The following is a 110,792-nucleotide window of genomic DNA, read 5'->3' as shown; positions in this document are numbered from 1 at the left end:
GCATCCCGGTGGTCAGCCAGCGGTTCACCGTCTGGCCGTCAGCGTTCTGCGTCTGGAAGTTGGCGTCGCGGTCGTCCTTCATCAGCCGGGCGATGCGCGTCATTGCATCGTCCCAGGACAGGCGCTTCCACTCGTTGCTGCCCGGCGCACGGTACTCGGGGTAGAGCAGGCGGTTGGGGCTGTTGATGAAGTCCAGCAGGCCGGCACCCTTGGGGCACAACGTGCCGCGGTTGACCGGGTGATCCGGGTCGCCCTCGACGTGGATGACGGATTTGCGCGCGTTCGCCGCGCCGTCGCCCAGGGAATACATGAGAAGGCCGCAGCCGACTGAGCAATAGGTGCAGGTCTGGCGGGTAACCGTGGCAGCGGCCAGCTTGTACTGGCGTACCTCGGCCAGCGCGGTCGCGGGCGAAAAGCCCATGGCGACCAGGCTGGTACCCACCAGCCCAGCCCCGCTCATGCGGAAGAAGTGCCGGCGGTTCATGTCCATGATGAAACCTCCTGTGTGGGGAAATCGTGTGTGTTGTGTCGTGCCATCTTCCCGCGTAATCGCCGTAGGCGGTTACGGGTTAGCACCTAGACGATCTGAGCGAGAGGCGTCCGGCTGTCTGGCGGGGCAGCAAGAGCCGCTGCCCGCAGCAACCATCATAGTGATGAGGGTAATTCCCAAGCGGGGCGCTCAGGGCTGCTCCCGCTCCTGCCAGCGCGGCGTGGGCGGCTGGTATCGTGCCGGCCCATGTCGGCCATCGAGATATCCGTTTCCCCAGACCCAGACCTGCCGGCGCCAGCGCTGGCACCCCTGCGCGCGCTGCAGGTGCAGCAGTTCCATGCCGACGGCAGCGTGCAGTCGCAGGCCGTCGAGCTGGCCGCCGAGGTGCCCGTGGCGCTGGTCTTCAACGGCATCTCGCACGCCGTGATGATGGCCACGCCGCAGGATCTGGCGGAATTCGCCATCGGCTTTGCCCTGAGCGAAGGCGTGGTCGAGCACGCCCGCGAATGCCGCGAGGTCGAGGTGCAGCAGCACGGCAGCGGCACGCCCGACGAGAGCTGTGCCGTACACATCGACATTCCGCCACGCCATTTCATGCGCCTCAAGGAGCGCCGCCGCGCGCTGGTCGGGCGCACCGGCTGCGGCGTGTGCGGCATCGACAGTCTGGCAGCGCTGGACTTGCATCCCGCGCCCATCGCTGCTGCACCCTGGCGCGCGCAACTCGATGCCGCCACCGTGCTGCGCCCCTTCGAGACGCTGAGCCAGCGCCAGAGCCTCAACGCCCGCGCCGGCTCGCTGCACGCCGCTGGCTGGGCCACGCCCACCGGCGAGCTGACCGAGGTGCTGGAGGATGTGGGTCGGCACAACGCCCTGGACAAGCTGCTGGGCCGGCTGGCGCTGGCCGGACGGCTGGGCGAGCCGGGCTTCGTCGTCATGACCAGCCGCACCAGCTACGAGCTGGTGCGCAAGTGCGCGCGGCTGCAGATCGCCGCCTTTGCCACCATCTCCGCGCCCACCACGCTGGCGCTGCAGCTGGCGCAGGAAGCCGGGCTGCACCTGTGGGGCTTGTGCCGCCCGCCCACGGCGCTGCGCTATGTCTGAGGCGCTGCGGCCTGCCAGTGCGGCACGGCTGGCCGCGCGCGCCCTGTGGCGCGACTTGCGCGCGGGCGAACTACGCCTGCTGCTGGTGGCAGTGACGCTGGCCGTGGCGGCGCTGACCTCGGTCGGCTTCTTTGCCGACCGCCTGCAGGGCGCGCTGGCGCGCGATGCGCTGCAGCTGCTGGGTGGCGATGTCGTCATCGCCAGCGACAACCCTACGCCCCAGCCCTTCATCGAGCAGGCGCGCACCCTGGGCCTGCGGCACGCCAGCACGCTCAACTTCCCGACCATGGCGCGCGCCAGCGATGCCCGGGGCGGGGCCAGCCGCCTGGTGGCGCTCAAGAGCGTCGAGCCGGGCTATCCGCTGCGTGGCCGGGTGCAGGTGGCCAGCGGCCCCGCTGCGCCGGGCCAGGCCACGGACGACATCCCCGCGCCCGGCCAGGTCTGGGTGGATGCGCCGCTGCTGGCGGCCCTGGGCCTGTCCATGGGCGATGCGCTGCTGCTGGGCGACGCGCAGTTCGCCATCGCCCGCGTCATCACCCTGGAGCCGGATCGGGGCGCCGGCTTCATGGCCTTTGCGCCGCGCGTCATGCTGAACGCGCAGGACTTGCCCACCACCGGCCTGGTGCAGCCGGCCAGCCGCATCACCTGGCGCTTTGCCGTGGCTGGCGAGGCGCGTGCCGCGCAGCGCTATGCCGACTGGGCCACGGCGCAGGCTGCGCGCCCCGAAGTGCGCGGCCTGCGCGTCGAGTCCATCGACAGCGGCCAGCCCGAGATGCGCCAGACGCTGGAGCGGGCGCAGAAATTCCTGAACCTGGTGGCGCTGCTGTCGGCGCTGCTGTCCGCCGTGGCCGTGGCGCTGGCAGCGCGCTCGTTTGCCCAGCGGCATCTGGACAGCGCGGCCCTGCTGCGCGTGCTGGGCGCGCCGCAGCGGCGCATCGCCTGGGCCTATGCGCTGGAATTCCTGTCCGTCGGCCTGCTGGCCAGCGTGGCCGGCGTGCTGCTGGGCCATGCCATCCACCATGTCTTCGTGCTGCTGCTGGCGGACTTGCTGACCGCCGACCTGCCCGCCGCCACACTGTGGCCCGCCGCGCTGGGCCTGGGTGTGGGCGCGGCGCTGCTGCTGGCCTTTGGCCTGCCGCCGGTGCTGCAGCTGGCGCGCGTGCCGCCGCTGCGCGTGCTGCGCCGCGACCTGGCCGGGCCGCGCCCGGCGTCCTTGCTGGTGCTGGGCGTCGGCGTGCTGGGCTTTGCCGCGCTGCTGCTGCTGGTGGCGGGCGATGCCCGGCTGGGCCTGATTGCCGTGGGCGGCTTTGCCGGCGCGGCGCTGTTGTTCGCCCTGCTGGCCTGGGCCGTGCTGCGCCTGCTGCCGCGCCTGGTGCCGGATGCTGCGCCGCGCTGGCTGGTGCTGGCCACGCGGCAGATCGGCGCGCGCCCGGCGCAGGCCGTGGCCCAGATTGCCAGCCTGTCCGTCGGCCTGCTGGCGCTGGTGCTGCTGGTGCTCTTGCGCACTGACCTGATCGCCAGTTGGCAGCGCGCCACGCCGGCCCATGCGCCCAACCGCTTCGTCATCAACATCCTGCCCGAGCAGGCGCAGGATTTCCGCGCCCGGCTGGCCGCCGCCGGCGTGCAGGACTACGACTGGTACCCCATGTTCCGGGGCCGGCTGGTGGCCATCAATGGCCGCGAGGTGCGGCTGCAGGACTATGCCGACGAGCGTGCGCGCCGCCTGGTCGATCGGGAGTTCAACCTGTCGCACGCGGCAGCGGCGCCGGCGCACAACCGTATCGCCGCCGGCCAGTGGCAGGCCGACGAGCCGGGCGCCGTGAGCGTGGAGGACGGCATCGCCAAGACCCTGGGCCTGAAGCTGGGCGACCTGCTGCGCTTCGACATCGCCGGCGTGGCCAGCCAGGCGCGCATCACCAGCCTGCGGCGCGTGGACTGGGGCTCCATGCGCGCCAACTTCTTCGTGCTGTACCCGCTGGCCGAGATGCCGGACGTGCCGCTGACCTATCTGGCGGCCTACCGCGCGCCCGATGACCCGGCCTTCGACAACGCGCTGGTGCATGACTTCCCCAACATCACCAATGTCGATATGGGCGCGACGCTGGCGCAGGTGCAGGGCGTGCTGACGCAGGTCGTGCGGGCGGTGGAGTTCCTGTTCCTGTTCACGCTGGCCGCCGGCCTGGTGGTGCTGTTTGCCGCTGTCGCCGGCACGCGCGAGGAGCGTGCGCGCGAGCTGGCCATCATGCGCGCGCTGGGCGCCAGCGCCCGGCTGCTGCGCCAGGTACAGCGCGCCGAACTCGCCGGCATCGGCCTGCTGGCCGGGCTGCTGGCCAGCGGCGTGGCGCTGGCCGTGGGCTGGCTGCTGGCGCGCTACGTGTTCGAGTTTGCCTGGACGGCGCCGTGGTGGGTGCCGCTGGCCGGCGCGCTGGCCGGTGCGCTGCTGGCGCTGGCAGCGGGCTGGTGGGCGCTGCGTGAGGTGCTGCGCCGCCCGGTGATGCAGACGCTGCGTGCGGCGTCGGCCTGAGTTTACTCCTGATTCAATAGCTGCCAATGCTTGACTGGCAAGGGTTTAAGCCGTTTTTCATATCAAATTTACTGTCATGGATGCTCCTGCCGACACCCCCTGGACGCCCGACTGGAGCCAGGCCCCCGAGGGCTGGGACTGGCTGGCGCAGGACGCCGATGGCCGCTGGTTCTGGTACCGCACCGAGCCGCAACTGTTCTGGGCCGGCGGGCTGTGGCGTGCCAACTCGCGCAATCAGCAACTGGCCGGGCAGGGCGCGGCGCACGATGGCTGGGCTGATAGCCTGCAAAGACGCCCGGCGCTGACCCGGTGCGCGGCGCAAGGCTCGCAAGGGGCAAGCGCGCAGCCTCGGTGAAGCAGGAACCCGCCGAAGCGACTCCATCCGGCCACAATGGCCGCACGCCCGACCGGGCGCACACCCGATGCAACGCGATGCGAACGCGTTCCCAACCTTCAGGAGAAAACCCATGACACGCCTGGACGTGACCGAAAAAATCATCAGCACCAAAGTGGCCCGAGGCCTGCGCTGGGCCGACGTGGCGCAGCAGCTCGGGCGCTCCAAGGAGTGGACGACGGCGCTGTGCCTGGGCCAGATGACGGCCACCGAGCAGCAGGCGCAGGTGCTGGGCGAGATCTTCGGGCTGACGGATGAGGAGCAGCGCTGGCTGCAGGTCGTGCCCCACAAGGGTTCGCTGTCCACGACCGTGCCCACCGACCCGCTGCTGTACCGCTGGTACGAAGTGGTCAACGTCTATGGCACAACCATCAAGGAGCTGATCCACGAGGAATTCGGTGACGGCATCATGAGCGCCATCGACTTTTCCATGGACATCCAGCGCGAGCCCAACCCCCAGGGCGATCGTGTGCGCGTAGTCCTGTCGGGCAAGTTCCTGCCCTACAAAGATTACTGAAGCGCTCAGAGCGTGTTTACGATCTCCGCGCGCAGGGGCGCGAGTGCGGATCGGGATGGGCTGCCAGGCGCAAACCGCAGCGATAGCCCGTGCTATCGCGAGGATTTGCAACGCCGCAGACCGCCCGAGGCCGCGCTCGCGCACCCGCGCGGGAATCGTAAACACGCTCTAAGGCCGCCAGGGCAGCGCAGCGTGCGCGTTCGTGAAGATTATGTCCACTGCACCTTCTGAGGCCGACGCAGCCACCGCGCCCGTAGCCTCGCCGTTCGAGCAACTCGGCGGCGAGGGCGGGGTGCGCGCGCTGGTCGAGCGTTTTTATGACCTGATGGATCTGGAGCCGGGCTATGCCGAGTTGCGCGCCACGCACGGCAGCACGCTGGACAGTGCGCGCGACAAGCTGTTTTGGTTTTTGTGTGGCTGGCTGGGCGGGCCGGATCACTACCAAAGCCGCTTCGGCCACCCGCGCCTGCGTGCGCGGCACCTGCCGTTTGCCATCGGCATCCTGGAGCGCGACCAGTGGGTCGCCTGCATGGATCAGGCCATGGGCGAAGTCGGCGTGCCGCAGGCGCTGCGCGAGCGGCTGAACGAGAGCTTCATGGGCACGGCGGACTGGATGAGGAACCGCTAACCTGGTGCGCGACAAGCCTCGGCCTTCAGGCCGGGGAAGGACAGCGCGGACGGTGTAGCCGTCCTCAAACAACTGTATATTTAGCCAGCCATGCAACGCCTGCAAGCCTTCAAATACGAACTGCGCCCAGACGGCCAGCCAGAGCGGCAAATGCGCCGCTTCGCTGGCTCCTGCTGCTTCGTGTTCAACAAGGCGCTGGCGTTGCAAAAAGAACGCTACGCGCGTGGCGAGAAGAAGCTCGGCTACGCCGGCCTGTGCAAGCTGCTCACCGAGTGGCGCAACGGTGCGGATACGACATGGCTCTCTGATGCGCCGGTTCACCCGTTGCAGCAGACGCTCAAGGACTTGGAGCGGGCCTACCAGAATTTCTTCGCCAAACGTGCTGCCTTCCCGAAGTTCAAGAAGAAGGGCCAGCGGGACAGCTTTCGCTACCCCGACGCCAAGCAGATCAAGCTCGACCAAGCGAGCAGCCGCATCTTCCTGCCCAAGCTGGGCTGGCTGCGCTATCGGCAAAGCCGCGAGGTGCTGGGCGCGGTGAAAAATATCACTGTGAGCCAGTCGTGCGGCAAGTGGTTCGTGAGCATCCAGACCGAGCGGGAAGTCGAACAACCCATCCCCCAGGCCAGCACCGCCATCGGCATAGACGTAGGGGTGGCCCGCTTCGCCACCTTCAGCGACGGCTCCTATCTGGAGCCGCTGGCGAGCTTTAAGAAGCATGAAGCCCGCTTGCGTAGATACCAGCGGGCCATGAGCCGCAAGACCAAATTCAGCAGTAACTGGAAAAAGGCCAAGGCCCGCGTCCAGCGCATTCACACCCGCATTGGCAACGCCCGGCGCGACTACCTGCACAAAGCCACGACAGCCATCAGCCAAAACCACGCGATGGTGTGCATCGAGGACTTGCAGGTGAGGAGCATGTCCAAGTCAGCCAAGGGCAGCGCCGAGCAGCCAGGCAACAACGTGCGGGCCAAGTCCGGCCTGAACAAAAGCATCCTCGACCAGGGCTGGTACGAGTTCCGGCGGCAGTTGGAATACAAGCTGGCCTGGACTGGGGGAATGCTGATTGCCGTGCCGCCGCACAACACCAGCAGAACCTGCCCCGAGTGCGGCTGCGTGAGCGCGGACAACCGCAGGGCGCAAGCCGTGTTCAGGTGCATCGAATGCGGGCGCGAAGGCAACGCCGATCACATCGGCGCGATCAACATACTGGCGCGGGGACACCGCGTAGCAGCCTGTGGAGAGGACGTCAGCCGTGCAAGGCCCGCAAGGGCCAAGCGTGCAGCCTCGGTGAAGCAGGAACCCACTGAGGCGACTGGTTCAGGCGTTGCGCCTGCAATGAGCGCGGTAGGAATCCCACGCCTTTAGGGGGGAGGATGTCAACCAAGCCGCAGGAGAGGGCGGCTCAGCCAGCATGGGCGGCTTCGCTCAACACCCGTTCCGCCCACTGATTCAGGCTGGTTCCCGCAGCTTGTGACGCGATCAATGCAGCGCGATGCACCTCGGGTGCGACGCGCAGCATCATCTTGCCGCTGGCGGTGGATTGGGGCTCCTTGCCCAGCTTCGCGCAGGAGGCGAGATAGTCATCGACCGCTTCGTGCAAGGCGGCGCGCAAATCGACCACGTTGTCGGCATGAAAGCCGATGATGTCGGGGATGCCCAGGATCCGGCCCACCAAAATGCCGTCGCGGTCGTCGTATTGGATGTGTGCGGTATAGCCCTTGTAGGTCATCTTGCTCATGGCTCGACTCCAATTTGAGAGAGAAACTCGCGGGCCTGCTCCATCTGATACCGCTTGGCTTCCTTGCCGGGGTGCGAGCGATGGCACAGAAAGGCGAATCCGTCCTTGTCGAAACGCACGCGAGAGCCAGCACCCTCTGTCAACTCGCAGCCCACGGCCAGCAGTAGTGCCTCGATGTCCCTGAACACCAGGGTGCCGGGTGCAGGTCTGCAGAAAATGGCTTGCAGTGTCCTGTGATGCTTGCTGTGCATGGTTGAATGCTAGCGTTTTTTGCTATCTATCGCTTCTGCAAGCTCACCGCCCCCCGGCTGCAGCAGCACCACCAGCGCCCCGGCCCCGCCATCCAGGGGCCGGGCCTGCACGAAGGCCAGCACCTCTTTTTTCTGCACCAGCCAGCGCTGCACCCGGCCCTTGAGCACCGGCACGCGCCCCGGCGAGCCCAGGCCCTTGCCATGCACGATGCGCACGCAGCGCAGGCCGGTGCGGTGCGCCAGGCGGATGAACTCGCCCAGCGCCTCGCGCGCCTCGTCGGTGCGCAGGCCGTGCAGGTCGAGCTGGCGCTGGATGCTCCAGGCGCCCGAGCGCAGCTTGCGCGTCACGTCCAGCCCGACGCCCGGGCGACGGTAGCTGAGCTGGTCATCGACATCGAGCAGCGTGCTCACGTCGAACTCGTCGCTGATGGATTCCAGCAGCGCGCGCGCCTCATCGAGCTGGCGTTGCACGGGCACGGGTTCGGGTAGCTCCTGGCGGTGCCAGCGCCGGCCCTCCTGCCCCTTGATGGGTTGCACCGGGCCGATGCTGTGGGCAAACAAATGCCGCTCGATCTGGGCGCGCCGGGCGGCCTCCTGCGCGGCGCGCTCACGTTCGGCCTGCTGGGCGGCGGCCTCGGCCAGGGCGCGGCGCACGGGTTTCAGGTCGGCAAACGAGCGCACAGCAATGCTGGCGCTGCGGGAGTCAAAGGCGGCGGTCATGGCGCGCCGGTTGTACCGCAGGGGGCATTCCCGGCGCTGCCCCGGCGGTACTGGCGCTGGTACTGGGCGGCGATGAACTGGGTGGTCTGCGCGGGATTGAAGTTGTCGTCGCTGACCAGCACCAGCACGCAGCTGCCATCGGCCAGCGGTGCGCCCCAGCTCATGCCCTCCAGGTTGTCCACGCCCAGGCCCAGGGTGGCGAAGTCGGCCACCAGCGTCTTGGGCGCGGGCGTGTGGTTGCCGGGGCTGAGGGCCGGCAGGGCCAGCGTGTCGCTGCCGGTGCGCGTGTCGATGCGGTACAGGCGCGCGGCAAAGCCATTGCCGGCGGCATAGGCGCGCTCCAGCACCAGCAGGTGGTGCGGGCCATCGGCGAGGATGTCGCTCACGCCGTTGAGTTCCGGGCCGAAGGGCAGGCGCCGGGGCCGGGGCGCGGCGTCGGGTTGGTAGGCGATCTGGCGCAGCGCCTGGCCGCTGGCCAGCTCCAGCAGCGTCAGGCGCAGCGGCGCACCCGGCTGGCCGTGGCGCGCGGGTGGGCCGTCCTGCAGCCAGGGCAGCTCCATGGCCAGCCAGGCGCTGCGCCCGTCCGGGGTCAGGGCGATGCCCTCCAGCGTGCCGTTGCGCCGGGGGCCGCTGCGCCGGTCGGCTGTGGGCTGCAAGGCCGCTGGCAGGGCCCAGGTGCGCAGGTGCCCGCCGTCGGAGCGGGCGGCGCGCAATTGCGGGCCGAAGCCGCGCGCGAAGTCGCCCTCGCTGCTCCACAGGAACTGCCGGCCACCGGGCAGCCAGCGCACGCTCTCGGCATCCGGCACATCGACGCCGGGCGTGGGCCGGCGCGCATCGGCAAAGGGCTGGCCGTCGGCGCGGCGCAGCCAGTGGACGCCGGTGATCTCGGGCTGTGCCATGCCGTGAGCGTCGTAGGCCAGGCGCGCGGTATAGATGCGCGCCGGGGCGTGCTGCGAGCGGTCGTCGCTGATGAGCAGGTATTCGCCCGTGGCCGGGTTGCGGTCGATGCCGGAGATGCCGCCGAAGGTGCTGGCGCCCCACTCGGTGCCGGGCGCGATGTGCGCTGTGCCGATGATGCGCAGCGCTGGTGCATTCCCCTCGCCGCCTGCGCCCCATGCCGTGGGCGCTGGCGGTGCGGGTGCGCAACCGGCCAGCGGCAGCAGCAGTGCCGCCCCTGCCAGCAGTGCTGCGCACGAGAGTCCCAGCGCCCGCCGCACCCGTGCCGGCATCGTCAAACCAGCCCTGTTTCCGCCATCGACAGCGCTGCCCCCGGCGCGACGATGAAGTGATCCAGCACGCGCACATCGACCAGCGCCAGTGCGGCCTTGAGGGTTTGCGTCAGCGCCTCGTCGGCGCGGCTGGGCTGCACGCTGCCGCTGGGGTGGTTGTGCGCCAGGATGACGGCGGCCGCGTGGTGGTGCAGGGCGCGCAGCACGACCTCGCGCGGATAGACGCTGGTTTGCGTCAGCGTGCCGCGAAACAGCTCCTCCATGGCCAGCAGGCGGTGCTGGCTGTCCAGGAACAGCACGGCAAAGACCTCGTGGCTGCGCGCCGCCAGGTGCAGCTGCAGATATTCACGCACGGCATGGGGCGAGTCGAACACGGCGCGCTCGGCCAGCTGCTGGGCCAGCGCCCGGCGCGCCAGCTCCAGCACCGCCAGCAGCTCGGCGCGCTTGGCCGGCCCCAGGCCCTTGATGCGCGCCAGGTCGGCGCCGCTGGCGTGCAGTAGGCCGGCGATGCCGCCAAAGCCCCCTTTGTCGGGCGCTGCCAGCAGCTCCTGCGCCAGCTGCAACACGCCCTTGCCGACGATGCCGGTGCGCAGCACGATGGCCAGCAGTTCGGCATCGGCCAGGGCAGCGGGGCCGCGTGCCAGCAGTTTCTCGCGCGGCTGGGCATCGGGCGGCAGATCCTTGAGCGGCATGGGGCTGAAGCTGGGTTTCTACAATGCCGGGCAGTTTATCCAGTGGTTTTCCGACCCTTCGCTGCCATGACCGCATCTGCCACCGCCGCCGCCACACCCCTTGTGCAGGACGGCTCCTTCCTCACGCTGCACTACCGCCTGGCCGGGCCTGCGGGCGATGTCATCAACACCTTCAACGACAAGCCGGCCACGCTGTCGGTGGGCGCGGGCGAGCTGTCGCCGGCACTCGAAGCGCGCCTGATCGGCCTGCCCGAGGGCGCGCGCACGACCATCGAGCTGGCCGCCGGCGAGGCCTTCGGCGAGCGCAACCCTGACATGCAGCAATGGGTGGCGAAAAAGCTGCTGGGCGAGCTGGGCGACCCGCACGAGGAATACCGCCTGGGCGACGTGGTGGAGTTCCCCACGCCCGACGGCCAGGGCCGCTATGCCGGCGTGGTGCTGGAGGTGGGCGCCGACGGGGCGGTGCTGTTCGATTTCAGCCACCCGCTGGCGGGCGTGCCGGTGACGTTCGAGGTCTTCATCATTGGTGTGCTGTAAATGAACGCCCCCAAGGAAATCCTGCTGGCCGAGCCGCGCGGCTTCTGCGCTGGCGTGGACCGCGCCATCGAGATCGTCGAGCGCGCGCTGGCCAAGTTCGGCGCGCCCATCTACGTGCGCCACGAGATCGTCCACAACACCTATGTGGTGAACGACCTCAAGGCCAAGGGCGCCATCTTCATCGAGGATCTGGCCGAGGTGCCGCCCGGCGCGACGCTGGTGTTCTCGGCGCACGGCGTGAGCCGCGCGGTGCAGGACGAGGCCCGCGCGCGCGGCTTTTCCATCTTCGACGCCACCTGCCCGCTGGTCAGCAAGGTACATGTCGAGGTCGCAAAGCTGGCGCGCGAGGGCTACGAGTTCATCATGATCGGCCACCGTGGCCACCCCGAGGTTGAGGGCACCATGGGCCAGCTCGACAGCGGCATCCACCTGGTGGAGGACGTGGCCGACGTGGCCCGCGTGCAGCCCGCGCAGACCGACAAACTCGCCGTGGTCACGCAGACCACGCTTTCCGTGGACGATGCCGCCGAGATCACCGCCGCCGTGCGCGCGCGTTTTCCGAGCATCCGCGAGCCCAAGCAGCAAGACATCTGCTACGCCACGCAAAACCGCCAGGACGCCGTCAAGCTGATGAGCCCGCAGGTCGATCTGGTCATCGTGGTCGGCAGTCCGACCAGCTCCAACAGCAACCGCCTGCGCGAACTGGCCGCGCGCATGGGCCGCGCCGCCCACATGGTGGACAGTGCCGACGAACTGCAGCCCCAGTGGTTCGAGGGCGTGGCCCGCGTCGGCCTGACGGCGGGCGCCTCGGCGCCCGAGGTGCTGGTGCAGGAGGTGATCGAGCGCATCAAGGCGCTGGGCGCCGTGTCCGTGCGCAAGATGGACGGCACTCTGGAGACGGTGAAGTTCCCGCTGCCCAAGGGGCTGAAGCTGGAGGCGCCGCCGGCCGCCTGATGCGCGCCGCCCGCACGCTCACTGCAAATTCAATAGCTGCTCGCGCGCTCTGGAAGGGCGCTGGAGTCGACTTTGGCATCAAGATTGACACGCCAGTGCGCCCCAGGGCGCTGGCTGGGGCGGCAAGCCCTTGCACAATGCAGGCTTTCCTACAATCGCTGCCCCACCACACCACGGGAGCACATCGGCCTCCCCGCTTATGGAAATCGCCATACTTTTCGCCCTCATCGTGCTCAACGGGCTGTTTGCCATGTCCGAGCTGGCACTGGTTTCGGCGCGCCGGGCGCGGCTGCAAAAGCTGATCGATGAGGGCGACAGCGGCGCCATCGCCGCCGCCAAATTGGGGGAAGACCCGACGCGCTTCCTGTCCACCATCCAGATCGGCATCACCTCCATCGGCGTGCTCAACGGCATCGTCGGCGAGTCGGCGCTGGCCAAGCCGTTTGGCGAGTGGCTGACCGGCCTGGGGCTGGAGGCGCAAGCCGCCGGCTACATCGCCACCGGCCTGGTGGTCGTGGTCATCACCTATTTCTCCATCGTCGTAGGCGAGTTGGTGCCCAAGCGCCTGGGCCAGAGCTATCCCGAGACGCTGGCGCGGCTGGTGGCGCGCCCCATCAACTGGCTGGCCGTGGCCACCAAGCCCTTCGTGCTGCTGCTGTCCACCTCCACCCAGGCGCTGCTGCGGCTGCTGGGCGTCAAGGAGGTGGCCTCCACCGTGACCGAGGCCGAGATCCATGCCGTGCTGGCCGAGGGCACCAGCGCCGGCGTCATCGAGTCGCACGAGCATCTGATGGTGCGCAACGTCTTTCGCCTGGACGACCGGCAGATCGGCTCGCTCATGGTGCCGCGCGCCGATGTCGTGGCGCTGGATGTGGCGGCTTCGTTCGAGGACAACCTGGCGCGCATCGAGGAGTCCGAGCACGCGCGCTTTCCGGTGGTGCGCGGCGGCATGGAAAACATCCTGGGCGTGATCAACGCCCGCCAGTGGCTGGCCAGCGTGCTGCGCGACGAGGCCGCGCGCGAGCTGGCCACCGTGCCGCTGCAGACGGCGCTGTACGTGCCCGAGACCATCAACGGCATGGAGCTGCTGGACAACTTCCGCCTGTCCAACGTGCAGATGGCCTTCGTCATCGACGAGTACGGCGAGGTGCAGGGCATCGTCACGCTGCAAGACCTGATCGAGGCCATCACGGGCGAATTCCACTCGCTCGACCCCGAAGATGCCTGGGCCGTGCAGCGCGAGGACGGCAGCTGGCTGCTCGACGGCCATATCCCGGTGCCCGAGCTCAAGGATCGGCTGCAGTTGGACAGCGTGCCCGACGAGGAGCGCGGGCGCTACCACACGCTCAGCGGCATGGTCATGCTGCTGACTGGCAAGCTGCCCAATGTGACCGACACGGTGCAATGGGAGAACTGGCAGTTCGAGGTCGTGGACATGGATGGCAAGACCATCGACAAGGTGCTGGCCACGCGCCTGTCGCCCGTGCTGGTGAGCACCGACCCGGCTGCCGAAATCTGAGAGAGATCCGGAAATTTCAGGTCAAAAACGCCGGAAACCCTTGCTAGAAAAGCGCTGACAGCTATATAAAAAGGAGCAAGCCGGCCTCGCCGATCAGCTCCACAGATCCAGCGGTGGCTCGCCGGCCACGGCGCGCAGGATGTCGGTGCGCGAGATAAAGCCCTGCAATCGGCCAGCCTCGTCGGTCACCGGCAGGCCGGGCAGGCCGGTGGCGATCAGGGCTTCGGCCACGCGGCGCAGCTCGGCTTCCTCGGTCACTGCCGGCACCGGGCTGATCATGGCCTGGGCCACCTGCCGCTGGGCCAGCGCGGCAGCATCGCGTGCTGCCTCGGCCTGGGGCAGCAGCTCCGGGGGGCGATGTCGGCGCGCAGCAGCAGGCCGATGACCAGGCCGTGCTCGTTGACCACTGGCGCCTGCCCCACCTGGTGCTGGGCCAGGATGCGCCAGGCCTCGTCGATGTGCATCCCGGGGGTGACGCTGATGGCCCCCCGGGTCATCACATCGCGCACATGGCTCAGGGGCTGGCGTGGCTGCGCCGGCCCCAGCTCGGTCTGCACGTAGGCAGACACGGCCTCCAGCACCCGCAGCGGCATGGGGGCGGACTGGGCCGCGTCGGCATGGGCCGGAGTCTGGGGCTGGGGCTTGAATTCGGGCGCGGGCCGGTCGGCTTCGATGTCGGCAGCGCCCGTGCGCAGCGCCTGCGGGCGCTGCACGCCGCGCACCGGCGTCACCTGGGACAGCAGCTGCGAGCCGCCGCGATACATCTGCCCCGATGGGCCGAAGACGAAGAACATGGCCTGCCTCCTGCTTGTGTTGTGCCAGCGATGCGCGCATGGTATCGGCGCCGGGGCGGCCCCTAGAATCGCCGCCTATGCTCGATATCCTCCTTCTTCGCAAAGACCTGCCCGCCGCCATCGCCCGGCTGGAAACCCGCAAAAACCCGCAGCCCTTCCTGGACGTTGCCGCCTTCCAGGCGCTGGAGGCCGAGCGCAAGGCCATCCAGACGCGCACCGAGGAGCTGCAGGCGCAGCGCAACCAGCGCTCCAGGGAAATCGGCGCGCTGATGGGCCAGGGCGAGCGCGCTGCCGCCGAGGCGGCCCGCGCCGAAGTCAATGCCCTCAAGGGCGAGCTGGACGCCTCGGCCACGCGGCTGGAGCAGCTCCAGGCCGAGCTGGCCGCCATGCTGGCCGCCTTGCCCAATCTGCCGCACGAGAGCGTGCCGCTGGGGGCTGACGAGTCGGCCAACGTCGAGGTGCGCCGCTGGGGCCAGCCGCGCGCGTTCGATTTTGCGGTGCGCGACCACGTCGATCTGGGCGCGCCGCTGGGGCTGGACTTCGAGCTGGGCGCCAGGCTGGCGGGCGCGCGCTTCACGGTCATGCGCGGGCCGATCGCGCGCCTGCACCGGGCGCTGGCGGCCTTCATGCTGGATGTGCAGACGCTGGAGCACGGCTACACCGAGTGCTACGTGCCCTATGCCGTCAACGGCGAGTCGCTGCGCGGCACCGGCCAGTTGCCCAAGTTCGAGGGCGACCTGTTCGCCGCGAAAAAGGGCGGCCAGGAGGGCGAGCCCGAGCCGGATCACACGCAGCTGTACCTGATCCCGACCAGCGAGGTGCCGCTCACCAACTTCGTGCGCGGCGAGGTGCTGGCCGAAGGGCAGCTGCCGCTGCGTTTCACGGCGCACACGCCGTGCTTTCGCTCCGAGGCCGGCAGCCACGGGCGCGACACGCGCGGCATGATCCGCCAGCACCAGTTCGACAAGGTGGAGATGGTGCAGATCGTGCATCCCGAGCGCAGCTACGAGGCGCTGGAGGAGATGACCGGCCACGCCGAGGCCATCTTGCAGCGGCTGGGCCTGCCGTACCGCGTGATGCTGCTGTCCAGCGGCGACATGGGCTTTGGCGCCGCCAAGACCTACGACCTGGAAGTGTGGCTGCCGGCGCAGGGGACATTTCGCGAGATCAGCTCGGTCAGCAACTGCGAGGCCTTCCAGGCGCGGCGGATGCAGGCGCGCTTCAAGAACGCGCAGGGCAGGAACGAGCTGGTGCATACCTTGAACGGCTCGGGCCTGGCCGTGGGCCGCACGCTGGTGGCGGTGCTGGAGAACTACCAGAATGCCGACGGCAGCATCACCGTCCCCGAGGCGCTGCGCCCCTACCTGGGCGGCGTCGGGGTGCTGGGCGGCGATGTGCGTGGTGATGTGCGCGGCGATGGCGCGAAAAGCATGGGCAGGCCAGCCTGATATCGCCCGATTGCCTGGCGTGCAGCGCGGTTAAGGTGGCAGTGTTTTGTCATCCAACCCACAAAGGAAACCTGCCATGTTCAGCTATGTCGTGCTCGGAGTGAACGACCTGGAAAAAGCCCGCACCTTCTACGACGCCTTCTTCGGCGTGCTGGGCCTGCCCGTGGGCATCCAGCAGGGCGAGCGCTGCTTCTACGTGGCCGACACCGGCACCTTCGCGCTCACCCGGGACGACCAGGAGCGCCCGCGCGTGGGCACGACCGGCTTCGGCACGCTGTCGCCCGAGGACGTGGACGCCGCCTATGCCGCAGCGTTGGCTGCCGGTGGCCGCTCCTGCGACGACGCCCCGGCCTGGCACGACGGCGGCCCCGATGGCCGCATCTATCTTGGCTCGCTGCTCGACCCCAGCGGCAACAAGATCTGCGTGCTGCACCAGCCGGCGCAGGGGGCATAAGGGGAAGGTTGTGCGTTGAGCGTCCGGCGCCCGGCGCGGGCCTGCCGCACGACGCACAGCCCGGCCCCGAGGTCAGCCCTTAAAATTGCCGGCCCCGAGACCCGAGGGCGCAGGCAGCGCCCGACCTTGCAGGTTGACCTCCCCATGAATGTTCCGATTGCGCTGGCGGCCACACACGAGGCTGCCCGCAGCGCCGAGCCGGTGCGGCTGCGCGAGATTCCGTACAACTACACCTCGTTTTCCGACCGCGAGATCGTCATCCGGCTGCTGGGCGCCAGTGCCTGGGGCGTGCTCGACCAGCTGCGCCGCGAGCGCCGCACGGGCCGCTCGGCGCGCATGTTGTACGAGGTGCTGGGCGACATCTGGGCGGTGCAGCGCAACCCCTATCTGCAGGACGACCTGCTGCACAACCCCGAGCGCAGAAAGCTGCTGGTCGATGCCCTGCGCCACCGCATGGCCGAGATCGAAAAGCGCCGCCTGCCGCACGAGGATGCCGAGCGCGACCGGCGCGTGGGCCAGCTCATCGACGCCGCGCAGGACGCCATCAGCCAGTTCGATGCCACGCTGGCCGAGGCCGAGCGCCTGCGCCGCGAAGTGCAAAAACGCCTGGCGCCGTTCACGGCGCGCGACAACATCAAGTTCGACGGCCTGTCGCGCGTGTCGCACGTGACGGACGCGACCGACTGGCGCGTCGAATACCCCTTCGTCGTGCTCACGCCGGACACGGAGAGGGAAATGGCCGCGCTGGTGCGCGAGTGCATCGCGCTGGAGCTGACCATCATCCCGCGCGGCGGCGGCACGGGCTATACCGGCGGGGCCATTCCGCTGACCTGGCGCAGCGCCGTCATCAACACCGAAAAGCTCGAAGCCCTGAGCGCCGTGGAAATGCGCCGCCTGCCCGGCGTGGCGCACGAGGTGCCGACCATCTGGAGCGAGGCCGGCGTGGTCACCCAGCGCGTGGCCGATGCCGCCGAGGCGGCGGGTTTTGTTTTTGCCGTCGATCCGACCAGCGCCGAGGCCTCCTGCGTGGGCGGCAACGTCGCCATGAATGCCGGTGGCAAGAAGGCGGTGCTGTGGGGCACGGCGCTCGATAACCTGGCCAGCTGGCGCATGGTCACGCCCGATGGCCTGTGGCTGGAGGTCACGCGCCTGGGGCACAACCTGGGCAAGATCCACGACGCGCCCATGGCCAGCTTCGAGCTGCAGTACTTCCAGGCCGACGGCAAGACGCCGATCCGCACCGAGCGCCTGGACATCCCCGGCAGCACGTTCCGCAAGGAGGGCCTGGGCAAGGACGTGACGGACAAGTTCCTGTCCGGCCTGCCGGGCGTGCAAAAGGAAGGCACGGACGGCCTGATCACCAGCGCGCGCTGGATCGTGCACCGGATGCCCGAGCACACGCGCACCGTCTGCCTGGAGTTCTTCGGCAGTGCCAAGGGCGCCGTGCCCAGCATCGTCGAGATCAAGGACTTCATGTTCGCCGAGGCGCAGCGCTCAGGCGTGCTGCTGGCCGGCCTGGAGCACCTGGACGACCGGTATCTCAAGGCCGTGGGCTACGCCACCAAGAGCAAGAAGGGCGCCGGCCGCCTGCCCAAGATGGTGCTGATCGGCGACATCGTGGGTGACGATCAGGACGCCGTGGCGCGCGCCGCCGCCGAGGTGGTGCGCATCGCCAATTCGCGCTCGGGCGAGGGCTTCACCGCGGTCAGCCCCGAGGCGCGCAAGAAGTTCTGGCTGGATCGCAAGCGCACGGCGGCGATCTCGCGGCACACCAACGCTTTCAAGATCAACGAGGACGTGGTCATCCCGCTGCCGCGCATGTGGGAGTACACGGACGGCATCGAGCGCATCAACATCGAGCTGAGCCTGCGCAACAAGCTGCAGCTGTGCGAGCAGCTGCAGCAGTTCTTCGCCGCCGGCAATCTGCCCTTTGCCCGCCAGGACGACGCTGCGGCGATCCCCACCGAAGTGCTGCTGGGCGACCGCGTGGCGCAGGCGCAGGCACTGATCGAAGAGGTGCGCCAGACCTGGCAGGAATGGCTGGACAACGTGGCCGTGCTGTTTGAGCAGCTGCAGGATCACACCCTGCGCGCCAGCTGGCGTACGCAGATCAAGAAGCCGCTCGAAGCCATCTTCGCCGGCGCGCCGTATCAGCCCATTTTGGAGGCCGTGCAGGCCATCCACCAGCGCGTGCTCAAGGGCCGGGTGTGGGTGGCGCTGCACATGCACGCCGGCGACGGCAACGTGCATACCAACATCCCCGTCAACAGCGACGACTACGAGATGCTGCAGACCGCGCATGAGGCGGTGGCGCGCATCATGGCGCTGGCGCGCTCGCTGGGCGGCGTGATCTCGGGCGAGCACGGCATCGGCATCACCAAGCTGGAGTTCCTGACCGACGAGGAGCTGGCGCCGTTTGCCGAGTACAAGCGCCGCGTCGATCCGCACGGGCATTTCAACTGGGGCAAGTTGCTGCGAAATCAGGAGCTTCCAGCGCTTGGTGGCAAAGGGTTTGAGGCCGATTTGACCAAAAAAACCGGCACTGGCAAGGTGGCGGCGACGCGCCAGTCGCTGCGCTACGCCGACCTGACCAACGCCTATACGCCCAGCTTTGGCCTGATGGGGCACGAGTCGCTGATCCTGCAGCAAAGCGACCTGGGCGCCATCGTCGCCAGCGTCAAGGACTGCCTGCGCTGCGGCAAGTGCAAGCCGGTGTGCTCCACGCACGTGCCGCGCGCCAATTTGCTGTACAGCCCGCGCAACAAGATTTTGGCCACGTCGCTGCTGGCCGAGGCCTTCTTGTACGAGGAGCAGACGCGCCGGGGCGTGTCCAGCCACCACTGGCAGGAGTTCGAGGACGTGGCCGACCACTGCACGGTCTGCCACCGCTGCTACAACCCTTGCCCGGTCAAGATCGACTTCGGCGACGTGACCATGAACATGCGCAACCTGCTGCGCAAGATGGACAAGAAAAGCTGGCGCGTGGGCAACAAAATGGCCATGGCCATGCTCAATGCCACCGACCCGCGCACCATCAACACGCTGCGTGCCGGCATGGTCGGCGTGGGCTTCAAGGCGCAGCGCCTGGCCGTCGATGCGCTGCGCAGCGTGGCGCGCAGGCAGACGGCGCAGCCGCCCGCCACTGTGGGGCCGGCGCCGATCCGCGAGCAGGTCATCCACTTCGTCAACAAGAAGCTGCCCGGCGGCCTGCCCACCAAGACGGCGCGCGCGCTGCTGGACATCCAGGACAAGGACTACGTGCCCATCATCCGCAACCCGCAGACGGCGGCGGACAGCGAGGCGGTGTTCTATTTCCCCGGCTGTGGCTCGGAGCGGCTGTTTTCGCAGGTCGGCCTGGCCACGCAGGCCATGCTGTGGCATGCCGGCGTGCAGACGGTGCTGCCGCCGGGCTACCTGTGCTGCGGCTACCCGCAGCGCGGCAGCGGCCAGTTCGACAAGGCGGAAAAAATGATCACCGACAACCGGGTGCTGTTCCACCGGGTGGCCACGACGCTGAACTACCTGGACATCAAGACCGTGGTCGTGTCCTGCGGCACCTGCCACGACCAGCTGCAGGGCTACCAGTTCGACAAGATCTTCCCGGGCAGCCGGATGATCGACATCCATGAATTCCTGCTGGAAAAGGGCATCACCTTGCCGGGCGGGCAGGGCGGCTACCTGTACCACGAGCCCTGCCACAACCCGATGAAGCAGGGCGACTCGATGCAGACCGTGCGCGCGCTGGTGGGCGAGCAGGTGCTCAAGAGCGAGCGCTGCTGCGGCGAGTCCGGCACCCTGGGCGTGACGCGCCCCGACATCGCCACCCAGGTGCGCTTTCGCAAGGAAGAGGAGATTCGCAAGGGCGAGGCGCAACTGCGCGCCAGCGGCGCCGTACCCCAGCAGGGCAACATCAAGATCCTGACCAGCTGCCCGAGCTGCCTGCAGGGCATCTCGCGCTATCAGGACGACCTCAGTAACGGCCTGCTGGAGGCCGATTACATCGTGGTCGAGATGGCGCGCCATATCCTGGGCGAGAACTGGCTGCCTGAGTTCGTGCAGCGTGCCAACGCCGGCGGCATCGAGCGGGTGCTGGTGTGAACGCGGCCCCCACGCTCGGCGCTGGCTCGGTGGCGCCCACGCTCGGCACTGATGCGTCCTGGAGTTCAACGTGCCCGCTGTGCGCCAGCGATGGCGGCACGCTCATCTGGCGCGGTGCGCGGCTGCGCGTCATTCACGCCGACGAGCCGGGTTTCCCGGTGTTCTACCGCGTGGTCTGGAACGCGCACGTGGCGGAATTTTCAGACTTGGCCGAGGACGCGCGCGCGCACTGCCTGGCCGCCGTGGCCTTGGTCGAGCAAACGCTGCGCGAGCGGCTGCAGCCGGCCAAGATCAACTTGGCCAGCTTGGGCAACGTGGTGGCGCACCTGCACTGGCACGTCATCGCGCGCCACGACTGGGACAGCCACTGGCCCGCGCCCATCTGGGCCGCAGCGCAGCGCGCGCGCGCACCCGAGCGCGAGGCGGCGTTGAGCGCGCAACTGCCGGCGCTGCACGCGGCGCTGCGCGAGCGGCTGATGCACTGGGCCGCCAGCGCAGGGTGAGGGCGGCGCAAAACCACTGGCGCGCCTTGTGTGGTTTTCAAAAACCATAGCTGCTAGCGCTTGATGGGAAAGGCTTTTGGCCTGATTTGATTATTTTTTTGGCTGCAGCAGTTGCTCCAGCGCCCCGGCCAGTTGGGGCTGGCGCCAGACAAAACCCAACTCCTGCGCCCGGCGCGGCGCCAGCCGCTGGCCGCCCAGCAGCAGCACCGACATCTCGCCCAGCGCCAGGCGCAGCGCCCAGGCCGGCGCCGGCAGCAGCGCCGGGCGGTGCAGCGCACGCGCCAGCGTTTGCGTGAACTCGGCATTGCGCACCGCCCCGGGCGCGCAGGCGTTGAGCGGGCCGCTGCATTCGGCGTGCTGCAGCGCGTGCTCGATCAGCGCCACCTCGTCGTCGAGGTGAACCCACGGCATCCACTGCCGGCCACTGCCCAGGCGCCCGCCCAGGCCCAGGCGAAACGGCGGCAGCAGCCGCGCCAGCAGGCCGCCGCTGGGCGCCAGCACCGGCGCCGTGCGCAGCAGCACCACGCGCGTGCCGCTGTCGCGCGCGCGCTCGGCCTCGCGCTCCCAGGCGGCGCACAGCCGCGCGCCGAAGTCTTGGCCGGCGGGCGCGCTGCCCTCATCGAGCGGCTGCTCGCCGCCGTCGCCATACCAGCCCACCGCCGAGCCCGAAACCAGCACGCGCGGCGCCGTTGCCTGCTGCGCCAGCCAGTCCACCAAAGTGCGTGTCAGATCGACGCGGCTTTGCCACAGCAGCGCGCGGCGCGCCTCGCTCCAGGGGCGGTCGGCAATCGGCGCGCCGGCCAGGTTGACCACGGCGTCCAGCCGCGCATCGGCGCCCAGCTCCTGCAAGTGCGCCACACCGGTGGCGCCGCTGCACAGGGATGCAACGCGCTGCGGCGTGCGGCTCCAGACCCAGATCTGGTGGCCCTGGCGCTGCCAGTGGCGACACAGGGCTTGGCCAATCAGGCCGGTGCCGCCGGTGATGAGAACACGCATGACGGGACTCCTTGAGGGCGTAAAGCGGGGGCGTCAACAGGGTCGTGAACGCAGTGGCAAAAGGGGGCGGCTCACCAGGGCAGGCATTGGCCATCGTAGGCAAAAAAACCGCCGCTGCCCTCAGGCGTCAGGCCATCGAGCACCGCCAGCAGCTCGCCCGCTGTTGTGTCGGGTGCTCGGTCGATGCGTGCGCGCCAGCTCGATGGCAGCCGTCTTGACGGCCATGTTCAGCACCGCCTTGCAGGCACGGTAGCTGAGCCAGCCGCCCAGGCGGTTGTCGCCGATGCTGCCGACCTTGGCCGACAGCCTGCCAATCAGGCTGCGTCATGGGAGCATCATGGCACCGCGCTGCCCGGCCACGGGCACAGGGGCTGTGCCCCACAGGCGCTGGTAGGTGCCATCCGGGTCGTACAGCGCGCTCTGGCGCAATGGATCAAAGCGCCGCCCGCCTCGCGGGTCAGTGCCGCGCCCGGCGATGTACAGCCAGTTGCCCTGGTTGCTATATACGTCGTAGTCGAGCAACTGGCGCTCGAACCAGGCCGCGCCGGCGCGCCAGTCGCAGCGCAAGTCGTGGATCAGGTAGCTGGCCACCACTTGGCGCAGGCGGTTGCTCAGGTAGCCGGTGGCGGCCAGCTCGCGCATGGCGGCGTCCACCAGCGGCTGGCCAGTGCGCCCGGCGCACCAGGCGGCAAACGCTGCTGCGTCGTGCGGTGTGGCGCGCGCCGGCCCCAAGCCGCGCGCCCGGTACAGCGCGCCGCCGTGGCGCAGGTGCAGGAAGCGAAAGTAGTCGCGCCACAGCAGCTCGAACCACAGCCCGTAGCTGCCCTCATGGGCGCCGTGCTCGGCTTCAAACTGGCGCAGCCGCGCCAGCGCCAGGCGCGGCGACAGCGCGCCGGTGGCCAGCCAGGGCGACCATTTGCTCGAATAGTCCAGACCCAGCAGATCGTTGCGCGTGCGCTGGTAGCGGTGCGGCAGGCCGCGTGCCAGGTATTGCGCCAGATGCGCCAGGGCACCAGCCTCGCCGGCAGCGCCGGGGTGCAGCGCGGCGTCGGCGTAGGGGAAGGCGCTGCGTGCGTCGGCAGGCACCGGCGCGCCAGCAAAATCGGCCAACAGGGCCGCTTGATCGCAAGGCGACTGCCCCGGCACGCGCTTGGGCCAGGGCGGCAGGTGCCCGGGCACGGGCAGGGGCAGGGGCGCAGGCGGCTGCACGGCGGCGCGCTCCACAGCCTGACGAAAGGCCGTGAATACCGGCGGCAGTTGCGCGACCGGCCAGGGCAGGCTGTGCGGATCGAGCAAGCTGCTGTGCCAGATGGTATGCACCTGCAGGCCGGCCACGCGCAGGGCAGCGACTTCGGTTTCTTCCTCGGGTGCGGCAATGGCTTCGCAGACCACACGGCGCGCGCCCGCAGCGCGCGCCAGGGCGGGCAGCGCCCGCACGGCAGGTTGCTGCAAGATCAATAGCTGCTGGCCCTTGTCCTGCAATGCCTTTGACAGGTTTTGGATGGTACAGGCGAGCCAGGCGCGGCGGTGCAGGCCGAGCCGGGTGAAGCCCCAGGGGCTGCACGCCTGGACATCGGGCAGGCACACCACGGGCAGCACGTGGCGCGTGCCCGGGGCGCACGCCGCGTACAGCGCCCGCTGCTCGTGCAGGCGCAGATCGGCGCGCAGCCACAGCACAGTGGTGCCGCTCATCGCATCAATAAGCCGGGTCTTGGCGTGTGTGCGCCACCCAGATCAGCGCCTGGGTGTCCACGCCCAGGGCGCGGGCGCGCGCCACGATGGCCTCGCGCTGCGCGGCGGGCAGTTGCGGCTCGCGCGCCAGGATCCAGGCGTAGCCAGTGTCCGGGCCGACGACCAGCGCCCAGCGGTAGTCGGCATCGAGCGCGGCGACGTGGTAGCCGCCGTAGAACGGCCCGAAGAACGACACCTTGAGCGAGCCGGTGGTGGGTGCGCCCGTGAACAGGGCGCGGCCCACGGCTTCACGCCACTGGCCGCTGGCACTGGCGTAGCCGCGGTTGACCACGCGCACGCTGCCGTCGGGCTGCACGCTGTAGTGGGCGGAGATGTCGCTCAGGCCACGCTCGAAGGGGTGATCCAGGCGCGCCAGCTCGTACCAGCGGCCCGCATAGCGCTGCACGTCGAACGGCGCCACCGGCACCACGCCGGGCGGCGGCTGGGTGCTGGCGCAGCCGGCCAGCAGCAACGCGGTGGCAGCCAGCAGCGCCGCCCAGGCCAGGCGCCACCCGAGCAGGACAAAACTGGGCAGCAGCGGGCGCAGCGGCGCCGTATGCTGGCGCGGCGCTGCCCATGCAGCGAGAGTGAGGGCAAGGCAGGGAGGCATGGGAGGGGCCTTTCGCTGCACCTTAAGGCGCTTGGTTGGAGGAAAACAAGTCAATGATCGTGGCGCCACTGCGCCACCAGCGGCTGCAATCCCGACAGGTGTGCCAGAGCACTCACACCGGGCAGGGACGTCTGGTACAGCGCGCTGCACGCACCGCCGACCCACAAAGCGGTGGTAGGCGACAACTGTGTACGCAGCGTGCGCAGGCTGGCCAGCACCGCGCTGGCCTTGTGAACGTTGCTGAAACTCAGCGCCACCACATCCGCCTGGTGGGCCAGCGCCGCTTGGACGATGTCGCTCAGCGGGGTCTGTGTGCCCAGGGATACACACGTGCAGCCCTCCAGCGCCAGCAGCGCCTCGACCATCAACAGCCCCAGGCTGTGCTGCTCTTGCGGCACGGTGGTCAGCAGTACCTTGGGGCCTTGGGCTGCTGGCAACGGCGCCAGCGAGGCGATGGCGTGGCGCAGCACGCCGGTCATGACCTCGGTGTAGAGGTGTTCCTCGTGGATATCAAAGCGTCCCTGCACCCAAGCCTCGCCCACTGCTGTGGACAGCGGCGCCACCAAATCGGTCACAAAACCGGCCAAGCCCAGGCGCACCTGGGCGTGGGTGAGAGCGTAGCGCAGCGCTTGCGGGTCGTGCTTGCCAATGATCTGCAGCCACTCTTCGAGCAAGCTGGTGTCAGCAGGATCCTTTCTTTTTGTCATGGACAAACTTGGTGCGGCAGACGCGCTGCGCTGTGCCAGCAGTTGCTGCAGTGCTGCGGGCTCGAGCCCTACCACCTTGCCCGGACGCAAGCCGGCATCGAGCAACCGGCTGATTAGCTTGAGCTGCTGCACCTGCCCGACCGGGTAGAGCCGGTCACCACCAGTATCGCGCACAGGCACGGGAAAGCCGTAGCGTCGCTCCCAGACGCGTAGCGTGTCCTTGGCCAGGCCGGTCTCGCGCTCGACGGCGGAAATAGACAGCCCTGCGGTTTCGGACGGAGCTTGAGGGGATGGGTGAGTGGGGCTGGGACTCATGGTTGTGTGCAACGCATATGAAAATTGTCTAAGACAAAACTTTTTTGTCTAGTACATTTACCGGCAGCCATTGTGCAACGCCCTGTTGTCCACTGCCCGCAACCATCACCCGATCGACCCCCTATGAAAGTTGCCATCATCGGCTCTGGCATCTCCGGCCTAGCTGCCGCGCATCGGCTGCGCGGGCAGGCCCGCGTCACTCTGCTGGAGGCCGGCAGTTATTTCGGCGGGCACACGCACACGGTCGATGTGTGTCTGCCCGACGCCCGCAATCAGTTCGTGACGCATGGAGTGGATACCGGCTTTTTGGTCTTCAACGAGCGCACCTACCCGGGGCTGATCGCCCTGCTGGCCGAGCTGGGCATTCCCACGGCGCACTCCGACATGTCGTTTTCGGTGCGCGTGCCAGGTGCCGGTGTGCTGGGCGCGGCGGCGCTGGAGTGGAGTGGCTCCAGTTTGGCCACTGTGTTTGCCCAGCGGCGCAATTTGCTGCGCCCGCGCTTTGCCGGCATGTTGGCCGCGCTGCTGCGCTTTAACCGTCTATGCACGGCTTTGGCCGAGACGGGCCAGGAGCAGGCGCTGGCGCAGCCGCTGGGCGACTTTTTGCAGCAGCACCGCTTCAGCGCAGCGTTTCGCGACTGGTATTTGCTGCCCATGCTGGGCTGTATCTGGAGCTGCCCTACGGATCAGATGCTGCGCTTTCCCATCGCCACGCTGGTGCGCTTTTGCCACAACCACGGCCTGATCCAGGTGCACGATCGGCCCCGTTGGCACACGGTGGCAGGCGGCGCGCGTCAATATGTCCAAGCCATCGTGTCCGGCCTGGACGCGCGGCTGAACACGCCGGTGCGTTGCATTGAGCGCAGCGCTGCGGGCGTGCTGGTGCGCACCGATCATGGCGCCGAGTATTTCAATGCGGTGGTGCTGGCTGTGCACAGCGACCAAGCGCTGCGCCTGTTGGCCCAGCCCAGCGCTGCCGAGCAGCAGCTCCTGGGTGCCATCCGCTACCAGCCCAACCGCGCCGTGCTGCACATTGACAGCCGTGTCATGCCACAGCGCCGCGCCGCCTGGGCCGCCTGGAATTACGAGCGCGCCGCCGATGACGCTCGCGAGTCGGCGCGCGTGTGCCTGCACTACTGGCTCAACCGTCTGCAGCCGCTGCCGTTCGCGCACCCGGTGCTGGTTTCGCTCAACCCGGTCAGCCCCATCGATCCAGCCTGCGTGCTGGGCGAGTACGACTACGAGCACCCGGTGTTCGATCTGGCGGCCCTGGCCGCGCAGCGCCAGTTGCACCAGCTCCAAGGTGTGCAGCACACCTGGTATGCCGGTGCCTGGATGGGCTATGGTTTTCACGAAGATGGCCTGCAATCGGGCTGGCGCGCCGCCGACGCGCTGCTGGCGCAGCACCAGCACCGGGAGGCGGCGTGAGCGCCAAGCCCGTCGATGCCTGCGCATTGGTGCCGTACATCGGCTTCGGCCATGTCTGGCACACCCGGCTGCGCCCGCGCCGACATCGCTTCATCGTGCCGACGTTCTTTTTGCTGCTGCCCATGCGCACATTGCGCGTGCGCCCTGAGGCAGCCGGGGTGCTGGCACTCAACCGCCCAGGGGCGCTGGCGTTTCGCGATGCCGACCACGGCAGCGGCGCGGGTATGGCACAGGGCGGTGCATTGGCTTGGCTGGAGGAGTTGCTGCACAGCGCTGGCATTGACGACGCACTCGGCGAAGTCTGGCTGCAGTGCTATCCGCGCGTGCTGGGCTACAGCTTCAAGCCGGTGAGCTTTTGGTATTGCCACCGCGCCGACGGCAGCCTGCGCGCCATCGTTGCCGAGGTGAACAACACGTTTGGCGAGCGTCACGCCTACTTGTTGGATGCGCCGCGCTACGGTCAAGAGCTGCGCGCCGACAAGACTTTTCACGTCTCGCCGTTTTGCACCGTACAGGGCAGCTACCGCTTTGAATTCCAGCGCGGCGGCCCGCACGGTCTGCGCTCGGCGCGCGTACGCATCGACTACCACGACGCCAGCGGGCCGGTGTTGCTCACTGGTCTGTCCGGGCGGCTGCAGCCCCTGACCGCAGCCAGTCGGCGCCATGCGCTGTGGCGTTATCCGCTGCTGAGCTTTGGCGTGATGGCCCGCATCCTTTGGCACGCCTTGCTGCTGTGGGGCAAGCAGGTGCCGTTTCACGCCAAGGCGCAGCCGCCGCTGCTGCCTATCACCCGTTCGCTCCCACCGGATCGTCCATCATGAACATCGCTAGTTCCACGTCTTTGGGCCTGTCCTTGCCCTCTAATTTGCCGCGCCCTGTGCGCCAGGCGCTGCGCCTGCTGCAGCGCTTGCACTGCGGCACGCTGCACCTGGAGTTGCCCGACGGCAGCGCACTGCAGTTCGGCCAAGGCACGGCGCCGCACGCCAGTGTGCGTCTGCATGACTGGCGCGCCCTGAGCGCAGTGCTGCGTTCGGGCGACATCGGCTTGGCCGAGGCCTACATCGCGCAGCACTGGAGCACGCCACACCTGGCCGATCTGCTGCGGCTGCTGCTGATCAACCGCAAGGCGCTGCAGTCGCTGGTCTACGGCACCTGGTGGGGGCGGTGGGCCTACCGGCTGCGCCACCTGCTGCAGCACAACTCGCGCAGCGGCAGCCGGCGCAACATCCATGCCCACTATGACCTGGGCAACGACTTCTACAGGCTCTGGCTCGATCCGAGCATGAACTACTCGTCAGCGTGGTTCCAGGGCGATCTGTCGGGCGATTTGGTGGTCGCGCAACGCGCCAAGATGCGCCGTGCGCTGTACAGCGCTGGTGTGCAGCCCCACCACCGGGTGTTGGATATTGGCTGTGGCTGGGGTGCGCTGGCCGAGATGGCGGCAAGCGAGTTCCAGGCCCATGTCACGGGCGTGACGCTGTCGAGCGAGCAACTGGCCTATGGCCGCGAGCGCCTGCAGTGCGCCGGCCTGCAGCAGCGCGCCGAGCTGCGGCTGCAGGACTACCGCGATATCCAGGACGCGCCGTTCGACGCCATTTGCTCGATCGAAATGCTCGAGGCCGTCGGTCAGGGCTACTGGCCGCAGTACTTTGCCACGCTGGCGCGGCTACTCAAGCCGGGCGGGCGCGCCTGTGTGCAAAGCATCGTGATTGACGATGCGCTGTTCGAGCGCTACGTACGCGGCACGGACTTCATCCAGCAGTACATCTTCCCGGGCGGCTGCCTGCCCAGCCCGCAGCACTTTCGCGCCCAGGCGCAGCAGGCCGGCCTGCGTGTGCTGGCGGAGTTTGCCTTCGGCACCGACTACGCCGAGACCCTGCGCCGTTGGCACCGGCAGTTCACCGCACAGCGTGCCCAGGTGCAGGCCCAGGGTTTCGGCCCTGCCTTCCAGCGCACCTGGGAGTTCTACCTGAGCTATTGCGAAGCCGCCTTCGACGTCGGAAACACCAGCGTAGTGCAGTACACGCTGGTCAAGGACTGAGCCGGTGCGAGTGTGCCCGAGCTGCCGACTGCCCGCCCCACTGCCCACCTCTTTGTCCATCCCCCTAGCCTTTCAAAGAGACCTCCATGCCGTTTTCTCGCTTCTCTGTCGCAGCCCGCTTGTACGCGGGATTTGCCCTGATCCTGGGCCTGCTCGTGGCACTCACGGCGATCGCTCTGGTCAAGGTGGATCGCATCAATCAGGCGCTGCGCGCCAACAACGACATCCATGTGCAGGTGCAGCGCTACGCCATCAACTTCCGGGGTTCGGCGCACGACCGCTCGATCGCCGTGCGCGATGTGGTGCTCAGCCCCACGCCTGCCGAGCGCGACCAGGAAATCGCCACCATCGCCGCGCTGGCCGACTTCTACGCCCAGTCGGCGGCGCCGCTGGAAAAGCTCGTCACCCGCGCCGGCGCTGCGCCCGAGCTGGGGCGGCTGTATGCCGATATCCGCAGCGCCGAGGCCAAGGCCGTGGCCAGCACGCAGGCCATCGTGGCCCAGGTGCAGGCCGGTGACGGGGCTGCGGCGCAGAACCTGTGGACGCAGGCCAAGCCGCAATACGTGCAATGGTTGGCGGCGATCAACCAGCTCATCGACTTCAAGGAAGCGCGCATTCAGGCAGTCAATCAGCACGCCATGGACGAGGCAGGCAGCTTTCTGGGCGTGATGTTCTCGGCACTGCTGCTGGCTTTGCTGCTGAGCGTGGCTGTAGCCTGGAGCGTGGCGCGCAGCATCGTGCGCCAACTCGGCGCCGAGCCTGCGGCCCTAGCCGAGGTAGCGCGCGATGTGGCGCAGGGTGACCTGCAGCCGGTGGTGGCTGCCGCGCAGGCCCAGCCGGGCAGCGTCCTCGCCTCGTTGGGAGTCATGCAAAGCAGCCTGGCCATGGTGGTGGACAAGGTGCGCCAGGCCAGCCAGGCCGTCTCCCGGGGAGCCCAGGAGATCGCAGATGGCAACTCCGGCCTGCTACAACGCACCGAGGAGCAGGCAGCCGACGTGCGGCAGGCGGCAGCGTCCATGGATCAGATGACTGCCTCGGTCAAGAACAACGCCGACTCGGCCCGCCAGGCGACACAACTGGCGGCCTCGGCCAGCGCCGCCGCGCACAAGGGCGGCACAGTGGTGGCCCAGGTCGTCCGCACTATGGACGAGATCACCGCCAGCAGCCACAAGATGGTGACCATCATTGGCGTGATCGACTCCATCGCCTTCCAAACTAACATCCTGGCGCTCAACGCGGCTGTGGAAGCCGCGCGCGCCGGCGAGCAGGGCCGGGGCTTTGCCGTGGTGGCCAGCGAAGTGCGTGCGTTGGCACAGCGCAGCGCCGAGGCCGCCCGGGAGATCAAGGACTTGATCAACGCCAGCATGACCAAGGTCGAGCAGGGCGCACACCTGGTGGGCGACGCCGGCACCACCATGACCGACATCGTGGCCCAGGTGCAGCGCGTGGCGGTGCTGATGACCCACATCAGCACCGCCACGGCCGAGCAGACCGAAGGCATTGCCCAGGTGGGCGCCGCCGTGGCCCACCTGGATCACGCCACGCAGCACAACGCAGCCCTGGTCGAGCAAAGCGCCACTGCCGCGCACACCCTCAGGCAACAAGCGGCAGAGCTGGCCGAAGCAGTGAGCGTGTTCCGCCTGGCGCCCGCAGCCCAGGTGGGCGGCGCGCTCTTGGGCGCCGTAGCGCAGGGCCTGGCACTGCCAGCGCACGCCGCAGGCGCTGCCCTGCCGCGCCTGAGTATGGCCCTCAATTGACTACTAAAGTAATAGCTGATGGCGCTTGTCTGTCATGGCCTGAAGTCGTTTTTTATCGGTGAAAAGCTGCGCTGGCGCAGTAGGTGCTGCCTGCCCGATGTGCAGCCCGGCGAGCGGCTCACCGGCCTGTACCAACCAGGCCAAGGTATGCGTCTGTGGCACGGCCCCGGCTGGTTGCGCGCTGTGCGCCGTACGCGCTCAAGTTAATCGCCGCCGCGCTGCTGCAGTGGCTGCTGATCGCCCCGGCAACCCGATCTTCAGGAGTGACCCCATGACCCCTCGCCGCCACGCCCTCTTTGCTCTGCTGGCAGGCTCGGCCACGCTGGCCGGCTGCGCCAGCGCGCAGGTGAGCGACTATGCTCAGCAGCGCCCACTGCTCGAGCTCGATCGCTACTTCAACGGCCGGGTGCGCGCCCACGGCATTTTTCAAAAGCGCGGCGGCGAGGTGGTGCGCCGCTTCACCGTGCTCTTGGATTGCCGCTGGGACGGTGGCCAGGGCGTACTGGACGAGGCTTTCCACTACGCCGACGGCAGCACCGAGCGTCGCGTCTGGCGCCTGACCAAGCATCCGGATGGCCGCTACAGCGGCCGCGCCGACGATGTCGTGGGCGAGGCGCAAGGCCAGACGGCAGGCAACGCCTTTCGCTGGAACTACACGCTGCGCCTGCCGCTGGATGGCCGTCAGTACGAGGTGCAGTTCGATGACTGGATGTTTCTGATCGACGAGCGGGTGCTGCTCAATCGCGCCCGCATGAGCAAGTTTGGCATCACGCTGGGCGAGGTCTTGCTGTCTTTCACCAAGGAGTGAGGCCATGGCGCTCAACCCTCCCATCACCGATTGGCAAGGCCGGCGCGTGTGGCTGATCGGCGCCTCCAGCGGCATCGGGCGCGCCGTGGCGGCACTCTTGCACGCGCGTGGCGCCCGGGTGTGTGTGTCGGCGCGCCAGCAGCCGCGGCTCGACGCCTTCGTGCACGAGCACCCGGGCAGCCAGGCGATCAGGCTCGATGTCACCGATGCGCGCTCGGTCGTCTACGCGGCGCAGCAACTGCTGGCCGATGGCCCGCTCGATCTGGTGTGCTACTGCGCCGGCCACTACCGCCCGATGACGACGCAGACGCTAGACCTGCCCGAGTTGCTGCAGCACCAGCGTGTGAACGTTACCGGCGTGCTGCAGGTGCTCAGGGCGGTGTTGCCGGGACTGCTGCAGGCGGCGCACGCCGGGCGCTCGCCGCACCTGAGCCTGGTGGCCAGCGTAGCGGGCTGGCGCGGGCTGCCGCAGAGCCTGGCCTACGGGCCGACCAAGGCAGCGCTGATCAATCTGGCGGAAAACCTGTTTCTGGACTTGCGCCCTCAGGGGGTGGGCGTGAGTTTGGTCAATCCAGGCTTTGTCGATACACCGCTGACAGCGCGCAACCCGTTTCCGATGCCAGCGCTGCTCACGCCCGAGGAAGCTGCGCGTGCCATCGTGCGCGGTTGGGAGCGTGGCCGCTTCGAGCTGCACTTTCCACGGCGCTTCACGGGTGTGCTCAAACTCGTGCGCTGCCTGCCGTATCGTTGGTATTTTTTTCTGGTGCATCGCATTACCGGACTTTGATCATGCAAGACGCCACTTCTGCCAAACGCGCCGCCGGCGCCCGGTCAGCCCAAGCCCACGATGCCACAGAAGCCGCCACGCGGCGGCTGATTGAGGTCTACGAGCACCTCAGCGCTGATGGCCTGTCACAGTTGCAGCGCTGCTATGCGCCCGACGCACATTTTCGCGATCCGTTCAACGACGTGCGCGGCTTGCCCGCCATCACGCGCGTCTTTGTCCACATGTTCGAAACGCTGGAGCAGCCGCGTTTTGTCGTCACCGGGCACCTCGCGCAGGCCGGCCAGGCTTTTTTGTACTGGGAGTTCCACTTTCGCCTGCGCCGCTGGCGCACGCATGTCGCGCAGTGCATCCAGGGCGCAACGCTGGTGCGCTTTGACGAGCAGGGCCGAGTGTGCTGGCATCGCGACTACTGGGACGCAGCGCAGGGTCTGTACGAGCAGTTTCCCGTACTGGGTGGACTGATGCGCTGGTTGCGCCGAAGTGCCTCGGCCCACGCGCAGCCGCACGCCTCCATGACGGCCAACGGCTGAGAGTGCCGCGTTGGCGCCGCGCCCCATCCTCGGGTGCGCTGGTCTAGGCATAGCAGCACGCCCGATCAGGCCTTTGCAGGCCGGGCCTGTACAGCAGCGCCGCTACCATAGCTGTCTTTGCCCCGGACTTCGACACACCGCCACCATGCGCCCCAACTCCCAGGACTACAGTCAGCCCATGACCGCAGCATCCGCCAACGGCCCTGCCGCCACCCCGCAGGCCATCACCGTACACGAGCATTCGCGCGTGCTGGAGGTGGCGTTTTCCGACGGGGCGACCTTTCGCATCCCGTTCGAGCTGATGCGCGTGTACTCGCCCTCGGCGCAGGTGCAGGGCCATGGCCCGGGCCAGGAGGTGTTGCAGACGGGCAAGTGTGAGGTGACGCTGGTAGCCCTGGAGCCGGTAGGCCACTACGCGCTGCGCCCGGTGTTTTCCGATGGGCACGACAGCGGCCTGTTCACCTGGGCCTATCTGTATGAGCTGGGGCGCGACCAGGACGCACTGATGCGCCAGTACGAGCACCGCCTGGCCGAGGCCGGCCTGGAGCGCGATGCACCCATGCCGGTGCGCGCCAGCGGCGAGGGCTGCTCCAGTCATTGACGCCGGCGCGCCGGCATCGCTTGCATTGCCGGCGCCCGGGCGCACATGGGTTGCCCGTGACGGCCCATGCGCTTTGGCCGATTCGCCACACATGTCCCATGCCGGCGCGGGGTTGCCCCTGTACGCGCCGGCGATCACTCTTCTAGCATCTGCGCCATGAGCACCACGCACTTCGGATTCCAGTCGGTTGACGAGCACGACAAGGCGCGCCGCGTGCGCGGCGTGTTCGACTCGGTCGCGCCCAAGTACGACCTGATGAACGACCTGATGTCCGCCGGACTGCACCGCGCCTGGAAGGCCTACACCGTCATGGTGGCCAACCTGCGCGAGGGCGACCGGGTGCTGGACATCGCTGGCGGCACGGGCGATCTGGCGCTGGCCTTTGTGAAAAAAGTCGGCGCCAGCGGCCAGGTCGTGCATACCGACATCAACGAAGCCATGCTGCGCACCGGGCGCGATCGCCTGATCAACGCCGGCGTGGTGCTGCCCACGGCGGTGTGCGATGCCGAGCAACTGCCGTTCCCGGACAACCACTTCGACCTGGTCAGCGTGGCCTTCGGCCTGCGCAACATGACGCACAAGGACGCGGCGCTGGCCGAGATGTGCCGTGTGCTCAAGCCCCGGGGCCGGCTGCTGGTGCTGGAGTTTTCCAAGGTGGCCAAGCCCCTTTCCGGGGTCTATGACTGGTATTCCTTCAAGGTGCTGCCGCGCCTGGGTTCCCTGGTGGCGGGCGATGCCGCCAGCTACCAGTACCTGGCCGAATCCATCCGTATGCACCCGGGCCAGGAGGAGCTCAAAGCCCTCATGAAGCAAACTGGCTTCGGACATGTGGACTATCACAACCTGACGGGCGGCGTGGTCGCCCTGCATGTTGGAATCAAGTGCTGAAGTCGAACGTACATCGAACGCACGACCAATCCATTCATTTTCGGGAGATGACATGAACAGCAAGCTGTGGTCTGTGGCGCTGGTGGCCGTGCTGGCCCTGGCGCACGTGGACGCCGATGCGCGCCGCCTGGGCGGCGGCAAATCCATGGGACGCCAGTCCAGCAACGTCACGCAGCGCGAGGCCACGCCGCCGCGCGCTCCGGGCGCGCCGGCGCAAAACGCCGCGCCCGCCAACGCCGCACAGCCGGCCAACGCCGCTGGCGCCGCTGGCGCTGCCGCCGCTGCACCCAAGAAGCCCTGGGGCGCCATGCTGGGCGGCCTGGCCGCCGGCCTGGGCCTGGCCTGGCTGGCCAACTCGCTGGGCATGGGCGCAGGCTTCGCCCAGTTCCTGATGTTCGCCCTGCTGGCCCTGGTGGCCGTGGCCGTGTTCCGCATGGTCATGCGCTCGCGCCGCCCGGCCGCCGCTGCCGGCAGCGCCGCGCCCTTTGCCTTCCAGGGCGCCGGCGCCGGCACCGGCACGCCGCCGGCGGACGTGCAGATGCCGCGCCAGTACAACCCCGAGAAGATCGGCAACGACGCCTCGGCCCGCCCGTGGGAGCGCGCTGCCACGGCCTTCCAGGGGGCGGGTGGTGCGGCTGCGGGCGGCTCCATGATCGGCTCGGCCCTGGCCGGCTCGCAGAACTGGGGCGTGCCGGAAGGCTTCGACACCGAAGGCTTCTTGCAGGCCGCCAAGCGCAACTTCACCACGCTGCAGGCGGCCTGGGACGCCTCGGACATCGCCACGCTGCGCTCCATGATGACCGACGCCATGCTGCAGGAAATCCGCACCCAGCTGGCCGAGCGCGAGCAGCACCGCAGCGACGCCCAGCCCAACCAGACCGATGTGGTCATGCTGGAGGCGCAGCTGCTGGGCATCGAAGACCTGGGCGACGGCTACATGGCCAGCGTCGAGTTCTCCGGCATGATCCGCGAGGAGCCTTCCGCCGGCCCCAGCCCGTTCCGCGAGGTCTGGAACATGACCAAGCCCAAGAGCGGCACCAGCGGCTGGCTGGTCGCCGGGGTGCAGGCGCTGCAATAAGCCAGGTGCAGTTGCGCGTGCGGCGCTGGCGGGCAAAAAGCCGACAGTGCCGCCGCCACTTCGGGGAATAATCGGGGACTATGCCAATGCAGTCCCCTTTTTCGTTTCTGGACGGTCTCATGGAGCGCGTCGTCTCCGGCGCACAGCCGCCCGCCTGGCTGGTGCATGAGGTGCAGCACCGCCTCGTGCTGCTGCTCAATCATGTGCTGATGCAGGAGCAGGGCGCCATGGAGCGCCTGGCGCGCCAGTCCGGGCGCACGGCGCACGTGCAGTGGCGCAACTTCTTTCTGACGCTGGCCGTCACGCCGGCCGGCCTGCTCGACCTGGCCCCCGAGGGCGCCGCGCCCGACCTGCGCCTGGAGGTGGCCGAGACCTCGCCCTTGAGCCTGGCGCGTGGCGCCCTGGCTGGCGAGCGCCCGCCGATCCGCATCGAGGGCGACGTGCAGCTGGCCGCCGATATCAACTGGGTCGTGGACAACGTGCGCTGGGATCTGGAGGAAGACCTGGCGCGCGTGATCGGCGATGCGCCGGCACGCACCCTGGCTGCCGGGGCCGAGCGCGCGGCTGCGGCCCTGCGCCGCTTCGTGGGTGCGCGTGGCGCACCCGGCGCGGCGGATCGCTCGCCGCCATGAGGCGCTTTGTCCGGGGCCTGGCCATCCTGCGGGTGGTGCTGCGCCATGGCCTCGATGAGGTGGTGCTGTCCAGTTTCAGCCATCCGTGGCTGCACCGCCTGACCCGGCTGATCACCCTGGGCCGGCGCCTGGAGGCGCCGCGCGGCGTGCGCCTGCGCCTGGCGCTGGAGAGCCTGGGGCCGATCTTCGTCAAGTTCGGCCAGGTCCTGTCCACGCGGCGCGACCTGATGCCGCCTGACATTGCCGACGAGCTGGCGCTGCTGCAGGATCGCGTGCCGCCGTTCGACCCGGCCATCGCTGTGGCCACCATCGAGCGCGCCTTTCGCCGGCCCATCGGCGAGGTCTTCGTCTCCTTCGACCGCACGCCAGTGGCCAGCGCCTCCATCGCCCAGGTTCACTTTGCCGTCATCCGCGACCGCGATGGCGCCGAGCGCGAAGTCGCCGTCAAGGTGCTGCGCCCGGGCATGTTGCCGGTCATCGACAAGGATCTGGAGCTGATGGGCATGATGGCCGGCTGGGTCGAGCGCCTGTCCGCCGACGGCAAGCGCCTCAAGCCTCGCCAGGTCGTGGCCGAGTTCGACAACTACCTGCACGACGAACTCGATCTGATCCGCGAGGCCGCCAATGCCGCGCAGCTGCGGCGCAACATGGCCGGCCTGGATCTGGTGCTGATCCCTGAAGTGTTCTGGGATTTCTGCCATCCCGAGGTGCTGGTCATGGAGCGCATGAAGGGCGTGCCCATCAGCCAGGTGCAGCGGCTGCGCGATGCCGGGGTGGACATCCCGAAACTCGCGCGCGACGGCGTGACGATTTTCTTCACCCAGGTCTTTCGCGACGGCTTCTTCCACGCCGACATGCACCCGGGCAACATCCAGGTCAGCCTGGAGCCGGCCACCTTCGGACGCTACATCTCGCTGGATTTCGGCATCGTCGGCACGCTGACCGAGTACGACAAGGAATACCTGGCGCAGAACTTCACGGCCTTCTTCCGGCGCGACTACAAGCGCGTGGCCGAGCTGCACATCGAGAGCGGCTGGGTGCCGCCGACCACGCGCGTCAACGACCTGGAGTCGGCGATTCGCGCCGTGTGCGAGCCGTACTTCGACCGGCCCCTGAAGGAAATATCCCTGGGCATGGTGCTGCTGCGCCTGTTCCAGACCTCGCGGCGCTTCCAGGTCGAGATCCAGCCGCAGCTGGTGCTGCTGCAAAAAACGCTGCTCAACATCGAGGGCCTGGGCCGCCAGCTCGACCCGGAGCTGGACTTGTGGAGCACGGCCAAGCCCTTCCTGGAAAAGTGGATGCTTGACCAGCTCGGCCCCAAGCGCCTGTGGCGCGAGCTGCAGCTGGAGGCGCCGCGCTACGCCAAGCTGATCCCCGAGCTGCCGCGCCTGCTGCATGAATACCTGGGCGAGCGCCCCGAACGCGCACGCGAGCAGCAGCTGCTGGCCCTGCTGGCCGAGCAGCGGCGCACCAACCGGATGCTGCAGGGCCTGATCTATGGCGCCCTGGGCTTCGTGCTGGGACTGCTGTTCATGCAGCTGTACCTGCGCGTGCAGGTCTTCTGAGCCTGCTGCGCACGCTTCTTTTTTTCTCTCTCCCTTCCCTCTTCTCAACCCTTCCTCTTTACCTCGGGAGTTGCGCCGTGTTGCTCTTCATGGTGATCGCCTACCTGTTTGTCACCATCGGCATCGGCCTGTGGGCCGCCAGACGTGTGCAGAACACGGCCGACTTCGCCATTGCCGGCAGGCATCTGCCCATGTACATGATCATCACCACCACGTTTGCCACGTGGTTCGGCTCGGAGATCGTGCTGGGCGTGCCGGCCAAATTCATCAAGGGCGGGCTGAACGCCGTGGTCGAAGACCCGTTCGGCGCCGGCATGTGCCTGATCCTGGTCGGCGCTTTTTTCGCTGCCAAGCTGTACCGCATGTCGCTCTTGACCATTTCGGACTACTACCGCGAACGCTACGGGCGCACCATCGAGATCGTCTGCTCGCTGATCATCATGCTCAGCTACCTGGGCTGGGTGTCGGCGCAGGTCACGGCGCTGGGCCTGGTGTTCAACCTGCTGTCGGGCGGGCTGATCAGCATCCCCTGGGGCATGGCCATAGGCGTGGCGTCCATCCTGGTCTATACCCTGTGGGGCGGCATGTGGTCGGTGGCGGTGACCGATTTCATCCAGATGATCATCCTGGTGGTGGGCCTGCTGGTGCTGTCGTTCTTCGCCGCCGACATGGCGGGCGGGGCGGGCAAGGTCATCGACCTGGTGACCAGCCGCGACATGCTGCGCTTCTGGCCCGAGCCGACCTGGCATGAGATGGTGTTCTTCTTCGGCGCCGCCATCACCATGATGCTGGGCTCGATCCCGCAGCAGGACGTGTTCCAGCGCGTCATGTCGGCCAAGACGGAAAAGGCCGCCACGCACGGCACCATCATCGGCGGCAGCGCCTACATCCTGTTTGCCTTCGTGCCCATGTTCCTGGTGGCCAGCGCGCTGATCATCATGCCCGAGCAGACCGCCACGTTGCTCGACGATGATCCGCAGAAGGTGCTGCCCACGCTGGTCATGGAGCGTATGCCGGTGGCCATGCAGGTGCTGTTCTTCGGCGCGCTGCTGTCGGCCATCAAGTCCTGCGCCTCGGCCACGCTGCTGGCGCCCGCCGTCACTTTCACCGAGAACATCTGGCGCCAGTTCCGCCCGCGCTACATCAGCGACGACGAGAACCTGCGCATCATGCGCATCAGCGTCTTCCTGTTCGCCATTGCCGTGCTGGTGTATTCCATCAAGATGGAAGGCACGCCGATCTTCGAGCTGGTCTCGGGCGCCTACCAGGTGCCGCTGGTCGGCGCCTTCGTGCCACTGGTGTGCGGCCTGTACTGGAAGCGCGCCAACACGCAGGGCGCCATGTGCGCCGTACTGCTGGGCATAGGCACCTGGGTGCTGTTCATGACGGTGCCGGCGCTGGGCGATGCCTTCCCGCAGCAGCTCGCCGGCGTGCTGGCAGCGCTCGCAGGCATGGTGGCCGGTTCGCTGGCGCCGCAGTGGGTGAGCAACACCCGCCTGCCGGCCCAGCCGGTGGCCGGCCTGGACTGAAACCGGGGCTGCGGCGCCGGCAGGCAAAACCCGCCCCTGCCTATAATTGCCGGCTTTGCCTGATCTGCCTGCGTTTTTTTGCAATGCCTATTTACGCCTATCAATGCGCCTCTTGCGGCCATGCCCAGGATGTGCTGCAAAAAATGTCCGATGCGCCCCTGACGGTCTGCCCGGCCTGTGGCGCGGCCAGCTTCGTCAAGCAGCTCACGGCGGCGGGCTTCCAGCTCAAGGGCACGGGCTGGTACGCCACCGACTTCAGCGGCAAGAAGCCCGCCAGCGCTCCTGCAGCAGCTGCCGCCGCCCCTGTTGCTCCTGAAAAAGTAGCTGCCAGCGCAGGCCCAGCAACGGTTTCAAGCACTTCTGATACCTGATTGATGCAAAAGAGCACCCCCATGGCGGCGCTGCGCAAGTGGCTGTTCACCGGTCTGCTGGTCATCGTGCCCGGCGTGATCACGGCCTGGGTGCTGGTGTGGATCGTCGGCACGCTCGATGTCACGCTGGCCATCCTGCCCGAGGCCTGGCAGCCCGATCGCCTGCTGGGCGTGCATATTCCCGGCTTCGGCGCGCTGCTGACGCTGTCCATCCTACTGGCGGTGGGCGCGCTGGCCAGCAACTTCGCCGGGCGCAAGCTGGTCGAGTGGGGCGATGCGCTGGTCAGCCGCATCCCGGTGGTGCGCTCCATCTATTCGAGCGTCAAGCAGGTCTCGGACACGCTGTTTTCCGAAAGCGGCAACGCCTTTCGCACCGCCGTGCTGGTGCAGTGGCCGCGCGAGGGCGTGTGGACGGTGGCCTTCATCACCGGCAACCCCAGCGGCGAGGTGGCGGCCTACCTGCGCGATGAATACGTCAGCGTCTATGTCCCGACCACGCCCAACCCTACCGGCGGCTACTTCGTGCTGATGCGACGAAGCGATTGCGTGGAGCTGGACATGAGTGTCGATGCCGCCCTCAAATACATCATTTCCATGGGCGTCGTCGCGCCGCCCGATCCGCTGGCGGTCGAGGCCGGGCGCGCGGCCATGTCCTGACGACGCCAGCCGCGCGTGTTGCCTGCGCACCACCCTGCCCACCCGCCATATCCCCTTGATTCCACTGTCGCGCGCCCTTGACGGGCGCAGGAAGAAACCTCACCCATGTCCATGCGCTCCCACTATTGCGGTCTCGTGACCGAAGCCCTGCTGGGCCAAACCGTCACCCTGTGCGGCTGGGTCAACCGCCGCCGCGACCATGGCGGCGTGATCTTCATCGACCTGCGCGACCGCGAAGGCTACGTGCAGGTGGTGTGCGACCCGGATCGCCCCGAGATGTTCAAGGTGGCCGAGGATGTCCGGGGCGAGTTCTGCGTGCAGGTCAAGGGCCTGGTGCGCGCCCGCCCCGAGGGCACGACCAACGACAAGCTCAGGAGCGGCCAGATCGAGGTGCTGTGCCACGAGCTCGTCGTCCTCAACCCGTCGGTCACGCCGCCCTTCCAGATGGACGACGACAACCTGTCGGAGACCACGCGACTGACGCACCGCGTCATGGATCTGCGCCGCCCGGCCATGCAGCGCAACATGCTGCTGCGCTACAAGACGGCCATCCAGGTGCGCAACTTCCTGGACAGGGAAGGCTTCATCGACATCGAGACGCCCATGCTGGGCAAGAGCACGCCCGAGGGCGCGCGCGACTATCTGGTGCCCAGCCGCGTCCACGACGGCCAGTTCTTCGCCCTGCCGCAGTCGCCCCAGCTGTACAAGCAGATGCTGATGGTGGCCGGCTACGACCGCTACTACCAGATCACCAAGTGCTTCCGCGACGAGGACTTGCGCGCCGACCGCCAGCCCGAGTTCACGCAGATCGACTGCGAGACCTCGTTCCTGTCCGAGCAGGAGATCAGGGACATCTTCCAGCGCATGATCAAGGACGTGTTCCAGCAGCAGCTGGGCGTCGATCTGGGCGACTTCCCCGTGATGCCCTATGCCGAGGCCATGGCCCGCTTCGGCTCCGACAAGCCCGACCTGCGCGTCAAGCTCGAATTCACCGAGTTGACCGAAGTGATGAAGGACGTGGACTTCAAGGTCTTCTCGGGCGCGGCCAACATGAAGGGCGGGCGCGTGGTGGCCTTGCGCGTGCCTGGCGGCGCAGCCATCAGCCGGGGCGAGATCGACGGCTACACCGAGTTCGTGAAGATCTACGGCGCCAAGGGCCTGGCCTGGATCAAGGTCAATGAGGCCGCCAAGGGCCGCGACGGCCTGCAGTCGCCCATCGTCAAGAACATCCACGACGCCGCCATCGCGGAAATCCTCCAGCGCACCGGCGCGCAGGATGGCGACCTGCTGTTCTTTGGCGCCGACAAGGCCAAGATCGTGAACGACGCCATCGGCGCGCTGCGCCTGAAAGTAGGCCACAGCGAATTCGCCAGGGCCGCTGGCCTGTTCGAGGAGCGCTGGGCGCCGCTGTGGGTGGTGGACTTCCCCATGTTCGAGCACGACGAGGAGGAAAACCGCTGGGTGGCTGTGCATCACCCCTTCACTGCACCGAAGGACGGCCACGAGGATCTGATGGACACCGACCCCGGCGCCTGCATCGCCAAGGCGTATGACATGGTGCTCAACGGCTGGGAGCTGGGCGGCGGCTCGGTGCGTATCCACCGCGCCGACGTGCAGGCCAAGGTCTTTGCCGCGCTCAACATCAGCCCCGAAGACCAGCGCGCCAAGTTCGGCTACCTGCTCGATGCGCTGCAGTATGGCGCGCCCCCGCACGGCGGCCTGGCCTTCGGCCTGGATCGCCTGATCACGCTGATGACCGGGGCCGAATCCATCCGCGACGTGATCGCCTTCCCCAAGACCCAGCGCGCCCAGGATCTGCTGACGCAGGCGCCGTCGCCAGTGGATGAGAAGCAGTTGCGCGAGCTGCACATCCGGCTGCGCAACCCGGTGGCCGTGCAGCCAGGCCAGTAAGGCGCGCCGCGCCGGCGGCAACCGCCAGACCAGCCGGGCCGCCCATCGCCAGAAAGCGCCAGGACGCGTGAGCATCCTGGCGTTTTTCGTCTGGACGGCAGTCGGTTCAGTGGCCGCTGCCCTGCCGCCAATCCGGCCTCACGGCAGCGGCACGATGGCCAGCGCCTGCACGCCGGTAGGCAGGCGCAGCAGCAACTGGCCGCTGCCATCCACGGCCCAGCGCTGGCCATCGGCAAACAGCGCCGCCAGCCCAGGCTCCAGCCAAGTGCTGCGCAACTGCGGCTGGGGCAGCAGCGCCCAGGCGCCTGCGCCCTCTGGCAACTGCACCTGCAGCGCCCCCTCGGGCGCCAGGCCGGCTTGCACCTGCGCGCCGGGCAGGAGCTCGTGCAGCACGGCGCGGGCGCGGGCGTAGTCGGCCAGCGCCCAGGGCAGGCGCTGCGCGTGCGGGCCTTGCAGCACCAGCGTGCCGTCGGCGTCGGCATCGAGCCAAGCCGGCGCGGCTGAAGCGCCGGGCTGCGGCGCGCCCGATTGCGCCAGCAGCGCCGGGCGCAGCACCCAGCGCGCACCGTCCAGGCGCAACACCAGCACCCCCTCGGGCGTGAGCTGCACGCTGGCCTGGGGCGCGGCAGCGGCCAGCGCCTGCACCAGGCCCGGCCAGTCGGCCACGCTGGGCGCCAGCGTCAGCACCAGGCCCGAGTGGGCGATCTGCACCAGGCCCTCGGGCGTATAGCCCAGGCCATCGGGCCGGCGCACGTCGATCTGCACGGCAGCCAGCGGGGCCAGCGCCGCCGTCCATGGCCCCAGGCGCCACAGCATCAGGCCGTGGCGGTCGAACTGCACGCTGGCGGCGGCCCCCGGCGCCAGCGCCAGCGCCTGGGCCAGGGCGCGGGCGTGCTGCTGCAGCACGGCGGGCCAGCCGGCAGCGCTGGCCGGGACATTGCCGGCCTCGCGGGCCTGGGCTGGCGGCTGCGCACCTGCCGCACCTGCTGCCAACCGCGCCACCGCACCCTGCAGCTGCACCGGGGCAGCGGCAAAGCGCACCTGCGCGCCCAGCTCGGGCAGCGCCAGCGCATCGCCCGGCGGCACATCCGTAGCGCCAGATGGGCCGGCACCGCCTCCAGCAGCGCCGACCGTGCCCAGCTCGATGGCGCTGACCCGGCCCTGGCCGTCGATGCGCAGGCGCTCGCCGGCCAGCAGGCCGCGCGCGTCCAGCTGGGGCAGCTGGCCCGGCGGCGCCAGCAGCGCACCCGCCAGCACGCCGCTGGCCAGCGGCACGCCCTCGACGCGCGTGCCGGCGCTGGCGGCGCGCAGCAGCACAGCGCCGGCCAGCACCAGCGGCTGGCCGGCGCGGCTGGCCGTCAACTCGGCCCAGCCCTGCAGCACGCGCAGCACCAAAAGCGCCTCGCCCTGGTGCAGCGCCACCTGCAGCTGCGCGCCCGGCAGGGCGCGCACGGCCAGCGCCTGGCCGTTGAGGGTCAGCGCCAGCGCCACCGGCGTGCTGCCCGCGCCCGGCAGCACCAGCGTGGCGCCCCCTGCGCCCGGGGCGATGACGATGGGCCGTGACGGCTCGGTGAGCTGCACGGTGCCGGGGGCGGTGATGTGCAGCTCGGCTGGTGCGGGGGCTCCTGGGGGTCGGGCGGGGGTGGCTCCTGCGGTTCAGGCTCGGGTGCGGGCGCTGCCGCCTGGGTCGTGCTGGTGAAGCTGCCTGACACTCCGCCTATGGTCAGTGTGCTTGTGCTGCTGCTGGCATACGCGGCGCTGCTGGTGTGGCGCAGGCGCACGCTCTGGCCTTGCTCGACAGTGGCCGGGCTGGTGCTCCAGGGGCCGGCGTCGATCTGGTACTCGCCATGCTCCACGCTGATGGCTGCCGGGCTGTTGAGGCCGGCGATGGTGACGGCTTCGGAGGTCACCACGGTGGACAGGGCAACACCTGTGCGCGCAGCAAAGGCGAAAGCATCCGGCACGCTGTCCACGACCGGTGTCGCCAGCGCCACATGGGCCGGTAGCGACAGCGCGCCCTGACCATCCTCGACCACCAGATAAAGGTCATAGGACGTGCCTGGCTGCAGCGCGCCGATCTCGAAGGCCGTGGCCTGTCCGGCAGGCAGGGGGCCTGCGCTGCCCTTGGCCAGCACGGTCACCGCAGGGTTGCCGTAGGCGTCCGGCTGCGCCTTGATCTGGGCCGGTGTGGGTGCCGTACTGCCAGCGGCCACCGCCAGCCACCAGGCCGTGGCCGGGCTGTCGCTGACCACCGACATGCTGATCCCCGTGGGCGTGGCCGCCAGCTCCTGCAGGCTGACCAAAGCCGGCAGCCTGGCAAACAGCGCCTGCACCGAGTGCGCTGCCTGGATGCCGGTCAGCGCGCAGGCTGCCGCGCCGCTGCAATCGCCGCTCCAGGCGGTGAAGCGGTAGCCGGCATGGGCGCTGGCGCTGCAGGCGACGTCCTGGCCGTGCGCCGCCGGGTTGGGCGAGCATTGGACGCTGCCGCCCGTGGGCGGGCTGGCGCTGGCGGCGATGGCGTAGGTCTGCAGGCTGGCGCTGCAGGAGTGCGTGCCGCCGCCGTGCAGGCCATTGCAAGTCCAGCTCCAGGGGCTGCCGTTACCGCCCAGGGTGCTGGCGCTGCCGGCGCTGCACAACTGGGCTGGGGGCGCCGTGAGATCCGTCCTGCCGCTGTCGCTGCCGCACTGGCCGGCAACGGGCGCCGGGCTCAGGGGAATGTCCAGCACCACATCGGCCGCTGCCAGGTAGCGCAGCGTGCCGCTGTCGCCCGTGCCCGCCTGGCGGGCGGTGATGGTGCAACTGCCGGCGCCCGTGGCGTGGGCGGTGCTTGCGTCGAGCGTGCAGGGGCCGCTAGCCGACAGCTCGACAGGCAGATCGGCGGTGCTGCTGGCAGCCAGGGTGCTGGCGGAGCCGACGACCAGGGCGGCGGGCGTGGCGCTCAGCGACAGGCTCTGGCTGGCGTAGCTGGCCGTGCAGGCGCTGGCTGCCGTGTTGGTGCCGCCGTCGATGCCGGTGCAGCCCCATTGCCATTGGCCGGCATTTCCGGCCACGGCGGTGGCCGTGCCGGCGCTGCACAGCGAGGCTGCGGCGGGCGCACTGGCGCTGGCCACGCCACTGGCGCTGCCGCAACTGCCGTCGATGGGGGCCGGGGTGGCGAAGGCGACGTGCGCCAGTGCGCTGCGCTGGCCGCCGACTTCGGCCACCGCATAGAAGTCGTAGGCCGTTCCGGGGGCCAGGCCAGTGAGGCTGATGGTGGTGCTGGCCCCGGCGGCCATCTGCTGGCTGCCCTGTTGCGCCACGCTCACGCCGCCATAGCCGGCTCCGGCCTGCACCAGGGCTGCCGTGGGGGCCGGTGCGCCGGCAGGCACGACCATCCAGTAGCCGGTGCCACCTTGCACGCTGTGGCCCTGCACCACGGCACTGGTGGCTTGCGGCGCAGCGGCCAGCGAGACCGCGCCCAGGCGCGGCACCGGGGCCAGCGATTGGCCGGCACGTACCAGCCAGACGGACTTCTGGCTGCTCCTTTGCTCGCCGGCGACAAGGCCGCGCTGGAAATTCACGTAATAGGCGAGTTTCCAGCTTGCGGGCAGGGCGGAGGGGGTTGGCGCAGGCGTGCCAGACCAGGCGTTGAGGACCGATGCTGCGCCAAAAACCTGTTCGTTGATGCTGGGATAGGTGCGGCATTGCTCGACCAGGCTGCGCAGCTCCTTGATGCTGGGCACCCGCCAGTCGCTGTGGCCGGCAAAGCTGGAGTTGTGGGCGGCATTCAAGGCCTGCTCCCAGGTCATGACGGTACTGCTGCCAGTGCAGCTGCCGCCGCCGCCGTGGTAGGTCTGGCCTTCCGGGCACAGTTTCCACATCAGGCTGGTGCGGGTGTCGGTCACGGTGCCATCGCCATGCACGGCATAGATGTGGTCGGGGTTGCTGGGCGGCAGGCTGTAGTTGCACGCCACGGCCTGTGCCCAGGTGGGCAGCAGGCACAGGGCGGCCCAGACAAGCGGCACGGGTTGCAGGCATTTCATCAGCAGGAGGTCTCGGCAGGGGTGGGCGTCAGGCCGGTCTTGCAGCCCGGGCGTTGTCATGGCGCGGAGCGCACCAGCCGCACCCGGTACGGGCTGCTGCGCTCGTCCGGGACGATGTAGCTGGTGCTGAGGTTGAACCGCATAGTCCAGGCGTGGCTGGCCACCTCCGCACTGGCGCTGCCAGACCAGAAGGGCGCGGCATCCGTGTGCGGGAAGAAATCGGTATCGATCTGCGGCTCCTGGCCGTCCAGGTCGAGCAGGCTCTCCAGCTCCATGGCGGTGGGCAGGCGCCAGTCAGTGGCGCCGCACAGGCCGGGCGCGGCATTCACGTCCTGCACGTATTTTTCGGTGTCGCAGCGCCCTGCGGTTTGGCAGTTGCCGGCGCTGGGCGTGCCCGGGTTGCCTGCCGGACTGGCGCTGTCGAACCAGGAATAGGTGTGGCTGCGGCCGCGCAGGCCACTGGCGGTCTTGACCTCCCAGACCAGGCCGGTCACGTTGTCACGCGTGCAGGCCCAGTCGCTGGCGTCATCGCCCAAGGTGGCGTCTGGCGGCAGTTCGATACCGCTGTGGGCGATCTTGATGAAGTCGAAGCCCTTGGCGCCATTGCCGATTTTCTGCAGGTCGGTGGCTGCGTCGCGCCCTTGCCGGCAGTCCTGGCGCTCAGGATGGGTGTTGCTGCAAAGGCCGGGGGCGGCATTGGCCGCGCCGCTGGCGCTCCAGCTGACGCCGGTGTCGTTGAGCAGGCCGGTCTGGGCCAGCGCGGCAGGGCCGAGGCCAGCGCCGACAACAGCGCCAGTGATGGCCAGCCAGAGAATGGAAAAACGCATGAATCAAGCCTTTGGACAAGCCTTGGAAAGCCGTGAAAAATGAATGAAATCGGCATCAAACCCTTATCCAGCAAGCGATGACAGCTATATTTTGAATAGCAATTTTTGCATCTGCTTGCCAGACAGAACGGGCTTGAGAAAGCGGCCTGGCGAGCGCGGGCGGGGAGTCGCAGGCCGCCAGCCAGGGCGCGGTGGCTTGATTCTTTCCAGCGCCGGCGCGGCTGTATATCGGCTGTGCGTGCTTTGCTATCGGGCAAGCGTGGACTTGGGCGCGCCGCCTGTCCCGGACAATTGCCGGCCTGCACACCCCTGCACATTCGCCCCCCGGGGCCAGGACTGATCCATGCACCATCTGCTGTTTGCCAGCGTGCCGTTCGGGCAGCATTGCATCGTCGATACCGGCGACTTCGACCGGGCGCATCCGCTGATCTGCGACGTGCTCAATGCCGCGCGCTTTCGGGTGCTGCGCGGGCGCATCCGGCACAACCGGCTGGAGGCGCTGCCCTGTGGCGCGCTGTCGCTGCTGCGCCTGCGCTATGGCTACGGGGCCGAGGTGGGGGTCGATCCGGGCGAGCTGCAGGGCTACTACCTGCTGGTGCTGCCGACCCAGGGGCGGGCGGCGTTTCACTTCGACGGGCGCGAGCTGCAGGTCTCGCCCCAGGTGGCGGCCATCGTCAGCCCCGGGCGGCGCTTTCATTTTTCGGCCAGCCCCGACTACGAGCAAATCCTGCTGCGCCTGGAGCGCCGCGCCGTGGCCGATGCCTGGTGCCGCCTGCTGGCGCAGGACGAGGCGCCCCCGGTGTGCTTCGAGCCGCTCATCGCCCTGCACCTGAACGCCTGGCAGGCCTTGCTGCCCATGCTGCAGTGGATCGTGCGCTGCGCAGGCCTGGGGCCGGGCGGCGATGCCGCCCAGGCGGCCTTGCTGGCGCAGACCGAAACACTGCTGGCCACCACCTTGCTGCTGCACCAGCCCCATGATCGGGCCGCGCAGCTGTGGCCGGCGCCGCCGCCTGCCGCGCACCGCGCCGTCCAGCGCGCGCAGGCCTACATGCTGGAGCACCTGGGCGAGGCCATCCCGGTGGCCCTGGTGGCCAGCCACTGCGGGCTGTCGGTGCGGCATCTGCAGGCCTTGTTCAAGGACGAGTGCGGCCACTCGCCTCTGCAGTGGCTGCGCCTGCAGCGCCTGCAGGCCGTGCGCCGCGCCCTGGAGCAGGGCGGCAGCGCCTGCCTGATCGGCCAGACGGCGATGCGCTTCGGCTTCACCCACATGGGCGATTTCTCGCGCGCCTACCGCCAGGCCTTCGGCCAGACGCCCCGCCAGACCCTGGCGCAGTCGTGACAGCCAGTTTTTTGGTGCATCCTATGGCCATGACGGTTTCTCTTGCCCCTATTGCCCTGCCAGTGGCCGCCCCCGCTGTCCGCCCCCAGGCGGGGGGGCCGGCTGCGCACGCGCCCGATAGCGGCCCGTCGTCCGTGCTGCGCCTGGGCGTGGCGGCTGCAGCGCCAGCGCTGGTGTACGACAGGCCTGCCATCGCGCCGGTCGCCGCCTGGGAGCGTCCGCCGCAGGACGCCATCAGCCGCCTGCTGCAGGGCAGCAGCCACGCCATCGGCGCACGCCTGGCCGATACCTGGAAAGGCCTGTCCGGGGCGCTGCTGGGGCAGCTGGCGGCCACCGGCGAAGGCTATTCCCAGAGCCTGATCACGGCGGCTGACCCGGCCTTGCCGCTGGCCCAGCAACTGGCCGGCCTGCAGCGCGGCGCGGTCAGCGTCAGCCTGCAGCTGCACACGCGCAGCGGCCAGACGATTCAACTGTCCATCGCCAGCAACGACGGCACGCAGCCCGGCGCGGTGCGTGGCCTGCAGGTGCAGGTGGACAGCTCCGCCCCGCTGGGCGCTGCCGAGCGCCAGGCGCTGGCCGCGCTGTCCGGCGGCGTGGAGCGCGTGCTGGCCGGTCTGGGCGATGGCCAGGAGCCAGTGCTCGACCTCGAAGAGCTGCTGGGCGCCGACCGCAGCCTGTTCGCCCGCCTGGAGCTGCAGGTGAGCAACCCGGCGGCAGACAAGCCGGCGCTGCGCAACTTTGCGCTGCACCTGTCGGACGCCGAGAGCCGCCTGGCGCTGGAGGGCGCGTCCGGACGGCTGGCCGTGCGGGTCGATGGCGCCACGCCGCTGGCTGCCAGCGCCGGTGGCCAGCGCCAGGCAGCCATCGCCCGCCTGCTGGAGCAGGTGGATGCTGCCGCCGAGCGCGGCCACGCCGGCGCGGCGCTGGTCGGCCTGTTCAAGAGCGGCCTGGCGCAGCTGCACGGCGTATCGCCGGCCGACAGCCCGGCCACGGCAGGCAAGCCGGTGCAGCTGGCCGCCACGCTGCCGGCGCGCGTGCGCGAGCTGGTCAGCGGCCTGGCCGATTTCGATGCCGAATTCAGCGGCGACACGGTGCGCACCAACCGCTTCGGCGCGGTCAGCGAAACGGGACATGCGGCCTACCGCCTGAGCCAGGAGACCGAGCTGCGCGCCGGCAGGAACGAGGGCGATGCAAGCGTCGTCCAGGCCCAGCGCGCGCAGCTCACGGCGCATTGGCTGAAGGCGCGCAACGAGGGGATGCTGATCCCCGAGGCGGGCAACCACGACATCCACCGCGTGCAGGAAGACAGCCTGCGCCGCACCACCATCGACGCCGTGCAGGGCGAGCTGGTCAGCGCCCTGCGCGAGGACAGCCAGGCTGCGCTGCGCGTGTTCATCCGCCTGGTCGAGCACCGCGAAACGCAGCGCGAGGAAACCCCGGACAACCACTACCGGGTCACGCAGCTGGTGTGAAGTTGTGCGTTGTGCGTCCGGCGTACACATCCCGCAGCCCGTAGCCATGACTGCCCACAAGATCCCCCAGTCCGTCCTGGTCATCATCCACACCGCCCAGCTCGACGTGCTGCTGCTGCGCCGCACCGAGCCGCACCAGGGCCAGGATTTCTGGCAGTCGGTCACCGGCAGCAAGGACACGCGGCGCGAGTCGTGGCGGCATACGGCGGTGCGCGAAGTGGCCGAGGAGACGGGCATCGACGCCAGCGCGCCGGGCTGCCGTCTGACCGACTGGGGCCTCACGAACGTCTATACCATCTACCCACAGTGGCAGCATCGCTACGCGCCGGGCGTGTGGCACAACACCGAGCGGGTGCTGGGCCTGCGCGTGCCGCCGGGCACGCCGGTCACCTTGAACCCGCGCGAGCACACGGCATATGCCTGGCTGGACTGGCGCGCGGCGGCGGATCGCTGCGCCTCGCCCTCCAATGCCGAGGCCATCCTCTGGCTGCCGCGCCTTGCCTCGTGTCCTGACCGTTGATCCACACCCGTTGACCCCTGCCCGATGACCGACGACTCCGCGCTTGACCTCTCCCACAGCCACAGCGGCATCTTGCGCGTGGCGACCTACAACATCCACAAGGGCGTGCAGGGCCTGGGGCCGGCGCGGCGCCTGGAGATCCACAACCTGGGCCTGGCGGTGGAGCAACTGGACGCCGACATCGTCTGCCTGCAGGAAGTGCGCTCGGTCAACCGGCGCGAGGCGCTGTACTTCGACCGCTGGCCCGAAGTCTCGCAGGCCGAATACCTGGCGCCCGAGGGCTACGAGGCGGTCTATCGCACCAACGCCTACACGCGCCACGGCGAGCACGGCAACGCACTGCTGACGCGCTGGCCGGTGGTCGGCCACCAGCACGAGGACATCTCCGACCACCGCTTCGAGCAGCGCGGCCTGCTGCACGCCGAGGTGCTGGTCGAGGGCCGCGCGGTACACGCCATCTGCGTCCACCTGGGCCTGATTGCTGGCAGCCGCATCCGCCAGGTGGCGCAGATCCAGCGCTTCATCGAGCGCGAGGTGCCCCCGGATGCGCCGCTGGTGGTGGCCGGCGACTTCAACGACTGGGGCTTTCAGATCAAGAACATGCTGGCCGGCTTTGGCCTGTTCGAGTACGACGAGGCGCCGCAGTCCTATACCTATCCGGCGCGCCTGCCGCTGGTGCAGCTCGATCACGTCTATGTGCGCGGCCTGCGCCCGCTGTCGCTGCAGGTGCCGCGCGGGCGCATCTGGTGGCGCATGTCGGATCACCTGCCGCTGATTGCCGAGTTCCAGCTCTGAGCGGCCGTGCGCCCCACGCCCGCGCTCATGCCCGCGCCCGCCGCCCGGCCCCGCCCGCGCCGCGCCAACCACCAGGTGGCCCTGCTGCAGGGCACGGCGGAGTTCTTCCCGGCGCTCGTCCAGGCCATGGATGCGGCGCTGTCGGACATCCAGTTCGAGACCTACATCTTCGACACCACCGGCAGCGGCGCTGACGTGGCGCAGGCGCTGGTGCGCGCGGCGCGGCGCGGCGTGCGCGTACACCTGGTGGTCGATGGCTTCGGCACGGGCCGGCTGCCGGCGTACTGGCGCCAGGCCTTCGACGAGGCCGGCGTGCGGCTGCAGGTCTATTCGCCGCTGGGGCCGCTGGGCCTGCTGCTGCCCCGGCGCTGGCGCCGGCTGCACCGCAAGCTGTGCGTGGTCGATGGCCAGGTGCTGTTTTGCGGCGGCATCAACGTGCTCGATGACTGGCACGACCCCAACCATGGCCGGCTGGCCGCGCCGCGCCTGGACTTTGCCGTGCGCGTGCAGGGGCACTTGGTGGGCCAGGCCAGCGATGCCATGGAGCAACTGTGGTGGAACCTCAAGGCCGGGCAGGACGCGCGCCAGCGCCGCCTGGGCCTGGCGCTGGCCGACTGGCGTGCCGCTCGCGCCGCCAAGCTCAAGGGCCGGCAGGCGCAAAAGGACGGCCAGGGAATGCGCGCGCTTTTACTGCTGCGCGACAACATCCGCCACCGCGCCAGCATCGAGCGCGCCTACCGGCGCGCCATCGGGCGCGCGCGCCACGAGATCATCATTGCCAACGCCTATTTCATTCCCGGCGCCAAGCTGCGCCGCGCGCTCAAGCTGGCCGCCGCACGCGGCGTGCGCGTGCAACTGCTGCTGCAGGGGCGCTACGAGTACTTCATGCAGTACCACGCGGCGCGCCCGGTCTATGGCGCGCTGCTGGCCGCCGGCGTGGAAATCCACGAATACGCCCCGAGCTTTCTGCACGCCAAGGTGGCGGTGATCGATGCCCACGGCGCCCGGCCCTGGGCCACCGTGGGTTCGAGCAACCTCGACCCGCTGTCGCTCTTGCTGGCGCGCGAGGCCAACGTCGTGGTCAAGGACGGCGCCTTTGCCCGCGAACTGCGGGCGCGCCTGGTGCAGGCCATGGAGCACGCCGGCCAGCGCCTGGACGCGCAGGTCTATGCCAGCCGGCCCTGGCGCGTGCGCGCGCTCGACCGCATTGCCTTTGGCTGTATGCGCGCCGCCCTGTGGGTCAGCGGCAACCGCTATTGATGCCGCACCTGCCGCCGCGTGCTTGATTGCCCAGGTGTGGGTTACTATCTTTTATATAGCTTTCAGCGCTTGTCCCATAAGGGTTTGAGGCCAAAAACACCAAAAAAACCTGTTGTGTCATTCACTGTTACGATGCCGCCCCATGTCTGCTCTTTTGCCTGATCTGACTGCCGCCGCCGAGCACCACGCCGCGCCCGAGGAGGGTACGCCCGTTTCCGTGCGTATCCGCCAGCGCCTGGCTGCCGCGCGCCAGCGCTGCCATGCCAACGACAACATCGCCGAGTTCATTGAGCCGGGCGAGCTGGAGCTGCTGCTCGACGAGGTGGAGTCCAAGATGCAGGGCGTGCTCGACAGCCTGGTCATCGACACCGAGGGCGACCACAACACGCGCAGCACAGCGCGGCGCGTGGCCAAGATGTACATCAACGAGGTGTTCAAGGGCCGCTATGCCGAGGCGCCGCCCATCACCGAGTTCCCCAACGCCGAGCGCCTCAACGAGCTGATGATCGTCGGCCCGATCACCGTGCGCAGCGCCTGCAGCCACCACTTCTGCCCGGTCATCGGCAAGATCTGGATCGGCGTCATGCCCAACGAGCACACCAACGTCATCGGCCTGTCCAAGTACGCGCGGCTGGTGGACTGGGTCATGGGCCGCCCGCAGATCCAGGAGGAGGCCGTGGTGCAGTTGGCCGACCTGATCATGGACAAGACCCAGCCCGACGGCCTGGCCATCGTCATGGAGGCCAGCCACTTTTGCATGTCCTGGCGCGGCGTGCGCGAGATGGACAGCAAGATGCTCAACTCGGTCATGCGCGGCGTGTTTCTCACCGACCCTACGCTGCGGCGCGAATTTCTCTCGCTCATCCCGGGGCGCAACTGACGCACACTGTCAGGCAACACAGCCGTTTCAAGGAGGCCGAGCCATGCTGGTGCGTCTGCTCTACGTCAGCCGTGCGGTGGACACGTCCCCCGCCGCCATCGAAGCCATCCTGGCGCAGTCGCGCCAGCACAACCCGGCCAGCGGCATCACCGGGGTGCTGTGCCACGGCGGCGGCGTCTTCCTGCAAGCCATCGAGGGCGGACGCCGGGCGGTGAGCGAGCTGTTCGGCCACATCCAGCGCGACGCGCGCCACAAGGATGTGGAGCTGCTGTCGTTCGAGGAAATCTCCGAGCGGCGCTTCGGCGGCTGGACTATGGGGCAGGTCAATCTGGCCCGGCTGAACCACTCCATCGTCCTCAAATACTCCGAGCGGCCCGAGTTCGACCCCTACGCCGCCTCGGGCCGGGTGTCGTTCGCGCTGCTGGAGGAACTCATGGCCACGGCATCCATCATCGGCCGCGCCTGAGGCTGCCCAGGCCCGGCGCACAACGCATAACGCACAGCGCACGGCGTCGCCCCCGCGCGGCCCGCAGCCGGGAGCGCGGCCCCGGGCTGAGCTAGGCTGCTGCCGGGCGGGCGTCCGGGGCAGCGGCAGGGGCCTCGATTTCCACCCAGTCCGGGCCGCAGCGCAGCTGGGCGCCGACGTGTTCGGCCAGCAAGGCCAGGGCAGCGCCGTCCAGCGGCGGCATACCGGGCGTGGCGGCGGCGGGCGGGGCGTCCGGGCAGGTGCCGCTGGCCTGTACGCGCAGGCCGGCGGCGCGCCCGGGCAGGGGCTGCAGGTGGATGGCGGCGGGTGCGCCGGCGGGATTTTCTGCCAGCAGGTGGATGGCCCCCAGCAGCAGGCACAGCACCGGCTGCTGCGGCGTGCGGGCGGCGGGCAGGGCGGGCGTGCCTTCGGCAGGCAGCTCCAGCGCCAGGCCGCGCATGGCCAGCAGCGGGCGCGACAGCCGGCGTGCCAGGGCAGCGGTCTCGGCCAGCGGCTCGGGCGTGTGCGGGCCTTGCAGATCCCAGTGGCGCAGCAGCCGGGCGTTGTCGGCCAGGCTGGCCAGGTGTTCTTCCTGCTGCTCCAGCTGCTGGGCCAGGGTGTCGGAGCCCGCTGCCTGGGCCGCATCGCCGGCGCGGCGCCTGAGCACCACGGCACCCATGCGCATGATGGTCAACAGGCCTGCCAAGTCATGGCGCAGCACCGGCATGGCGCGCGCCAGGATGGCGTGCTGCACGCCCAGGGCCATCCAGGCGCGGCAGGGGGAAGGGGCGGGGGTGAGGGGCGGTTGGTGGTCTGTCATGGCTTGGCTAGGCATTGAAGCAGCCCACCGCAGGAGTGCAGGTAGGACGGTGCCGCATGTAAGCAGGTGTGTGAGCGTGCGGGCGCGCCCGTGGCGGTGCGTTCAGGGCGTTCCGGGGCTTGCACAGCGCACCAGTCCCCTCGGCCCGCAGGTGCGGATCAGCCGCCCGTGGTCAGTGCCAGATAGGCCGCGCGCGTGTCCGGTGCCACCGATTGCACCAATTGGGCGTGTGGTGTCTGGTGGCGCGCCAGCACGCGGGCACTGGCCACGGTGCGCGACTTGCAGAACCAGTGGCAGCTGTGCTGCATCAGCAGCAGCTCCGCCGTCATGACGAAGGCGCGGTCGCGCGCGGCCAGGCCACCCTCGTTGCGTGCCGCCCGGGCGATGCCTTGTGCGTGGACGGTCAGCAGGGCGCGCATGTCGAAGCTTGCACCGGGCAGCAGCTGCGTGGCAAAGGGCAGGCCCAGCGCCAGGCGGCTGACGCGGGTGGCGGCGGCCGGCAAGCGGGCGAAGTCGGCGGCAAAGCGCTCGAACTGCGCGCATAGCTGCGTCTCGGCGCCGGCCAGCGTGTCCAGCACCTGCTGGCGCCGCTCGGGCGTGGCCTCGCCCACGGCGCGCAGATAGCCCTGGGTCAAGTCCTGCATCAGGCGCTCGATCTGGTAGGGCGCCAGGTGCTGGGCCAGCAAGGCGACGCGCTGGCGCTGCTGCTGGCCGTTGATCAGCCAGGAGCCGGTGGCGGCAAGCAAAAGCAAGACAAGAGGATCCATCGGGTGCAGGAGCGAAATCAGTCGGCAGGGCGGAGCGCCCCGGCAGCATGAGGGCGGGGCAGCGAAGAGGCTATTGTGCGGGCGCGGGCGGGCACAATGGCCGGCTTTCCTGGCCCTGCCCCAACTGGTCTCCATGCCCTCCGCACAGTCCCTGATCGCATTTTTCGGCGTTGCCGCGCTGCTGGCGCTCACGCCCGGCCCGGACAATATCTTCGTGCTGCTGCAGTCCGCCCAGCGCGGCTGGCGCGCCGGCATGTGCGTGGTGCTGGGCCTGTGCCTGGGGCTGGTGGGGCACACGGCGGCCGTGGCGCTGGGGCTGGCCGCGGTGTTTGCCGCCTCCAGCGTGGCGTTCACGGCGCTCAAGCTGTGCGGCGCGGCCTATCTGGCCTGGCTGGCCTGGGGGGCGCTGCGGGCGCCGGCCAGCGCGGACGCCGAGGGCAAGGGGAGCCAGGAGCCGCTGACACCGGCCAATATGTCCAATGCGTCCGGCACGTCCGGCACGTCCGGCACGTCCGGCACCTCCGGCACCGGCGCGCCAGCCCAGCCGCGCACCAGCGCCTGGCGCATGGTCGGGCGCGGCGTGGTCATGAACCTGACCAACCCCAAGGTGCTGATCTTCTTCCTGGCCTTCCTGCCGCAGTTTGCCGATCCGCAGCGTGGCCCGCTGGCGCCGCAGATCATGCTGCTGGGCCTGGTCTTCATGCTGGCCACGCTGCTGGTCTTTGGCGCCATCGCGTGCTTTTCCGGGGCGTTCGGCGTGCTGCTGCAGCGCTCGGCACGGGCGCAGCGCCTGCTCAACCGCACGGCAGGCCTGGTCTTTCTCGCTCTGGCGCTGCGCCTGGCTACGGCACAGCGCTGACAGTTATCAAAAATGATAGCTGTAAGCGCTTGCCAGTATTGGATTTCCAGCCGATTTGACTATTATTTTTCGGCTGCAGGCGGTTCGGGCCAGGGGCGCTGTGGCCCGCGCAGTTGCTCGAAGACGTGGGCCAGGCGCAGCACGCCCAGGTCGTCGAAGCGCTGGCCGGCGATCTGCAGGCCGATGGGCAGGCCGGTGCTGCTCCAGCCGCAGTTGACCGAGGCCGCCGGCTGCTCCGACATGTTGTAGGGCACGGTGAAGGCGATGTGCTCCAGCGGGCGCAGCGGGTCGTTGGTCGGCGCGGGCAGCTCGGCGGCAAAGGCCGTGATGGGCGCGACCGGCGACAGCACATAGTCCACCTGCGCGCAGGCCTGCACCGTGGCCACGCGCGTGGCGTGGAACTGCTGGCTGGCCTCATAGACGTGCGCGGCGTCGAAGGCGGCGGCGCTCATGGCCCAGTCGCGGATGAAAGGCAGCACGCGCGCCTGCTGCTGCGCGCCGAGGGTGCGCAAATCCATGTACGAGCGCATCCGCCAGAAGTGATCCATGCCGTCGAGCATGGTGCGCGTCAGGAAGGGGCGCAGGGGCACGATGCTGGCGCCGGCACTCTCCAGCAGCCGCGCGGCGGCCAGGACGGCGGCGCGCACCTCGGGCTGCACCGGCAGGCCGCAGCCGGCGTCCAGCAGCAGGCCCAGGCGCAGGCCGCGCAGCCGTCCGGGGCGGTCGGCCCAGCTGGCCCAGTCGTCCCAGGCGATGTCCTGCGCCGGCAGGCTCATGCTGTCGCGCGCGTCGGGGCGGCTCAGCACCTGCATCAGCAGGGCGGCATCGCCCACGCTGCGCGTCATGGGGCCGGCGGCGCGGCCCACGTAGGGCGGGTCGATCGGGATGCGCCCCAGGCTGGGCTTGAGCGTGAAGATGCCGCACCAGGAGGCCGGCAGGCGCACCGAGCCGCCGATGTCCGTGCCGACGTGCAGCGGCCCATAGCCGGCTGCTGCTGCCGCGCCGGCGCCGCTGCTGGAGCCGCCCGGGCCTTTGGACAAGTCCCAGGGGTTGCGCGCCAGCGCGTGAAACGACGACAGGCCCGACGACAGCATCCCGAAGTCGGGCATGGTGGTCTTGGCCACCAGCACCGCGCCGGCCTCGGCCAGGCGCGCGGCGGGCGGGGCGTCGGCGGGGGCGGGCCGCAGCTCGGTGGCGGCCGTGCCCAGCGGCGTCGGGTCGCCCGCCGTGGCGATGTTGTCCTTGAGCGTGGCCGGCACGCCATCGAGCGGCCCGCAGGGCGCGCTGCGCAGCCAGCGCGCTTCGCTCTCGCGCGCCTGGGCCAGCGCCTTGTCGGGGCGCAGCAGCCAGGTGGCGCGCAGGTGCGGCTCCCAGCGCTCGATGCGCGCCAGCACCGCGCGCGTGGCCTCGACCGGCGAGAACGCGCGCGTGCGGTAGCCCGCCAGCAGCTCGCGCGCGGACAGTTCGTGCAACTCGGCCATGCTCAGGCCCAGGACAGCGCCGACAGGTCGTTGACGAACACCGGCATGTCCTTCCACAGCCCGCGCAGGTTCTTGTTGGCCACGGTGACCCACTGTGGCTGGTACAGGAAGGCGTGCACGCTGTCCTCGGCCAGCAGGCGCTGCGCCTCGCCCAGCAGACGGGCGCGGTCGGCTGGGCGGGGGGCGTTCCTGATCTCGTCGTAGAGCCGGTTGAACTTCTCCGACTGGTAGCCCCAGTAGTAGTCCGCCTTGGTGAAGTTGCCCAGGTCGAAGGGTTCGACGTGCGAAATGATGGTCAGGTCGTAGTTCTTGTTGCCATAGGTGCCGCTCAGCCACTGCGCCCACTCGACGTTTTGCAGCTTGAGCGTGATGCCGACCTTGGCCAGTTGCGCTGCCACCACCTCGCCGCCCTGGCGTGCATAGGGTGCGGGCGGCAGCGTCATGGTCAGCTGCAGCGGCGTCTTGACGCCGGCCTCGGCCAGCAGCCGCCTGGCCTTGTCCGGGTCGTAGGGGTTGATGCCGGTGGTGTCCACATAGCCCAGCGCGCCGGGCACGTAGTGGCTGCCGATCGGCACGCCCAGGCCGTCGGCAGCGCCCTGGATCACGGCCTTTCTGTCGATGGCGGCAGCGATGGCGCGACGCACGCGCACGTCGTCCAGCGGCTTTTTGGTGTTGTTGATGGCCACGATGGTCTTGGCGCGCGAGCCGCTGACGATGACCTGAAAGCGCGGGTTGCCCTTGAACTGCGCCATGCTGCGTGGCGTGACGCGGGCAAAGGCATCGACGTCCCCGGCCAGCAGCGCGGCGACCTGCGCGGCCGGGTCGGGGATGAAGCGGAAGGTGGCGCGGCGGATGCGTACTTTGGCCGCGTCGCGCCACTGATCCCAAGCCACCAGCGACACCGACGCGCCCCGGCTCCAGGCACCCAGCTTGTAGGGGCCGGTGCCCACGGGCTTGGCGGCGTTGCTGTCGGCGCTGCCCGGCTCGACCATGATGGCTGTGGCCTGGCCCAGCAGGAACAGCAGATCCGGGTCGATCTCCTGGTTCAGCAGCACCACGGTGTGCTCATCGACCACCTGCGTGCTCAGGTTGGCGAAGGTGCGCTTGTCCTTGTTGGTGCTCTTGTCGCCGCCGGCGCGGTCGAAGGAGAACTTGACGGTTTCGGCGTTGAAGGGCGCGCCGTTGTGGAACTTCACCCCGCGGCGCAGCCGGAAGGTGTAGGTCTTGAGGTCGGGCGAGACTTCCCAGCTCTCGGCCAGTAGGGGCGAGACGCTGCCGTCCGGGTTGATCTTGGTCAGCGTCTCGTAGATGTTGTAGAGCGTGACCTCAGCGATCGACGAGGCGGCGCCGGCGGTGGGATCCAGCCCCGGCGGCTCCAGCGTCATGGCCAGGGTGACGCTGTCCTTGCCCGCAGACTGGGCCAGTGCCTGCAGCGGGGTGGTCAGGACGCTGGCAGCCAGGGCGCCAGTGGCCAGGGCGGTGCGGCGGGTGAAGCTCATGGGCGGATCTCCTTGTGAAGTCTTTCGTGTGCCGTGGTTGTTCCATGCTGCGCCGCACCATGCGGCGCCCGGCGTCTTTTTACTACAGCACGCTACAGCGCCAGCCGTGGCATGGCGGCCACCAGGGTCTGGGTGTAGGGGTGCTGCGGCTGGCTGAACAGTTGCTGCGGCGCGCCGCGCTCGACCACGCGCCCGCCCTGCAGCACCAGCACCTCATCGCACAGATGGCTGACCACGGCCAGGTCGTGGCTGATGAGCAGATAGGTCACGCCGCGCTGCTCCTGCAGCTCGGCCAGCAGGTTCAGCACCTGGGCCTGCACCGACACGTCCAGCGCGCTCACGGGCTCGTCGGCCACGATCAGGCTGGGCCGGGTGATGAGGGCGCGGGCGATGGCGATGCGCTGGCGCTGGCCGCCGGAAAACTCGTGCGGGTACTTGTGCGCGTCGCCCGGGCGCAGGCCGACCTGGGCCAGCACCTCGGCCACTTGCTCGCGCAGTTCAGTGCGGCTGGGCTGCTGCAGGGCGCGCAGCGGCTCGCTGACGATGCGCTCGACGTTCTGGCGCGGATCGAGCGAGCCGTAGGGATCCTGGAACACCATCTGGAAATCACGCCGCGCCGCGCGCAGCTCGCGCGCCGGCAGGCGGTGCAGATCACGCCCGAGCAGCTGCACGCTGCCGCTGGCCGGCACCTCCAGCGCCATGACGAGGCGCGCCAGCGTGGACTTGCCCGAGCCGGACTCGCCCACCACGCCCAGGCTGCGGCCAGCCGCGATGTCCAGGCTCACGCCGTGCAGCACCGGCAGCAGTGGGCGCGGCCCCAGCAGGCGGCGGCGCGGCAGCGGGTAGTGGTGGTGCAGGTCGCGCACCTGCAGCAGGGGCGGCGGCGCAGTCATCGGGCAAGCCCTCGGTTTTCTGGATGAAAAAGGCCTGAAACCCTTGTCCAGCAAGCGCTGACAGCTATACAAAACATAGCTTATCCACCTGGCTCAGGCTCGTTCAGGCGGATGCAGCGCGCCGTGTGCCCGTCGCCCACCACCACTGGCGCCGGCAGCGCCGCGTTGCAGGCAGCGATGGTGCGCGGGCAGCGCCCGGCAAACGGGCAGCCGGGCGGCAGGTCGGCCAGTTCGGGCACCGTGCCGGCAATGGTCGGCAGGCGCAGGCCCGGCACGCGTCCGGCGCCCAATTGCGGGCGTGCGGCAAACAGGCCCTGGGTGTAGGGGTGGGCCAGAGTGCCGAAGACGGCGTGCGTCGGCCCTGCTCGACCACGGTGCCGCCATACATGACCAGCGTGCGCTGCACCGCGCCGGCAATCACCGCCAGGTCGTGCGAGATCAGCAGCAGCGCCATGCCGCGCTCGGCCACCAGTTCCTGGATCAGCTCCAGCACCTGCTTTTGCAGGGTCACGTCCAGGGCCGTGGTCGGCTCGTCGGCGATCAGGAGATCCGGCGCGCAGGCCAGCGCCATGGCGATGGTGATGCGCTGGCGCTGTCCGCCGGAGAACTGGTGCGGGTAGGCGTCGAAGCGCTCGGCGGCGCGGGCGATGCCCACGCGCTCCAGCAGGGCGATGGCCTCGGCGCGCGCCGCCCGCGCCGGCAGGCGGCGGTGCAGGCGCAGCGGCTCGGCCACCTGCCGGCCAATGCTATGCACCGGGTTGAGCGCCGTCATGGGTTCTTGAAAAATCATTGCCAGCCGGTTGCCGCGCAGGCGGCACCAGTCGCGCTCGGGCAGGCCCAGCAGCTCCTGGCCGTTCAGGCGAAAGCTGCCCGCCACCTGCGCGCCCTCGGGCAGCAGGCCCAGCAGCGCCAGCGCCGTGAGCGACTTGCCGCTGCCCGACTCGCCGATCAGGCCCACGGTCTCGCCGCGCGCCAGCGTCAGATCCAGGCCATGCACGGCGCGCACCAGGCCGCGCCGGGTCGGCAGGCTGATGGACAGGTTCTGCACCTGCAGCAGCGGGAGGGTGGTGTCGGTCATGGCCACGGTCTGCCCGGCTCTCAGCGCTGGCGCGCCAGGCGCGGGTCGAGCACGTCGCGCAGCCCGTCGCCCAGCAGGTTCAGGCCCAGCACCGCCAGGGCAATCGCCACGCCCGGCCACACGGCCAAGAGCGGCGCCTGGAACATCAGCGTCTGCGCCTCGGCCAGCATCCGGCCCCACGACGGCTGCGGCGGCTGCGTGCCCAGGCCCAGGTAGGACAGCGCGGCCTCGGCCAGCACGGCCAGGGCGAACTGGATGGTGGCCTGCACGATCAGCACCGAGGCGATGTTGGGCAGCACGTGCTCGATGGTGATGCGCGCCGTGCCCTTGCCGCTGGCGCGCGCGGCCAGCACGTACTCGCGCGCCCACACGGCCTGCGCCGAGGCGCGCGTGACGCGGGCAAAAGTGGGGATGTAGAAGATGCCGATGGCGATGATGGCATTCACCATGCCCGGGCCGTGGACGGCGGTGAGCATGATGGCCAGCAGCAGCGCCGGGAAGGCGAAGGTGAAATCGGCCATGCGCATGATGAGCTCCTCCACCCAGCCCCGGCGCGCCGCTGCCAGCAGGCCCGCCAGCGTGCCTGCAGCCAGCCCGATGCCCACGGCGATCAGGCCCACGGCGATGGTGGCGCGCGCGCCCACCAGCAGCAGCGAGGCCACATCGCGCCCGTAGGCGTCCGTGCCCAGCCAGTGCGCGCGGCTGGGTGGCTGCAGCACGGCGTCCATGTCCATCTCATACGGCGGCCAGGGCGTCCAGACGAAGGACAGCAGGGCCGCAGCCAGCAGCGCCAGGGTCAGCAGTGCGCCCAGTACCAGGCTGCGCTGGCGCAGCGCACGCGGCAGCAGGTCTTTCATGTGCTGGCCACCTGCACGCGCGGGTCGATGGCGGCATACAGCAGATCGACCACGAAGTTGACCAGCACCACCATGGCCGCCAGCAGCATGACGCAGTTGCGCACCACGACCAGGTCGCGGTTGGCAATGGACTGGAAGATCAGCCGGCCCAGGCCGGGCAGGTAGAAGACGTTTTCCACCACGATGGTGCCGGCCAGCAGGTTGGCGAACTGCAGGCCCATGACGGTGACCACCGGGATCATGGCGTTCCTCAGCACATGGCGCCACAGGGCGGCGCGCTGCGACAGGCCCTTGGCGCGGGCGGTGCGCACGAAGTCCTCGCGCAGCACGTCCAGCACCGCCGAGCGCGTGATGCGCGCCAGGATGGCGCCCTGCACCACGGCCAGCGAGATGGCGGGCAGCAGCAGGGCCTGCAGCGCCGGCCCGATGCCGCCGCCGGCTTCGGCCGTCCAGCCCGGAAAGCCGCCCGCCGAGAACCACTGCAACTGCACCGAAAACAGCAGGATCAGCAAGATGGCGAACCAGAAGTTGGGAATGGCAATGCCCAGCTGCGCCAGCGCCATCACGCCCACATCGCCCAGCCGGTTGTGCCGCGCGGCGGCGTAGATGCCGGCAGCCAGGGCGATGGCGCTGGCCAGCAGCATGGCCAGCAGCGCCAGCGGCACGGTGAGCAGCAGGCGCTCGGCAATCAGCTCGCCCACCGCAGTGCCATAGGCGTGGCTCAGGCCCATGTCGCCGCGCAGCAGGCCGGCCAGCCAGCTCCAGTAGCGCTGCCAGGCGCTTCGATCCAGGCCCAGCTGGCGTGCCAGTTCGGCCACGGCCTCGGGCGCGGCGTCCGGCCCCAGCAGCACCTGGGCGGCGTTGCCAGGCAGGATCTCCAGCACCACAAAGACCACGACCGAGGCGGCCAGCAGCGTGGCGAACAGCGTGGACAGGCGTTTGAGCAGGAACAGGGCCATGGGATGCAGGGCGGCGCAGCAGTGCGGCGGTACGGCAGTACGGCAATGCGCCTGGGGGCCGCAGCATAGCGGCAAACGCAACAGGGTCGCCGGGGGGGCGCTTGGGGCTGCTGCCCGGCGGGGCGGATAATCCGCGCCCATGGCCCTGAAGATCACCGAGGAATGCATCAACTGCGACGTCTGCGAGCCGCAGTGCCCCAACGAGGCCATCTCCATGGGCACCGAGCACTACGTCATCGACCCGGGCAGGTGTACCGAGTGCGTGGGGCATTTCGGCGAGCCGCAGTGCGTGGTCATCTGCCCCGTGGCCTGCATCCCCAAGGATCCGGCGCACCCGGAAGACCACGAGAGCCTGCTGCAGAAATTCGAGCGGCTGCAGGCACAGCAAGCGCAGCCGGCGCTGGTGAAATAATTTTTGGTCTTTTTGGCCGCAAAGCCTTGCCAGACAAGCGCTGGTAGCTATCTTTCTTAAATCAAACTGGTGCTGCTGGCGGGCGCGGCGGCTTGGGCCGGGGCGGCTTGAGCGTGTTGATCTGCTGCACGGCCTTGTCCATGTCGCCCGACAGCAGCACCGGCAGGGCTTTCAGGGCGTGGGCGATGCTGTCCTCGATGCGCTCGCGCTCGGTCTGCATGGGGCGCTTGAGCACCCAGCCCACGACCTCGTGCTTGAGACCCGGGTGGCCGATGCCGATGCGCAGGCGCCAGTAGTCGCTGCCCAGCTGCGCGTGGATGTCACGCAGGCCGTTGTGGCCGCCGTGGCTGCCGCCTTTTTTCAGCTTGACCGTGCCGGGCTCGAAGTCCAGCTCGTCGTGCGCCACCAGGATTTCATCGGGTGCGATCTTGAAAAAGCGCGCCAGCGCGGCCACCGATTTGCCCGACAGGTTCATGTAGGTCTGGGGCTGGAGCAGCCACAGCGCCTGGCCCTGCACATTGGCGCGCCCCGCCAGGCCCCAGTAGCTGCGCTCGGGCGCGAGCTGCACCTTGAGCTGGCTGGCCACTTGGTCGATCCACGCAAAGCCCGCGTTGTGGCGCGTGTCCTCGTATTCCGGCCCGGGGTTGCCCAGGCCCACCATCAATCTGATCATCTGGCGCATTATCCGGGTGATGAAAACGACAATGGCCCGCACGCGGCGGGCCAGCAGGCAAGGCCGCCCCCGCTGCCAGGGCAGCGGGGGCGGCCTGGGGCAGAAGATTACTTCTTGCCCTTCTTGGCGGGAGCAGCCGGGGCAGCGGCAGCGGCCTCGACCACGACCTCGGGCAGCTTGATGGAGATCAGTGCCGGGTTCTTGTTGGAGCCGCGCACCACAGCCTTGACGCCGTGCGGCAGCTTGAGCGACTGCACGCCCACGGTGGACTTGGCCGTCAGTTGGCTCAGATCGACCTTGATGAACTCGGGCAGCTGCGAGGGCATGCACACCACGTCCAGCTCGTGCATCACCGGGGTCACGGTGCAGCCTTCCTGCTTGACGGCAGGGGACTCCTCCACGCCCTCGAAGTGCAGCGGCACCTTCAGGTGTACGCGGGTGCGCTCGTCCACGCGCTGGAAGTCCACGTGCAGCACCTGCTGCTTGAAGGGGTGGTACTGCACGTCGCGCAGCAGCACCTTGGAGGTCTGGCCGTTCAGCTCCATGTCCAGGATGCTGGAGTGGAAGGCTTCCTTCTTAAGGGCGTGCCACAGGGCGTTGTGATCGAGCTCGATCATCTGGGGCTCGGCGCCGGCGCCATAGACGATGCCCGGGGCGCGACCCGTGATGCGCAGGCGGCGGCTCGCACCCGTACCTTGCTTGGCGCGCTCAAAAGCGACGAATTGCATTTGGATAACTCCTGTCAGGGCCGGCCGCGACCAGCTCGGCCCGTGGTTGAAAAAGGCCCGCCATGCCAGGAAAGGCTGCGGGCCGTGCGATGTGCGACCGCACGCGGCGGACGCTGGAAAACCTTCAGTTCTGCTCCGAAAACAGGCTCATGACCGACTCGCCCCGGGCGATGCGGTGGATGGTCTCGCCGATCAGCGGTGCCACGGAGAGCTGGCGGATCTTGGCGCAGGCGCGCGCAGCCTCGCTCAAGGGAATGGTGTTGGTCACGACCACCTCGTCCAGGGCCGTGCCGTTGGCGATGCGGTCGATGGCCGGGCCGGAGAAGATGGGGTGCGTGCAATAGGCATAGACCTTCTTTGCGCCGCGCTCCTTGAGCACCTCGGCGGCTTTGACCAGCGTGCCGGCGGTGTCGATCATGTCGTCCATGATGACGCAGTTGCGGCCCTCGATCTCGCCGATCACGTGCATGACTTCGGAGACGTTGGCCTTGGGGCGGCGCTTGTCGATGATGGCCAGGTCGCAGCCCAGCTGCTTGGCCAGGGCGCGCGCGCGCACCACGCCGCCCACGTCGGGGCTGACCACGATCAGGTCGTCGTAGTCCTTCTGTATCAGGTCGCCCAGCAGCACCGGCGAGGCGTAGATGTTGTCCACCGGGATGTCGAAGAAGCCCTGGATCTGGTCGGCGTGCAAGTCCATGGTCAGCACGCGCGCCACACCCACGGCCTGCAGCATGTTGGCCACGACCTTGGCCGAGATCGGCACGCGCGTGGAGCGCGGGCGGCGATCCTGGCGCGCATAGCCGAAGTAGGGGATGACGGCGCTGATGCGCTCGGCCGAGGCGCGCTTGAGCGCATCGACCATGATCAGCAGCTCCATCAGGTTCTCGTTGGTGGGCTGGCAGGTGGACTGGATGACGAACACGTCGCGCGCGCGCACGTTCTGCTTGATCTCGACGGTGACCTCGCCGTCGGAGAAGCGACCGACATCGACGGCGCCCAGCGTGGTGCCCAGGTGGCGGGCGATGTCCGAGGCCAGCACGGGGTTGGCATTGCCCGTGAAAACCATGAAATCAGGTGAGTGGGCTTGCATGTGCAACAACTGGGCTTGTGGACTTGTGCCGCGTCCCGGGCGAGAGCGTCTGGGACTGAAAAATGCCCGCTGGGGGCTGAAGAAATTTGGCAGGGGAGGAAGGACTCGAACCCTCGCATGCCGGAATCAAAATCCGGTGCCTTAACCGACTTGGCGACTCCCCTACACAGGTTGACTGGCGTGACCAATCCACCCTTGATCTTTCAATCCCTGGCCCAACCGGCAAGCGGATGAAGCCCGAGATTCTCGCACATTCTGACCTGCCATGCTGCGGGTGCATCGAGCAGATCGACTGCGCGCGAACTTTGTGCAAACACCGCACTGCCTGAGCCTGTCATCCGGCCTGACAACCCTTTGGATGCGAGCCACTGCAGGGCTTTATCGACATCCGGGCACAGTGCCTGGGCAACTGGCTGCAGGTCGTTTCGGGTGAAACGGTTTGGTGCTGCAGCAAAGTCTGCGATTGTAGCACGCTGTGAATCGCGTTTGAGCAAAGGGCTGGAAAAAATTGCCTTGGTATCCAGTCCGGCTTCGGGCTTGACGACCACGAAGCGCTCGCATTCGAACGCGTGCTGCAATTCGAGAGGGCAAATTATGTCACCAATTCCCTCCACCCAGGCGTTTGTGCCGCACAAAAAGAACGGCACGTCGGCGCCCAGTGCCAGGGCCAGTGCCTGCAGCTGCGCGCGCGTCAGGCCCAGGCCCCACAGCCGGTTGAGCGCCAGCAGGACGCTGGCCGCGTCCGACGAGCCGCCGCCCATGCCGGCCTGGGCGGGAATGCGCTTGTCGATGGCGATGTGCGCGCCCTGCGTGCAGCCGGTGGCGCGCTGCAGGGCGCGTGCGGCGCGCAGGCACAGATCGTCAGGCGGCAACGCCGCACCCAGGTCTTCGCGCGTGATGGCACCATCCGGGCGTAGTTCGAAATGCAGCGTGTCGCACCAGTCGATCAGCACGAAGACCGATTGCAGCAGGTGGTAGCCGTCGGCGCGGCGGCCCGTGATGTGCAGGAACAGATTCAGCTTGGCCGGGGCCGGCACGTCGTGCAGTGCGCGCACTTCAACGCTCCAGCACCAGGCGCAGCGTGGCCTGAGGTGCAGGGGTGTGGCGCACGGCGACGAGCCGCCCATCACCCAGGCGCGACAGGTTGGCCTGCCAGCCGGCCACCTGGACAGCATCGCCGTGCAGCCAGGCAAACAGTGCCTCCACCGGCAGATCGACGCCAGTGAGCTCGTGCGTCAGCTGCTGCAGCGAGGGTGATGCGCGCTCGCCGTCGCTGCTCCTGAGCGCCGCATGGCCGGGTGCCCAGCGCAGTTCGGCCAGGGCATTGCCCAAGGGCGTGAAGAGTCGCAGTTCGCCTGCGCTGGCCGAACCGGACAGGGTGAAGCCGGCGCTAAAGGATTGCGCTGCCGCGTCCCCGCTCTCCTCGACCTGCACCGCCAGGCGACCGCTCCAGAAGTCGCTGCGCCCGGCATCGGCTGCCGAGTGCGGCGGCTGGGCGCAGCCGGCCAGCAGGGCGCCGCAGCCGGCAGCCAGCAGGGCCAGGCAGTGCCGGCGTGCCCGCCGGGGTGGCAGGGCAGCGCTCAAAGCTGCACTCCCAGGCGCTTGAGGGTTTCGCGCAGCGTGTCGTTGTCCGGGTTCAGGCGCTGGCCTTCGCGCCAGGCCTGCAGCGCCTGCTTGCGCCGGCCCAGGCTCCACAGCACTTCGCCCAGGTGGGCGGCGATCTCCGCATCAGGCTGAGTCTCGAAAGCCTGCTGCAGCAGTTCCAGCGCGCGTTCGCGCTGGCCCAGGCGGAATTCCACCCAGCCCAGGCTGTCGGTGATGAAAGGGTCGCCCGGCATCTGCTCCAGCGCCCGGGTGATCAAGGTGCGCGCCTCGCTCAGGCGCTCGCCCCGGTCGGCCAGCAGATAGCCCAGGGCATTGAGCGCATGGTGGTGCTGGGGCTTGCGCGCGATGATGCTGCGCAGCAGGCGTTCGGCCTCGCGCGGCTGGCCGGCCTTTTCCGCCAGCATGGCCTGGTCATAAAGCAGGTCGTCGTCGTCCGGTGCCAGCGCCACGGCCTTGCCCTGGATGTCGTAGGCCTCGCGGTACTCGCCGGCCTCGCGCAGCAACTGGGCCTCGGCCTGCCACTTCAGGCGCTCATCCTCTTCGGTCTTGACCGGTGTGGCGCGGATCAGCGCGCGCGCCTGGCTGAGTTTGCCCTGGCGCGCCAGCAGCGAGGCGCGCCGCACCTGCGCGCTCAGCAGTTCGGCGCCGTTGTCGATGCGTGCCAGCCAGGCCTCGGCCTGGGCCAGATCGCCGCGTTTTTCGGCAATCTGCGCGTGCATCAGCCAGGCCTGCGTCATGGCGCGCTCGCGTGCCTCGCTGGCCGGGGCTGCTTCCAGCAGCTGGGTGAAGCGCTCCAGCGCCTCCTGCGCCTGCTGCAGTTCGCCCGACTGCAGCTTGAGCGACGCCTGGATCAGCCAGGCCTCCGGGGCGTCGGGGCGCTCGCGGGTCAGGGCGTCCACCTGCTCCTGTGCATCCGCCAGCCGCTGCGCCTCCAGCAGCAGCCGGGCGTAGGTCATGCGCAACTCGGGCAGGGGGTGGCGGCAAAGTAGGGTGCCAGCAGCGCTTCGGCGCCGCTGTCGCCCAGCTCGATCAGTTGCAGCGCCAGCGCGGCAGCGCCGTCCTCGGTGTGATCCAGGGCCAGGGCTTCGCGCGTCGCCTGCAGCGCACCGGCCTTGTCGCCCGCCACCAGGCGCATACGCCCTAGGGTGACCCAGGCCGCCGGGCCGACGGCAGGGTGCTGCAGCTCGGCCTTGAGAGCCTCTTCGACCACGCGTGCAGCGCCACTCTTGCTGCTGGCGCGGGCATAGAGCTGGGGCAGGGCGCGGATGGTGGACAGCTTGTCGCGTGTGTTGGCGCGTGCCAGCTCCTTTTTCAGGGGTTCGCCACTTTCGTTGACCCGATTGAGCATGACCAGCACATACAGCAGGTAGCGATTGGCATCGCGCGATTCGGGGTAGGCGTTGTTCCAGGCGCGGATGGCAATCAGGGCGGCCTCCGCCGAGCGTGACTGCAGCGCCATCTCGCTGGCGCGGCGGTACAGGCGCGGGTCATGGCTGCGCCGGGCGGCGTCCAGCATCAGGGCGTAGCCGGTGGCGGCATCGCCATTGCTGGTGGTCATCTCGCTCATCAGCAGTTCATAGAACAGCTCGGCGGTCAAGGCAGTGTCGCGGTCGGCCAGCGCCGGCTCCGGGTCTTCGATTTCCGGCAGGGGCGCCGACACCGGCCCTGTGGGGCTACCGAGCACGCCAGACTGGGCAAAGGCGCCCGGCAGCGCGCCCAGGGCCAGCCAGGCGGCAATGGCCAAAGGCCTGAAACGATGGAGCAAAAGCAGCATCGACCCATAATAATCCAAGCCTGCCGGCCTTTTCTGTCGGCTGAGCCAGCGCCAGCCGGTGCGTTTTCACGCCACTTTCCGTCCCTTCAGCCGCCATGCCCGAACTGCCCGAAGTCGAGGTCACTCGCCGCAGCTTTGCCGATGCCATCACCGGCGCCAGCGTGCAGCAGGTCAGCCTGGGCAAGCCGCTGCGCTGGCCGCTGGGTTGCGCGCCGGAGACCCTGGCCGGGCGGCGCGTGACGGATGTGCGCCGACGCGGCAAATATCTGCTGCTGGAACTCGACGGTGGCGCTGGCGGATTGCTGCTGATGCACCTGGGCATGTCGGGTAGCCTGCGCTTCGCGCCCGAGCTGCCGCCGCCCGGCAAGCATGATCATTTCGACCTGACGACCGAGCGCGGCACGCTGCGCCTGCACGATCCGCGCCGCTTTGGCGCCGTGGTCTGGGTGACGGGGCTGGATGACGAGCGCGCGCGCAAGCTGCTGGACGGCCTGGGCATGGAGCCGCTGGATGAAGCGCAGTTCGACCTCGCCGTCTTCCACGCCGGTCTGCGCGCCAGCCGCGCGCCCATCAAGCAACTGCTGCTGGCGGGCCGGCTGGTGGTGGGCGTGGGCAACATCTATGCCAGCGAGGTGCTGCACCTGGCCGGCATCCGGCCCACTGCAGCAGCCTGCAGCATCGGCCCGGTGCGCGCCCGGCGGCTGCACGCGGCCATCCGCCAGGTGCTGGAGCGCGCCGTGGAGCGCGGCGGCACGACGCTGCGCGACTTTGCCAGCGCCGACGGCAGCGCTGGGCACTTCCAGACCGAAACTCGCGTCTATGGCCGCCAGGGCCAGCCCTGCCCGGGCTGCGGCCAGCCGGTGCAGATGCTGCGCCAGGGCCAGCGCAGCACCTTTTTCTGCCGACGCTGTCAGCGAAACTGAAGTTTCAAGGCCAGTGCTATATTGGCCGCCGACTTCCGGCTCGCCTGAGCCGGCCAGCCCACGTGCCCCTGCGGGCACGCCGCCAGACCCTTATCTCCAGCGCAAGCCCAGTGGTACCTTCCTTCAACGAACAGTTTGACCAGCACGGCGCCTGGCGACGTGCCTTTGCCCAGCAGCTTGGCCAACTGGGCCAGTGGATGTCGGCGCACGACCTGATGAGCGCTGCCGTGCAGGAGCGCCTGCACAACCTGGAGGAGCAGGTGCGGCGCGACAAGGTGATGGTCGCTTTCGTGGCCGAGTTCTCGCGCGGCAAGTCCGAACTCATCAACGCCGTGTTCTTTGCCGGCTATGGCCGGCGCATCATGCCGGCCAGCGCCGGGCGCACCACCATGTGCCCGACCGAGATCGGCTACGAAAGCGGCACGGCGCCCAGCCTGCGCCTGCTGCCCATCGAGACGCGCCTGCAGTCGCAGGGCCTGGCCGAGTGGCGTATGCGCACCGACCGCTGGGTCGAGGTGCCGCTGGACATGGACGATGCCGCGCAGCTGGCCGGTGCGCTGGAGAAGGTCTCGCAGGTGCGCCGCGTGCCGGTGGACGAGGCACGTGCCCTGGGTTTCTGGCAGGACGAGGGCGGCGACGACAACCCCGTGCCCGACGCCGCTGGCCTGGTCGAGGTGCCCATGTGGCGCCATGCGCTGATCAATATTCCCCACCCGCTGCTGGCCCAGGGCCTGGTCATCCTGGACACGCCCGGCCTGAACGCCGTGGGCGCCGAGCCCGAGCTGACCATCAACCTGATCCCGCAGGCCCATGCCGTGGTCTTCATCCTGGGGGCCGACACCGGAGTGACGCGCTCGGATCTGGCCATCTGGCGCGAGCATCTGGGCGAGGCTGCCGCGCAAGAGGCCCGCCTGGTGGTACTCAACAAGATCGACACGCTGTGGGACAGCCTCAGCTCGCCCTCGCAGGTGCAGGCGCAACTGGAGCGCCAGTGCCATACCTCCGCCGAAATGCTGGGTGTGCCGCTGTCCCGGGTGGTGCCGGTGTCGGCGCAAAAGGGCCTGGTGGCCAAGATCCAGTGCGACGACGTGCTGCTGGAGGCCAGCGGCCTGCCGGCGCTGGAGGAAGCGCTGGCCGAGGGCATCGTCGGGCGGCGCCAGGCCATCCTGCATGCCACCGTGACGGCCAGCGTCCAGGCGCTGCACGAGCAGGCCCAGCGCACCATCAATGTGCGCCGGCGCGATCTGGACGACCAGATGCTGGAGCTGCGCAGCCTGCGCGGCAAGAACGCCTCGGTGATCGACGCCATGCGCGTGCGCATCGAGCAGGAGCAGCAGGAGTTCGAGGCCAGCGCCGCGCGCATCCAGGCAGTGCGCGCCGTGCAACTGAAGATGCTGCGCGAGCTGTTCCGCCAGCTCGGGGCGCGTTCGCTCAAGGCGCAGCTGGTGCCGCTGACCGAGGCGCTGACCCCCGCCGGCCTGAAGCTGGGCGTGCGCAAGGTCTATGCCGAAACCTTCGCCGGTGCGCGCGCCATCGTCGAGTCGGCGCAGACCACCGGCATCGAGATCCAGGCCATGCTGGCCGGCACCTTCCGCCAGCTCAATGCCGAGCACGGCTTTTCACTGCAGGTGCCGCCAGCGCCGGAGCTGGGTTCGTTCAGCCTGGATCTGCGCGAGGTCGAACAGCGCCACCTGCAATACGTCGGCATGGGCAACACCTTGCGCCTGGCGCAGCCCGAATTCACCCAGCGCCTGCTGCGCGCACTCAACCTGCGCCTGCGCACTGTCTTCGAGGGCGCGGCCACCGAACTGGAGCAGTGGAGCAAGGCCGCCACGGCGCAGCTGGACGTGCAGCTGCGCGAACGCAAGAACAGCTTTGCGCGCCGCATCGAGGCCGTGACGCGCATCCAGACCGCCGCCGAGAGCCTGGCCGAGCGCATCGCCGAGCTGGAGGACAGCGAGCGCTACCTGAACGAGCTGCAGGCCCGCCTGGATGCGCTCACCGGCGCGCTGCTGCAACTGCCGGGCGATGAGCCGGCGGGTGCGCGCGCTGTGGACATCGACCTGTCCGAGCCGCTGCAGCAGCCCGCATGACCCAGCCCACATGACCCGGCCGGTCGATGCGGGCGGCAGCATTGCCGAGCGCGTCGTGCGCTGGCAAGGCGCGCACGGGCGCCACCATCTGCCCTGGCAGAACACCCGCGAACCCTACCGCGTCTGGCTGTCGGAAATCATGCTGCAGCAGACCCAGGTAGCCACGGTGCTGGGCTACTACGAGCGCTTCCTGCAGCGCCTGCCCGACGTGGCCAGCCTGGCCGCAGCACCGCTCGACGAAGTGCTGGCGCTGTGGAGCGGCCTGGGCTACTACAGCCGGGCGCGCAACCTGCACCGCTGTGCGCAGGTGGTGATGGCCGAGCACGGCGGCCAGTTTCCGCAAAGCGTCGAGGCCCTGGCGGCGCTGCCCGGCATCGGCCGCTCGACGGCGGGGGCGATTGCCGCGTTCTGCTTTGGCGTGCGTGCGCCCATCCTGGATGCCAACGTGCGCCGCGTGCTGACCCGGGTGCTGGGTTTCGCCGACGACCTGGCGCGCCCGGCCAATGAGCGACTCCTGTGGCAACGCGCCGAAGCATTGCTGCCATCGCCCGACAGCGACCTGGCCGCCACCATGCCGCGCTACACCCAGGGCCTGATGGACTTGGGCGCCGGCATCTGCCTGCCGCGCCAGCCGGCCTGCCTGCTGTGCCCGCTGCAGGACATCTGCGTGGCACGGCGCGATGGCCAGCCCGAGCGCTACCCGGTGCGCACGCGCACGCTCCGGCGCAGTGCCCAGGCCTGGTGGCTGCTGCTGCAGCGCGACGCCGCAGGCCGCATCTGGCTGCAGCGCCGCCCGGGTGCCGGCATCTGGGCCGGGCTGTATTGCCCGCCGGTCTGGGACAGCCGCGAGGCACTGCTGGCGGCGCTGGGGCTGGAAGAGGACAGCGCAGCGGTGCAGGAATTGCCGGCCTTCACCCATGTGCTGACGCATCGCGATCTGCATCTGCATCCGGTGCTCGCGCCAGGTGCTGCGGCAGCCGTGCAGGAAGACCAGCCGGGCGGCTGGTACGACGCTGCCCAGTGGGGCGCCCTGGGCCTGCCGGCGCCGATCCGCAGCCTGTTGGATGGCCTGGCGGGGGACATGGCCTGATGATTGCAGAGGCCGAAAATTTCATTCTTTTCGGCCTCAAACCCTTGCCCAGCAAGCGCTGACAGCTATCAATTTTGAGATTCCGGGCGCTTCTATAACCCATCGAGCTCCCGGTGCCGGCGCAGCGTGTTCCAGCGTCCGGCAAAGCGCTGCACCAGTTGCTCGACCAGATAGACCGAGCGGTGCTGCCCGCCCGTGCAGCCGATGGCCACGGTGACGTAGCTGCGGTGGTTGCGCGCCATGGCCTGCAGCCACTGGTCGAGGAACTGGCCGATGTGCTCCAGCATCAGTTGCACCTCGGGCTGCTGGCGCAGGTAGTGCGCCACCGGCTCGTCGCGCCCGGTGAGCGGACGCAGCAGCGGCTCGTAGTGCGGGTTGGGCAACATGCGCACGTCGAACACATAGTCCGCATCCAGAGGCACGCCGCGCTTGAAGGCAAAGGACTGAAAGACCAGGCTGAGGCGGTCGGGCGGCACCGGCAGCAGGCTTTTCACGTATCCGAGCAACTGCGCCGGGCGCAGCAGGCTGGTGTCGATGACGTGCGACTGTTCGCGCAGCTCGGCCAGTAGCTCGCGCTCCAGCTCCAGGGTCTGCTCCAGTGCCTGCTGGCCGCCCTGCAGCGTCTCGCAGCTCAAGGGGTGGCGCCGCCGCGTCTCGGAAAAGCGCCGCAGCAGCGTGTCGGTGGAAGCGTCCAGGAACAGCGAGCGCACGGCCACGCCCTGGCGGCGTAGCTGCGCCAGCTCGCGCGGCACCAGGGGCAGGGCGGTGGCGCTGCGCACGTCCATGGCCACGGCGGCGCGGTGCCCGTGCCGCGCGTGCTCCAGCGCCACGAAGGCGCCCAGCAGCTCGGGCGGCAGGTTGTCCACGCAGTAGTAGCCGGCGTCCTCCAGCGCGTGCAGGGCCACGGACTTGCCCGAGCCGGACATACCGGTGATGACGGTGATCTCCAGCGTCATGGCGCTGCCCTGGTCGTGCTGGCGCCGCAGCGGCCTTCGAGCATCTCGCGGGCGTGGGCCAGTGTGGTGGCCGACTGCTGCTGCCCGCCCAGCATCCGCGCCAGCTCGGCCACGCGCGCGTCGCCGCTGGCGCTGTGTACGCTGCTGGTGGTCTCCTGCGCGCCCTTGTGCTTGGCGACGACCAGGTGCTGGTCGGCGCAGGCGGCAACCTGGGGTAGATGGGTCACGGCCAGCACCTGGCGCGCATGGCCCAGCTGCTGCATCAGCCGGCCCACGGTCTCGGCCACGGCGCCGCCCACGCCAGTGTCCACCTCGTCGAAGATCAGCGTCGGCGCCTCGCCCAGCTCGCTGGTGGTGACCGAGATGGCCAGCGCGATGCGCGACAGCTCGCCGCCCGATGCCACCCGGCCAATGGGCCGCGCCGTCATGCCGGGGTGGCTGCTGACCAGAAAGGCCACCTGATCGACACCCTGCGGGCTGGGTTCGGCGACGCTGAGCTGCACTTCGAAGCGCCCGCCGGTCATGCCCAGACCCTGCATGGCCTGGGTGATGGCGGCGCTCAGCTGCGGCGCGGCCCTGGCACGCCGCTCGCTCAGCGCGCGTGCGGCCTTGTCGTAGGCGCTGGCGTGGCGCTGCTCGGCGGCTTCGAGCGCCTGCAGGTCGGCGGCGTCGTCCAGCCGGCGCAGCTCCTCGCGCCAGCCGGCCAGCAGCTGGGGCAGCTCCACGGGCGTGCGCCGGTAGCGGCGCGCCAGGTGCAGCCACTGCGCCAGGCGCGCGTCGAGCTGGGCCAGCTCCTGCGGGTCGGGGTCGGCATGGCGCAGATAGCCCTGCAGCGAATGCACCACGTCGCTGGCCTGGGCGATGCACGAGGTCAGCACCTCGCCCATGGCGCGAAACGCTTCGTCCACGTCCTCGTAGCCCTGCAGCAGCTCCTGCGCCTGGGCCAGCGCGCTCAGGGCGGCGCTGGCCATGTCGCCGCTTTCCTCGCCGCCCTGCAGCAGCGCCAGCGCGCCCTGGGCGCTGTCGATCAGCGCCTGGGCGTTGGACAGGCGGGCGTGCCGGGCGTTGAGCTCTTCCCATTCGCCCTCGGCGGGCTGCAGCTTGTCCACCTCGCCGATCTGCCACTGCAGGCGCTCGCGCTCCTGCGCCAGCGTGTCCTGCGCCTGGCGGGCGCGCTCCAGCGCCCGGCCAGCCTCGCGCCAGTTGCTCCACAGCGGCTGCAGGCCATCGGTCTGCACGCCGGCGTAGGCGTCCAGCAGGGCGCGCACGGCATCCGGGCGGGTCAGGCTCTGCCAGGCGTGCTGGCCGTGGATGTCCAGCAGATAGACGCCCAGGGCGCGCATCTGCGTGGCCGTCACCGGCGTGCCGTTGATCCAGGCGCGGCTGCGGCCCTGCACATCCACCGTGCGGCGCAGCAGCAGCGTGTCCTGCGCCTCGATGCCAGCCTCCTCCAGCCAGTCGGCCACCACCTGGGCGCTACCGGCGCTGTCCGGGTCGAACTCGGCGCTGATGTCGGTGCGCTGCGCGCCCTCGCGCACCACGCCGGCGTCGGCGCGCGCACCCAGGAGCAGCTGCAGCGCGTCGATCAGGATGGACTTGCCGGCGCCAGTCTCGCCGGTGAGCACGGTGAAGCCGGGTTGCAGCTCCAGCTCCAGCGCGCGCACGATCACGAAATCCGAGAGCGTGATGCGCCTCAGGGCCATGGTCAGGAACCTCCCTCGTTCCAGCGCAGCTTCTTGCGCAGGGTGGAAAAATAGCTCCAGCCGCGTGGGTGCAGAAAGCACACCCGGTGCGCCGAGCGGTGTACCAAGATGCGGTCGCCGTGCTGCAGCGAGGCCAGCGACTGCATGTCGAAACTGGCGCTGATGTCGCGTCCGCCCACCACCTCGATGGCCACCTTGTTGGCGTCCGACAGCACGATGGGCCGGTTGGACAGGGTGTGCGGCGCGATCGGCACCAGCACCCAGCCGGGGATCGACGGGTGCAAGAGCGGCCCGCCCGCCGACAGCGCATAGGCCGTCGAGCCGGTGGGCGAGGCGACGATCAGGCCGTCGGCGCGCTGATTGGCGACGAACACGTCATCGACCTCGATGCGCAGCTCGACCATGCCCGAGGTCGAACCGCGGTTGACCACCACGTCGTTGAGCGCCAGCGCCTCGAACACGCACTCGCTGCCGCGCATGACGCAGCCGTGCATCAGCGGGCGCACGTCCTCCTCGTACTCGCCGTGCAGGATGGGCTGCAGCGCCGCCTGGTAGCTGTCCAGCGGAATGTCGGTGATGAAGCCCAGCCGGCCCTGGTTGATGCCTACCAGCGGCGTGCCGAAGCTGGCCAGGCGCCGGCCCACGCCCAGCATGGTGCCGTCGCCGCCCACTACCAGGCACAGGTCGCACTGGCGGCCAATGCCATCGACATCCAGCGTGGCGTAGTCGGTCAACTCCAGGTGGGCTGCAGTTTCCTCCTCCAGCGCCAGCTCGCAGCCCTGAGCGATGACGAAGCGGGCGATGCAGTCGATGATCTCGCGCGAGCCGCTGGCGGCAGGGCCGGTGGCGGGGCGCTGGTATTTGCCGATGAGGGCGACGCGGCGGAAGATGGGCTTCATTGCCCGGAAATTACATCACTAAAATGCCCCGATGCTGGACGATCGTGCCAAGGTGTTGCTCAAGGCGCTGGTGGAGCGCTACATCGCTGAGGGCCAGCCAGTGGGCTCGCGCACGCTCTCGCGCGCCTCGGGGCTGGAGCTGTCGCCGGCGACCATCCGCAACGTCATGGCCGACCTGGAAGAGCTCGGCCTGATCGCCAGCCCGCACACCTCCGCCGGGCGCATCCCCACCGCCCGGGGCTATCGGCTATTCGTGGACACCATGCTCACCGTGCAAAAGGGCGAGTTCAAGGGCGAGCTGCCGGCGCTGCAGCTCATGCCCGAGCAGCCGCAAAAGGTGATCGCCAACGCCGCGCAGCTGCTGTCCAACCTGTCGCAGTTCGTCGGCGTGGTCATGGCGCCGCGCCGCGCCTCGGTCTTTCGGCACATCGAATTCCTGCGCCTGTCCGAGCGCCGCCTGCTGGTCATCATCGTCTCGCCCGACGGCGACGTGCAAAACCGCGTCATCTTCACCGAGGTGGACTACGAGCAGTCGCAGCTGGTCGAGGCGGCCAACTTCCTGAACACGAATTACGCGGGCCTGGCCATGGAGCAGGTGCGCGAGCGCCTCAAGGGCGAGGTCGAGCGCCTGCGCGGCGAGATCGGCGCGCTGATGCAGGCGGCGCTGAGCGCCGGCACCGAGATGAGCCAGTCGCAGGAGGAAGTGGTGTTCTCGGGCGAGCGCAACTTGCTGTCGGTGAGCGATTTTTCCAGCGACATGGACAACCTGCGCCGCGCCTTCGACCTGTTCGAGCAGAAAACGCAGATCCTGCGCCTGCTGGACATCTCCAGCCGTGCCGAGGGGGTGCGCATCTTCATCGGCGGCGAGAGCCAGGTCGTGCCGTTCGAGGAGCTGTCGGTGGTCAGCGCGCCGTATGAGGTCGATGGCCAGGTGGTGGGCACGCTGGGTGTGATCGGCCCCACACGCATGGCCTACGACCGCATGATCCAGATCGTGGACATCACCTCCAAGCTGGTCTCCAACGCGCTGAGCCACCGCAAGTGACGCCTGGCCCGGCCCGGCGCCCCTACAATGGCGGCCCGCCGCAGCCCATTCGGGGCCTTGCCGGCCCACCCGGGGCGTTAGCTCAGTTGGTCAGAGCAGGGGACTCATAATCCCTTGGTCGCAGGTTCAAGTCCTGCACGCCCTACCAATCAAATCAAGCACTTGGGCCGGTTCTTCGGGGCTGGCCCTGGTGCTGCGCGAAGCACGGCGCTGGCGCAACACCCGGCAACACCTGTCAGGCAGCGTGCCAGAATCCGCCGCATGAGTGCGAACCTCTCCTCATCCGCTGCCGACCCGCAGTTGAGCAAGCTCGAAGCCAGCGTTGCCGATGTGGGCCAGCAGCTCTACCGGGCTGCGCTGGGGCCGGTCAATGCAGACCGCTATCTGAACGCTTTTGCGCGCCTGGACGCGACCGGACGCCTGTTGCCCAGCTGGAACTGGGCCGCCGCCGTCTGCCCGCCGGCCTGGATGGTGTTCCGGCGCCTGTGGCTGGAGCTGGGAGCGTATCTGGCAGGCCTGGCCGTGCTGCTGCTGGCCGGCTGGGTGCTGCTGCGGGTGGGTGCCGGCCTGCCCGCGCCGGTGCTGGCTGGGGTGCTGCTGGCCGGTGGCCTGCTGGCCTGTGTGCTGCCGGGCCTGTATGGCGATGTGCTGGTGTATCGCCAGGTGCGCCGCCGGATTGCCCAGGTCGTGGATGCCGCACCCACCATCAGCGATGCCGTGGCCCGGCTGGAGCGTCAGGCAGCCACGAAGAACTGGCTGCTGGCCGTCGCTGCCGGCGCTGCGCTGCTGGCACTGGCGGCGCTGGCCGCCCTGTGGCTGGCCATGGGCGATGCAGTGCTCGACCAGGGGCCGGATCGCCTGGTGCATGAGCCAGTCGAGCCAGCTGGGCTGGCCCCGGCAGCAGCACCCTTGCCGCAGCCGCCGGCACCCGCCCTGGAGCCAACAACCGAGCGAGCGCTCGAAACAGCCATGGAACCGGCCACGGAGCCGGCGACGGCACCTGCGGCAGGAGCGGCTGCTGGATCGTCGGATACGGAACCGTCGGCGGCGCTGCCGGCCACAGCGCCCGAGGCCGCGCCGCCAGAGACCGCGGCCGCGCCAGCCATCGCTCCTGCGGCGCTTGCAGCTGTTCCCCCGGGTGCGCGCCCTGCAGCCTCGGCTGCCCCGCCAGCGGCAGCACCGGCGCGGTCTGCGCCACCGGCACAGCCCACCAAGGACACCAAGGACACCAAGGCCGCAAAGGCCACCAGGGCCGGCAAGGACACGAAAGCCGCAAAGGCCAGCAGGCCCGCGCCAACCCCGGAAGCCGCAAAAGAGCCGTCGGCAGCACCGGCGGCACAGGCCGAGGCCGCCCGGGCCGGGGCTGCCGAGGCGGCGGCCACGCAAAAGCGGCGCCTCTACATCAATGTCGGCACTTTCGCCAACCGGGACAACGCCCAGCGTGCCCATGCCCAGTTGCTGCTGGCCGGTCTGCCGTCCAGGACGCAGGAAATACGCCAAAAGAGTGGGCGGCGCCTGCAGCGCGTGCGTGTCGGGCCGTTCGAGACGGCCAGCGAGGCCAACGAGGCTGCCGCCCGCGTGCGTGAGCTGGGGCTGGAGGGCGTGCCGGCAGTGGCGGCTGATTGACCCGCGACAGGCGCAACCAGGGCTGCCAGCCGACCAGCTCGTGCGTCAATCGGGCAGGAACAGCGCCTGCAGATCGCTCAGGAAGTCGAAGCCGCGTTCGGTGGGCCGCACGTATTCCATGTCGCGCTCGATCAGGCCGCGCGCCTCGGCCTGCTCCAGCCCGCGTGCGATGGCGGTGACCGCCAGGCCGGTGCTGGCGCTGAAGTCGGCCAGGGCAAAGCCGTCCTTCAGGCGCAGCGCGTTGAGCATGTACTCGAATGGCAGGTCGGCGCGGCGCACGTCCTCGTCCTGCGCCATGGGCTGGCCGGCCAGCGCCTGCTCCATGTACCGGCGCGGCTCGCGAAAGCGCGTCTGGCGCACGATGCGGTGGGCAAAGCTCAGCTTGCTGTGCGCGCCCGCGCCAATGCCCAGGTAGTCGCCGAACTGCCAGTAGTTGCGGTTGTGCACACTCTCATGCCCGGCCCGGGCGAAGGCCGAGATTTCATAGCGCCGCAGGCCCGCCGCTGCCGTCAGCTCGGTGATGCGGTCGAGCATGGCGTAGGCCTCGTCGTCTTCGGGCAGGCCGGGCGGCGGGTGCTTGGCGAAAAACGTGTTCGGCTCCACGGTCAGGTGGTAGATGGACAGGTGCGGCGGGGCGTGCGCCAGGGCGGTGGCCACGTCCTGCTCCAGCTGCGCCAGGCTCTGGCCGGGCAGGGCGTACATCAGATCCAGGTTGAAGGTCTCGAAGGCCTCGGCGGCCTCTTGCACGGCGGCCAGGGCCTGCGCGCGGTCGTGTACCCGGCCCAGGGCGGACAGGTGCGCGTCGTTGAAGCTTTGCACGCCGATGGACAGCCGCGTCACGCCGGCGCTGCGGTAGCCGCGAAAGCGCTCGCGCTCGAAGGTGCCGGGGTTGGCCTCCAGGGTGATCTCGCTGCCCGGCTCCAGCAGCAGGCGCGCGCGGATGGCGGCCAGCAGCCGGTCGATGGCCTCGGGCGCCAGCAGGCTGGGCGTGCCGCCGCCGATGAAAACGCTGTGTACGGTGCGGCCCCAGATCAGCGGCAGGGTGGCCTCCAGGTCGGCGGTCAGCGCGTCCAGGTAGCGCTGCACCGGCAGTTGCTCGCTGCCGCCACGTGCCTCGTGCGAGTTGAAGTCGCAGTACGGGCACTTGCGCAGGCACCAGGGGATGTGGACGTACAGCGACAGCGGCGGCAGGCTGCTCAGTTGCAGCAGGCCGGGGCGCAGGTAGTGCTGCACATCGCGCACCGGAGCGGCCGCAGGGGCGGCGGGCTGGAGGGGCAGGGTGGTCATGCGCCGATCATGGTGCAGAACGCTCAAGGTAGATAAAAAAAGGGTCTTTTTGCCTGAAAACCCTTGTCTAGCAAGCGTTGGCAGCTATCTTTTTTGAGAGCAAGCAGGGTGGGTCAGAACCAGTTCTCGCGCATCAGCTCCAGCATCTGGCGCGTGGCGCGGCCACGGTGGCTCAGGGCGTTCTTCTGCTCGGCGGGCAGCTCGGCGAAGGTGCGGCCCAGCGCGGGCAGCTCCATGATGGGGTCGAAGCCGAAGCCGCCGGCGCCGCGCGGCGCGCGCGCAATGCTGCCGGCCACGCGGCCTACGGCGATCAAAGGCTCGGGATCGGCGGGGCTACGCACGGCCACCAGGGTGCTGACCATGGCGGCGCGGCGGTCGTCGATGCCGGCCATCTGCTCCAGCAGCGCGCGCACGTTGTTGGCATCGCCCTTGGTGTAGCCGAACTGCGTGGCGTAGTGGGCGGTCTGCACGCCGGGCAGGCCGCCGAAGGCGTGTACGCACAGGCCAGCGTCGTCGGCCAGTGCCGGCAGGCCGGTGTGGGCGGCGGCAAAGCGCGCCTTGGCCAGGGCGTTCTCGACGAAGGTGTGAAACGGCTCCTCGGCCTCGCCCACGCCCAGCTCGGCCTGGGCGATGAGCTGCACGCCCAGCGGAGCCAGCAGCTGCTGCAGCTCGGCGAGCTTGCCGCGGTTGTTGGAGGCGAGTACCAGTTGCATATCTGAAATAATGGTCAAATCGGGCTGAAAGTCTTGTGGGACAAGCGGTTGCAGCTATCAAATTAGTAGTTTTTCAACGAGTGCCTGGCGCTGCAGTGCGACCAATTGGGTGATGCCGCCCTCGGCCAGGTTCAGCAGCGCATCGAGTTCGCGGCGGGCAAAGGCGGCGCCCTCGGCCGTGCCTTGCACTTCCACGTAGTGCCCGGCGCCGGTCATCACCACGTTCATGTCGGTATCGCAGGCCACGTCCTCGGGGTAGTCCAGATCGAGCAGCGCCGCGCCCTGCACCATGCCTACGGAGACGGCGGCCACGGCGTCGGTGATGGGCGAGGCGGCCAGCTTGCCGGCGGCCAGCAGCGCGCTCACGGCGTCATGTGCCGCGACCCAGGCGCCGGTGATGGCAGCGGTGCGCGTGCCGCCGTCGGCCTGCAGCACGTCGCAGTCCAGGGTGATGGTGCGCTCGCCCAGGGCCTGCAGATCGAACACGGCGCGCAGACTGCGCCCGATCAGGCGCTGGATCTCCTGCGTGCGCCCGCTTTGCTTGCCGCGTGCGGCCTCGCGGTCGCTGCGCGCGTGCGTGGCGCGCGGCAACATGCCGTATTCGGCGGTGACCCAGCCGCCGCCGCTGCCCCGGCGGTGCGGCGGTACCTTTTCTTCGACCGAGGCGGTACACAGCACGCGCGTGCGACCGAATTCGACCAGCACCGAACCTTCGGCGTGCAGGGTGTAGCCGCGTGTCAGGCGCACGGCGCGCAGGGCATCGGCGGCGCGACCGGCGCTGCGCGCAAAGGGAGCTGGGGCAGGGGTCATGGGGCGGGGCTTTCTTCGGGGCGGTGCGGCCTGGGCGCCGTCTGGTGTCTGCTGGCGCCAGCCTGGCGGTCACGAAGCCCGGCGCGCTGCCGAGCGGCGGATGGCTTCGTTGATCTCGGCGATGGAGCGCTCGATAGCCTCGTCGTCCAGGTCATCGGCCAGGCCATCGAGCGGCCCGCACTGGATGGTCGAGGAGAACTCGTCGTCGCCGAATTCTTCGGTGGAGATGCCCAGGGTGGACTCGAAGGCGCTGGGGGTTTCCCACTCCATGGCCACGGCGGTGACGTTGTCGCTGCTCGGGCCGGCGCGGCGCAGCGCCTGCTCGACCAGTTCGGGCACGGCCTGGGCCACCGGGCTATGGCCCAGCTGCCGGGCGATGGTGGTGTCGTCGAGCGCGCTCCACAGGCCGTCCGAGCACAGCAGCAGCCGGTCGCCCTGCTCCAGCGCCATCGGGCTGGAGATGTCGAACAGCGGGCGCGTGGGCGAGCCCAGGCAGGTGAACAGCACGTTGCGGTTGACGCGCTCCAGTCCCGGGATGGCGGCGTTGCGCAGTTCGATGTAGGAGTGGTCGCGGGTGCGCACGCGCACCTCGCCGTGGCGCACCAGGTACAGGCGCGAGTCGCCGCAGTGGATCCAGCGCGCGATGCCGTCCTGCACCACGGCCAGCACCAGCGTGGTGCGCGGCGAGTCCAGCAGCCCGTGCTGGTTGCCGTGGCGCAGGATTTGCTGGTGCGCGGCCAGCAGCGCCGAGGACAGAAAGGCCTGCACGTCGGCCAGCGCCGGCCGGGCCTGGCGCTGGAACAGCGCCGAGACCGTCTGCACGGCGATCTGCGCGGCCAGCTCGCCCTGTGGGTGCCCGCCCATGCCGTCGGCCAGCACGAACAGGCAGGCGGCGCGCGTATAGCAGTAGCCCATGCGGTCTTCGTTCTTTTCACGCCCGCCGCGGCGGCTGATCTGGAAGACGGAGAACTTCATTTGGGCCTTGCGGCAGCGGCGCCAGCGTCACCACCGCGGTTGATGCTCTTTCTGGTGTCGCTCACCAGGGTGTCGAGCTGCAGGCGCATCTTCTCCGCCACCGACAGCTTGGTGTAGCGGCGCTCGCCTTCGCGCGAAAGCTCCTTTTGCAGCGTGAAGACCGACTGCGGGCGCGTCATCGGGTCGAGCGCCATGCACCATTCGACGACTTCGATCAGGTTGTCCGAATAGACCCCGCGCAGCTTGGCCAGGGCGGTGCTCAACCTGTCCTTGTCCTGGCGTTGCGGCGCCTCGGGCGGAGGAAAGCCGGCCATGCAGGCATAGATGCAGGCGCCGATGGCGTAGATGTCCGTCCACGGCCCCATCTGCGTGTCGCGCCGGTACATCTCGGGTGCGGCAAAGCCGGGCGTGTACATCGGGCGGATGAAGTTGCCTTCCTTGGACAGCACTTCGCGCGCAGCGCCGAAGTCGATCATCACGGCCTTGTTGTCGTCGGTGATGAAGATGTTGGCCGGCTTGATGTCCAGGTGCAGCATCTTGTGCTGATGCACGATGCGCAGGCCGCGCAGCACCTCGTCGAACAGCGAGCGGATGGTGGACTCGCGAAAGATCTTCTGCGTCTTGAGGTCGCGTGCGGTGATGATGAAGTCCTGCAGCGTGGCGCCCTCCAGGTAGTTCATCACCATATAGACGGTCTCGTTCTCGCGGAAAAAGTTGTAGACGCTGACCACCGAGGCGTGCGAGATCTGCGCCAGCGAGCGGCCTTCCTCGAAGAAGCTCTTGAGGCCCAGGCGGTACAGCGAGAGTTTTTCCGGTGCCACCCGAGGCAGCAGCTCGCCGGCCTCGCGTGTGGCCAGCGAGGCCGGGATGTATTCCTTGATGGCGACTTGCTGGCCCTCGGGGTCGAGCGCCAGATAGACGACGCCAAAGCCGCCCGAGGCCAGGCGGCGCACGATGCGGTAGCCGCCGATCTGGGTGCCCGGAGGCAGGGGAGCCGGTTTGACTTTTGACATGGAGCGGGAGCAAAAGGCGCGCAGGCTGCGGCGGGAAAGCCGGATAATCGCCGGTTTGCACGATGCCCTGCATCGACCAGCCACCACCAGCAGAGAAGTCTCATGGCAGTTTACAGCATGACCGGTTACGCCAGCGTGCAGCGCACGGTGCTGGCGCCGCAGGGCGCGCCGGGACACGAAGGGTACCGGCTGGGGCTGGAATTGCGCTCGGTCAACAGCCGTTTCCTGGACTTGACGCTGCGCCTGTCCGAGGAGCTGCGCACGCACGAGCCGGCCCTGCGCACGCTGCTCACGGGCGCCATGAAGCGCGGCAAGGTCGAACTGCGCGCCTTCGTGGACAGTGCGGACGCCGCCGCCCTGGCCCAGCCGTCGCAGCAGATGCTGCAGCGCCTGGCGGCGGTGCAGCAGACCGTGCAGGCACAACTGCCGACCGCCCGGCCGCTGAGTGTGGCCGACGTGCTGCGCCTGAGCGCCGGCGCCAGCGCCGATCCGCAAGACTGGGGCCCGCAGCTGCTGGAGCTGGCGCGTCAGGCGCTGGCCGAGTTCCTGGCGGCGCGCCAGCGCGAGGGCGAGCGCCTGGCCGAGTCGCTGCGCGAGCGCCTGACCGGGCTGCGCACGCTGGCCGCCCAGGCTGGCCCGCTCATCCCGCTGCTGGCCCAGCAGCAGCGCCAGCGCTTCATGGAGCGCTGGCGCGAGGCCATGCAGCTAGCCGAGGGCGCCGCCGTGCCCGAGGCGGCGCAGGAGCGCGCCCTGACCGAGGCCACGGCGTTCGCCATCCGCATCGACGTGGCCGAGGAGCTGACCCGGCTGGTCGCCCACGTGGACGAGATCGGCCAGCTGCTGGACAAGGGCGGCGAGGTCGGCAAGCGCCTGGATTTTCTGATCCAGGAGCTGCACCGCGAGGCCAACACCCTGGGCTCCAAGTCCGCCACCATGGAACTCACACGCATTAGTGTGGATATGAAGGTGCTGATCGAGCAGATGCGCGAGCAGGTGCAAAACCTCGAATGATCCTGCTCGAATGACCCTGTTTTGATAGCGCCTGCCGCTTGACCCATATGGCTTATCCCGGAAATCTCTTTGTCGTCTCGGCCCCCAGCGGGGCCGGCAAGTCCAGCCTCGTCAAGGCCTTGATGGAGGTGGACTCGCACGTCCAGCCCTCGGTCTCGCACACCACGCGCGCGCCGCGCGGCCAGGAAAAGCACGGGCGTGAATATTTCTTCGCCTCCGAGCAGGAATTCGACGCCATGGTCGCGGCCAATGGCTTCGTCGAGTGGGCCAACGTGCATGGGCGGCGCTACGGCACCTCGCGCCGCGCCATCGAGGAGCGCGTCGCCTCGGGCGCCGACGTGGTGCTGGAGATCGACTACCAGGGCGCGCTGCAGATCCGCCAGAGCTTTGCCGACGCCGTGCTGGTCTTCATCCTGCCGCCGAGCTGGGAGGAGCTGCGCTCGCGCCTGGAGCGCCGCGGCGAGGACAGCCCCGAAATCATCGAGCTGCGCCTGACCAACGCGCGCCAGGAAATGGCCCAGGTCGGGAAATTCGACTTCGTTATAATCAACGAAGTTTTTGAGCGAGCGCTTTTCGACCTGAAAGCCATCGTCCACGCCCAGCGGCTGAAGGTTCCCGCCCAGTGCCGCGCCCGGGCCGACACCTTCGCCTCGCTCGACATCCCCCCCCGAACTGACGCCCTCAATCCCCTGGAGAAACCATGGCCCGCATTACCGTGGAAGACTGCCTGGAGCAGATCCCCAACCGTTTCCAGCTGGTGCTGGCTGCCACCTATCGCGCCCGCATGTTGAGCCAGGGCCATACGCCGCGCATCGAAAGCCGCAACAAGCCCGCCGTGACGGCGCTGCGCGAGATCGCCGCCGGCAAGGTCGGCCTGGAAATGCTCAAGAAGGTGCCCGGCTGATACGCCTGCCCGTCTGTTGCCCCAAGCACGAAGCACCGCCTGGCGGTGCTTTTGTTTTTGCGGCTCCAGATGGTGTTGGTGCGCATACGTTTTCCTGCAGCGCTATAGTTGACCGGCTATGGCTTCCTTTTTTTCTGCAGCATTGACCAGCGACCCAGCCGCCTCGCGCCCCGCTACGCCCGGCCCGGGGGAAGCGGAGCACCTGGATGCTGCAGAGGCGGCCAGAGTCACGCAGGCCAGCTTTGCCGCCCTGCTGGACAAGCTTGACTATCTGGACGAAGCGCAGACCGAGCAGGTGCAGCACGCCTTTCGCTATGCCGAGCAGGCCCACCAGGGCCAGTGGCGCAGCAGCGGCGAACCCTACATCACCCATCCAATCGCGGTCACTGCCCTGTGCGCGGTCTGGAAGCTCGATGTCCAGGCGCTCATGGCGGCGCTGCTGCACGATGCCATGGAGGACTGCGGCATCACCAAGGCCGATCTGGCCGAGCGCTTCGGCGCGCCGGTGGCCGAGCTGGTCGATGGCCTGACCAAGCTGGACAAGCTGCAGTTCAACACGCGCGAGGAAAACCAGGCCGAGTCGTTTCGCAAGATGCTGCTGGCCATGGCGCGCGATGTGCGCGTCATCCTGATCAAGCTGGCCGATCGCACGCACAACATGCGCACGCTGTCGGACATGCCGCGCTCCAAATGGCGGCGCATCTCGTCCGAGACGCTGGAGGTCTATGCCCCGATCGCCCATCGCCTGGGCCTGAACCAGACTTATCGCGAGCTGCAGGATCTGTCGTTTCGCCACCTGCACCCGTGGCGCTACGAAACCCTGTCCAAGGCAGTGGCGCGCAGCCGCAACCGCAGCCGCGAGGCGGTACAGAAGATGCAGGGCGAAGTCGATGCGGCCTTCGTGCGCGCTGGCCTGCCGGCGCGCGTGTCCGGGCGCGAGAAGACGCTCTACGCCATCTACCAGAAGATGACCGAGCAGCACCTGAGCTTTGCCCAGGTCAGCGACCTGTACGGCTTTCGCGTGGTGGTGCGTTCGGTGCTGGACTGCTACACGGCGCTGGGCGTGTTGCATCAGGCCTTCAAGCCGGTGCCGGGCAAGTTCAAGGATCACATCGCCATTGCCAAGCTCAATGGCTACCAGTCGCTGCACACCACGCTGGTCGGCCCGGCGGGCCTGAACGTGGACTTCCAACTCCGCACCGAGGAGATGCACATCGTCGCCGAGGCTGGCGTGGCCGCGCATTGGCTGTACAAGGCGCGCCGGGCCGAGGGCGAGAATGCCGAGCGCATGGACACGCAATGGCTGCAGTCGCTTCTGGACATACAGAACGAGACGCGCGACGCCGCCGAGTTCTGGGATCACGTCAAGGTCGATCTGTTTCCCGATGCGGTCTATGTCTTCACCCCGCGCAGCCAGATCATGGCGCTGCCCAATGGCGCCACGGTGGTGGATTTTGCCTATGCCATCCACAGCGACGTGGGCGACCGCACCGTGGGCGCGCGCGTCAACAACGAGCAGGTGCCGCTGCGCACCGAGCTGAAGAACGGCGACGTGGTCGAGGTGGTCACGACCCAGGGCGCGCGGCCCAACCCGGCCTGGCTGGGTTTTGTGCGCACAGCGCGGGCGCGCTCCAAGATTCGCCACTACCTCAAGAGCATGGCGCAGACCGAATCGGCCGGGCTGGGGGAAAAGCTGCTGGCCCAGGCGCTGCGCGCCGAAGGCATCGAACAGCTGCCCGACATACAGGCCCATGCGGCGTTGTGGGACAGGCTGCTGCGCAGCACCGGCAGCCGCACGCAAGCCGAACTGCTGACCGACATCGGCCTGGGCCGGCGCATCGCCGGCATCATTGCCAAGCGCCTGGTCGGCCTGCTAGCCGAAAGCGGCCAGCGTCCCGATGCCGTGCTGCTCAGCCGCGAGCGCTATGCCGCGCACGAGAGCGTCTCGCAGGGCGCCATCACGCTGGACGGCAGCGAGAGTGCGCCGGTGCAGTACGCTAGCTGCTGCCGGCCCGTGCCGGGAGACGCCATCGTCGGCTACCTGGGCAAAGGCGAGGGCCTGGTGGTGCATCACGCACGCTGCGGCGTGGCCCAGCGTCTGCAGCGCAAGGATGCCGAGCGCTTCATCGCCGTGGACTGGGCCGACGAGCCGGCGCGGCTGTTCGAGACCGGCGTCAACGTCACGGTGAACAACGGCAAGGGCGTACTGGCGCGCATCGCCTCGGAGCTGGCCAGCTCCGAGGCCGACATCGTGCGCGTGGACATGGACGACGCCATGGCCACCACCGAGCTGCGCTTCGTGATCGCCGTGCGCGACCTGGCACACGTCGAGGCGGTGCTGCGCAACCTGCGCCGCACCTCGTCGGTGCTGCGCGCCTGGCGCGTGCTGCCTCAGGTGGACTGATTGCCCGGCTCGCCCGGCTGCGCGGGCGACCGATAGCTGACCTGCAGCACCTCCAGCCGACGCAGGCCGGCAGGCGTTTGCAGCGCCACCTCATCGCCCTCGCGCGCCTTGAGCAGGGCGCGTGCCACGGGCGCAATCCAGCTGATCTGCTGGCGAGCGTTGTCGGCCTCATCGATACCCAGGATGGTCACCGTGCGCTCCTCGCCCAGATCGTCGGCATAGGTCACAGTGGCGCCGAAGAACACCTGGTCGCTGCCTTGATGCACCGAGGGATCGACGACCTCGGCGATCTCCAGCCGCTTGGTCAGGAAGCGGATGCGCCGGTCGATCTCGCGCAGGCGCTTCTTGCCATACAGGTAGTCGCCGTTTTCCGAACGGTCGCCGTTGCTGGCGGCCCAATGCACGATGTCCACGACCTTGGGGCGCTCTTCGTCGATGAGCTGCATCAGCTCGCCACGCAGGCGGGCGTAGCCCTGGGGGCTGATGTAGTTCTTGCTGCCCGCCGGGATGGCGGGTGCGGGTGCCGCGCCGGGATCGTCGTCCTCGGGCGCGTCGTCTTCGCGGGTAAAGGCCTTGCTCATGGCCTGATAGTGCCGTGCTTTGGCTGGGAGCCAACGAAAAAGCCCTGAATCCTTTCGGATTCAGGGCTTGTCGTTTGGCGCGGCTGGCAGGAATCGAACCCACGACCCCTTGGTTCGTAGCCAAGTACTCTATCCAGCTGAGCTACAGCCGCGAAGCTTTGAATTCTAGCACGATAAATCGGCTGTCTTTCAAAAATTGCTGCCTGTGGTGTCGGTCAGTGGTCTGTACCGGCCTGCAATGCAGCAACGAGGGCAATTGTAATGCGCTTTTTCGGCCGTCCGCAGCAAGTTGCGAGAAAAATACCCGGCGTGCATCGCCCATCGCTTAACGTCCATAGCCCAGGCAGGCGCCGGAGTTGGGCATGGTGCGGCATTCGCGCGCCAGCCGGCGCTCGCGCTCGGCACGGGTTTCTTCGGAGCTGCTGCGCGGCGGGCCGGCCTTGCCGCCGGATTTCTTGCCCTTGCCGCCCGATTTACCCGATTTCTTCCCGGCCCAGGCTGGGGTGGGAGTCAGGGCGACAAGACTGGCTGCCGTCAGGGACAGGGCCAGGCCCAGGGCAGCGCGGCGTGGCAGCCGAGGGGCGGATGCAGGCAGGGCAGGCATGGCGGAGTCCTCGTGATCGAACAAGGGCAAGGCCCGACAGGGGCGGCGGGCTGGGCGGGGCGCAGCGACGGGCATCATCGCCACCCTTGCCGCAGCAGGGCAATCGGCGTCGCTGCGGATGCCGGAAAAAAGCCCGGCGGGATATAATCGTGCGGTTTTGCATAGTGCAAGACGCACGCCGGCGGCCTTTCCAGTGGCCGGCGCAAGTCACAACCAGGCTGCGGTGCCTGGCTTCTTTGGCGGCAAGAGCGTGCATTCCATACCTCCTCGCCGCCCAGGCCACCGCCCGGCCACTCAGGAAATTTTCATGATCGCATCCTCCGTCAAGGCCGAAGTCGTCAAGGCCAACCAGCGCGCTGCCAACGATACCGGCAGCCCCGAAGTGCAGGTCGCCCTGCTCACGGCGCGCATCAACGAGCTGACCCCCCACTTCAAGCAGCACGCCAAGGATCACCACGGTCGCCGCGGCCTGCTGCGCATGGTCAGCCGCCGCCGCAAGCTGCTGGACTACCTCAAGGCCAAGGACGCCGAGCGCTACACGGCCCTGATCGCCAAGCTGGGCCTGCGCAAGTAAGCAGCGCCTTCGCCCGCAACGCCTGAGTTGGATGCACCGGCTCAGGCGTTTTTTACTTCACCCATCCCCTTTGGAGACCCGTCAGACAGAGCGAAGCTGTGTCATTCCAAGCCAGTGCTGAAGTCATGTAGCTACTTTTTTAATAGCTGCCAGCGCTTGCCTGGAATGGCATCGCGGTCTGTTTGACCTCCAAAAGCTTGCTGCTCAAGCGCGAGCAGCTATTTTTTCAGGAGCAAACCATGACGATGTTCAACAAAGTCACCAAGACCTTCCAGTGGGGCCAGCACACGGTCACCATGGAGACCGGCGAGATCGCCCGCCAGGCCAGCGGCGCCGTCCTCGTCAACATCGACGACACCGTGGTGCTGGCCACCGTGGTCGCATCCAAGAGTGCCAAGCCGGGGCAGGACTTCTTCCCGCTGACGGTGGACTACATCGAGAAGACCTACGCCGCTGGCAAGATCCCCGGCAGCTTCTTCAAGCGCGAAGCCAAACCCAGCGAGCTGGAGACACTCACCAGCCGCCTGATCGACCGCCCGATCCGCCCGCTGTTTCCCGAGGGCTTCTACAACGAGGTGCATGTGGTCATCCACACCATCTCGCTGAACCCGGAGGTGGACGCCGACATCGCTGCCATGCTCGCCGTGAGCGCCGCCCTGTCCGTGTCGGGCATCCCGTTCAATGGCCCTATCGGCGCCGCGCGCGTGGGCTATGTCAACGGTGAATACGTGCTCAACCCCGGCCAGACCGAGCGCAAGAATTCCAGCCTGGATCTGGTCGTTGCCGGCACCGAAGCCGCCGTGCTGATGGTCGAGTCCGAGGCCGAGCAGCTGCCCGAGGACGTGATGCTGGGCGCCGTGGTCTTCGGCCACGAGCAGGGCCGCGTGGCCATCGAGGCCATCCATGAGCTGGTGCGTGATGCCGGCAAACCGGTGTGGGATTGGCAGGCCCCGGCCAAGGACGAGGCCTTCATTGCCAAGGTCACCCAGCTGGCCGAAGAAAAACTGCGCGCCGCCTACCAGATCCGCAGCAAGCAGGCGCGCACCCAGGCGCTGCGCGAGGCCTCAGCCTCTGTGCTGCAAAGCCTCAAAGACGAGGGCGCCGAGTTCGATCAAGTGAAGGTCGAAGCCCTCCTGTTCGACATCGAGGCGCAGATCGTGCGCAGCCAGATCCTGGCCGGCGAGCCGCGCATCGATGGCCGCGACACGCGCACCGTGCGCCCCATCGAGATCCGCAGCTCGCTGCTGCCGCGCACGCACGGCTCGGCCCTGTTCACGCGCGGCGAGACGCAGGCGCTGGTGGTGACCACGCTGGGCACGGAGCGCGACGCGCAGCGCATTGATGCGCTGGCCGGCGAGTTCGAGGATCGCTTCCTGTTCCACTACAACATGCCGCCCTTTGCCACCGGCGAAGTGGGCCGCATGGGCTCGACCAAGCGCCGCGAGATCGGCCACGGCCGCCTGGCCAAGCGCGCGCTGATCGCCGCGCTGCCTTCCAAGGACGAGTTCCCCTACACCATCCGCGTGGTGTCCGAGATCACCGAATCCAACGGCTCGTCCTCCATGGCCTCGGTCTGCGGCGGCTGCCTGTCGCTGATGGACGCCGGCGTGCCCATGAAGGCGCACGTGGCCGGCATCGCCATGGGCCTGATCAAGGACGGCAACCGCTTTGCCGTGCTGACCGACATCCTGGGCGATGAGGATCACCTGGGCGACATGGACTTCAAGGTCGCCGGCACCACGGGCGGCATCACGGCGCTGCAGATGGACATCAAGATCCAGGGCATCACGCGCGAGATCATGGAAGTCGCCCTGGCCCAGGCCAAGGAAGCGCGTATGCACATCCTGGCCAAGATGCAGGAAGCCATGGGCGAGGCACGCACGGAGATCTCCAGCTTCGCGCCCAAGCTCTACACCATGAAGATCAACCCCGAGAAGATCCGCGACGTGATCGGCAAGGGCGGCGCCACCATCCGCCAGCTCACCGAGGAGACCGGCACGCAGATCAACATCGAGGAGGACGGCACCATCACCATCGCCGCCACCGAGGCAGCGCGTGCCGACGAGGCGCGCCGCCGCATTGAGGAGCTGACGGCAGAGGTCGAGGTCGGCAAGATCTACGAAGGCCCGGTCACCAAGATCCTGGACTTCGGCGCCCTCATCAACCTGCTGCCCGGCAAGGACGGCCTGTTGCACATCAGCCAGATCGCCCACGAGCGCGTGGAGAACGTGAACGACTACCTCAAGGAAGGCCAGGTCGTGCGCGTCAAGGTGCTGGAGACGGACGAGAAGGGCCGCGTCAAGCTGTCGCTCAAGGCGCTGACCGAGCGCCCTGCCGGCATGGAGCGTCCCGAGCGCGGTGAGCGCCACGATCGGGGCGAGCGTCGCGAGCGTCGCGACGACCGCCGCGATGACCGTCGCGATGAGCGCCGTGACAGCAATGGCCAGGACGCAGCCGGTTCCGCAGATGCCTGATTGCTATCAATAAAAGAGCTGTCAACGCTTGTTGGGCAAGCGTTTCAGTCGTTTTTGATGCTCAATGAAGGGACTGCCATGAGCGAAACCAACATGCAGGCCGTGGAACTGGCCGGCTTTGGCCCGCCCGAGGTGCTGCGCCTGGCGCAGCGCCCGCGCCCGCAGCCGAGCAGCGGCGAGCTGTTGATCCGCGTGAGCGCCAGCGGGGTGAACCGTCCGGACGTGCTGCAGCGCAAGGGCCACTACGCCCCGCCGCCCGGCGCCTCGGACCTGCCGGGGCTGGAAGTGGCCGGCGTCATTGAGGCCGGCGATGCGGCAGCCCTGGATCAGGCCGGCCTTCGCATAGGCGACCGGGTCTGCGCGCTGGTAGCCGGCGGCGGCTACGCCCAGTGGTGCGTGGCCCCGGTGGCGCAGTGCCTGCCGGTGCCGGCAGGGCTGTCGGATGTCGAGGCAGCCTCGCTGCCTGAGACTTTCTTCACCGTCTGGAGTAACGTATTCGACCGGGGCCGTCTGCAGGCCGGCGAAGTGCTGCTGGTGCAGGGCGGCTCAAGCGGCATCGGCGTCACCGCCATCCAACTGGCCCGCTCGCGCGGCGCGACGGTGATCGCCACTGCCGGCTCGGGCGACAAGTGCGCTGCCTGCCTGGAGCTGGGCGCGCACCACGCCATCAACTACCGCACACAGGACTTTGCCGCCGAGGTGCTGCGCCTGACCGAAGGGCGCGGCGCCGACGTGGTGCTGGACATGGTGGCTGGCGACTATCTGGCACGCGAGATCGGCTGCTTGGCCGAGGATGGGCGCATCGTCATCATCGCCGTGCAAGGGGGCGTCCAGGCGCAGATCGACGCCGGCGCGGTGCTCAGAAAGCGCCTCACGATCACCGGCTCCACGCTGCGCCCGCGCCCGGTGGCCTTCAAGGCGCAGATCGCCCAGGCGCTGCAGCGTGAGGTCTGGCCGCTGCTGGCCAGCGGCGCCATCAGGCCGGTCATCCACAGCACCTTCCCGGCCGCCGAGGCCGCTGCCGCCCACGCGCTGATGGAGTCCCGCCAGCACGTGGGGAAAATTGTCCTGACCTGGAGCACGTGATGTCCAAGCAAAAACTGATTGCCGGCAACTGGAAGATGAACGGCAGCCTAGCAGCCAACGAGGCCCTGCTGGCGGCCTTGCGTGCTGGCCTGGCCGGCACGCAGCCGATCTGCGCCATCGCCGTGGCCGTGCCGGCGCCCTATCTGGCGCAGGCGCAGGCGCTGGTCTCTGGTACGCCGATCGGGCTGGCCGCGCAGGATGTGTCGCAGCACGACGGTGGCGCCTACACCGGGGAGGTATCGGCTGCCATGCTGCGCGACTTTGGCGCGCGCTACGTGCTGGTCGGCCATTCTGAGCGCCGCCAGTACCACGGCGAGAGCGACGCGACCGTAGCCGCCAAGGCACAGAAGGCGCTGGCTGCCGGCATCACGCCCATCGTCTGCGTCGGCGAGACGCTGGCCGAACGCGAGGCCGGCCAGACCATGGACGTGGTGCGGCGCCAGCTGGCTGCCGTGATCCAGGCCAACGGCCACTGCATCAGCGAGATCGTCGTGGCCTACGAGCCGGTCTGGGCCATCGGCACGGGCCGCACCGCCACGCCCGAGCAGGCGCAGGAAGTCCACGCCGTGCTGCGCGCCCAGCTGGCAGCGGCCACCAGTGCCGCGGCGCGCGTGCCGCTGCTGTACGGCGGCAGCATGAATGCGGCCAATGCCGCCGAATTGCTGGCCCAGGGCGATATCGACGGCGGCCTGGTGGGTGGAGCCTCGCTCAAGGCCCAGGATTTTCTGCAAATCATCGCTGCAGCCGGCTCCTGACAAGCGTCTGCAGCTATTAATTCAGGAGTTGAAAGAAACATGAATACCTTGGTGAATGTCATTTTGGCCGTGCAGATATTGACGGCGCTGGCCATGATCGGCCTGATCCTGATCCAGCACGGTAAGGGTGCGGACATGGGTGCGGCCTTCGGCAGCGGCAGCTCGGGCAGCCTGTTCGGCGCCAGCGGCAGTGCCAACTTCCTGTCGCGCTCCACGGCAGCGCTGGCCACGGTGTTCTTCGTGGCCACGCTGGCGCTGGCCTATCTGGGCAACCAGCGCACACCCAGCGTGGGTAGCGTGCTGGAGGCGCCGGCTGCTGCCGTGGCTCCGGCCTCAGGGACGGCGCCGCCTCAGCCGGCGGCAGCGCAGGAGGAGTCCACTCCGGCTGCCGAACCGGCCTCGGATGCAGCGCAGATTCCGACCAAGTGATCCAGCGCAAAGGCGGTGAAAAAAGCCGGTACCCGAACTGTGACAGGGTTTTTCCGGGTTAGAATCGCCGTCTGTCTGGATAGGCCAGTCCCGCGCAGGAAGGCTGGCTATCCGGGTACACAGAAAAAGAAGCCGTCGTGGTGGAATTGGTAGACACGCTATCTTGAGGGGGTAGTGGCGAAAGCTGTGCGAGTTCGAGTCTCGCCGACGGCACCAATCACATAAGGGCCGCCTTACCTGAGCCGCAGCGCGGTACGGGCAAGGCGGCTTTTCAACGGTGAGCAGGCCCACATGAATCTCGATCAGTACCTCCCAGTCCTCCTGTTCATTCTGGTGGGGGCTGCCATTGGGGTCGTGCCCTTGTTGCTGGGCTATGTGCTGGGCCCCAATCGCCCGGATCCGGCCAAGAACTCCCCCTACGAATGCGGCTTCGAGGCCTTCGAGGACGCGCGCATGAAGTTCGACGTGCGCTATTACCTCGTGGCCATCCTGTTCATTTTGTTCGACCTGGAAATCGCCTTCCTCTTCCCGTGGGCCGTGAGCCTGCAGGATGTCGGCATGACCGGGTTCGTCGCTGTGCTGATTTTCCTGGCGATCCTGGTCGTGGGCTTTGCCTACGAGTGGAAAAAGGGTGCCCTGAACTGGGAATGAACGCCGCGCGGCTGCACAAAGGATCGAAAGATGATTGAAGGTGTGATGAAGGAAGGCTTCATCACCACGAGTTATGACTCGGTGGTGAACTGGGCCAAGACCGGATCGCTGTGGCCCATGACCTTCGGCCTGGCGTGCTGTGCCGTCGAGATGATGCATGCGGCGGCTGCGCGCTATGACCTCGGGCGCTTCGGCGCCGAGGTGTTTCGCGCCAGTCCCCGGCAGTCCGACCTGATGATCGTTGCCGGTACCCTGTGCAACAAGATGGCGCCGGCGCTGCGCAAGGTCTATGACCAGATGGCCGAGCCGCGCTGGGTCATCTCCATGGGCTCGTGCGCCAATGGCGGCGGCTATTACCACTACAGCTATTCGGTGGTGCGCGGCTGCGACCGCATCGTGCCCGTGGACGTCTATGTGCCCGGCTGCCCGCCCACGGCGGAGGCGCTGATCTACGGGATCATTCAGTTGCAGCAAAAGATCCGCCGCACGCACACCATTGCGCGCGCCTGAGGGAGACGACTCGATGAACGCCATTTCCACCGGCCCCGCCGTCGCTCCTGCCGCGCAGGCTGTGCGTGATGCCGTCGCCGTCGCATTGGGCGCGCGCGCGCGCGACATCGCCATCGCCCTGGATGAGGTCACGGTCACCGTGCGTGCCGCCGACTATCTGGTTGCCATGCAGACCCTGCGCGATGCGCCCGGCTGCCAGTTCGAGCAATTGATCGACCTGTGCGGCGTGGACTACTCGGCCTATCGCGATGCGGGCACCGATGGCCCGCGCTACGCCGCCGTCTCGCACCTGCTGTCGGTGTCGCTGAACCAGCGCGTGCGTGTCAAGGTCTTCTGTCCCGATGATGACTTCCCGGTCGTGCCCTCGGTCAATGGTCTATGGAATTCGGCCAACTGGTTCGAGCGCGAGGCCTTCGACCTGTATGGCATCGTCTTTGATGGCCACCAGGATCTGCGCCGCATCCTGACCGACTATGGCTTCATCGGCCACCCCTTCCGCAAGGACTTCCCGCTGTCGGGCCATGTCGAGATGCGCTATGACCCCGAGCTGCGCCGCGTGGTCTATGAGCCCGTGACCATCGAGCCGCGTGAAGTCACGCCCCGCATCATCCGCGAGGAACACTACGGAGGCCTGCACTGAAGCGCGCCAGCGTCCAGGTGATCGACCCATGGCTGAAATCAAGAACTACTCCCTGAACTTCGGGCCGCAGCACCCGGCGGCGCACGGCGTGCTGCGCCTGGTGCTGGAACTCGACGGCGAGGTCGTGCAGCGCGCCGATCCGCACGTCGGTCTGCTGCACCGTGCCACCGAAAAACTGGCCGAGCACAAGACCTATCTCCAGTCGCTGCCCTACATGGATCGGCTGGATTACGTCTCGATGATGTGCAACGAGCACGCCTACTGCCTGGCTATCGAAAAACTCCTGGGCATCGAGGTGCCGCTGCGTGCGCAGTACATCCGCGTGATGTTCGCCGAGATCACGCGCATCATGAACCACCTCATGTGGCTGGGTTCGCACGGCAACGACTGCGGCAGCTCGACCATGTTGATCTACACCTTCCGCGAGCGTGAAGACCTGTTCGACATGTATGAGGCGGTGTCCGGCGCGCGCATGCACGCGGCCTACTTCCGTCCGGGCGGGGTGTACCGCGACCTGCCCGACAGCATGGCGCTGTACCAGGCCAGCAAGGTGCGCAACGCGCGCTCGCTGGAGCTGATGAACGAAAACCGCCGCGGCTCGCTGCTGGACTTCATCGACGACTTCACGCAGCGCTTCCCGAAGTGCGTGGACGAGTACGAGGTGCTGTTCACCGACAACCGCATCTGGAAGCAGCGCACCGTGGGCATTGGCGTGGTCAGTCCCGAGCGCGCACTGAGCCTGGGCATGACCGGCCCCATGCTGCGCGGCTCGGGCATCGCCTGGGATCTGCGCAAGAAGCAGCCCTACGAGGTCTATGACCGGCTGGACTTCGACATCCCGGTCGGCGTGACCGGCGACAGCTACGACCGCTACCTGGTGCGCGTGGCCGAGATGCGCCAGTCCAACCGCATCATCAAGCAGTGTGTGGACTGGCTGCGCGCCAATCCCGGCCCGGTCATCGTGGACAACCACAAGATCGCCCCGCCGCCGCGCGAGCGCATGAAGAGCGGCATGGAGGATCTGATCCACCATTTCAAGCTCTTCACCGAGGGCTTTCGCGTGCCCGAGGGCGAGGCCTACGCCGCGGTGGAGCACCCCAAGGGTGAATTCGGCATCTACATGATCAGCGACGGCGCCAACAAACCCTATCGCCTGAAGATCCGCGCGCCCGGCTTTGCCCATCTGGCAGCGCTCGACGAGATGACGCGCGGCCACATGATCGCCGACGCCGTGGCCATCCTGGGCACGCTGGACATCGTGTTTGGAGAAATCGATCGATGATCACGCAAGCAACCCGCGAGCGCTTCGCCCGCGAAGTAGCCAAGTACCCGGCCGAGCAGAAGCAGTCTGCCGTCATGGCCTGCTTGGCCATCGTGCAGCAGGAACAGGGCCACATCACGCAGGCTGCCGAGGCCGAGATCGCCCAGTACCTGGACATGCCTGAGATCGCGGTGCATGAAGTCACCACTTTCTACAACATGTACAACCAGCAGCCGGTGGGCAAGTTCAAGCTGGCCGTATGCACCAATTTGCCATGCCAGCTGCGCGGCGGTGTCGAGACGCTGCGCCACCTGGAAGCACGGCTGGGCATCAAGATGGGCGAAACCACGGCAGACGGCATGTTCACGCTGCAGCAGTGCGAATGCCTGGGTGCCTGCGCCGATGCGCCGGCCATGCTGGTCAACGACCGCAATATGTGCAGCTTCATGGACGGCGACAAGCTCGACCAGCTGGTGGATGGCCTGCGTGCTGCGGAGGGCCAGGTATGAGCGCGGTCGCACAACTGCTGCAGCAGTTCCAGGCCACCGGCCTGGAGACCTGCTTTCATGGCCGGCATATCGAGCCGCAGATCTATGCCGGCCTGGACGGCAGGAACTGGGGCCTCAAGGACTACGAGGCACGCGGCGGCTATGCGGCGCTGCGCAAGATTCTGGCCATTGACGGCGGCGAGGGCCTGACGCAGGAGCAGGTTATCGCCACCGTGAAGGAGTCGGCGTTGCGCGGCCGTGGCGGCGCGGGCTTTCCCACGGGCCTGAAGTGGAGTTTCATGCCGCGCCAGTTTCCGGGGCAAAAGCACCTGGTGTGCAACTCCGACGAGGGTGAGCCCGGCACCTGCAAGGATCGCGACATCCTCATGTACAACCCGCACATCGTCATCGAAGGCATGGCGATTGCGGCGTATGCCATGGGCATCAGCCTGGGCTACAACTACATTCACGGCGAGATCTTCCAGGTCTATGAGCGCTTCGAGGCAGCCCTCGAAGAGGCCCGCGCCGCCGGCTACCTGGGCGACAACATCCTGGGCAGCAGTTTCAGCTTCCAGCTGCACGCCCACCACGGCTTCGGCGCCTACATCTGCGGCGAGGAAACTGCACTGCTCGAATCGCTGGAAGGCAAGAAGGGCCAGCCGCGCTTCAAGCCGCCGTTTCCCGCCAGCTTCGGCCTCTACGGCAAGCCGACCACCATCAACAACACCGAGACCTTCGCGGCGGTGCCCTGGATCATCCGCCACGGCGGCCAGGCCTACCTGGAGTGCGGCAAGCCCAACAACGGCGGCACCAAGATCTACTCGGTCTCGGGCGATGTGGAAAAGCCGGGCAACTACGAAGTGCCCATGGGCACGCCGTTTCCCAAGCTGCTGGAGCTGGCCGGGGGCGTGCGCCAGGGGCGCCAGCTCAAGGCGGTGATCCCGGGCGGCTCGTCGTCCCCCGTCCTGCCGGCTTCCATCATGATGGAATGCACCATGGACTATGACTCCATCGCCAAGGCCGGCTCCATGCTGGGCTCGGGCGCGGTCATCGTCATGGACGACTCGCGCGACATGGTCGAGTCGCTGCTGCGCCTGTCCTACTTCTACATGCATGAGTCGTGCGGCCAATGCACGCCCTGCCGCGAGGGCACGGGCTGGCTGTGGCGCGTGGTCGATCGCATCCAGCATGGCCAGGGTCGGCCCGAGGACATCGAGCTGCTGGATTCAGTGGCATTCAACATCATGGGCCGCACCATTTGCGCCCTGGGTGACGCAGCGGCCATGCCGGTGCGCGCCATGATCAAGCATTTCCGGCACGAGTTCGTCGCCAAGATCGAGGCCGCCGGCAGGCAGGCCGCAGCCGCCTGACGAGGCCAGACGCATATGGTTGAAATTGAACTGGACGGCAAGAAGGTAGAGGTCGCCGAAGGCAGCATGGTCATGCATGCAGCCGACAAGGCTGGCACCTACATCCCGCATTTTTGCTATCACAAGAAGCTGTCGATTGCCGCCAACTGCCGCATGTGCCTGGTGGACATCGAGAAAGCCCCCAAGCCCATGCCCGCCTGCGCCACGCCCGTGACGCAGGGCATGATCGTGCGCACCAAGAGCGACAAGGCCATCAAGGCGCAGCAGTCGGTGATGGAGTTCCTGCTCATCAACCATCCGCTGGACTGCCCCATCTGCGACCAAGGCGGCGAATGCCAGCTGCAGGATCTGGCCGTGGGCTATGGCGCCAGCAGCTCGCGCTACGGCGAGGAAAAACGCACCGTGCCGCACAAGGATGTCGGCCCGCTGATCTCGATGGAAGAGATGGCGCGCTGCATCCACTGCACGCGCTGTGTGCGCTTCGGCCAGGAGATCGCCGGCATCATGGAACTCGGCATGGTCAATCGCGGCGAACATGCCGAGATCACCACCGTGGTCGGCGACACCGTGGACTCCGAGCTGTCGGGCAACGTGATCGACCTGTGCCCGGTGGGCGCGCTGACCAGCAAGCCTTTTCGCTACAGCGCCCGCACCTGGGAGCTGTCGCGCCGCAAGTCGGTCAGCCCGCACGACTCCACGGGTGCCAACCTGATCGTTCAGGTCAAGAACCACCGCGTGATGCGCGTCGTGCCCTTCGAGAACGAAGAGGTCAACGAGTGCTGGATCGCCGACCGCGACCGCTTCTCCTACGAGGCCCTGAACGGCCCCGAGCGCCTGACGCGTCCCATGCTCAAGCAGGGCGGTCAGTGGCAGGAAGTGGACTGGCAGACGGCCCTCGAATATGTGGCCAACGGCCTGCGCTGCGTGACCAAGGATCATGGCAGCGAAGCCATCGGCGCGTTGGTCAGCCCGCATAGCACGCTGGAAGAGCTGTACCTGGCCGGCCGGCTGGTGCGCGGCCTGGGCAGCGACAACATCGACTACCGCCTGCGCCACGCCGAGTTCACCCAGGCAGAAGGCGTGCGCTGGCTGGGCCTGCCGATTGCCGCCTTGAGCAATCTGCAAGCCGTGCTGGTCGTGGGCTCCAACCTCCGCAAGGATCATCCGCTGTTTGCGCAGCGAATTCGCCAGTCGGCCCGCACCGGCTGTGCGGTGGCAGCTATTAATACAGTAGCATACGACTGGGCCATGCCGGTGGCGCACACGCTGCTGGCACCCGCTGCCGGCTGGGCCGGGCAGCTGGCGCAAGTGGCTGCAGCCGTGGCTGGCGAGAAGGGAGTCGCCGCCCCGGTGGCTGGCATCGAGGCCAGCGCAGAAGCCGGCGCCATCGCCAAGGCACTGCTGGCTGGTGAACGCAAGGTCATCTTGCTGGGCAATGGCGCCGCGCATCACGCGCAGGCCTCGCAACTGCTGGCCCTGGCGCAGTGGCTGGGTGAACACACCGGCGCTGCAGTCGGCTACCTGACCGAAGCGGCCAATACCGTGGGCGCGCAGTTCATCGGTGTCCAGCCGCAGGCGCAAGGTTACAACGCCGCGCAGATGCTCCAGGGCGATCTCAAGGCGCTGCTACTGATCAACACCGAGCCGCAATACGACTCGGCCCTGGGCGCCGCTGCGGCTGAAAAGCTCGGCCAGGTGGACATGGTCGTGACCCTGAGTCCCTTCAAGGCCAACATGGAATTCAGCGACGTGCTGCTGCCCATCGCGCCATTCACCGAAACCTCGGGCACTTTCGTCAATGCCGAAGGCCGCGTGCAGAGCTTCCATGCCGCCGCCCGCCCCCTGGGCGAGACACGTCCCGCCTGGAAGGTGCTGCGTGTGCTGGCCAACCTGATGGGCATCGAAGGCGTGGATTATGAGACCTCGCAGGACGTGCTGGGCGCTGCCACCGGCAAGCCGGCAGGTGAATTGACGCAGCTGCCTGCCGAGCGCCTGAGCAACCGCACACAGGTGCAGATCGCCGCTGCCGCAGGCGGCGCCATCCCTGAGCCTGTGGTTGCCAGCATCTACCAGCTCGATAGCCTGGTGCGCCGCGCACCGTCGTTGCAACTGACCGCCGATGCGCGTGCCGCACGCGGCGAAGGAGCTGCCGCATGATCGACGCGCTGTACAACGGCGGCCTGAACCTGGTCGCGGCCAGCTGGTGGTCGTCCATCGCCTGGCCGGTGCTGTGGAACCTGATCAAGATCGTCGCCGTGCTGCTGCCCCTGCTGGGCGCCGTGGCCTACCTGACGTTGTGGGAGCGCAAGTTCCTGGGTTTCATGCAGGTGCGCATGGGCCCCAACCGGGTCGGCCCCTTCGGCCTGCTGCAGCCCATTGCCGACGCTCTCAAGCTGCTGACCAAGGAGCTGATCCAGCCCACGGCCGCCGCCAAGGGCCTGTTCTACCTGGGGCCGATCATGGCCATCATGCCGGCCTTGGCCGCCTGGGTCGTCATCCCCTTCGGGCCGGACATGGCGCTGTCCAACATCAACGCCGGCCTGCTGCTGGTCATCGCCATCGCCTCCATTGAGGTCTATGGCGTGATCATTGCCGGCTGGGCGTCCAACTCCAAGTACGCCTTCCTGGGTGCGCTGCGGGCTTCGGCGCAGATGGTCAGCTATGAAATTGCCATGGGCTTTTGCTTCCTGGTGGTCATCATGGTCTCGGGCAGCATGAACCTGACCGACATCGTGGCCGTGCAGGCGCGCGGCACCATGGCCGGCATGGGCCTGGGCTTCCTGTCCTGGAACTGGCTGCCGCTGCTGCCGATCTTCATCGTTTATCTGGTCTCGGGCGTTGCCGAGGTCAACCGCCACCCCTTCGACGTGGTGGAGGGCGAGGCCGAGATCGTCGCCGGCCACATGGTCGAGTATTCGGGCATGGGCTTTGCCATCTTCTTCCTGGCCGAGTACGCCGCGATGTGGCTGGTGTCTATCCTGGCTGTGCTCATGTTCCTGGGCGGCTGGCTGCCACCGCTGTCGTTCCTAGCCTTCATCCCGGGCTGGATCTGGCTGGGCATCAAGACCTTCATGGTCGTGTCCTGCTTCATCTGGATCCGCGCTACCTTCCCGCGCTTTCGCTATGACCAGATCATGCGCCTGGGCTGGAAGATTTTCATCCCGGTCACCCTGGTGTGGCTGATCCTCGTGGGCGGCTGGCTGCTGTCGCCCTGGAACATCTGGAAATAACGGGGGCATCCATGGCTGCTGTTGCTGCTCCTTCATCTTCTTCGTCCGCCTTCTCGATCCGGGACTTCTTCAAGAGTTTCATGCTCTGGGAGCTGGCCAAGGGCATGGCGCTTACGGGCCGCTATGCCTTCCGCCGCAAGGTCACTGTGCAGTTCCCAGAGGAAAAGACGCCGCTGTCGCCGCGCTTTCGCGGCCTGCACGCGCTGCGCCGCTATGAAAATGGCGAAGAGCGCTGCATCGCCTGCAAGCTGTGCGAAGCCGTGTGCCCAGCGCTGGCCATCACCATCGAGTCGGACGTGCGCGCCGACGGCTCACGCCGCACCACGCGCTACGACATCGACCTCACAAAGTGCATTTTCTGCGGCTTTTGCGAGGAAAGCTGCCCGGTGGACTCCATCGTGGAGACGCAAATCCTCGAATACCACGGCGAAAAGCGCGGCGACCTGTACTACACCAAGGACATGCTGCTGGCCGTGGGCGATCGCTACGAGCCGCAGATTGCTGCCGCCAAGGCCGCTGACGCCCCATACCGGTGACCTTCTGGGTACCCCAATCGTCTGAACCTTTGAAAAGAACCGATTCATGGACGTCAAGACCGGCTTTTTCTACCTGTTCTCGGTAGTGCTGCTGTATGCAGCCTTCCGGGTCATCACGGCGCGCAATCCTGTACACGCCGTACTGCATCTGATCCTGGCGTTCTCGCAGGCATCAGGCCTGTGGCTGCTGCTCAAGGCCGAATTCCTAGCCATCGTGCTGGTGCTGGTGTACCTGGGCGCGGTGATGGTGCTGTTTCTGTTCGTGGTCATGATGCTGGACATCCGTATCGAGAACATGCGGCGCAGCTTCTGGCGGCATGTTCCGCTGGCCGTGCTGATCGGCGTACTGATCGCCCTGGAAATGGCGGCGGTGCTGATGACAGGCTTCAGCACCACCAGTGAACCCAAGCTGGCTGGCACTGTGGTCGATGCCGCCGGCCAGGTACTGCCGTACTCCAACACCCGGGCACTGGGCCAGCTGCTCTACACCGAATACCTGCTGCCCGTCGAGATCGCTGCCGTGATCCTGCTGGTGGCCATGATCGCCGCTATCGCACTCACGCTGCGCCAGCGCAAGGACAGCAAGGCCATCGATCCGGCCCAGCAGATCCGCGTGCGTGCCGAAGATCGCCTGGTCATGGTCAACATGGCCGCCGTGCGCCAGCCGGTGCCTGAAGCTGCGCCCATTGCCGAGGAGAAAAAGCAATGACCCCCACCCTGGGCCACTATCTGTCGCTGGGTGCTCTGCTGTTCGCGCTGGCGGTGGTGGGCATCTTCCTGAACCGCAGGAACCTCATCGTGCTGCTCATGGCCATCGAGCTGATGCTGCTGGCGGTGAACATGAACTTCGTGGCGTTCTCCAGCTACCTGGGTGACATGCACGGCCAGGTCTTCGTGTTCTTCATCCTGACGGTGGCTGCTGCCGAGGCCGCCATCGGCCTGGCCATCCTGGTGCTGCTGTTCCGCAACCGCTCCAGCATCGACGCGGAAGATCTCAACACCCTCAAGGGTTGACGTCAGACCCGCCACTTGCAAGGTTCCCAACAATGAGTCAAACCCTCTCTGTCTCGACGCTGCTGGCGGTGCCGCTGGCGCCGCTTGCCGGCTCGCTGCTGGCAGGCGTCTTCGGCACGGCCTTCGGCGGCAACCGCATCGGCCGCGGCGTCTCGCACACGCTGACCATCCTGGGCGTGTTCATCTCCTTCGTCATCTCGGCCATGACTTTGTGGAGCGTCATGAATGATGGCGCGCACCTGAACCAGACCCTCTACACCTGGATGGTGGTGGGCGACCTGAAGATGGAGGTGGGTTTTCTCATCGACAGCCTGACGGCCATGATGATGTGCGTGGTGACCTTCGTGTCGCTGATGGTGCATATCTACACCATCGGCTACATGGAGGAAGACCCGGGCTACAACCGCTTCTTCTCGTATATCTCGCTGTTCACCTTCTCCATGCTCATGCTGGTCATGAGCAACAACCTGCTGCAGTTGTTCTTCGGTTGGGAGGCGGTGGGTCTGGTGTCCTACCTCTTGATCGGCTTCTGGTACAACAAACCCTCGGCCACGTTCGCCAACATGAAGGCCTTCCTGGTCAACCGCGTGGGCGACTTCGGCTTCATCCTGGGCATTGGCCTGATCGCCGCCTATGCCGGCACCTTCGACTACGCCGAAATCTTCGCCAAGGCTGGCGAGCTGGGCACCATGGGCTTTCCGGGTACCGACTGGATGCTGATCACCGTGATCTGCATCTGCCTGTTCATCGGCGCCATGGGCAAGTCGGCGCAATTCCCGCTGCACGTATGGCTGCCCGACTCTATGGAAGGCCCGACGCCGATTTCGGCCCTGATCCACGCCGCCACGATGGTGACGGCTGGCATCTTCATGGTCTCGCGTATGTCGCCGCTGTTCGAGCTGTCGGACACGGCACTGAATTTCATCCTGATCATCGGCGCCATCACGGCCCTGTTCATGGGCTTCCTGGGCATCATCCAGAACGACATCAAGCGCGTGGTGGCGTATTCCACGCTGTCGCAGTTGGGCTACATGACGGTGGCGCTGGGCGCATCGGCCTACTCGGTGGCGGTGTTCCACTTGATGACGCACGCCTTCTTCAAGGCCCTGCTGTTCCTGGGCGCCGGCTCGGTCATCATCGGAATGCACCACAACCAGGACATCCGCTGGATGGGGGCTGTGCGCAAGTACATGCCCATCACCTGGATTACCTCGCTGCTGGGTTCGCTGGCGCTGATCGGCACGCCGTTCTTCTCGGGCTTCTACTCCAAGGAAAGCATCGTGGACGCCGTGCGCCACAGCACGCTGCCGGCTGCCGGCTGGGCCTATGCCGCCGTGCTGGCCGGCGTGTTCATCACGGCCTTCTACTCCTTCCGCATGTATTTCCTGGTCTTCCACGGCAAGGAGCGCTACGACCAGAACCCGGACGCGCACCATGGCGACCACCACGGCCATGACCCGCACGCCAAGCCGCACGAGTCGCCCTGGGTGGTGACGGTGCCGCTGGTGCTGCTGGCCATTCCCTCGGTCATCATCGGCTTCATGGCCATCGAGCCCATGCTGTTCGGCGACTTCTTCAAGGGCGTCATCACCGTGGACGAGGCGCGCCACCCGGCCATGCTCAAGCTGAGCGAGGCCTTCCACGGCGCCGTGGCCATGGGCACACATGGCTTCGTGGCCGTGCCGACCTGGATGGCGATTGCTGGCGTTGCCCTGTCGTACTACATGTACATCATCAATCCGGCCTTGCCTGCAGCGATCAAGCGGGCCCTGCAACCGCTGCACACGCTACTGGACAACAAGTACTACCTGGACTGGATCAACGAGAACATCATTGCGCGCGGCGCCCGCGGTCTGGGCATTGCCCTGTGGAAGGGCGGCGACCAGGCGTTGATCGACGGGGCCGTGGTCAATGGCTCGTGGAAGCTGATGGCACGCCTCGGCGGCGTGCTGCGCGCCCTGCAGACCGGCTACCTCTACCACTACGCGCTGTTCATGATCCTGGGCATCTTCGCCCTCATGACTTACTTCGTGTGGCTCAACAACTAAGACGGGGAGCAGAAGAAAAATGGGTTTGTTGAGTCTTGCCATCTGGGTGCCCATCGCCTTTGGCGCCCTGGTGCTGTTGCTGGGGCGAGAGGGCCAGGCACAGGCGGTGCGCTGGATTGCGCTGATCGGTTCGCTGATCGGCTTGGCGGTGACGCTGCCGCTCATGAGCGGCTTCGACACGGCCAGTGCCGCCATGCAGTTTGTTGAAAAAGCGCCCTGGATCGAGCGCTTCAACATCTTCTACCACCTGGGCGTGGACGGCATCGCGCTGTGGTTCGTGCCACTGACAGCCTTCATCACGGTAATCGTGGTGATTGCTTCCTGGCAATCCATCACCGAGCGCGTTCATCAATACATGGGCGCCTTCCTGATCCTGTCGGGGCTGATGATCGGCGTCTTCAGCGCCCTGGACGGAATGCTGTTCTATGTGTTCTTCGAGGCCACGCTGATTCCGATGTACCTGATCATCGGCATCTGGGGTGGCCCGAACCGCATCTATGCAGCGTTCAAGTTCTTCCTCTATACGCTGATGGGCTCGCTGCTTACGCTGATCGCCTTCATCTACCTGTACAACCAGGCCGGCGGCAGCTTCGACATCCTGACCTGGCACACCTTGCCGCTGGCAGGCACGGCGCAGACGCTGCTGTTCTTCGCGCTGTTCGCCGCCTTTGCCGTCAAGGTGCCGATGTGGCCGGTACACACCTGGCTGCCCGATGTTCACGTCGAAGCACCCACGGGCGGCTCGGCCGTGCTGGCGGCCATCATGCTGAAACTCGGCGCCTACGGTTTCCTGCGCTTTTCGCTGCCGATTGCGCCGGACGCCGCACACGAGTGGTCGTGGCTGATGATCACGTTGTCGCTGGTCGCCGTGATCTACGTCGGCCTGGTGGCCATCGTGCAAAAGGACATGAAAAAGCTCGTGGCCTATTCGTCCGTGGCGCACATGGGTTTCGTCACGCTGGGTTTCTTCATGTTCAACCAGATGGGCGTGTCGGGCGGCCTGGCGCAGATGATTGCCCACGGCTTCGTCTCGGGCGCCATGTTCCTGTGTATCGGCGTGCTGTACGACCGCGTGCATTCGCGCGAAATCGCCGACTACGGCGGCGTGGTCAACACCATGCCCAAGTTCGCCGCCTTTGCCCTGCTGTTTTCCATGGCCAACTGCGGCCTGCCGGGCACGGCGGGTTTCGTGGGCGAGTGGATGGTCATCATCGCCGGCGTGCAATACAACTTCTGGGTCGGCCTGGGCGCCGCCGTGGCGCTGATCCTGGGCGCCAGCTACTCGCTGTGGATGTACAAGCGTGTCTATCTCGGCCCGGTGACCAACAACAACGTGCGCCAGCTCACCGACATCAACAGCCGTGAATTCCTGGTGCTGGGCCTGCTGGCCATTGCCGTGCTGTACATGGGCCTGTATCCCAAGCCCTTCACCGATGCGATGGATCCTTCCGTGGCGCAGTTGCTGCAGCACGTCGCGCAATCCAAGCTGCCCTGACCAGACTGAACCGAGAGATTGAAGATGATTGACAACATCAGCTGGCTGGCGATCTACCCCGAGCTCGTGCTGCTGGTCATGGCCTGCGTGATCGCCCTGGTGGATCTGGGCGTGAAAAGCGCGCAGCGCACGGCCACCTATGTGCTGACCATGCTCACCTTGGCCGTCGTGGCCGTCATGCAGGCCATGTACGCCAGCACCGGCAGCACGGTCTATGGCTGGGGCAACATGATCGTCAGCGATGCCATGGGCAACTGGCTCAAGTGCTTCTCCACCGTAGCCGTCATGGTCACCCTGGTCTACGGTCGCTCGTATGCCGCCGAGCGCGACATGCTGCGCGGCGGCGAGCTGTTCACGCTGAGCCTGCTGTCGTTGCTGGGCATGTTCGTGATGATCTCGGGCAACAACTTCCTGGTGCTGTACCTGGGCCTGGAGTTGCTGACCCTGTCCAGCTACGCCCTGGTGGCGCTGCGCCGCGACAACGCCGTGGCCACCGAAGCCGCCATGAAGTATTTCGTGCTCGGCGCCATGGCCAGCGGCTTCCTGCTGTACGGCCTGTCCATGATTTATGGCGCCACCGGCTCGCTGGACATCGGCCAGGTCTTCAAGGCCATCGACGGCGGCCAGATCCGCCATCAGGTGCTGGTCTTCGGCCTGGTCTTCGTGGTGGCGGGCCTGGCCTTCAAGCTGGGCGCCGTGCCCTTCCACATGTGGGTGCCCGACGTCTATCAGGGCGCGCCTTCGGTCATCACGCTGTTCCTGGGCACGGCCCCCGAACTGGCGGCGTTCGCCATCATCATCCGCCTGCTGGTGGACGGCCTGCTGCCGCTGGCCATCGACTGGCAGCAGATGCTGGCCGTGCTGGCCATCGGCTCGCTGCTGGTGGGCAACCTGGCCGGTATCGTGCAGACCAACTTGAAGCGTATGCTGGCGTACTCCACCATCGGCCAGATGGGCTTTGTCATGCTGGGCCTGATGTCGGGTGTAGTCCATGGCAACGTGGATGCCACGGCGGCGGGCAACGCCTACAGCTCGGCCATGTTCTACATCGTGACCTATGTGCTGACCTTTGCCGCCACCCTCGGCATCATCCTGCTGCTGGCGCGCGAGGGCTTCGAGAGCGAGGAAATCGCCGACTTCGCCGGCCTGAACCAGCGTAGCCCGCTGTACGCTGGCGTCATGGCGATCTGCATGTTCTCGCTGGCCGGCATTCCGCCGCTGGTGGGCTTCTACGCCAAGCTGTCGGTGCTGCAGGCACTGGTAGCCTCGGGTCAGGGCCTGCACATCGCGCTGGCCGTCTTCGCTGTCATGATGTCGCTGATCGGCGCCTTCTACTACCTGCGCGTGGTCAAGGTGATGTATTTCGACGCGCCGCTGACCGCCACCCGCGTGTCGGCGCCGCTGCAGGTGCGCGTGGTGCTGACCGTCAACGGCGCACTAGTGCTGATCCTGGGCATCCTGCCCGGCGGCCTGATGGCCTTGTGTGCCGACGCCATCGTGCGCTCGCTGACCACCTGAGCGCGCTACCTGCATGACCCAGACTGCGGCCATCTGGCTGGTCATCGTGGCGGCCTTTGCCGCCGCCAACCTACCGTTCCTGAACGACCGTTGGCTGATCGTCGGCAAGCCGGCCCGGGCTGGTGCCAAACCCTTCGTGGCGCGCCTGGCCGAGCTGGTGCTGCTGTACTTCCTGGTCGGCGCGCTGGCGCTGCTGATCGAAAAACGTGCCGGGCAGATCGCCCCACAGGGATGGGAGTTCTATGCCGTCACCGCAACACTGTTCCTGACCTTGGCCTTCCCGGGCTTCGTCTATCGCTACCTGGTGCGGCGCAAGGGCACTGCGGTAGCCGAAGAGGAGTGAGAGCGCAGGCACGGGGCAGGAAGGAGACCCGCCATGAAGGTGCTTGATCTGCTGTGTGTCCACGGCCACGGCTTCGAGGGCTGGTTCGCCTCGGAGGACGATTTCCAGGGCCAGCTGGCGCGCGCGCTGGTGCAGTGCCCCCTGTGCGGCAGTGCCGAAATCCGCAAGACCCTGAGCGCGCCCCGTCTGAACCTGCGCAGTGGCAGGCAGGACGAGGGCAACCCCGGAGCGCGCAAGAATGGCGCCCCCGGCGTACCCGCTGCGGCGGAGCCATCTGATGCTTCCTCACCCGGCCCATCGGCTGACGCGCCGGTGGCCGATGGGCCGCAGCAATGGCAGGCTGCCTGGATGCAGCTGGCGCGCAAGATCGTGGCCGCCACCGAGGATGTGGGCGAGAACTTCGCCAGCGAGGCCCGGCGTATCCACCATGGCGAGGCGCCAGAGCGCGGCATCCGGGGCCGCGCCAGTGCCGAGCAGGCGCAGGAGTTGATGGAAGAGGGCATTGCCGTCCTGCCCCTGTTGCTGCCCGAAGCGGCCAAGGAAACCCTGCAATAGCAGCCGCCCGTCCTGAACCAGGTGCGGCTGGCGTCCAGCTCTTGTGGTTCAGCCCGGCTCCGGAAAGCGGGCTGCAAAAGCTTCGGCAAAGGCGCCTGAGCCACTCAGCGACAGGTTCAGCGTGAGCGCCTGCCCGGCGGCCAGATCAGTCGGCGCAGCGATGCGCCCGGTCTGCGGATCGAGTCGCAGCTCGGCCAGTGGCTGCCCGTCGCGCTCGCACTGCAGGTCGTACTGCCACAGCCCGCCGTCCTCGTGCGGCCCTTGTTCGGCAGCAAAATTGGCCAGCGCCCAACCCAGTATGCTTTCGACCTCCGCCAGCAGGGCAGGCAGGCGCCCGGGCTGCACGCAGGCCATGGCGTCCCAGGTGGCAATGCCATCGGCGTCCTCGCTGTAGTCGAAATCCAGAAAGTGCAGGGTCATGGTTTCCAGCTTCCAGAATGAGCAAGCGGGCGTGGCAGCGTCATCGGCTGGCCTTGTCGCCCTGAAAGTGTGCTGCGATTTTCGCGGGCAAGCCGTGCTGCAGGGCTGGACGGCGCACATCCCCGCAGGCCTGCTGTTGCTGCTGGACG

Annotated in this window: 106 protein-coding genes, 4 tRNA genes and 4 pseudogenes (2 of these 114 running past the window's edge); 71 read left to right on the top strand and 43 right to left on the bottom strand. The window is 68.1% G+C overall.

The window, feature by feature from the left end:
• Positions 1-490, bottom strand: the 5' portion of a protein-coding gene (gene fdnG / locus IDM45_RS09950; protein WP_233457490.1) for a formate dehydrogenase-N subunit alpha. Its footprint begins 2,576 nt before the window's first position; only the first 490 of its 3,066 coding nucleotides appear in the window; the start codon lies at positions 488-490; the stop codon falls past the left edge of the window.
• Between the two features lie 246 nt (positions 491-736).
• Here fdnG and fdhD point away from each other — a divergent pair, with 246 nt between their 5' ends.
• From fdhD to IDM45_RS09920, 6 genes are all read left to right on the top strand, one after another.
• A complete protein-coding gene (gene fdhD, locus IDM45_RS09945) occupies positions 737-1,591 on the top strand; it encodes a formate dehydrogenase accessory sulfurtransferase FdhD (RefSeq protein ID WP_209422702.1) in 855 nt (284 codons plus the stop codon).
• Complete coding sequence (locus IDM45_RS09940) at positions 1,584-4,115, top strand: ABC transporter permease (protein WP_209422701.1); 2,532 nt, start codon at positions 1,584-1,586, stop codon at positions 4,113-4,115. Before fdhD ends, IDM45_RS09940 begins: the two co-directional genes overlap by 8 nt.
• Before the next feature lie 76 nt (positions 4,116-4,191).
• Entirely contained in the window at positions 4,192-4,470 is a 279-nt protein-coding gene (locus tag IDM45_RS09935) for a hypothetical protein (RefSeq protein ID WP_209422700.1), read from the top strand.
• Between the two features lie 112 nt (positions 4,471-4,582).
• Positions 4,583-5,026, top strand: coding sequence for a cyanase (gene cynS / locus IDM45_RS09930; RefSeq protein WP_209422699.1), 444 nt, complete (start codon positions 4,583-4,585; stop codon positions 5,024-5,026).
• A gap of 211 nt (positions 5,027-5,237) precedes the next feature.
• On the top strand, positions 5,238-5,654 hold the full coding sequence (locus IDM45_RS09925) for a group II truncated hemoglobin (protein WP_209422698.1): 417 nt from the start codon (positions 5,238-5,240) through the stop codon (positions 5,652-5,654).
• Positions 5,655-5,744: 90 nt separating this feature from the next.
• The gene (locus IDM45_RS09920; RefSeq protein WP_209422697.1) at positions 5,745-7,019 is read left to right on the top strand and encodes an RNA-guided endonuclease InsQ/TnpB family protein; all 1,275 of its coding nucleotides are present in this window, start codon (positions 5,745-5,747) and stop codon (positions 7,017-7,019) included.
• A gap of 37 nt (positions 7,020-7,056) precedes the next feature.
• On the opposite strand, the gene IDM45_RS09915 is transcribed toward IDM45_RS09920, so the two are convergent.
• From IDM45_RS09915 to radC, 5 genes are read right to left on the bottom strand one after another with little or no spacing between them, the layout of a single operon-like run.
• A complete protein-coding gene (locus IDM45_RS09915) occupies positions 7,057-7,392 on the bottom strand; it encodes a type II toxin-antitoxin system HicB family antitoxin (RefSeq protein WP_209422696.1) in 336 nt (111 codons plus the stop codon).
• Entirely contained in the window at positions 7,389-7,643 is a 255-nt protein-coding gene (locus IDM45_RS09910; RefSeq protein ID WP_209422695.1) for a type II toxin-antitoxin system HicA family toxin, read from the bottom strand. Before IDM45_RS09910 ends, IDM45_RS09915 begins: the two co-directional genes overlap by 4 nt.
• 9 nt (positions 7,644-7,652) lie before the next feature.
• A complete protein-coding gene (locus IDM45_RS09905) occupies positions 7,653-8,363 on the bottom strand; it encodes a Smr/MutS family protein (protein WP_209422694.1) in 711 nt (236 codons plus the stop codon).
• Positions 8,360-9,598 carry an esterase-like activity of phytase family protein gene (locus tag IDM45_RS09900; protein WP_411828417.1) on the bottom strand — a complete coding sequence of 413 codons (1,239 nt, stop codon included), beginning with the start codon at positions 9,596-9,598 and terminating at the stop codon, positions 8,360-8,362. The genes IDM45_RS09905 and IDM45_RS09900 overlap by 4 nt, the downstream gene beginning before the upstream one ends.
• On the bottom strand, positions 9,595-10,284 hold the full coding sequence (radC, locus tag IDM45_RS09895) for a RadC family protein (protein ID WP_209422693.1): 690 nt from the start codon (positions 10,282-10,284) through the stop codon (positions 9,595-9,597). Before radC ends, IDM45_RS09900 begins: the two co-directional genes overlap by 4 nt.
• Positions 10,285-10,350: 66 nt before the next feature.
• On the opposite strand from radC, the gene IDM45_RS09890 reads away from it, so the two are divergent.
• From IDM45_RS09890 to IDM45_RS09880, 3 genes are all read left to right on the top strand, one after another.
• Positions 10,351-10,821: an FKBP-type peptidyl-prolyl cis-trans isomerase gene (locus IDM45_RS09890; protein WP_209422692.1), complete on the top strand. Its 471-nt coding sequence runs from the start codon at positions 10,351-10,353 to the stop codon at positions 10,819-10,821.
• Positions 10,822-11,775: a 4-hydroxy-3-methylbut-2-enyl diphosphate reductase gene (gene ispH, locus IDM45_RS09885; RefSeq protein ID WP_209422691.1), complete on the top strand. Its 954-nt coding sequence runs from the start codon at positions 10,822-10,824 to the stop codon at positions 11,773-11,775.
• A 199-nt stretch (positions 11,776-11,974) separates the two neighbouring features.
• Complete coding sequence (locus IDM45_RS09880) at positions 11,975-13,294, top strand: hemolysin family protein (RefSeq protein WP_209422690.1); 1,320 nt, start codon at positions 11,975-11,977, stop codon at positions 13,292-13,294.
• A gap of 93 nt (positions 13,295-13,387) precedes the next feature.
• On the opposite strand, the pseudogene IDM45_RS09875 reads toward IDM45_RS09880, so the two are convergent.
• Positions 13,388-14,088, bottom strand: a pseudogene (locus IDM45_RS09875) (CBS domain-containing protein).
• Between the two features lie 77 nt (positions 14,089-14,165).
• On the opposite strand from IDM45_RS09875, the gene serS reads away from it, so the two are divergent.
• From serS to IDM45_RS09855, 4 genes are all read left to right on the top strand, one after another.
• Positions 14,166-15,536: a serine--tRNA ligase gene (serS, locus tag IDM45_RS09870; RefSeq protein ID WP_209422689.1), complete on the top strand. Its 1,371-nt coding sequence runs from the start codon at positions 14,166-14,168 to the stop codon at positions 15,534-15,536.
• Positions 15,537-15,612: 76 nt separating this feature from the next.
• On the top strand, positions 15,613-15,990 hold the full coding sequence (locus IDM45_RS09865; RefSeq protein WP_209422688.1) for a VOC family protein: 378 nt from the start codon (positions 15,613-15,615) through the stop codon (positions 15,988-15,990).
• A gap of 144 nt (positions 15,991-16,134) precedes the next feature.
• Complete coding sequence (locus tag IDM45_RS09860; RefSeq protein ID WP_209422687.1) at positions 16,135-20,088, top strand: DUF3683 domain-containing protein; 3,954 nt, start codon at positions 16,135-16,137, stop codon at positions 20,086-20,088.
• A 29-nt stretch (positions 20,089-20,117) separates the two neighbouring features.
• Entirely contained in the window at positions 20,118-20,591 is a 474-nt protein-coding gene (locus tag IDM45_RS09855; protein ID WP_209424071.1) for an HIT family protein, read from the top strand.
• Positions 20,592-20,681: 90 nt separating this feature from the next.
• Here the strand turns inward: IDM45_RS09855 and IDM45_RS09850 are convergent, their stop codons facing one another.
• From IDM45_RS09850 to IDM45_RS09835, 5 genes and pseudogenes are all read right to left on the bottom strand, one after another.
• Positions 20,682-21,587, bottom strand: coding sequence for a TIGR01777 family oxidoreductase (locus IDM45_RS09850; protein ID WP_209422686.1), 906 nt, complete (start codon positions 21,585-21,587; stop codon positions 20,682-20,684).
• A gap of 71 nt (positions 21,588-21,658) precedes the next feature.
• Positions 21,659-21,911: pseudogene (locus IDM45_RS17625) on the bottom strand (hypothetical protein); the annotation flags it as partial.
• Complete coding sequence (locus IDM45_RS09845) at positions 21,912-23,279, bottom strand: DASH family cryptochrome (protein WP_209422685.1); 1,368 nt, start codon at positions 23,277-23,279, stop codon at positions 21,912-21,914.
• Between the two features lie 4 nt (positions 23,280-23,283).
• Entirely contained in the window at positions 23,284-23,928 is a 645-nt protein-coding gene (locus IDM45_RS09840) for a lipocalin family protein (RefSeq protein WP_209422684.1), read from the bottom strand.
• Between the two features lie 50 nt (positions 23,929-23,978).
• Positions 23,979-24,950, bottom strand: coding sequence for a MerR family transcriptional regulator (locus IDM45_RS09835; protein ID WP_209422683.1), 972 nt, complete (start codon positions 24,948-24,950; stop codon positions 23,979-23,981).
• A gap of 123 nt (positions 24,951-25,073) precedes the next feature.
• On the opposite strand from IDM45_RS09835, the gene IDM45_RS09830 reads away from it, so the two are divergent.
• The 16 genes from IDM45_RS09830 (at position 25,074) to aspS (ending at position 41,533) form a co-directional block, all read left to right on the top strand.
• Positions 25,074-26,378, top strand: a complete 1,305-nt coding sequence (locus IDM45_RS09830) for an NAD(P)/FAD-dependent oxidoreductase (RefSeq protein ID WP_209422682.1) — start codon at positions 25,074-25,076, stop codon at positions 26,376-26,378.
• Positions 26,375-27,199, top strand: coding sequence for a DUF1365 domain-containing protein (locus IDM45_RS09825; RefSeq protein WP_209422681.1), 825 nt, complete (start codon positions 26,375-26,377; stop codon positions 27,197-27,199). The genes IDM45_RS09830 and IDM45_RS09825 overlap by 4 nt, the downstream gene beginning before the upstream one ends.
• Positions 27,196-28,419, top strand: a complete 1,224-nt coding sequence (locus tag IDM45_RS09820; protein ID WP_209422680.1) for an SAM-dependent methyltransferase — start codon at positions 27,196-27,198, stop codon at positions 28,417-28,419. The genes IDM45_RS09825 and IDM45_RS09820 overlap by 4 nt, the downstream gene beginning before the upstream one ends.
• Before the next feature lie 86 nt (positions 28,420-28,505).
• Complete coding sequence (locus IDM45_RS09815) at positions 28,506-30,176, top strand: methyl-accepting chemotaxis protein (protein ID WP_209422679.1); 1,671 nt, start codon at positions 28,506-28,508, stop codon at positions 30,174-30,176.
• Between the two features lie 271 nt (positions 30,177-30,447).
• On the top strand, positions 30,448-30,984 hold the full coding sequence (locus IDM45_RS09810) for a DUF3833 domain-containing protein (RefSeq protein ID WP_209422678.1): 537 nt from the start codon (positions 30,448-30,450) through the stop codon (positions 30,982-30,984).
• Between the two features lie 4 nt (positions 30,985-30,988).
• Positions 30,989-31,771: an SDR family NAD(P)-dependent oxidoreductase gene (locus tag IDM45_RS09805; protein WP_209422677.1), complete on the top strand. Its 783-nt coding sequence runs from the start codon at positions 30,989-30,991 to the stop codon at positions 31,769-31,771.
• 2 nt (positions 31,772-31,773) lie between these two features.
• On the top strand, positions 31,774-32,301 hold the full coding sequence (locus IDM45_RS09800) for a nuclear transport factor 2 family protein (protein WP_209422676.1): 528 nt from the start codon (positions 31,774-31,776) through the stop codon (positions 32,299-32,301).
• Positions 32,302-32,446: 145 nt separating this feature from the next.
• Positions 32,447-32,902, top strand: coding sequence for a gamma-butyrobetaine hydroxylase family protein (locus IDM45_RS09795; RefSeq protein ID WP_408631668.1), 456 nt, complete (start codon positions 32,447-32,449; stop codon positions 32,900-32,902).
• A 156-nt stretch (positions 32,903-33,058) separates the two neighbouring features.
• Positions 33,059-33,790 carry a bifunctional demethylmenaquinone methyltransferase/2-methoxy-6-polyprenyl-1,4-benzoquinol methylase UbiE gene (ubiE, locus tag IDM45_RS09790; RefSeq protein WP_209422675.1) on the top strand — a complete coding sequence of 244 codons (732 nt, stop codon included), beginning with the start codon at positions 33,059-33,061 and terminating at the stop codon, positions 33,788-33,790.
• Positions 33,791-33,842: 52 nt separating this feature from the next.
• The gene (locus tag IDM45_RS09785) at positions 33,843-34,868 is read left to right on the top strand and encodes a Tim44 domain-containing protein (RefSeq protein WP_232654073.1); all 1,026 of its coding nucleotides are present in this window, start codon (positions 33,843-33,845) and stop codon (positions 34,866-34,868) included.
• An 80-nt stretch (positions 34,869-34,948) separates the two neighbouring features.
• The gene (locus IDM45_RS09780; RefSeq protein WP_209422673.1) at positions 34,949-35,500 is read left to right on the top strand and encodes a hypothetical protein; all 552 of its coding nucleotides are present in this window, start codon (positions 34,949-34,951) and stop codon (positions 35,498-35,500) included.
• Positions 35,497-37,065, top strand: coding sequence for a ubiquinone biosynthesis regulatory protein kinase UbiB (gene ubiB, locus IDM45_RS09775; RefSeq protein WP_209422672.1), 1,569 nt, complete (start codon positions 35,497-35,499; stop codon positions 37,063-37,065). Before IDM45_RS09780 ends, ubiB begins: the two co-directional genes overlap by 4 nt.
• Before the next feature lie 77 nt (positions 37,066-37,142).
• Entirely contained in the window at positions 37,143-38,594 is a 1,452-nt protein-coding gene (locus IDM45_RS09770; protein ID WP_209422671.1) for a high affinity choline transporter 1, read from the top strand.
• 83 nt (positions 38,595-38,677) lie between these two features.
• Entirely contained in the window at positions 38,678-38,965 is a 288-nt protein-coding gene (locus tag IDM45_RS09765; protein ID WP_209422670.1) for an FmdB family zinc ribbon protein, read from the top strand.
• 21 nt (positions 38,966-38,986) lie between these two features.
• On the top strand, positions 38,987-39,622 hold the full coding sequence (locus IDM45_RS09760; protein WP_209424069.1) for a DUF502 domain-containing protein: 636 nt from the start codon (positions 38,987-38,989) through the stop codon (positions 39,620-39,622).
• Between the two features lie 105 nt (positions 39,623-39,727).
• A complete protein-coding gene (gene aspS / locus IDM45_RS09755; protein ID WP_209422669.1) occupies positions 39,728-41,533 on the top strand; it encodes an aspartate--tRNA ligase in 1,806 nt (601 codons plus the stop codon).
• Positions 41,534-41,671: 138 nt separating this feature from the next.
• Here aspS and IDM45_RS09750 read toward each other — a convergent pair whose 3' ends face one another.
• From IDM45_RS09750 to IDM45_RS09740, 3 genes are read right to left on the bottom strand one after another with little or no spacing between them, the layout of a single operon-like run.
• Positions 41,672-43,114 (bottom strand): hypothetical protein, encoded by a 1,443-nt coding sequence (locus IDM45_RS09750; protein ID WP_209422668.1) that lies wholly within the window; start codon positions 43,112-43,114, stop codon positions 41,672-41,674.
• Entirely contained in the window at positions 43,009-45,555 is a 2,547-nt protein-coding gene (locus IDM45_RS09745; RefSeq protein ID WP_209422667.1) for a DUF1566 domain-containing protein, read from the bottom strand. The genes IDM45_RS09750 and IDM45_RS09745 overlap by 106 nt, the downstream gene beginning before the upstream one ends.
• Positions 45,556-45,611: 56 nt before the next feature.
• Positions 45,612-46,382: an Lcl C-terminal domain-containing protein gene (locus tag IDM45_RS09740; protein WP_209422666.1), complete on the bottom strand. Its 771-nt coding sequence runs from the start codon at positions 46,380-46,382 to the stop codon at positions 45,612-45,614.
• 343 nt (positions 46,383-46,725) lie between these two features.
• Between IDM45_RS09740 and IDM45_RS09735 the strand changes: the two genes are divergently transcribed.
• From IDM45_RS09735 to IDM45_RS09705, 7 genes are all read left to right on the top strand, one after another.
• Positions 46,726-47,721 carry an AraC-like ligand-binding domain-containing protein gene (locus IDM45_RS09735; protein ID WP_209422665.1) on the top strand — a complete coding sequence of 332 codons (996 nt, stop codon included), beginning with the start codon at positions 46,726-46,728 and terminating at the stop codon, positions 47,719-47,721.
• A 29-nt stretch (positions 47,722-47,750) separates the two neighbouring features.
• A complete protein-coding gene (locus IDM45_RS09730) occupies positions 47,751-49,193 on the top strand; it encodes a hypothetical protein (RefSeq protein WP_209422664.1) in 1,443 nt (480 codons plus the stop codon).
• A 46-nt stretch (positions 49,194-49,239) separates the two neighbouring features.
• Positions 49,240-49,713, top strand: coding sequence for a dihydroneopterin triphosphate diphosphatase (gene nudB / locus IDM45_RS09725; RefSeq protein ID WP_209422663.1), 474 nt, complete (start codon positions 49,240-49,242; stop codon positions 49,711-49,713).
• A 24-nt stretch (positions 49,714-49,737) separates the two neighbouring features.
• Positions 49,738-50,508: an endonuclease/exonuclease/phosphatase family protein gene (locus tag IDM45_RS09720; RefSeq protein WP_209422662.1), complete on the top strand. Its 771-nt coding sequence runs from the start codon at positions 49,738-49,740 to the stop codon at positions 50,506-50,508.
• Positions 50,509-50,535: 27 nt separating this feature from the next.
• A complete protein-coding gene (clsB, locus tag IDM45_RS09715; protein ID WP_209422661.1) occupies positions 50,536-51,768 on the top strand; it encodes a cardiolipin synthase ClsB in 1,233 nt (410 codons plus the stop codon).
• Positions 51,769-51,910: 142 nt separating this feature from the next.
• Complete coding sequence (folE, locus tag IDM45_RS09710) at positions 51,911-52,648, top strand: GTP cyclohydrolase I (protein ID WP_209422660.1); 738 nt, start codon at positions 51,911-51,913, stop codon at positions 52,646-52,648.
• A gap of 43 nt (positions 52,649-52,691) precedes the next feature.
• Complete coding sequence (locus IDM45_RS09705; protein WP_209422659.1) at positions 52,692-53,114, top strand: BLUF domain-containing protein; 423 nt, start codon at positions 52,692-52,694, stop codon at positions 53,112-53,114.
• Between the two features lie 91 nt (positions 53,115-53,205).
• On the opposite strand, the gene IDM45_RS09700 is transcribed toward IDM45_RS09705, so the two are convergent.
• Both IDM45_RS09700 and IDM45_RS09695 read right to left on the bottom strand, forming a co-directional pair.
• Entirely contained in the window at positions 53,206-53,934 is a 729-nt protein-coding gene (locus IDM45_RS09700) for a hypothetical protein (protein ID WP_209422658.1), read from the bottom strand.
• A gap of 158 nt (positions 53,935-54,092) precedes the next feature.
• Positions 54,093-54,701 (bottom strand): hypothetical protein, encoded by a 609-nt coding sequence (locus IDM45_RS09695; RefSeq protein WP_209422657.1) that lies wholly within the window; start codon positions 54,699-54,701, stop codon positions 54,093-54,095.
• Between the two features lie 133 nt (positions 54,702-54,834).
• Here IDM45_RS09695 and IDM45_RS09690 point away from each other — a divergent pair, with 133 nt between their 5' ends.
• Positions 54,835-55,560, top strand: a complete 726-nt coding sequence (locus tag IDM45_RS09690) for a LysE family translocator (protein WP_209422656.1) — start codon at positions 54,835-54,837, stop codon at positions 55,558-55,560.
• A gap of 62 nt (positions 55,561-55,622) precedes the next feature.
• Here IDM45_RS09690 and IDM45_RS09685 read toward each other — a convergent pair whose 3' ends face one another.
• The 6 genes and pseudogenes from IDM45_RS09685 to IDM45_RS09660 all read right to left on the bottom strand — a co-directional run bounded on the left by IDM45_RS09685 (position 55,623) and on the right by IDM45_RS09660 (position 62,327).
• Positions 55,623-57,041, bottom strand: coding sequence for an amidase (locus IDM45_RS09685; RefSeq protein WP_209422655.1), 1,419 nt, complete (start codon positions 57,039-57,041; stop codon positions 55,623-55,625).
• A gap of 2 nt (positions 57,042-57,043) precedes the next feature.
• Positions 57,044-58,540 carry an ABC transporter substrate-binding protein gene (locus IDM45_RS09680; RefSeq protein WP_209422654.1) on the bottom strand — a complete coding sequence of 499 codons (1,497 nt, stop codon included), beginning with the start codon at positions 58,538-58,540 and terminating at the stop codon, positions 57,044-57,046.
• Between the two features lie 92 nt (positions 58,541-58,632).
• Positions 58,633-59,433 (bottom strand): ATP-binding cassette domain-containing protein, encoded by an 801-nt coding sequence (locus IDM45_RS09675; RefSeq protein ID WP_209422653.1) that lies wholly within the window; start codon positions 59,431-59,433, stop codon positions 58,633-58,635.
• An 80-nt stretch (positions 59,434-59,513) separates the two neighbouring features.
• Positions 59,514-60,511 (bottom strand): annotated as a pseudogene (locus IDM45_RS09670) (ABC transporter ATP-binding protein).
• 20 nt (positions 60,512-60,531) lie between these two features.
• On the bottom strand, positions 60,532-61,368 hold the full coding sequence (locus IDM45_RS09665; RefSeq protein WP_209422652.1) for an ABC transporter permease: 837 nt from the start codon (positions 61,366-61,368) through the stop codon (positions 60,532-60,534).
• A complete protein-coding gene (locus IDM45_RS09660) occupies positions 61,365-62,327 on the bottom strand; it encodes an ABC transporter permease (protein ID WP_209422651.1) in 963 nt (320 codons plus the stop codon). The genes IDM45_RS09665 and IDM45_RS09660 overlap by 4 nt, the downstream gene beginning before the upstream one ends.
• 139 nt (positions 62,328-62,466) lie before the next feature.
• On the opposite strand from IDM45_RS09660, the gene IDM45_RS09655 reads away from it, so the two are divergent.
• A complete protein-coding gene (locus IDM45_RS09655) occupies positions 62,467-62,739 on the top strand; it encodes a YfhL family 4Fe-4S dicluster ferredoxin (RefSeq protein WP_209422650.1) in 273 nt (90 codons plus the stop codon).
• Between the two features lie 61 nt (positions 62,740-62,800).
• Here the strand turns inward: IDM45_RS09655 and pth are convergent, their stop codons facing one another.
• From pth to IDM45_RS18095, 8 genes are all read right to left on the bottom strand, one after another.
• Positions 62,801-63,412: an aminoacyl-tRNA hydrolase gene (pth, locus tag IDM45_RS09650; protein WP_209422649.1), complete on the bottom strand. Its 612-nt coding sequence runs from the start codon at positions 63,410-63,412 to the stop codon at positions 62,801-62,803.
• A 107-nt stretch (positions 63,413-63,519) separates the two neighbouring features.
• Positions 63,520-64,140 carry a 50S ribosomal protein L25/general stress protein Ctc gene (locus IDM45_RS09645; RefSeq protein ID WP_209422648.1) on the bottom strand — a complete coding sequence of 207 codons (621 nt, stop codon included), beginning with the start codon at positions 64,138-64,140 and terminating at the stop codon, positions 63,520-63,522.
• A gap of 124 nt (positions 64,141-64,264) precedes the next feature.
• Positions 64,265-65,230, bottom strand: coding sequence for a ribose-phosphate pyrophosphokinase (locus IDM45_RS09640; protein ID WP_209422647.1), 966 nt, complete (start codon positions 65,228-65,230; stop codon positions 64,265-64,267).
• 87 nt (positions 65,231-65,317) lie between these two features.
• Positions 65,318-65,394 (bottom strand) — tRNA-Gln (locus IDM45_RS09635).
• Positions 65,395-65,433: 39 nt separating this feature from the next.
• A complete protein-coding gene (ispE, locus tag IDM45_RS09630; protein ID WP_209422646.1) occupies positions 65,434-66,285 on the bottom strand; it encodes a 4-(cytidine 5'-diphospho)-2-C-methyl-D-erythritol kinase in 852 nt (283 codons plus the stop codon).
• A 1-nt stretch (position 66,286) separates the two neighbouring features.
• A complete protein-coding gene (locus IDM45_RS09625) occupies positions 66,287-66,814 on the bottom strand; it encodes an outer membrane lipoprotein LolB (protein WP_209422645.1) in 528 nt (175 codons plus the stop codon).
• The gene (locus IDM45_RS18100; protein ID WP_325168962.1) at positions 66,811-67,791 is read right to left on the bottom strand and encodes a tetratricopeptide repeat protein; all 981 of its coding nucleotides are present in this window, start codon (positions 67,789-67,791) and stop codon (positions 66,811-66,813) included. The genes IDM45_RS09625 and IDM45_RS18100 overlap by 4 nt, the downstream gene beginning before the upstream one ends.
• The gene (locus IDM45_RS18095; protein WP_325168961.1) at positions 67,788-68,609 is read right to left on the bottom strand and encodes a tetratricopeptide repeat protein; all 822 of its coding nucleotides are present in this window, start codon (positions 68,607-68,609) and stop codon (positions 67,788-67,790) included. Before IDM45_RS18095 ends, IDM45_RS18100 begins: the two co-directional genes overlap by 4 nt.
• A 95-nt stretch (positions 68,610-68,704) precedes the next feature.
• Between IDM45_RS18095 and mutM the strand changes: the two genes are divergently transcribed.
• The 3 genes from mutM to mutY all read left to right on the top strand — a co-directional run bounded on the left by mutM (position 68,705) and on the right by mutY (position 72,715).
• Positions 68,705-69,532 (top strand): bifunctional DNA-formamidopyrimidine glycosylase/DNA-(apurinic or apyrimidinic site) lyase, encoded by an 828-nt coding sequence (mutM, locus tag IDM45_RS09615; protein ID WP_209422644.1) that lies wholly within the window; start codon positions 68,705-68,707, stop codon positions 69,530-69,532.
• Between the two features lie 110 nt (positions 69,533-69,642).
• Entirely contained in the window at positions 69,643-71,625 is a 1,983-nt protein-coding gene (locus tag IDM45_RS09610; RefSeq protein WP_209422643.1) for a dynamin family protein, read from the top strand.
• Between the two features lie 10 nt (positions 71,626-71,635).
• Complete coding sequence (gene mutY, locus IDM45_RS09605; protein ID WP_209422642.1) at positions 71,636-72,715, top strand: A/G-specific adenine glycosylase; 1,080 nt, start codon at positions 71,636-71,638, stop codon at positions 72,713-72,715.
• A gap of 92 nt (positions 72,716-72,807) precedes the next feature.
• Here mutY and rapZ read toward each other — a convergent pair whose 3' ends face one another.
• From rapZ to IDM45_RS09590, 3 genes are read right to left on the bottom strand one after another with little or no spacing between them, the layout of a single operon-like run.
• On the bottom strand, positions 72,808-73,671 hold the full coding sequence (rapZ, locus tag IDM45_RS09600; protein ID WP_209422641.1) for an RNase adapter RapZ: 864 nt from the start codon (positions 73,669-73,671) through the stop codon (positions 72,808-72,810).
• The gene (gene recN / locus IDM45_RS09595; RefSeq protein ID WP_209422640.1) at positions 73,668-75,374 is read right to left on the bottom strand and encodes a DNA repair protein RecN; all 1,707 of its coding nucleotides are present in this window, start codon (positions 75,372-75,374) and stop codon (positions 73,668-73,670) included. The genes rapZ and recN overlap by 4 nt, the downstream gene beginning before the upstream one ends.
• A gap of 2 nt (positions 75,375-75,376) precedes the next feature.
• The gene (locus IDM45_RS09590; RefSeq protein WP_209422639.1) at positions 75,377-76,273 is read right to left on the bottom strand and encodes an NAD kinase; all 897 of its coding nucleotides are present in this window, start codon (positions 76,271-76,273) and stop codon (positions 75,377-75,379) included.
• Positions 76,274-76,304: 31 nt separating this feature from the next.
• On the opposite strand from IDM45_RS09590, the gene hrcA reads away from it, so the two are divergent.
• From hrcA to IDM45_RS17940, 3 genes are all read left to right on the top strand, one after another.
• On the top strand, positions 76,305-77,318 hold the full coding sequence (gene hrcA, locus IDM45_RS09585; RefSeq protein ID WP_209422638.1) for a heat-inducible transcriptional repressor HrcA: 1,014 nt from the start codon (positions 76,305-76,307) through the stop codon (positions 77,316-77,318).
• A gap of 71 nt (positions 77,319-77,389) precedes the next feature.
• Positions 77,390-77,466: transfer RNA gene (locus IDM45_RS09580), tRNA-Ile, on the top strand.
• A gap of 113 nt (positions 77,467-77,579) precedes the next feature.
• The gene (locus IDM45_RS17940; protein ID WP_209422637.1) at positions 77,580-78,944 is read left to right on the top strand and encodes an SPOR domain-containing protein; all 1,365 of its coding nucleotides are present in this window, start codon (positions 77,580-77,582) and stop codon (positions 78,942-78,944) included.
• Between the two features lie 45 nt (positions 78,945-78,989).
• Here the strand turns inward: IDM45_RS17940 and hemW are convergent, their stop codons facing one another.
• The 5 genes from hemW to IDM45_RS09550 form a co-directional block, all read right to left on the bottom strand.
• Positions 78,990-80,231 carry a radical SAM family heme chaperone HemW gene (gene hemW / locus IDM45_RS09570; protein WP_209422636.1) on the bottom strand — a complete coding sequence of 414 codons (1,242 nt, stop codon included), beginning with the start codon at positions 80,229-80,231 and terminating at the stop codon, positions 78,990-78,992.
• Positions 80,232-80,344: 113 nt separating this feature from the next.
• Positions 80,345-80,944, bottom strand: a complete 600-nt coding sequence (gene rdgB, locus IDM45_RS09565; protein WP_209422635.1) for an RdgB/HAM1 family non-canonical purine NTP pyrophosphatase — start codon at positions 80,942-80,944, stop codon at positions 80,345-80,347.
• Positions 80,945-81,001: 57 nt separating this feature from the next.
• A complete protein-coding gene (gene rph, locus IDM45_RS09560; RefSeq protein ID WP_209422634.1) occupies positions 81,002-81,754 on the bottom strand; it encodes a ribonuclease PH in 753 nt (250 codons plus the stop codon).
• 69 nt (positions 81,755-81,823) lie between these two features.
• Positions 81,824-82,729, bottom strand: coding sequence for a PP2C family protein-serine/threonine phosphatase (locus tag IDM45_RS09555; protein WP_209422633.1), 906 nt, complete (start codon positions 82,727-82,729; stop codon positions 81,824-81,826).
• The gene (locus IDM45_RS09550) at positions 82,726-83,742 is read right to left on the bottom strand and encodes a serine/threonine protein kinase (RefSeq protein ID WP_209422632.1); all 1,017 of its coding nucleotides are present in this window, start codon (positions 83,740-83,742) and stop codon (positions 82,726-82,728) included. The genes IDM45_RS09555 and IDM45_RS09550 overlap by 4 nt, the downstream gene beginning before the upstream one ends.
• Positions 83,743-83,859: 117 nt before the next feature.
• Here IDM45_RS09550 and IDM45_RS09545 point away from each other — a divergent pair, with 117 nt between their 5' ends.
• The 4 genes and pseudogenes from IDM45_RS09545 to IDM45_RS09530 all read left to right on the top strand — a co-directional run bounded on the left by IDM45_RS09545 (position 83,860) and on the right by IDM45_RS09530 (position 88,061).
• Complete coding sequence (locus IDM45_RS09545) at positions 83,860-84,753, top strand: YicC/YloC family endoribonuclease (protein ID WP_408631676.1); 894 nt, start codon at positions 83,860-83,862, stop codon at positions 84,751-84,753.
• Positions 84,754-84,800: 47 nt separating this feature from the next.
• Positions 84,801-85,418, top strand: a pseudogene (gmk, locus tag IDM45_RS09540) (guanylate kinase); the annotation flags it as partial.
• 35 nt (positions 85,419-85,453) lie between these two features.
• Positions 85,454-85,657: a DNA-directed RNA polymerase subunit omega gene (gene rpoZ, locus IDM45_RS09535; RefSeq protein ID WP_106684539.1), complete on the top strand. Its 204-nt coding sequence runs from the start codon at positions 85,454-85,456 to the stop codon at positions 85,655-85,657.
• Between the two features lie 118 nt (positions 85,658-85,775).
• On the top strand, positions 85,776-88,061 hold the full coding sequence (locus IDM45_RS09530) for a RelA/SpoT family protein (RefSeq protein ID WP_209422629.1): 2,286 nt from the start codon (positions 85,776-85,778) through the stop codon (positions 88,059-88,061).
• Here the strand turns inward: IDM45_RS09530 and greB are convergent.
• From greB to IDM45_RS09515, 3 genes are all read right to left on the bottom strand, one after another.
• On the bottom strand, positions 88,049-88,642 hold the full coding sequence (gene greB, locus IDM45_RS09525; protein ID WP_209422628.1) for a transcription elongation factor GreB: 594 nt from the start codon (positions 88,640-88,642) through the stop codon (positions 88,049-88,051). The genes IDM45_RS09530 and greB overlap by 13 nt on opposite strands.
• Positions 88,643-88,717: 75 nt before the next feature.
• Positions 88,718-88,794: transfer RNA gene (locus tag IDM45_RS09520), tRNA-Arg, on the bottom strand.
• 173 nt (positions 88,795-88,967) lie between these two features.
• Positions 88,968-89,246, bottom strand: coding sequence for a hypothetical protein (locus IDM45_RS09515; RefSeq protein ID WP_209424197.1), 279 nt, complete (start codon positions 89,244-89,246; stop codon positions 88,968-88,970).
• A 307-nt stretch (positions 89,247-89,553) separates the two neighbouring features.
• Between IDM45_RS09515 and rpsO the strand changes: the two genes are divergently transcribed.
• The 22 genes from rpsO (at position 89,554) to IDM45_RS09405 (ending at position 110,223) form a co-directional block, all read left to right on the top strand.
• The gene (gene rpsO, locus IDM45_RS09510; RefSeq protein ID WP_019373299.1) at positions 89,554-89,820 is read left to right on the top strand and encodes a 30S ribosomal protein S15; all 267 of its coding nucleotides are present in this window, start codon (positions 89,554-89,556) and stop codon (positions 89,818-89,820) included.
• 239 nt (positions 89,821-90,059) lie between these two features.
• Positions 90,060-92,294 (top strand): polyribonucleotide nucleotidyltransferase, encoded by a 2,235-nt coding sequence (gene pnp, locus IDM45_RS09505; RefSeq protein ID WP_209422627.1) that lies wholly within the window; start codon positions 90,060-90,062, stop codon positions 92,292-92,294.
• A gap of 93 nt (positions 92,295-92,387) precedes the next feature.
• The gene (locus IDM45_RS09500) at positions 92,388-93,380 is read left to right on the top strand and encodes an NAD(P)H-quinone oxidoreductase (protein ID WP_209424068.1); all 993 of its coding nucleotides are present in this window, start codon (positions 92,388-92,390) and stop codon (positions 93,378-93,380) included.
• Positions 93,380-94,135 carry a triose-phosphate isomerase gene (gene tpiA / locus IDM45_RS09495; RefSeq protein ID WP_209422626.1) on the top strand — a complete coding sequence of 252 codons (756 nt, stop codon included), beginning with the start codon at positions 93,380-93,382 and terminating at the stop codon, positions 94,133-94,135. Before IDM45_RS09500 ends, tpiA begins: the two co-directional genes overlap by 1 nt.
• A gap of 39 nt (positions 94,136-94,174) precedes the next feature.
• Positions 94,175-94,564, top strand: a complete 390-nt coding sequence (gene secG / locus IDM45_RS09490) for a preprotein translocase subunit SecG (RefSeq protein WP_209422625.1) — start codon at positions 94,175-94,177, stop codon at positions 94,562-94,564.
• Between the two features lie 131 nt (positions 94,565-94,695).
• Positions 94,696-94,780 (top strand) — tRNA-Leu (locus IDM45_RS09485).
• Positions 94,781-94,855: 75 nt separating this feature from the next.
• The gene (locus IDM45_RS09480) at positions 94,856-95,215 is read left to right on the top strand and encodes an NADH-quinone oxidoreductase subunit A (RefSeq protein WP_209422624.1); all 360 of its coding nucleotides are present in this window, start codon (positions 94,856-94,858) and stop codon (positions 95,213-95,215) included.
• A 30-nt stretch (positions 95,216-95,245) separates the two neighbouring features.
• On the top strand, positions 95,246-95,725 hold the full coding sequence (locus IDM45_RS09475) for a NuoB/complex I 20 kDa subunit family protein (protein WP_011804399.1): 480 nt from the start codon (positions 95,246-95,248) through the stop codon (positions 95,723-95,725).
• Positions 95,726-95,738: 13 nt separating this feature from the next.
• The gene (locus IDM45_RS09470) at positions 95,739-96,365 is read left to right on the top strand and encodes an NADH-quinone oxidoreductase subunit C (RefSeq protein WP_209422623.1); all 627 of its coding nucleotides are present in this window, start codon (positions 95,739-95,741) and stop codon (positions 96,363-96,365) included.
• Between the two features lie 28 nt (positions 96,366-96,393).
• Complete coding sequence (locus IDM45_RS09465) at positions 96,394-97,647, top strand: NADH-quinone oxidoreductase subunit D (protein WP_209422622.1); 1,254 nt, start codon at positions 96,394-96,396, stop codon at positions 97,645-97,647.
• On the top strand, positions 97,644-98,135 hold the full coding sequence (locus IDM45_RS09460; protein WP_209422621.1) for an NADH-quinone oxidoreductase subunit NuoE family protein: 492 nt from the start codon (positions 97,644-97,646) through the stop codon (positions 98,133-98,135). Before IDM45_RS09465 ends, IDM45_RS09460 begins: the two co-directional genes overlap by 4 nt.
• Positions 98,132-99,484: an NADH-quinone oxidoreductase subunit NuoF gene (gene nuoF, locus IDM45_RS09455; protein ID WP_209422620.1), complete on the top strand. Its 1,353-nt coding sequence runs from the start codon at positions 98,132-98,134 to the stop codon at positions 99,482-99,484. The genes IDM45_RS09460 and nuoF overlap by 4 nt, the downstream gene beginning before the upstream one ends.
• Positions 99,485-99,499: 15 nt before the next feature.
• Entirely contained in the window at positions 99,500-101,641 is a 2,142-nt protein-coding gene (gene nuoG / locus IDM45_RS09450) for an NADH-quinone oxidoreductase subunit NuoG (protein WP_209422619.1), read from the top strand.
• A complete protein-coding gene (gene nuoH / locus IDM45_RS09445; RefSeq protein ID WP_209422618.1) occupies positions 101,638-102,714 on the top strand; it encodes an NADH-quinone oxidoreductase subunit NuoH in 1,077 nt (358 codons plus the stop codon). Before nuoG ends, nuoH begins: the two co-directional genes overlap by 4 nt.
• A gap of 11 nt (positions 102,715-102,725) precedes the next feature.
• Complete coding sequence (nuoI, locus tag IDM45_RS09440) at positions 102,726-103,250, top strand: NADH-quinone oxidoreductase subunit NuoI (RefSeq protein WP_209422617.1); 525 nt, start codon at positions 102,726-102,728, stop codon at positions 103,248-103,250.
• Between the two features lie 46 nt (positions 103,251-103,296).
• Complete coding sequence (locus IDM45_RS09435; protein WP_209422616.1) at positions 103,297-103,959, top strand: NADH-quinone oxidoreductase subunit J; 663 nt, start codon at positions 103,297-103,299, stop codon at positions 103,957-103,959.
• Positions 103,956-104,264 carry an NADH-quinone oxidoreductase subunit NuoK gene (gene nuoK, locus IDM45_RS09430; protein ID WP_209422615.1) on the top strand — a complete coding sequence of 103 codons (309 nt, stop codon included), beginning with the start codon at positions 103,956-103,958 and terminating at the stop codon, positions 104,262-104,264. Before IDM45_RS09435 ends, nuoK begins: the two co-directional genes overlap by 4 nt.
• 32 nt (positions 104,265-104,296) lie before the next feature.
• Complete coding sequence (nuoL, locus tag IDM45_RS09425; protein ID WP_209422614.1) at positions 104,297-106,312, top strand: NADH-quinone oxidoreductase subunit L; 2,016 nt, start codon at positions 104,297-104,299, stop codon at positions 106,310-106,312.
• 19 nt (positions 106,313-106,331) lie between these two features.
• Positions 106,332-107,807: an NADH-quinone oxidoreductase subunit M gene (locus IDM45_RS09420; RefSeq protein ID WP_209422613.1), complete on the top strand. Its 1,476-nt coding sequence runs from the start codon at positions 106,332-106,334 to the stop codon at positions 107,805-107,807.
• 24 nt (positions 107,808-107,831) lie between these two features.
• Entirely contained in the window at positions 107,832-109,325 is a 1,494-nt protein-coding gene (gene nuoN / locus IDM45_RS09415; RefSeq protein ID WP_209422612.1) for an NADH-quinone oxidoreductase subunit NuoN, read from the top strand.
• A gap of 13 nt (positions 109,326-109,338) precedes the next feature.
• Entirely contained in the window at positions 109,339-109,668 is a 330-nt protein-coding gene (locus IDM45_RS09410; RefSeq protein WP_209422611.1) for a DUF2818 family protein, read from the top strand.
• 33 nt (positions 109,669-109,701) lie between these two features.
• On the top strand, positions 109,702-110,223 hold the full coding sequence (locus IDM45_RS09405) for a DUF1178 family protein (RefSeq protein WP_209422610.1): 522 nt from the start codon (positions 109,702-109,704) through the stop codon (positions 110,221-110,223).
• Positions 110,224-110,271: 48 nt separating this feature from the next.
• Here IDM45_RS09405 and IDM45_RS09400 read toward each other — a convergent pair whose 3' ends face one another.
• Positions 110,272-110,643: a hypothetical protein gene (locus tag IDM45_RS09400; RefSeq protein WP_209422609.1), complete on the bottom strand. Its 372-nt coding sequence runs from the start codon at positions 110,641-110,643 to the stop codon at positions 110,272-110,274.
• Here IDM45_RS09400 and IDM45_RS17610 point away from each other — a divergent pair.
• On the top strand, positions 110,642-110,792 hold the start of the coding sequence (locus tag IDM45_RS17610; RefSeq protein WP_233457489.1) for a hypothetical protein. Its footprint extends 158 nt past the window's final position; 151 of the gene's 309 nt are visible here — the first part of the coding sequence; it begins with the start codon at positions 110,642-110,644; its stop codon lies off the right edge, out of view. The two genes, IDM45_RS09400 and IDM45_RS17610, sit on opposite strands and share 2 nt — an antisense overlap.

The sequence above is a fragment of the Melaminivora jejuensis genome (assembly GCF_017811175.1).
Lineage (GTDB): Bacteria > Pseudomonadota > Gammaproteobacteria > Burkholderiales > Burkholderiaceae_C > Melaminivora > Melaminivora jejuensis.
Note: the sequence above shows the minus strand (reverse complement) of the source record. Positions and strands in the feature narration are given on the sequence as shown.

Excerpts from the sequence above, each read along its gene's own strand:
- fdhD (WP_209422702.1), top strand. The coding sequence starts at position 737 with ATGTCGGCCATCGAGATATCCGTTTCCCCAGACCCAGACCTGCCGGCG.
- IDM45_RS09940 (WP_209422701.1), top strand. The coding sequence starts at position 1,584 with ATGTCTGAGGCGCTGCGGCCTGCCAGTGCGGCACGGCTGGCCGCGCGC.
- IDM45_RS09935 (WP_209422700.1), top strand. The coding sequence starts at position 4,192 with ATGGATGCTCCTGCCGACACCCCCTGGACGCCCGACTGGAGCCAGGCC.
- cynS (WP_209422699.1), top strand. The coding sequence starts at position 4,583 with ATGACACGCCTGGACGTGACCGAAAAAATCATCAGCACCAAAGTGGCC.
- IDM45_RS09925 (WP_209422698.1), top strand. The coding sequence starts at position 5,238 with ATGTCCACTGCACCTTCTGAGGCCGACGCAGCCACCGCGCCCGTAGCC.
- IDM45_RS09920 (WP_209422697.1), top strand. The coding sequence starts at position 5,745 with ATGCAACGCCTGCAAGCCTTCAAATACGAACTGCGCCCAGACGGCCAG.
- IDM45_RS09915 (WP_209422696.1), bottom strand. The coding sequence starts at position 7,392 with ATGAGCAAGATGACCTACAAGGGCTATACCGCACACATCCAATACGAC.
- IDM45_RS09910 (WP_209422695.1), bottom strand. The coding sequence starts at position 7,643 with ATGCACAGCAAGCATCACAGGACACTGCAAGCCATTTTCTGCAGACCT.
- IDM45_RS09905 (WP_209422694.1), bottom strand. The coding sequence starts at position 8,363 with ATGACCGCCGCCTTTGACTCCCGCAGCGCCAGCATTGCTGTGCGCTCG.
- radC (WP_209422693.1), bottom strand. The coding sequence starts at position 10,284 with ATGCCGCTCAAGGATCTGCCGCCCGATGCCCAGCCGCGCGAGAAACTG.
- IDM45_RS09890 (WP_209422692.1), top strand. The coding sequence starts at position 10,351 with ATGACCGCATCTGCCACCGCCGCCGCCACACCCCTTGTGCAGGACGGC.
- ispH (WP_209422691.1), top strand. The coding sequence starts at position 10,822 with ATGAACGCCCCCAAGGAAATCCTGCTGGCCGAGCCGCGCGGCTTCTGC.
- IDM45_RS09880 (WP_209422690.1), top strand. The coding sequence starts at position 11,975 with ATGGAAATCGCCATACTTTTCGCCCTCATCGTGCTCAACGGGCTGTTT.
- serS (WP_209422689.1), top strand. The coding sequence starts at position 14,166 with ATGCTCGATATCCTCCTTCTTCGCAAAGACCTGCCCGCCGCCATCGCC.
- IDM45_RS09865 (WP_209422688.1), top strand. The coding sequence starts at position 15,613 with ATGTTCAGCTATGTCGTGCTCGGAGTGAACGACCTGGAAAAAGCCCGC.
- IDM45_RS09860 (WP_209422687.1), top strand. The coding sequence starts at position 16,135 with ATGAATGTTCCGATTGCGCTGGCGGCCACACACGAGGCTGCCCGCAGC.
- IDM45_RS09850 (WP_209422686.1), bottom strand. The coding sequence starts at position 21,587 with ATGCGTGTTCTCATCACCGGCGGCACCGGCCTGATTGGCCAAGCCCTG.
- IDM45_RS09845 (WP_209422685.1), bottom strand. The coding sequence starts at position 23,279 with ATGAGCGGCACCACTGTGCTGTGGCTGCGCGCCGATCTGCGCCTGCAC.
- IDM45_RS09840 (WP_209422684.1), bottom strand. The coding sequence starts at position 23,928 with ATGCCTCCCTGCCTTGCCCTCACTCTCGCTGCATGGGCAGCGCCGCGC.
- IDM45_RS09835 (WP_209422683.1), bottom strand. The coding sequence starts at position 24,950 with ATGAGTCCCAGCCCCACTCACCCATCCCCTCAAGCTCCGTCCGAAACC.
- IDM45_RS09830 (WP_209422682.1), top strand. The coding sequence starts at position 25,074 with ATGAAAGTTGCCATCATCGGCTCTGGCATCTCCGGCCTAGCTGCCGCG.
- IDM45_RS09820 (WP_209422680.1), top strand. The coding sequence starts at position 27,196 with ATGAACATCGCTAGTTCCACGTCTTTGGGCCTGTCCTTGCCCTCTAAT.
- IDM45_RS09815 (WP_209422679.1), top strand. The coding sequence starts at position 28,506 with ATGCCGTTTTCTCGCTTCTCTGTCGCAGCCCGCTTGTACGCGGGATTT.
- IDM45_RS09810 (WP_209422678.1), top strand. The coding sequence starts at position 30,448 with ATGACCCCTCGCCGCCACGCCCTCTTTGCTCTGCTGGCAGGCTCGGCC.
- IDM45_RS09805 (WP_209422677.1), top strand. The coding sequence starts at position 30,989 with ATGGCGCTCAACCCTCCCATCACCGATTGGCAAGGCCGGCGCGTGTGG.
- IDM45_RS09800 (WP_209422676.1), top strand. The coding sequence starts at position 31,774 with ATGCAAGACGCCACTTCTGCCAAACGCGCCGCCGGCGCCCGGTCAGCC.
- IDM45_RS09795 (WP_408631668.1), top strand. The coding sequence starts at position 32,447 with ATGCGCCCCAACTCCCAGGACTACAGTCAGCCCATGACCGCAGCATCC.
- ubiE (WP_209422675.1), top strand. The coding sequence starts at position 33,059 with ATGAGCACCACGCACTTCGGATTCCAGTCGGTTGACGAGCACGACAAG.
- IDM45_RS09785 (WP_232654073.1), top strand. The coding sequence starts at position 33,843 with ATGAACAGCAAGCTGTGGTCTGTGGCGCTGGTGGCCGTGCTGGCCCTG.
- IDM45_RS09780 (WP_209422673.1), top strand. The coding sequence starts at position 34,949 with ATGCCAATGCAGTCCCCTTTTTCGTTTCTGGACGGTCTCATGGAGCGC.
- ubiB (WP_209422672.1), top strand. The coding sequence starts at position 35,497 with ATGAGGCGCTTTGTCCGGGGCCTGGCCATCCTGCGGGTGGTGCTGCGC.
- IDM45_RS09765 (WP_209422670.1), top strand. The coding sequence starts at position 38,678 with ATGCCTATTTACGCCTATCAATGCGCCTCTTGCGGCCATGCCCAGGAT.
- IDM45_RS09760 (WP_209424069.1), top strand. The coding sequence starts at position 38,987 with ATGGCGGCGCTGCGCAAGTGGCTGTTCACCGGTCTGCTGGTCATCGTG.
- aspS (WP_209422669.1), top strand. The coding sequence starts at position 39,728 with ATGTCCATGCGCTCCCACTATTGCGGTCTCGTGACCGAAGCCCTGCTG.
- IDM45_RS09745 (WP_209422667.1), bottom strand. The coding sequence starts at position 45,555 with ATGAAATGCCTGCAACCCGTGCCGCTTGTCTGGGCCGCCCTGTGCCTG.
- IDM45_RS09740 (WP_209422666.1), bottom strand. The coding sequence starts at position 46,382 with ATGCGTTTTTCCATTCTCTGGCTGGCCATCACTGGCGCTGTTGTCGGC.
- IDM45_RS09735 (WP_209422665.1), top strand. The coding sequence starts at position 46,726 with ATGCACCATCTGCTGTTTGCCAGCGTGCCGTTCGGGCAGCATTGCATC.
- IDM45_RS09730 (WP_209422664.1), top strand. The coding sequence starts at position 47,751 with ATGACGGTTTCTCTTGCCCCTATTGCCCTGCCAGTGGCCGCCCCCGCT.
- nudB (WP_209422663.1), top strand. The coding sequence starts at position 49,240 with ATGACTGCCCACAAGATCCCCCAGTCCGTCCTGGTCATCATCCACACC.
- IDM45_RS09720 (WP_209422662.1), top strand. The coding sequence starts at position 49,738 with ATGACCGACGACTCCGCGCTTGACCTCTCCCACAGCCACAGCGGCATC.
- clsB (WP_209422661.1), top strand. The coding sequence starts at position 50,536 with ATGCCCGCGCCCGCCGCCCGGCCCCGCCCGCGCCGCGCCAACCACCAG.
- folE (WP_209422660.1), top strand. The coding sequence starts at position 51,911 with ATGTCTGCTCTTTTGCCTGATCTGACTGCCGCCGCCGAGCACCACGCC.
- IDM45_RS09705 (WP_209422659.1), top strand. The coding sequence starts at position 52,692 with ATGCTGGTGCGTCTGCTCTACGTCAGCCGTGCGGTGGACACGTCCCCC.
- IDM45_RS09700 (WP_209422658.1), bottom strand. The coding sequence starts at position 53,934 with ATGACAGACCACCAACCGCCCCTCACCCCCGCCCCTTCCCCCTGCCGC.
- IDM45_RS09695 (WP_209422657.1), bottom strand. The coding sequence starts at position 54,701 with ATGGATCCTCTTGTCTTGCTTTTGCTTGCCGCCACCGGCTCCTGGCTG.
- IDM45_RS09690 (WP_209422656.1), top strand. The coding sequence starts at position 54,835 with ATGCCCTCCGCACAGTCCCTGATCGCATTTTTCGGCGTTGCCGCGCTG.
- IDM45_RS09685 (WP_209422655.1), bottom strand. The coding sequence starts at position 57,041 with ATGGCCGAGTTGCACGAACTGTCCGCGCGCGAGCTGCTGGCGGGCTAC.
- IDM45_RS09680 (WP_209422654.1), bottom strand. The coding sequence starts at position 58,540 with ATGAGCTTCACCCGCCGCACCGCCCTGGCCACTGGCGCCCTGGCTGCC.
- IDM45_RS09675 (WP_209422653.1), bottom strand. The coding sequence starts at position 59,433 with ATGACTGCGCCGCCGCCCCTGCTGCAGGTGCGCGACCTGCACCACCAC.
- IDM45_RS09665 (WP_209422652.1), bottom strand. The coding sequence starts at position 61,368 with ATGAAAGACCTGCTGCCGCGTGCGCTGCGCCAGCGCAGCCTGGTACTG.
- IDM45_RS09660 (WP_209422651.1), bottom strand. The coding sequence starts at position 62,327 with ATGGCCCTGTTCCTGCTCAAACGCCTGTCCACGCTGTTCGCCACGCTG.
- IDM45_RS09655 (WP_209422650.1), top strand. The coding sequence starts at position 62,467 with ATGGCCCTGAAGATCACCGAGGAATGCATCAACTGCGACGTCTGCGAG.
- pth (WP_209422649.1), bottom strand. The coding sequence starts at position 63,412 with ATGATCAGATTGATGGTGGGCCTGGGCAACCCCGGGCCGGAATACGAG.
- IDM45_RS09645 (WP_209422648.1), bottom strand. The coding sequence starts at position 64,140 with ATGCAATTCGTCGCTTTTGAGCGCGCCAAGCAAGGTACGGGTGCGAGC.
- IDM45_RS09640 (WP_209422647.1), bottom strand. The coding sequence starts at position 65,230 with ATGCAAGCCCACTCACCTGATTTCATGGTTTTCACGGGCAATGCCAAC.
- IDM45_RS18100 (WP_325168962.1), bottom strand. The coding sequence starts at position 67,791 with ATGACCTACGCCCGGCTGCTGCTGGAGGCGCAGCGGCTGGCGGATGCA.
- IDM45_RS18095 (WP_325168961.1), bottom strand. The coding sequence starts at position 68,609 with ATGCTGCTTTTGCTCCATCGTTTCAGGCCTTTGGCCATTGCCGCCTGG.
- mutM (WP_209422644.1), top strand. The coding sequence starts at position 68,705 with ATGCCCGAACTGCCCGAAGTCGAGGTCACTCGCCGCAGCTTTGCCGAT.
- mutY (WP_209422642.1), top strand. The coding sequence starts at position 71,636 with ATGACCCGGCCGGTCGATGCGGGCGGCAGCATTGCCGAGCGCGTCGTG.
- rapZ (WP_209422641.1), bottom strand. The coding sequence starts at position 73,671 with ATGACGCTGGAGATCACCGTCATCACCGGTATGTCCGGCTCGGGCAAG.
- recN (WP_209422640.1), bottom strand. The coding sequence starts at position 75,374 with ATGGCCCTGAGGCGCATCACGCTCTCGGATTTCGTGATCGTGCGCGCG.
- IDM45_RS09590 (WP_209422639.1), bottom strand. The coding sequence starts at position 76,273 with ATGAAGCCCATCTTCCGCCGCGTCGCCCTCATCGGCAAATACCAGCGC.
- hrcA (WP_209422638.1), top strand. The coding sequence starts at position 76,305 with ATGCTGGACGATCGTGCCAAGGTGTTGCTCAAGGCGCTGGTGGAGCGC.
- IDM45_RS17940 (WP_209422637.1), top strand. The coding sequence starts at position 77,580 with ATGAGTGCGAACCTCTCCTCATCCGCTGCCGACCCGCAGTTGAGCAAG.
- hemW (WP_209422636.1), bottom strand. The coding sequence starts at position 80,231 with ATGACCACCCTGCCCCTCCAGCCCGCCGCCCCTGCGGCCGCTCCGGTG.
- rdgB (WP_209422635.1), bottom strand. The coding sequence starts at position 80,944 with ATGCAACTGGTACTCGCCTCCAACAACCGCGGCAAGCTCGCCGAGCTG.
- rph (WP_209422634.1), bottom strand. The coding sequence starts at position 81,754 with ATGACCCCTGCCCCAGCTCCCTTTGCGCGCAGCGCCGGTCGCGCCGCC.
- IDM45_RS09555 (WP_209422633.1), bottom strand. The coding sequence starts at position 82,729 with ATGAAGTTCTCCGTCTTCCAGATCAGCCGCCGCGGCGGGCGTGAAAAG.
- IDM45_RS09550 (WP_209422632.1), bottom strand. The coding sequence starts at position 83,742 with ATGTCAAAAGTCAAACCGGCTCCCCTGCCTCCGGGCACCCAGATCGGC.
- IDM45_RS09545 (WP_408631676.1), top strand. The coding sequence starts at position 83,860 with ATGACCGGTTACGCCAGCGTGCAGCGCACGGTGCTGGCGCCGCAGGGC.
- rpoZ (WP_106684539.1), top strand. The coding sequence starts at position 85,454 with ATGGCCCGCATTACCGTGGAAGACTGCCTGGAGCAGATCCCCAACCGT.
- IDM45_RS09530 (WP_209422629.1), top strand. The coding sequence starts at position 85,776 with ATGGCTTCCTTTTTTTCTGCAGCATTGACCAGCGACCCAGCCGCCTCG.
- greB (WP_209422628.1), bottom strand. The coding sequence starts at position 88,642 with ATGAGCAAGGCCTTTACCCGCGAAGACGACGCGCCCGAGGACGACGAT.
- IDM45_RS09515 (WP_209424197.1), bottom strand. The coding sequence starts at position 89,246 with ATGCCTGCCCTGCCTGCATCCGCCCCTCGGCTGCCACGCCGCGCTGCC.
- rpsO (WP_019373299.1), top strand. The coding sequence starts at position 89,554 with ATGATCGCATCCTCCGTCAAGGCCGAAGTCGTCAAGGCCAACCAGCGC.
- pnp (WP_209422627.1), top strand. The coding sequence starts at position 90,060 with ATGACGATGTTCAACAAAGTCACCAAGACCTTCCAGTGGGGCCAGCAC.
- IDM45_RS09500 (WP_209424068.1), top strand. The coding sequence starts at position 92,388 with ATGCAGGCCGTGGAACTGGCCGGCTTTGGCCCGCCCGAGGTGCTGCGC.
- tpiA (WP_209422626.1), top strand. The coding sequence starts at position 93,380 with ATGTCCAAGCAAAAACTGATTGCCGGCAACTGGAAGATGAACGGCAGC.
- secG (WP_209422625.1), top strand. The coding sequence starts at position 94,175 with ATGAATACCTTGGTGAATGTCATTTTGGCCGTGCAGATATTGACGGCG.
- IDM45_RS09480 (WP_209422624.1), top strand. The coding sequence starts at position 94,856 with ATGAATCTCGATCAGTACCTCCCAGTCCTCCTGTTCATTCTGGTGGGG.
- IDM45_RS09475 (WP_011804399.1), top strand. The coding sequence starts at position 95,246 with ATGATTGAAGGTGTGATGAAGGAAGGCTTCATCACCACGAGTTATGAC.
- IDM45_RS09470 (WP_209422623.1), top strand. The coding sequence starts at position 95,739 with ATGAACGCCATTTCCACCGGCCCCGCCGTCGCTCCTGCCGCGCAGGCT.
- IDM45_RS09465 (WP_209422622.1), top strand. The coding sequence starts at position 96,394 with ATGGCTGAAATCAAGAACTACTCCCTGAACTTCGGGCCGCAGCACCCG.
- IDM45_RS09460 (WP_209422621.1), top strand. The coding sequence starts at position 97,644 with ATGATCACGCAAGCAACCCGCGAGCGCTTCGCCCGCGAAGTAGCCAAG.
- nuoF (WP_209422620.1), top strand. The coding sequence starts at position 98,132 with ATGAGCGCGGTCGCACAACTGCTGCAGCAGTTCCAGGCCACCGGCCTG.
- nuoG (WP_209422619.1), top strand. The coding sequence starts at position 99,500 with ATGGTTGAAATTGAACTGGACGGCAAGAAGGTAGAGGTCGCCGAAGGC.
- nuoH (WP_209422618.1), top strand. The coding sequence starts at position 101,638 with ATGATCGACGCGCTGTACAACGGCGGCCTGAACCTGGTCGCGGCCAGC.
- nuoI (WP_209422617.1), top strand. The coding sequence starts at position 102,726 with ATGGCTGCTGTTGCTGCTCCTTCATCTTCTTCGTCCGCCTTCTCGATC.
- IDM45_RS09435 (WP_209422616.1), top strand. The coding sequence starts at position 103,297 with ATGGACGTCAAGACCGGCTTTTTCTACCTGTTCTCGGTAGTGCTGCTG.
- nuoK (WP_209422615.1), top strand. The coding sequence starts at position 103,956 with ATGACCCCCACCCTGGGCCACTATCTGTCGCTGGGTGCTCTGCTGTTC.
- nuoL (WP_209422614.1), top strand. The coding sequence starts at position 104,297 with ATGAGTCAAACCCTCTCTGTCTCGACGCTGCTGGCGGTGCCGCTGGCG.
- IDM45_RS09420 (WP_209422613.1), top strand. The coding sequence starts at position 106,332 with ATGGGTTTGTTGAGTCTTGCCATCTGGGTGCCCATCGCCTTTGGCGCC.
- nuoN (WP_209422612.1), top strand. The coding sequence starts at position 107,832 with ATGATTGACAACATCAGCTGGCTGGCGATCTACCCCGAGCTCGTGCTG.
- IDM45_RS09410 (WP_209422611.1), top strand. The coding sequence starts at position 109,339 with ATGACCCAGACTGCGGCCATCTGGCTGGTCATCGTGGCGGCCTTTGCC.
- IDM45_RS09405 (WP_209422610.1), top strand. The coding sequence starts at position 109,702 with ATGAAGGTGCTTGATCTGCTGTGTGTCCACGGCCACGGCTTCGAGGGC.
- IDM45_RS09400 (WP_209422609.1), bottom strand. The coding sequence starts at position 110,643 with ATGACCCTGCACTTTCTGGATTTCGACTACAGCGAGGACGCCGATGGC.